We start from the raw sequence: 82235 nt of genomic DNA on the forward strand, positions 1-82235 counted from the left end.
CCTTGCGGACGCCGATGCCGGTGATCGCCGGGCCGTTGTCACAGCGGGTGCTGGCGGGCTTGCCCGGAGGGTTGGTGCCCTCTGCCATCAGGTAGAACCAGTGGTTCTGCGGGCCCGCGCCGGCGTGCACCTCGGGGAAGGACCCCGGGGTGTAGCAGTTCGGGTGGCCGAGAGCCGACGGGTTGTACATGTTGCGGATCGGGCCGCCGCCCAGCGCCGGCTCCTCGCCGACCAGGTAGTCCGGCGGGTCGTTCGGGTTGTTGACGTAGTGCTCGGTGACGGCGCCGAAGATGTCACCGGTGGACTCGTTCAGGCCGCCGGCCTCGTTGCCGGAGCCCGCGCCGCCGGGCGTGGTCTGGAAGATGGCGTGGCCGTACTCGTGGCCGACGACGTCCATCGAGACCAGGTTCTTGCGGGCGGCGCCGCTGGCGCCGTTGTGGCCGTAGTTGGTGTACGAGCCGTTCCAGAACGCGTTGGCCTGGGCGAGGCCGACACGGGCCGGGAATCCGCCGCCGGAGCCGTTGATGCCGTTGCGGCCGACCCACTCCCGGAGCATGTCCCATTCCTTCTGGACTCCGTAGAGGACGTCGACGCAGGCGGTCGTCAGGTCGGTGGCGCCGCCGTTGCCCCAGGGGCTGGAGCCGGTGAAGGCGGAGCCGTTCTGGCCGCCGCACTGGATGCCGCGGCGGTTGGGGTCGACCATCGAGGTGGCCTGGGTGTCGATCTGGACGGTCCCGACGTAGTGGGCCCGTCCCTCGGCGGCCTTGACCAGCTCGACCTCGTCGATGACCGCGCCGGTCAGCGCGTCCACGTAGACGGTCCTGTTGTTGGACGGGCCGGTGACCGTGGTCGCGTACGCCAGCCTCGGGGTCTTGCCCGCGGCGTGGACGACCAGCGACGGCGCGCTGACGCTGTCGACCTTCTTGATCCGCGCCTGCGAGGTGGCGGCGGCGGTGGCCGCGCTCACCTTCGGCGTGGTGCCGACGTTGATGACGGCCCGCTGGCCGGTGGTGACGTCGGTGACCGACTGGCCGGAGGCATCCGTCGTGACGACCACCTCGCCGCCGTAGACGGGCAGGCCCTTGTGGGTGCGCGAGTAGGTGAGGAACTGGATGCCGTTCGCGCCGGGGATGTTCGCCTGGAGCTGGTATGCGTCATCCTGCGCTGTGCGCAAGGAAGGAGCGAATGCGGCAAGCGCGCCCTGCGCCGAGGTGACGGCGCTCTTGGACTCGCTTGGGGTTGGGGGATCTTGTCCGGCCTGCGCCGCCTGGGGTACCAGGGTCAGCGCCAGCGCGAGTAACGCGGCGGCCGACACTTTGAGCTTGGGGTTCACTCTCGTGGCTCCTTGGGGGGTGTGAATCTGGCTGGAGTCAACCCCAAGCTGACATCAGGGGCTCACGCACCGTAACCCCACAATTTGTCATAACGTCACACTATGGGCGCCATGTCGCCGCAGCCACGCGTTGTACGTGGGGTTGCGCATCGCCTCTGACCAATAGGTCTTGGTGACCGCCTGGACGAGGTCCTTGGAGTGCGGAGCCAGCGCTCCGTGCTCGGTCCAGCCGATCAGGTGACGCATCTTCATCGGCGATCCGACCAGCGGCCTGATCACGATGCCGTCCCGCGCCGGGCTCGTGGCCTGGAACAATCCGACGCAGCGGCCCTCCGCGATCAGGTCCAGCGCCACGCTCAGGTCCACCTTGAACCCGACCATCGGCGAGAACCCGTGATCGGCGCACGCGGTCCAGAAATGCTCGCGCGGACCCGACTCCAGCAGGGCGTGCTGCGCCCACTGCTCCTTGGCGAGATCCGCCAGATCGATCTCGTCGTGCGCCGCCAGAGGGTGACTGGCCGTCAACCCCACGAAGACCGGCTCGACCGCGATCTCGGCGTAGACGGCGCCCTGGGGCGGCTGCAACTCGTGGCCGGGATAGTCGTCCAGCGTGGCCAGTTCGATGCGCTCCGACTCCAGCAGACCGGGAAGGACCTCTGTGGTCTCCTCGGTACGCAGGCTGATGTCGGCCTCGGGTAACAGGCGGCGCAGGGCCTTGGCCGCGTAGATGGCCAGCCGGGTGAGGGCGCAGCCGACGCGGATGGTGTCGCGTTCGTCCCGCGCGTGGCGGCGGGCGTCACGCGCCAGGTCGTCGAAGGCGGGTAAGACGGAGCGCGACCTCAACAACAGCCAGCGGCCCAAGGGCGTGGGCGTCGTTCCTTCGCGGCCCCGCTCGAACAGCGGGCCGCCGAACTGCCGCTCGATGCGGCGAAGCTGCGCCGCGAGCGCGGGCTGGGACATCCCGAGCGACGTCGCCGCCTTGGAGATGCTCCCGGTGTCCGCGATCGCACATACGACTCTGAGATGCCGGACCTCGAGCTCCACACTTCGAGAGTAAAAGTAAAGAAGCTTTCCAGTAAGACCCAATTCAGAATTGGCTGCTGACCTGGCGTTCACCGGGCCGACATGACCCGTCCTACCTCGTGTACTACCGCGGCGGCGGGATCCGGGGCCCTTGCGGAAGTTGTGACCCCCGGACTTGACTGGCCACCCCTTCCGGCGTTGGCGGGGTCCCGTCAGGGTGTGGCGGCGGCGGTCAGGGCGTGGAAGAGGGCGGGGTCGCGGCCCGCCTCGGGGTGCCATTGAACGGCCAGCGCGAAGGGGTGGGCGTCGAGTTCGACCGCCTCGACGGTGCCGTCCTCGGCACGGGCGCTCACGGTCAGACCGGCGCCCAGGCGGTCCACGGCCTGGTGATGGTAGTGGGGCACGGGGAGCGGCGCCTCGCCGAGCACCTTGGCCAGGCGGGTGCCGGGCTCGGCGGTGACGGGCAGGTGTCCGAACGTGCCGGGCGCGGGGGAGTGGCCCTCGTGTCCGGTCACGTCGGGCAGATGCTGGTGAAGCGAACCACCGAGGGCGACGTTGAGCACCTGCAGGCCCCGGCAGATCCCCAGGAAGGGCACCCGAGCCTCCAGGGCCGCCGCCATCACCCCAAACTCCGCCTCATCACGAAATTTCCTGACATAGGACACGCGATCATGCGGAGCCTGGTCATACCGGGCAGGATCGATGTCACCGCCTCCGGCCACGATGAGACCGTCGAGCCGGCCGACGAGCCCGGCGGGATCGCCGGCCGGAGGCAGGATGACCGGCTGCCCACCGGCCGCCGCCACCTGCTCCACGTACATGTACGGCAGCAGCGCCGCGTCCATCTCCCACACGGTGAACCGCGCGGGCTCCACATAACACGTGATCCCGATAACCGGTCGCATACTCACATCCTCACGCATCGGACCGCCAGGGGCCTCCGGCATCGGGCGGCCGAGCCGCATGGGCCGAACTGCCCGAGGCATATGGGGCGGACCGCCCGAGGCGCGTGTGTCGGGTGGTCCGAGGCGCGTGTATCGGGTGGGCCTGGGCCGTGGGCGTCGGGCGGGGCTGGGCCGTGGGTGTCGGACTTGCCGTGGGAGTGGGCCGGCGTGGGTCGTCGCGGTGGCCCGCCCCGCGCGGCCGCCGGCCGTGGCCCTGGAGTGCCGCCCGCCCCGTGCGGTGGGTGGCGGGGGCGGCGGCTCTGCCGTAACGGATCAAACGCGTCAGACCCGCCACAACAGAGCAGAAGTCCGACGCGACAGATCAGAGGGGGGTGACATAGGCGCTGGAGATGCCGCCGTCGACCAGGAACTCGGAGGCGGTGATGAAGCTGGCGTCGTCGCTGGCGAGGAAGGCGACCGCGGCGGCGATCTCGGCGGCCTCGGCGAAGCGGCCGACCGGCACGTGGACCAGGCGGCGCTGGGCGCGCTCGGGGTCCTTGGCGAACAGTTCGCGCAGCAACGGCGTGTTGACCGGGCCGGGACACAGCGCGTTGACCCGGATGCCCTCGCGGGCGAACTGCACCCCCAGCTCGCGCGACATCGCCAGCACCCCGCCCTTGGACGCGGTGTAGGAGATCTGCGAGGTAGCCGAGCCCATCACGGCCACGAACGAGGCGGTGTTGATGATGGAGCCCTTGCCCTGCCGTCGCATGTAGGGGAGGACGTGTTTGCAGCACAGGTACACGCTGGTCAGGTTGACCTCCTGCACGCGCCGCCAGGCGTCGATGCCGGTCTCCAGGATGGAGTCGTCGTCCGGCGGCGAGATGCCGGCGTTGTTGAAGGCGATGTCGACGCTGCCGTAGGTGTCGAAGGCGGTGGCGTACATGCGGGCGACGTCCTCGTCGGCGGTCACGTCGGCGCGCACGAAGATCCCGCCGACCTCCTCCGCGGCCTGCTTGCCGGCGTCCTCGTCGATGTCGACGCAGACCACCCGGGCGCCCTCCTCGGCGAACCTGCGCGCCGTGGCCAGCCCGATCCCGCTGCCCGCGCCGGTGATGACGGCGACGCGGTCCTGCAAACGCTGCATGTCTATGACTCCCAGGAGATGAAGACGTTCTTGGTCTCGGTGAAGGCGCTGAGGGCGTCGGGCCCGAGTTCGCGGCCCAGCCCCGACTGCTTGAAGCCGCCGAACGGGGTCCAGTAACGCACCGACGCGTGCGAGTTGACCGACAGGTTTCCGGCCTCGACCGCGCGGGCCACCCGCAGCGCCCGGCCGACGTCGCGGGTCCAGATGGACCCGCTCAGGCCGTAGGGGGTGTCATTGGCGATGCGTACGGCGTCCGCCTCGTCCTGGAAGGCCACCACCGACACCACGGGCCCGAAGATCTCCTCGGTGAACGCGCGGTCGGTCACCCGCGAGGTGAGGACGGTCGGCGGGAACCAGTAGCCGGGCCCGTCCGGGCAGGCGCCCTGCAGATGCGGCCGCTCGACGAACCCGCGCACGCGCTCCAGGTGCTCGGCGCTGATCAGCGGCCCCATCTCGGTGCTCTCGTCGAGGGGATCGCCGACCTTCACCTCCAGTACGGCGGCGCCCAGCCTCTCCAGGAACTCTTCATGGACGGCCTGCTCGACCAGGATGCGCGATCGGGCGCAGCAGTCCTGCCCGGAGTTATCAAACACGGCATACGGCGCACTTTTCGCCGCTTTTTCGAGATCAGAGTCCCGAAAGACGATATTTGCGGATTTGCCGCCTAGCTCCAGCGTCAAGCGCTTCACGTGGCCCGCGGCCTTCGCGGCGATCTCCTTGCCCACCTCGGTCGAGCCGGTGAACACGATCTTGGCCACGTCCGGATGCTCGACCAGCCGGGCCCCGGCGACCTCGCCCGCCCCCGGCAGCACCTGGAGCACGCCCTCCGGCAGCCCCGCCTCCAGCGCCAGCTCGGCCAGCCGCAGCGCGGTCATCGGCGTCCACTCGGCCGGCTTCACCACAACGGTGTTGCCCGCCGCCAGCGCCGGCGCGACACCCCAGGTCATGACCACCATGGGGAAGTTCCACGGCACGATCACGCCCACGACGCCCAGCGGCTCCTGGAAGGTGACGTCCACGCCGCCGGGCACCGGGATCTGCAGGCCGTGGTTGCGTTCCGGGGCGCCGGCGTAGAAGTGCAGCACGTCGCGGACGTTGCCGGCCTCCCAGCGGGCGTTGCCGATCGTGTGGCCGGCGTTGGCGACCTCCAAGTGGGCCAGTTCCTCGCCGTGGCGGTCCACCAGGTCGGCGAACCGGCGCAGCAGCCTCGCCCGGTCACCCGGCGACACCTGGCGCCAGCCCGCGTATGCCCGCTTGGCACGCTCCACGGCCCGGTCGGCCTCGGCCGCGTCGGCGAGTTCGACCTCGGCCACGACGGCTTCCGTGGCCGGATTGATGATCTTCATGCTGGTCCCTTACAGACGCTCGAAGCCGCGGAACATTTCCCAGTCTGTGACCGCCGCGTCGAAGGCGGCCAGTTCGACGCGCGCGTTGTTGGCGTAGTGGGCCACGACGTCCTCGCCGAAGGACTCCCTGGCCAGCTTCGAGCCCTCGAACAGGGCGAGCGCGTCGCGCAGCGTGTGCGGCACGGTCTCGGCGCCGGAGGCGTAGGCGTTGCCGGTGAAGGCGTCCTCCAGGTCGAGCTCGTGGTCGACGCCGTGCAGGCCGGCCGCGATCAGCGCGGAGACGGCCAGGTACGGGTTGACGTCGCCGCCCGGCACCCGGTTCTCCACCCGCAGCGAGTGGCCGTGGCCGACCAGGCGCAGCGCGCAGGTGCGGTTGTCCACGCCCCACTTGACCGCGGTCGGGGCGAAGCTGCCTGGCACGTAGCGTTTGTAGGAGTTGATGTTCGGCGCGTAGAAGAGCGTGAGCTCGCGCAGGAAGGCGAGCTGGCCGGCGATGAAGCGGGCGCCGAGCTCGGACATGCCGTGCGGCCCCTCGCCGGCCATCACCGGTTCGCCGGCGGTGCCGCGCAGGCTGATGTGGATGTGGCAGGAGTTGCCCTCACGCTGGTTCGGCTTGGCCATGAAGGTGATCGAGCGGCCCTCCTGGGCGGCGATCTCCTTGGCGCCGGTCTTGTAGATCGCGTGGTTGTCGCAGGTTCTGAGCGCCTCGTCGTAGCGGAAGGCGATCTCGTGCTGGCCCAGGTTGCACTCGCCCTTGGCCGACTCCACGTACAGGCCCGCGCCCTCCATGCCCTGCCGGATCCGGCGCAGGAGCGGCTCGATGCGGCCGGTGCCGAGGAGGGAGTAGTCGACGTTGTAGAGGTTCGCGGGGGACATGTCGCGATATCCGCGCTTCCACGCCTCCTCATAGGAGTCCTCGTACACGCAGAACTCCAGCTCGGTCCCGACGAACGCGCGCAGGCCCCGCTCGTCCAGCCGGGCGAGCTGCTTGCGCAGGATCTGCCGGGGGGAGGCGGTCACGTCGGTGTCGTCCTCCCAGGTCAGGTCGGCCATGAGCAGGACGGTGCCCTCCTGCCAGGGAATCCGCCTGAGGGTTGAGAGGTCCGGTTTCATGACGAAGTCGCCGTACCCGCGTTCCCACGACGACATCGCGTAGCCCTCGACGGTGTTCATGTCCACGTCCACCGCGAGCAGGTAGTTGCAGCCCTCGGAGCCGTGCCGCAGCACCTCCTCCAGAAAGAACCGGGCGGAGAGCCGCTTTCCCTGCAACCTTCCCTGCATGTCGGCGATGGCGAGCAATACGGTGTCTATGCGCCCAGCAGCAACTTCGTCCCGCAGGTCGGAAACGGACAACAATCCGGTGCTCACGTGAGGATGCTCCGATCTGGCCACGGCGGTTTCCCGTTGATTGGGCTAGTGTTAGACCATTGAGGTCCATGGCGGGATCGATTGTCAAGGCCCTGTGGCGGGGCGGGGGGAGCGAAGCGTGAACCCGTTGACGGTGCTGCGCCCCGTGCGCGCGGGCAACGCGTTCGAGGAGACGGTGGAGCGGCTGCTCCAGGCCATCAAGCTGGGCGTCGTCGCGCCCGGCGAGAAGCTCCCGCCCGAACGCGAGCTCGCCGTCCAGCTCGGCATCAGCCGCGTGACGCTGCGCGAGGCGATCCGCGCCCTGCAGGACTCCGGCTTCCTCGACGTACGGCGCGGCCGCTACGGCGGCGCCTTCGTCACCTACGTCCCGCCCCAGCCCGGCACCGGAGCCCTGCGCAAGGTCGTCACCGACATGGGCGACGACGATCTGTCCGACGCCCTCACCTTCCGCATGGCCGTGGAGTGCGGCGCCGCCCAGGTGCTGGCCACGGCCCCGCTCGACGAGGACCGCCGCCGGATCCTGCGCGCCCGCCTGGACGAGCTCAACGCCGCCGGCCCCGAGGACTACCGCCGCCTCGACACCGCCTTCCACCTGGCGATCGCCGAACTGACCTGCTCGCCGCTGCTGGCCGCCGCCTGCGCCGACGCCCGCCTGCGGGTCAGCGACCTGCTCAACGCGATCCCGATGCTCCAGGTCAACATCGACCACGCGGCCATGCAGCACGAGGCCATTGTGGCGGCGATCCTGGCCGGCGACCCGGAGGCGGCGCGGCGTGCCGTCTCCGAGCACCTGGAGGGCACCGCGGCGCTCCTGCGCGGCTTCCTGTCCTGAGCCTTCTGGCATCCTAGAAGGAGCGCGACTGGCGGCACAGAGGATGGAATCGACCATCGGGGAGCTCGTCGTGGAAGCCGACCGCCTGGGCGACCACGTCGCGAGGAGAGCCATGTCCCGCATGCTTCCCGGCGGCCCGGTGGCGCAGAGCGTCCTGGAGGACGTCGCGGCGCGCGCCGCCGTACTGACCGCCAAGGGTGTCACGCCGTCGCTGGCCACGATCCTGGTCGGGGACGACGACGCCAGCGCCGGATACATCAGGATCAAGCAGCGGCAGGCGGCGGAGCTGGGCTTCGACTCCCCGCACACCCACCTGCCCGCCGACGCCACCCAGGCCGATCTCCATGCGGCCATCGCCGCGTACAACGAGGACCCGGCGGTGCACGGGCTGCTGGTCCAGTACCCGGTGCCCCGGCACCTCGACTACGACGCGGCGCTGCAGTCCATGGACCCCGACAAGGACGTCGACGGCATGCACCCGCTCAACATGGGCCGCCTGGCGCTCGGCATGCCCGGCCCGCTGCCCTGCACGCCGGCCGGGATCGAGGCGCTGCTCGCCTTCTACGAGATCCCGGTGGCGGGCCGCGAGGTCGTCATCCTCGGCCGGGGCGCCACGCTCGGCCGTCCGCTGGCCATGCTGCTCAGCCAGAAGCGGCCCACGGCGAACGCGGCGGTGACCGTGGTCCACACCGGCGTGCCCGACTGGCCCCGGTACACCCAGCGGGCCGACATCCTCATCGCCGCCGCCGGGGTGCCCGGCATCATCCAGCCCGAGCACGTGCGGCCGGGAGCGGTCGTCGTCGGCGGCGGCGTCCGGTACGAGGGGCGGCGGCTGCTGCCCGACGTGGACGAGTCCGTCGAGGCGGTGGCGGGCGCGATCACGCCCCGGGTGGGCGGCGTGGGGCCGACCACGGTGGCGATGTTGTTCCGCAACGCGATCACGGCCGCGGAGAAGGCTTTGGGCCTCCCGGCCTGACCCCGCCGTCACGCACGGTGGATGAACTGCTCGTACCATCAGTTTCAGGGCTATGGGGAACTGGTTCGAGCACAGCATCGTGGGGACGGGGCGGCTTCCGCTGTTCTGTTTCTTCGTCGCGCTCATCGGCGCCTTCGTCTGCACCCGCATCAACGTGCGGCTGATCCGGGCCAAGATCGGATGGTTCCGCAACGTCAGCGTGGGCGAGATGCACATCCACCACGTGGTGTTCGGCGTCGTGCTCATGCTGGTCGGCGGCGTGACCGGGCTGGTCGTGGCCACGGCGTCGCAGGCGTGGTTCGCGGTCGCGGCCTCGATCTTCGGGGTGGGGTCGGCGCTGGTGCTGGACGAGTTCGCGCTGATCCTGCACCTGCACGACGTCTACTGGGAGGAAGAGGGACGAACCTCCGTCGACGCCGTCTTCATCGCGATCGCGGTCACCGGGCTCCTCCTGATCGGGCTGCGGCCGCTGGTCGTGGACTTCTGGGGCCTGGCCGACACGACGCTGGTGATCGTCTGCAACCTCCTGCTCGCCGTGGTGACGCTGCTGAAGGGCAAGATCTGGACGGGGCTCGTGGGCCTGTTCGTGCCGCTCCTGCTGGTCGTCAGCGCGGTACGGCTGGCGCGTCCCGGCTCCCCCTGGGCCCACTGGTTCTTCGCCGGCCGCAACCCGCGCAAGCTGGCCAAGGCCATCCACCGCGAGGACCGCTGGCGCCGGCCGGTGATCCGCGCGAAGATCGCTTTCCAGGAGTTCGTCTCGGGACGGCATGACCTTCCCTCCACCAGGAAGCGGCGAGGACAGGTGTGAAGGACCGGCTACTGGCCGCCGCGCGGCCCGTCTGTCAGAGGTACGCGCTGGCGCTCGTCGGCGGCGACGCGTCGCGGGCCCACGGACTTACCGAGCACTCGGTAGAAATCCTCCGTCTGGCGACGGCGGCCGACGTGCCCCTCTATGACGTGACCGACGCCGTCGTACGGGCCTTCGAGGAGGCCGGGCTGGAGGCGCGGGTCGCCGAGGCGGGTCCCAGGGCGGCGCTGCTGGAGGTGGGCTGCCTGCCGGAGGTGGAGCCCGTGGAGGTGGAACTGCTGAAGGAGGCACTCCAGGAGCCGCCGGTGGAGCTCGGCGGCGTGCTGGTCGCGGCGCTGCCGGACGTCGCCGGGCTGCGGATGCGCGACCTGCACGAACGGGGCTTGCCGGCGGACATCCTGGACGTCGCCGCCGTCTCCCACCTCTACGGGTTCCGGGAGCTGGAGGCGCTGGGGCGGGTGCACACCGAGGACTTCTCCACCGGGGAGTTGTTGATGCGGCTGGAGTTCGTGGACTCCATGGACTTCGCCGGGGTGGCGGAGGAGCGGGTGGACGAGATCCGGCGGTTCGCGGAGGCGTGGGTGGAGGACATCAAGCTGCGGCGTGCCGAGGAGGGGGACATCGACGTCGACGTCCCCGACCTCCCCTCCCTGGACTGACGCACGGCCTAAAGGACGCCGGTGGCTGAGCGGATGGCCAGGCCGGCGCCCAGCAGCACGACCATCGCGGCGGTGCCCACCGGGGCCAGCCCTGACAGGCGGGCGGCGACGCGGTGGCCGGTCGCGGCGCGGCGTTCCAGGCGGTCGGCCAGCTTGACCAGGAGTAGGCCGGTGGCGGTCAGGGTCGCCGCCATGCCCAGGCCGTAGGCGGCCACGAGCGCGACGCCGAACCAGGTACGGCCCAGCCCGATCGCCCCCAGCAGCACGATCAGCGCCGACGGACTCGGCACCAGCCCACCCGCCACCCCCAACCCCACCAACCCCCGCCCCCGATACCCCCGCCCATGCCCATGCCTGTGCCCGTGCCCGACGGGCAAGTTGTCGCCGTGCCCGCCCCCAGGACCGTGCCCATCCCCAGGGTCGTCGCCGTGGCCATGTCCGTGTCCATGGCCAACCGCCGGGATATCGCCGTGCTCGCCATCGTGAACGTCTCCTGGCTCGCCCATGCGCTCTTCCACTCGTCCGTGCCGTCCCGTGTGCTCGTGCGCATGGCCGTGCCCGTGCCCGTGCCCGTGCCCGTGCCCGTGCCCGTGCCCGTGCCCGTGTCCGTGTCCGTGTCCGTGTCCGTGTCCGTGCCCATGCCCGTGGGTGCGGGAGGTTAGGAGTTTGAGGCCGATTGCGGCGATCAGTACCCCGCTGGCCACCCCTAGCCAGGACAGCACGGACTCCCCGGCCAAGACCGTGAACGCGCTCAGCAGCAACCCGACCACCAGGACCGCGGCCGTGTGGGTGGCCGTCACCGTGGCGCCCACCACCAGCGCGTCGCGCGGGCGGCCCCTGCGACCGGCCAGGTACGCGGCCATGATGGTCTTGCCGTGCCCGGGGATCAGCGCGTGTCCGGCTCCGAGGAGCACCGCCAGCAGTACCGCGAGCAGCCCGAGAGGCAGCGTGAGGCCGTCGGCGCCGATCAGGTCGGTGAAGGTGCGGTCCACGAAGGCGAGGGCCTCCCCGACCGGCCCGCCGATCACGGGCGACGCCACCAAGCCCCCGGCTCCCACCTCGCCGGTACGGGTACCGGTCCCGGGCATGGAGGCAGAATCGGGACCGGGGCTCGATCCGGTCGTGGAGCCGGGGGTGAGGGTGAAGGTGGCGGTGTGCTGGTTCAGGGGGTTGGACAGGAGGTCGTCGGGATAGCGGCGTAGTTCGTCGCTCACGCTGGACGTTGCGACGGTCGAGGCGGACAGCCGGACGCCGGACCCCACCGCAGTGATCTCCCGCCACCCGATCCGTTCCTGCTGAAAAAGGTCCTCAAAGGTGACGTCGCCGTAAATGTCGCCAGCGGCAGGTATGGCGGCCACCAAGCCGCATGTCAACCGGCTCGTCCGCAGCCCACCCTGCCCAGGCGTGTACGACAGGGTCGAGGAGGTCACCCGCCACGGCACCGCCGTACCCCTGACGAGCAGGCGTTGTGCACGGGCGAGTGCGGCGCACTCCGCGGTGGCGGACAGCCCGTCGCCCGCCTGCAGGGTGGGCAGTTCGGCCAGGTCCACGACGGCGGTGTTCTCGACCCGATCGGGGAACACCCGCAGCGCGTTGTGGTGGTTGACGGTGAAGTTGCCCAGAGGATGGGCCAGGAGGGCGCCGGTCAGGGCCAGGGACGCGATCATGCTCACGAGAACCTCGCAAGTGCGGGCAGGGACGGGTCGAAGGCGGGGTTCAGGCGCTTGGCGGGCAGGGCGGTGGGGCGGCGGCCCAGGGCGCGTTCGATCTCGGCGCGGTGGTGGTGGAGGATCGCGTTGCGCCAGCCGCTCGCCGTCGCCTTCTCCGCGTACGGCAGCGCCTCCCGCGAGCGCCCCGCCCGGTGCAACGCCCAGGCCAGCGCGTCGGCGGCGACGGGGTTGCGGTTGTCGGCGTATTCGGCGCGGGCCAGGCGGACGGCGGCGGCCGGCGAGCCGTGGTCGGCCTCGAACTCCGCCCAGGTCAGGGCGTCGCGGACACCGGCGTCCTGGTAGAGACGCCGCTGGGCCCTCAGAAGTGTCCAGTCGGCGGGCAGGCCGGCCTTGATGCGCGTCTCGCCCTGTTCGAGCAGGTATTGGGGGAGGGGGAGCCGGTTGACGACGGTCTGGTAGAGGTCGAGGGCTTCCGGCAGTCTGCCCGAGAGAGCGGCCACCCGGGCGCGGCCGGCGGTCGCGGGCACGTAGGCGGGCATCGCCTGCTGGGCGAGCGTGTACCAGCGCTCGGCCTCCCGCAGCGCGCCGGAGCGCAGGGCTAGCTCGCCCAGGTAGTAGCGGGTATAGGCGAGATCGGCCGGCAGGTACGCGTCCTCGTGCGCGAGCCGCATCAGCTCGTTCGCCCCGGCCGTGTCCCCGCGCAGCTCGGCGGCATAGGAGGCGCGGGCGAACGACGCCACCCCGGGCCGCAGCCCCAGCATCCTGTCCACGGCGCGCCGGGCGCCGGGCAGGTCGCCGAGCTGGGTGAGGGCGTCGGCCAGGATGCCGTGGGCGGACGCGCTGTAGGCGTTGGCGGCGATGGCCTGCTCGGCCAGCCGTACCGCCTGCTTGAACTCGTGGCGGCCGGCGGCGAGGGCCGCGCGGCCGGTCAGGACGGCGTCGTCACGCGGCGCCAGCGCCGCGGCCTTGGCCAGCGCGCCCTCCGCCTTGGGGTAGTGGGCGGGGTCGCCGGTGATCCTGGCCTGTTCGACGTGCTCCATGCCGAGCTGGGCCCAGGCGCGGTAGTCGCCGGGCAGCCGGGCCAGGCGCGCCCGCAGCGTCTCGGTGAACACGGGAGGCGCTCCGGCCGGGGGCGCGGGCGGGGCGAGCACCGCGTAGGCGGTCAGCGCCAGGGCTCCGGCCAGGACGAGCGCGACGATCCAGCGCATGGCGGACGGCTCCGTTCGGGGGACCGGCCGCGAGGAGCCGGTGGCGTCGGTGAAGGACAAAAGGGGTCGGCCGCAAGGAGCCGGGGACGGGGGTGAAGGGCACAAAAGACGGCCCGGGGTGAACGGCGGGAGGTGACCGGCCGGCCGCGACGGGGTGCGGCCGGCCGGTCCTTGGCGGGCGATCGGGAGTCGCGCCCGCCGGGGGACACCGGCCGCCCCCGGAGAGGAGGAGCGGCCGGGCTGTGGTCTATCGCTGGTTCACCGAGACGTTGCTGGGCAACGGGATGTACGGGAACGTGGCGCCGAACGGCTTGTCGTTCGCGTCGACCTTGTCGGTCAGCGCCGGGATGAGCTTGCCCGACACCGCGGCGCCGGCCACGGCCTGGAGCTCGATGTCCACGACGTCGTCGCCGAGCCGCCGGCCGTTCGGGAAGCCCTGGAGGTCGCCGCCGAGCACGCCGAGCCGGTTGGGGTCCTTGGCGGGCGGGATCGACATGTTGAGCCGCATCATCTCGGCGGGACGCAGCTTGCCCGCGTCCTTGTTGAGCGACTGCGAGTTCAGGTCGGCCATGATCGGGCCGTTGCCCTTGGCGATGCCGGTCAGGAAGATCTGGACCAGGTCGTTGCGCGGGATGGCGGGGGCCTTGATGCCGTAGATGGACTCCAGGAGCCTGGCCAGTTCGGGGTCGGTGACCCGCTTGACGACGGCCGGGACGTCGGCGTCCTTCTCCGGCGGCAGCGCGTTGAAGGCGTCCTTCAGCCCGGCGGGCACGACCAGTTCGTTGACCAGCGGCTCACCCAGGCGCGAGACCTGCTTGTACCCGTTGGGTCCCCACTTGTCGGTGGAGGACCACACGCCGATGACCGGGTTGCGCTTGGCGTCGCCCTTGAGGGCGAGGTCCTTGGCCGGGATCTGCAGGCCGAGCGTGTGGACGTTGTAGCCCTTGAGCGTGTCCTGGCCGACCTCGGACAGGTTGCCGCCGTAGAGCAGGTCGAAGACGTGCAGGTCGAGGAAGAACGCCTCGTCGGACTGCCCGGCGAAGGTCTTGCCGCCGGGGATGTTGGTGATCGCCTGCGTGCGCAGCGTGCCGTAGTCGGGCATCGAGGCGGGCCCGACGTTGCTGGGCGCCACGACGCCGTTGGAGACGAGGGTACGGCTGCCGCCCTCGGTGATCCGCTTGAGCGTGTAGCGCTGGCGGAACAGGAGGTTCTGGTCGTTCAGCGAGGTGACGGGGCCGTTGTTGTACAGGAACGTGGTGTTGCCGCGCTTGTCCTCGTCGCGGAAGGTCCACTGGTAGGTGATATCCGGCTTGGCGTCGCCGTCGTTGTCGATCTTGATGTTGTAACGGGACTTGGTGTCGAAGAAGTAGAAGTTCGGGCCGCCCTGGGGTTCCTCGAACGGGATCCAGTTGGCGAGCAGCGTGACGCTGTCGGGCTTGTCGGGGCTGACGAACGCGTAGACGTCGGTGTTGTCGTTGCGGGGGTCGCCCGAGATCGCAGGGGCCTCGCGGTGGGAGGAAGCCGTGCCGGTGTCGGTCCGGAGCAGGGCGAACGAGGAGGCGGTCAAAGCCGCCGCGACGCCCAGTCCGACAAGGGCGCGCCGGTTGATCCGGAGCTCCATGTTCGGTCCTTTCAGTGTCGGTCCTGGTGTGAGGTTCCGGCCGGGGTTCCTCGACGCCCTATTCGCGCGACTCCTCCTCGGGGATGAGAAGTCAATCAAAGTTGACATACTTAGGTCGTCAATTTAGGTTGACGGGTGCGGATTGAGCCGCTCGTTCGTTGGAGCTATCGGATATTCCGGAAAGGGGAATGATGGACGAGGACGCAGGGGGCAAGGCGCCGCTCAAGGTGCTGTTCGGGTACCTCAGGCCGCATCGGGGGATCCTGGTGCTGGGCGGCGTGCTCAGCCTGATCGGCTCGATCGCGGGCCTGGCCATGCCGCTGCTGGCCAAGTACGTGGTCGACGCGTTCGGCGCCCGGCAGTCCATGGCCGCGCCGCTGATCGGGCTCACCATCGCGGTGCTGGTGGGCGCGGTCGTCTCGGCCGGGGGCAGCTACCTGATGGAGCGCACCGGCGAGGGCATCGTCCTCGGCGCGCGGCGCCGGCTCGTCGACCGCCTGCTCAGGCTGCGCGTGGCCGACGTGGATCGCCTCAAGCCCGGTGACCTGCTGTCACGGGTGACCGGCGACACGACGCTGCTGCGCTCGGTGCTGACCAACGGCATCGTCGACTCCATCGGCTCCGTCTTCATGCTCGTCGGCGCGATCGTCATGATGGCCGCCATGGACGGCATCCTGCTGCTGGTGACGCTGCTGGTCATCGTCGTCATCGGCGGGCTCGTGGCGCTGGTCATGCCGAAGATCCAGCGGGCCCAGCACCAGGCGCAGGAAGCCGTGGGCGAGATGGGCGCGGTGCTCGACCGGGCGCTGCAGGCGTACCGGACGGTGAAGGCGAGCGGCGCCGAGGAGCGCGAGGTCGAGGTCGTCGGCGAGGCCGCGGTACGCGCCCGCGACCGCGGCCTGCAGGTGGCGGGCTGGACCTCGCTGGCCGGAGTGGCCACCTGGATGGCGGTCCAGATCGCGTTCCTGTGCGTGCTGGCGGTCGGCGGCGCCCGGGTGGCGGCCGGGACGCTGGAGGTCTCCGCGCTGATCGCGTTCCTGCTCTACCTCTTCTACCTGGTGGCGCCGATCGGCCAGCTCGTCGAGGGAGCGGTGCAGTTGCAGAACGGCCTGGCCGCGCTCAAGCGCATCCGCGAGATCGAGGACCTGCCCGCCGAGCCGTCGTCCGCCCCGACCTCCCGCGAGGGCGAGCCGGTCGGCGTGACCTTCGAGGACGTCACCTTCCAGTACGGCGAGGACCGCGAGCAGGTGCACCACGGCGTCACGTTCGAGGTGCCGCCAGGCGGGCTGACCGCGCTCGTGGGCCCGTCGGGAGCGGGCAAGTCGACGGTCTTCGCCTTGCTGGAGCGCTTCTACGACCACCAAGGCGGGACCATCACCGTCGGCGGCAGGGAGATCCGCGACTGGCCGCTCGGCGACCTGCGCGCCACGCTCGGCTACGTGGAGCAGGACGCGCCCGTGCTGGCCGGGACCCTGCGGGAGAACCTGCTGTTCGCCGCCACGGACGCCACCGACGAGGACCTGTGGCGGGCGGTGCGCCGTACCCGGCTCGACGACCTGGTGGCCAGGCTCCCCGAGGGGCTGGAGACGCCGGTCGGGCACCGGGGTGTGCTGCTGTCGGGCGGCGAGCGGCAGCGGGTGGCCATTGCCCGCGCCCTGCTGCGCAAGCCCCGGCTGCTGCTGCTCGACGAGGCCACCTCGCAACTGGACGCGGTCAACGAGCTGCGCCTGCGCGAGGTCATCGCCGAGGTGGCCAAGGAGACGACGGTGCTGGTCATCGCCCACCGCCTGTCGACCGTCACCAACGCCGACCGCATCGTGGTCATGGAGGCGGGCAAGGCACGGGCCGTGGGCACGCACGAGGAGCTCGTGGGCGCCGACGCGCTCTACCGCGAGCTGGCCGCGACCCAGTTCCTGGTGAGCTAGCGCCGCTGACCTGTACTCTTCGAGTGACATAGGTGAATATGTTCATTCAGAGGAGACGTCATGACCCGGGTCGTCCGCGCGCCGAGGGGTACCACGCTCACCGCCAAGGGGTGGCCGCAGGAGGCGGCGCTCCGGATGCTCCAGAACAACCTGGACCCGGAGGTCGCCGAGCACCCCGAGCAGCTCGTCGTCTACGGCGGCTCGGGGAAGGCCGCGCGCGACTGGCCCTCGTTCGACGCGATGGTCCGCACGCTCACCACGCTCGAAGGCGACGAGACGCTGCTCGTGCAGTCGGGCCGCCCGGTCGGCGTGTTCCGCACGCACGAGTGGGCGCCCCGCGTCCTCATCGCCAACTCCAACCTGGTGCCCGACTGGGCCAACTGGGAGGAGTTCCGCAGGCTGGAGGCGGCGGGGCTCACCATGTACGGGCAGATGACCGCCGGTTCCTGGATCTACATCGGCACCCAGGGCATCCTCCAGGGCACCTACGAGACGTTCGCCGCCGTGGCCGCCAAGCGCTTCGGTGGCACGCTCGCCGGGACGATCACGCTCACCGCCGGGCTCGGCGGCATGGGCGGCGCGCAGCCGCTCGCGGTCACCATGAACGGCGGCGTCGCCATCTGCGTCGACTGCGATCCCCGCTCGGTGGAGCGCCGCATCGAGCACCGCTACCTCGACGTCAAGGCCGACTCGCTCGACGAGGCGCTGCGCCTGGCCTACCAGGCCCGCGACGAGCGCCGCCCGCTGTCCATCGGCGTGGTGGCCAACGCCGCCGAGGCACTGCCCGACCTGCTGGCCCGTGGCGCCGAGATCGACATCGTCACCGACCAGACCTCGGCCCACGACCCGCTCATGTACCTGCCGGTCGGCGTCGCCTTCGAGGACATGTCCGCCGCGCGCGAGAAGGACCCCGCGGGGTTCACGCAGAAGGCCCGCGAGTCCATGGCCAGGCACGTCGAGGCCATGGTCGGCTTCAAGGACGCCGGAGCCGAGGTCTTCGACTACGGCAACTCCATCCGCGGCGAGGCCCAGCTCGCCGGGTACTCCCGCGCCTTCGACTTCCCCGGCTTCGTGCCCGCCTACATCAGACCGCTGTTCTGCGAGGGCAAGGGCCCGTTCCGCTGGGCGGCGCTGTCCGGCTCGCCCGAGGACATCCACAAGACCGACCAGGCCATCCTCGACCTCTTCCCGGACAACGAGCCGCTGGCCCGCTGGATCCGCAAGGCCGGGGAGAAGGTCCACTTCCAGGGCCTGCCCGCGCGCATCTGCTGGCTCGGGTACGGCGAGCGGAACCTGGCCGGCGAGCGCTTCAACGACATGGTGGCCGGCGGAGAGCTCCAGGCGCCGATCGTCATCGGACGTGACCACCTCGACAGCGGCTCCGTGGCCTCCCCGTACCGAGAGACTGAGGCCATGGCGGACGGCTCGGACGCCATCGCCGACTGGCCGCTGCTCAACGCCATGCTCAACACCGCCTCCGGCGCCGCGTGGGTCTCGATCCACCACGGCGGCGGCGTCGGCATCGGCCGCTCCATCCACGCCGGACAGGTGACCGTGGCCGACGGCACCGCGCTGGGCAGGGAGAAGGTCAGCCGCGTGCTCACCAACGACCCGGGCACCGGCGTGATGCGGCACGTCGACGCGGGATACGAGGAGGCCGCGGCCGTCGCCGACGCCCGCGGCGTCCGCATCCCGATGAGAGAGTCCTAGATCCGTTACGGCTCCGCCGCACCACCGCCTCCCGCCGCCGTGGGCAGCGCCCGATCATCGGGCGCTTCTCACGCCGGACGGGGCACTCGCCGTCACAAAGCCCGCCTGACCGGCCAAGTGGTGCCCACATTTCGGGATACGCGGGATGGGATCGCCGGATCGGCGGCGTTGGAGGTGGCGTGACGCATTCCGGGCTTGAGGCGCTGCTCGACGGGCGGCGGCTGTCGCCTGTGCAGCGCCGGATCGCGCATTACCTGTCCGAGCACCTCGACGACGCGATCTTCCTGTCCAGCGTCGAACTGGCCGAGCGGGCCGGGGTCAGCCAGCCGTCGGTCACCAGGTTCGCGATGGTCCTGGGCTTCGCCGGTTACCCCGAGCTCAAGCAGGCGCTGCGGCCGCTCGTGCTGGGCGGGCCGCGGCCGCCCGAGGACACGCTGATCCGTACCGCCCTGGACGACGAGATCCGCAACCTGGCGGCGGTGCGCGAGCGGCTGAGCACCCTGCCGATCAAGGAGCTGGGCGAGGCGCTGGCCGCCACGGAACCGCTGCCGGTGCTGGGCCTGCGGGTGTCGTCGGGGCTGGCCACCACGTTCGCCTACTACGCCCGCCGGATCCATCCCGACGTGCGGCTGCTGGTGCACGGGGGCTCCGAGCTGATCGACGGGTTGCACGCGGTGCGCAGGGCAGGGGCGGGGTGGGTGCTGGCCGTCGTGCTGCCCAGGTATCCGGCGGAAGCCGTACAGGCGCTGGAATATGCCGAGAAGGCGGGGCTGCGGACGGCGGTCATCACGGACCGGCCGGACTTTCCCGCGGAGGTCGTGCTCGACGCGCCCGTCGGCGACCGGCTCGTGTTCGACTCCCACGCCGCGCCGCTCGCGCTGGCCATGGCCCTGGTGGAGGCCATGGCCGACGCGGCGCCGCTGCGCACGCAGGCGCGGCTGGAGGAGTACGAGAAGACGACCGAGGAGAGCGGCACCTTCGCCGAGCTACCCTGCGATCCGGCGTAGCGAGCGCACCGACCAGGTGACGGTCAGCACCGCGAGGCCGAGCATGATGACGAAGGCCAGCGGCACGTTGGCGTCGCCGAAGTCACCGGCGAACAGCGCGCGGCCCGCCTCGACCGGGTGGTAGAAGGGCGTGAACCAGGAGACCTTCTCCAGCCAGGCGGGTCCGAAGGCCATCGGCAGCAGCGCGCCCGACAGGAGCATCAGCGGCAGCGCGAAGAACTGCATGATCTGGCCCATGGCGTTCTCGTCGCGCAGGCTGAGCGCCAGGCCGTAGGCCACGCCCGAGGAGAACAGGCCGGTCAGAGCCAGCAGGAGCACCATGAGCAGGATGCCGCCGAGGCCGACCCGCATGCCCATGATCACGGCGACCACCATGACGATGAGCGACTGGATCACCAGCACGACCACGTCGCGCAGCATCCGGCCGAGGACGATCGCCGGGCGCCGGGTCGGGCTGACCGCGATGCGCTCCAGGACGCCCTTGCGCATCTCGTAGATCGTGCCGTAGGCGACGCCCATCGAGCCGAACAGCGCGGTGATCACCAGCATGCCGGGGGCGAAGCTGGTCAGCGCCTGCCCGAGGTCGCCGGCGAAGCCCATGCCGGCGAACAGCGGAGCGAACAGCAGCAGGTACATGACCGGCTGCATGATGCCGAACAGCGGCCAGATCGGGTTGCGCAGCGTGTTCCTGACCTCGTGGGCGAAGAAGAGCGAGGTGTCGCGGATCATGCGGCGGCTCCCGTGTCCCTGAGCGAGCGTCCGGTCTTGGCGAGGAAGACGTCGTCGAGCGTCGAGCGGTCCAGCGCGATCGAGCGCAGTTCGAGCCGCTCCTCCTCCAGCCGCCTGAGCAGGGCGGGCAGCATGTGCTCGCCGTCGTCGAGGTAGACGCGCAGCACGTCGTCGTCCACGCGGGTGCCGCGGGCCAGCGGGCCCAGCGTCTCGGCGGCGCGGTCGAGCTCGTCCAGCCGCAGGCTCACCACGTCGCCGGAGACCTCGCGCTTGAGGTCGGACGGGGTGCCCTCGGCCACGACCACGCCGTGGTCCACGATCGCCAGCCGGTCGCACAGGGCGTCGGCCTCGTCCAGGTAGTGCGTGCTGAGCAGCACGCTGGTGCCCAGCTCGCGCAGCTCGCGGATGCGGTCCCAGAGGTTGGCGCGGTTCTGCGGGTCCAGGCCCGTGGTGGGCTCGTCGAGGAACAGCAGCGGCGGCGCGTGCACCAGGCCGAGCGCGATGGCCACACGCCGCTTCTGCCCGCCCGACAGGGTACGGCCCGGCCGGTCGGCAAGATCCAGCAGGTCGAACCGGCGCAGCACGTCCTCGGCGGCCTTGGCCGGCTCGGCCACGCCGTAGATCTTGGCCGCGAAGACGATCTGGGCGCGCGGGCTGTTGCCCTCCTCTACGCCGCCTGCCTGGGAGACGTAGCCGAGGTTGCGCCGTACGCCCGCGGGGTCCTTGAGCAGGTCGTGCCCGGCCACGACGGCCTCGCCGGCGTCGGGCACGATCAGCGTGGCGAGCATCCGGATCGTGGTCGTCTTTCCTGCCCCGTTGGGGCCGAGCACGCCGAAGATCTCACCCTTCTCCACCGCGAGGTCCACGCCCCTGACGGCCTCGACCGTCTGGACGCCCTTTCTGCTCCTCGTGGTGAAGGTCTTCCTTAAGTTCGTCGCCTGAATGATCATCGTTCTCCTCAGGGAAGCTCGTCGTCTTCCACCTTTTGCACGGCGTCCTCGCACCATTCGAGCTGGGCCTTGAGCATGCCGATGTTGAGTTTGAGGTTCTCGTCGATGTGCCGGGGCGCGCCGTGGCGCTGCTTGCTGCCCAGCGCCCGTTCGGTCATCGCGATGGCCATCTGGAGCTGCTCTTTCCTGCCGCGCACCGCGGCGAGCAGGTCGGGCTTGCCGAGCCTGTCCATGAACGTCAGCGCGACCTGGAACGGGTCGACGATGGGCTTGATCTCGTACCAGAAGGGCATGAGCAGCCGGTAGAACTCGAAGCGGCCGTCGTCGCTGAGCGCGTAGACGGTCTTGCCTCCCTTGCCGCTCTCGACGACGTCGAGCAGCCCCTCGTCGGCCATCTTCGACAGCCCGTGGTAGATCGACCCGTAGGCCACGTTGGCCCAGATGTCCGCGCCCATCATCTCCAGTTGCCGTCTGACCTGATAACCGTTCAGCGGGCCGTCGAGCAGGGTGCCGAGGATGAGTACGCGAGTCGAGGACATGCACTAAAGTTTGAGTACAAATTTGAGTATGTGTCAAGGGTGACTAGGGTGACGGCATGAGTGAACGACCGATCGCGCTGGTGACGGGGGCCTCTCGCGGGGTGGGCGCGGCCGTCGCGCGGGCGCTGGCCCCGACCCACCGGCTGATCCTCGGCGGACGCGACGAGAAGGCCCTGGCCGAGGTGGCGGACGGCCTGTCCGGCGCCCAGGTCTGGCCGGTGGAGCTGACCACCCTGAGCGCCGCTGACCTGCCGGACATCGCGCGCCTGGACGTGCTCGTGCACAGCGCCGGCGTGGCGGAGCTGTTCCGCATCGCCGACACCCCGGCCCGCGTCTGGCGCGACACCTACGAGATCAACGTGGTGGCCGTCGCCGAGCTGACCCGCCTGCTGCTGCCCGCGCTGCGCGCCGCCGAAGGCCACGTGGTGTGCGTCAACTCCGGCGCCGGCCAGCGCGCCAACCCCGGCTGGGCCGCCTACGCCGCCAGCAAGTTCGCGCTGCGCGCCTTCGCCGACGCCCTGCGCCAGGAGGAGCCCGCGCTCCGCGTCACCAGCGTCTACCCCGGCCGCGTGGCGACCGACATGCAACGCTGGGTACGCGAGCAGGAGGGCGGCGCGTTCGAGCCGGCCAAGTACCTGACGCCGGAGACCGTGGCCAGGGCGATCGCCGCGGCCGTCACCGCAGGTTCCGACGCCCACCTGACCGATCTCACCCTCCGTCCCCGGAGCGGCCCGGTCACGTGAATGGATTCATTCACTAGAGTGACTCCCATGCTTGGAGAACTTGCGCACATCGGGCGGGATCCCTCGACCAACGGCTACGTCAGGGACGCCTGGTCGGCCGCCGACCTGGAGCTGCGGGAGTGGTTCGCGGGCGAGGCGGGCCGGCGCGGCCTCGACCTGCGCGAGGACCGCAACGGCAACCTCTGGGCATGGTGGGGCGACCCGTCGAGGACGCCGGGCGTGGTCACGGGCAGCCATCTCGACTCGGTACGGCAGGGCGGCGCCTACGACGGCCCCCTCGGCGTCGTGTCCGCCTTCCAGGCTCTCGACCTGGTCAGGCAGCGGGGGTTCGAGCCGGGCCGGCCGCTCGGCATCGCCTGCTTCACCGACGAGGAGGGCGCCAGGTTCGGGGTGCCGTGCATGGGCTCGCGCCTGCTGACCGGGGTGCTCGATCCCGAGCGGGCCAGGGGGCTGGCCGACGACGACGGGCGCACGCTGGCCGAGGTGCTGGCCTCGGCGGGGCGCAAGCCGTACGGGCTGGGCAGGGACGAGGAGACGCTCGGGCACGTCGGCGTCTTCGTCGAGCTGCACGTCGAGCAGGGCCGGGGGCTGGTCGACCTCGGCCGGGCGGTCGGCGCGGCCAGCGCCATCTGGCCGCACGGACGCTGGCGCTTCGATTTTCGCGGGCAGGCCAACCACGCGGGCACGACGCGCCTGGAGGACCGCGACGACCCGATGCTCGCCTACGCGGCCAAGGTGCTCGCGGCCCGCGAGGCGGCGGGCAGGCACGGGGTGGTCGCCACGTTCGGCAAGGTGCGCGTCTCGCCGAACAACGCCAACACCATCCCCGGGCTGGTCTCGGCGTGGCTGGACGCCAGGGGCGCGGGCGAGCGCGAGGTGCGGGCGCTGGTGGCGGAGCTGAGCGCGGGGGAGCGGGTCAGCGAGGAGTCCTGGACGCCCGTGGTCGACTTCGACCGGGCGCTGCGCGACCGGGTCGCCGCCGCGGCCGGTGACGTGCCGGTGCTGCCGACCGGGGCCGGGCACGACGCGGGCATCCTGGCCTCGGCGGGGGTGCCGTCGGCGATGCTGTTCGTGCGCAACCCGACCGGCGTCTCCCACTCGCCCGCCGAGCACGCCGAGGAGGCCGACTGCGCCGCCGGGGCCGAGGCGCTCGCCCGCGTACTGGAGGATCTGTGCCGCTGACCTACTGGTGCGAGCAGGCGTGGCTGCCCGACGGCCCGGCCGAGAGCGTGATCGTCGAGATCGACGGCGCGCGCATCGCCGCCGTCACCCAGGGCCCGCCGCCACCCGGCGCGCGACGGCTGCCGGGGATCACGGTGCCGGGGCTGGCCAACGCCCACTCCCACGCCTTCCACCGGGCGCTGCGCGGCGCCACCCAGACCGGCAAGGGCGACTTCTGGACCTGGCGCGAACAGATGTACGGGATCGCCGCCCGGCTCGACCCCGACTCCTACCTGACCCTGGCCCGCGCCGTCTACGCCGAGATGGCGCTGGCCGGGATCACCTGCGTCGGCGAGTTCCACTACCTGCACCACGCGCCCGGCGGCCTCCCCTACGCCGACCCCAACGCGATGGGGCACGCGCTGGTGCGGGCCGCCCGCGAGGCCGGGCTGCGCATCGCGCTGCTCGACACCTGCTACCTGGCCGGTGGCATCGGCACGCCGCTGGCCGGCGCCCAGGCCCGTTTCGGCGACGGCGACGCCGAGCGCTGGGCCGTGCGGGCCGAGGAGTTGTCCGCGCACTACGCCGGCCAGGCCGACGTCGTGACCGGGGCCGCGATCCACTCGGTGCGCGCGGTGCCGCCGGAGCAGATGCCGCTGGTCGCGGAGTTCTCCCACCGGCACGCCACGCCGCTGCACGCCCACGTCTCCGAGCAACGGGCCGAGAACGCCGCCTGCGTCGAGAGGTACGCGGCCACGCCGGTCCAGGTCCTGCACGAGCACGGCGCGCTGGGCCCGCGCTCGACCGCCGTGCACGCCACGCACCTCACCGACGCCGACGTGGAGCTGCTCGGCGGCTCGCGCACACACGTGTGCATGTGCCCGACGACCGAACGCGACCTGGCCGACGGCATCGGCCCCGCCAGGACGCTCTTCGACAAGGGCGCGCCGATCACGCTGGGCTCCGACAGCCACGCGGTGATCGACCTGTTCGAGGAGGCGCGGGCGGTCGAGCTCAACGAGCGGCTGGCCAGCGAGAAGCGCGGCCACTGGCGGGCCGCCGAGCTGCTGTCGGCCGCGACGGCGGCCGGCCACGCCTCGCTGGGCTTCCCGGACGCGGGGGTCCTGGCCGAGGGCGCGTGGGCCGACCTCGTCACGGTCCGCCTGGATTCGGTCCGTACGGCCGGCGCCACGGGAGCCGAAGCGGTGGTCTTCGCGGCGACGGCGGCGGACGTGTACTCGGTGGTCTCCTCGGGCCGCCACGTGGTGACCGACGGCCACCACATTTCCGGAAATGTCGGTCAGATGCTGGCCGAGGCGATAGGAGCCCTGCGGTGAGCGCGAAACTGATCGACGGCATCGGCCTCCTCTACACCGGCGACCCCGCCCGCGAGGAGATCCAGAACGCCGCCATGGTCGTCGAGGACGGCCGCGTCGTCTGGACCGGCACCGCCGCCGAGGCCCCGGTGGCCGACGTGCGCGAGGACGCCGCCGGGCGCTGCGTCATCCCCGGCTTCGTGGACAGCCACGCCCATCTGATCTTCGCCGGGGACCGTACCGCCGAGTTCGACGCGCGCATGTCCGGCCAGCCGTACACCGCCGGCGGCATCCGCACCACCGTCGCCGCCACCCGCGCGGCCAGCGACGCCGAACTGGCCACCCACGCCGCCGCCCTCCTCGACGAGATGCGCCGCCAGGGCACCACCACCGTCGAGATCAAGAGCGGCTACGGGCTCAGCGTCGAGGACGAGCGGCGCTCCCTGGAGATCGCCTCCGGGCTCGTGGACGAGACCACCTACCTGGGCGCGCACGTCGTGCCCGCCGGGATCGACGCCGACGAGTACGTGCGGCTCGTGGCGGGGGAGATGCTGGGGGCCTGCGCGCCGTACGCGAAATGGGTGGACGTCTTCTGCGAGCGCGGCGCGTTCGACGGCGACCAGACGCGGGAGATCCTCACCGCGGGCGTCAAGGCGGGGCTGCGGCCGAGGGTCCACGCCAACCAGCTCACCGAGGGGCCGGGGGTGCGGATCGCCATCGAGCTCGGGGCGGCCTCCGCCGACCACTGCACCCACCTGTCGGACGCCGACGTGGACGCGCTGGCCTCCTCCGAGACCGTGGCGACGTTGCTGCCGGGGGCGGAGTTCTCGACGCGCTCGCCGTACCCGGACGCGCGCCGGCTCATCGACGCGGGGGCCACCGTGGCCATCGCGACCGACTGCAACCCCGGCTCGTCGTTCACCTCCTCGATGCCGTTCTGCATCGCGCTGGCCGTACGCGAGATGAGGATGACGCCGCTCGAAGCCGTCAGGGCGGCCACCTACGGCGGCGCCCGCGCGCTGCGCCGCGACGACGTCGGCGTGCTGCGACCGGGCTCCCGCGCGGACTACGTGATCTTGGACGCGCCGTCGTATGTGCACCTCGCATACCGCCCGGGCGTACCCTTGGTCGCTGCTGTCTCCTCCTGAAGGAGGACATGAAGAACCATCCCAGCGGCGTACCTGTTTAGGGAATCTTTGCTTCGGACCGCACGTTGGCCGGGTATAGAACGCAGCTGCGGGAACGAGGTGCCTGGGGATGGCAAGGCCTACGGGGAGTCGCACGCAGGAGGTCGCCGAGCGCGACCTGCTCGGAACCTATCTGGCGGAGATAGGCCGGGTCCCGCTGCTCACCGCCGAGGAGGAGGTCGAGCTCGCCAAGCGGATCGAGGCGGGGCTGTTCGCCGAGCAACTGCTCGACAGCGGAGGCTCCGAGCCCCGCATCGGTGACGTCGCCGACGAGGAGCTCGAACGGCTGGCGATATCGGGGCAGCGCGCGAAGGACGAGTTCATCCAGGCCAACCTGAGGCTGGTTGTGGCGGTGGCCCGGAAGTACTCCGGGCGGGGGATGCCGCTGATCGACCTGGTCCAGGAGGGGAACCTGGGTCTGGTGCGCGCGGTGGAGAAGTTCGACTACCAGCGGGGGTACAAGTTCTCGACGTATGCCACGTGGTGGATCAGGCAGTCGGTGGGACGCGCCATCCACGAGCAGGCGCGGCCGGTCCGGCTGCCCACGCATGCGGGGGAGCAGATGACCCGGTTGATGAGGGTACGCCGGGACATGCTGGCCGAGTTCGACACCGAACCCACGGATGACGATCTCGCCCAGGTGCTGGAGCTGCCGATCGAGCGGGTGCGGGAGCTGCGGCGGTGGGCTTCGGATCCGGTTTCGCTGCAGCTTGGGGTCGGGGACGAGGACGAGACCGAGCTCGGCGACATGATCGCGGACGAGACCTGGGCGGATCCTGAGCAGCAGGCGATCGAGATCCTGGAGAGGGAGCGGCTGGATCAGTGGCTCACCGACCTCGAAGGGGACACCTCCGAGATGCTGCGGTGGAGGTACGGGCTGGTGGATGGGCGCGAGCACACGCTTACCGAGGTGGGGGAGCGGTACGGGATCGGGCGGGACCGGGCACGGCGGATCGAGAGGGACGCGCTGGCTCGGCTTCGGAAGATGGCGGCCGCCTAAAAGCAAGGTCATCGCTCAAAGGCAAGGTCATCGCTTTTGGCGCGCTTCGCGCGTGATGGCGCTCAGGCGTTTCTTCCAGTCGAGCCGGGGGCTCGACCCCGCGTCGGTCCTTCGGGCGCCTTCTTTGGGCCCCACCCCTTGCCCAGCTAGGTGGCCAGCCAGCTCCTGCCCACCCGTGCCGGTTGGGGTGTGGGCCAACTGGGTTTCCTTGGCCAGCCATCCGGGAGCTGCTAACCAGGTAGAGGGCAAAACACCTGCTCCTCGGACTGGCTGGGGAATAGGCCCACAGGGTTTCCTTGATCGGGGAACGGGGTTGTCGCTGACCGGCTGGCCCCTCACTCCGGCGCAATTGAGTGCCGTGGCAGTGACGTCCTGAAGCCGAGCGGCCCCGCCTCCGGGGGTACTCCTGCGGGAAGCGGAGACGGGGCCACGTGTCTCACAACCACTTTCCGGCCCTCCAGCCCGTGTGGTGTGAGACGGTCGGTCCCGGCCTGACGTGGGAGGCCGGGAGTTTCATCGCCCCGCGTCCAGGTGGCTGCCGCCGACGCGGAGGCAGAGCGGCTCATAGAGTTTCGTCGTAATGCACGACCGCCAGCACGGTGTAGATCTTCCCAAGCAGCCGATACGCCTGCCCCCGCCAGACGGCCCGATCCTGGTCCGTGATCAAGTCAGGCAGGCTGGTCACATCTCCTCCCAAGCAGGGGACCGTCGCCCCAACGCGGGCCTGTTCAAGACCGCAGGCGATGGCGGACGGTGATGGATAACGCCACCTACTGCTAGGGCGCCACAGAGGGGTATACGGGGGACCATGCACAAGACGTTAAGAGGCACCGAACCGGCGGCTCAACGAAATTGCCTCAGATTGCCGCAGCAGCTTCGAGGATCAACTCTCTAGCCTGCCCGCCGTACGCAGCTATGGCTTGCATTCGCTCAAACGTCCGGCCATAGAGGGCAATTTCGCGCGGCTGTGTGATCGTCAACTGGGCGCTGACCGTCTCCACCCGCACGGTCAGATCGTCGAACATGAGGAACCCCTCTGCGGGCCAGATCTCACGAGAGGCCCCCGCCGGAATGATGCCCAAGCTGACGCGCTGGAGGCTCATCGAAGAGATCAGCCGGTCGAACTGGCCCGCCATCACGTCCGGGTCGCCCACCCGTGTCCTGAGTGCCTGCTCCTCGATCACGAACATGAACCGGCGATCGCCCCTGTACAGGACTCGCTGCCTGTCCATACGCGCCTCGACGGCATCGTCCACATCATCAGGAAGAGACAGAAAGAGGCGAACCTGCCGCATTACGGCGGCCGCATAGCCGGGCGTCTGCAGCAGCCCAGGAATCAGAAACGGATGATAGACCCGGAAAAGGCTCGCTTGCTCGTACAGCGGCACCGAGGCTTCCTGGCGCCGCCTCAGGCCGACACGGAGCTGGCGTTGCCACTCCACGTACGCGGATTCGATGTTGCGGCGAGTCGCGATCAGATCCGCGAGCTGTTCCTGAGCGCCACAGATACGGCACCAGGCCCGCAGGTCGTCCTCGGAGGCGTTGCGCGTGCCCCGCTCGATGCGGGTGACCTTCGACGGCTGCCATCCGGCCGCCTCGGCGAGCTGCCGTCCCAGAAGATTCGCGTCCTCGCGGATCTCTCTGAGGCGCGCGCCGAATGCCTCCTTCGCCTGTTGGATCTGCGCTGTCACGGCCGCGCGATGACAGGCTTGTACTCAGCGTGCGGGATGGCCACCGACCACAGCAGGTTCCTGACCTGGACGCAGTCCGAGATGACGCCCGGATCGTCGACAAGCTCACGGCCCGCCGACCGGCCCTCCTCGTCGAAACGGTTGACGACCACGATCCGATCGTCGAGCAGCCACCAATCGTTTCCGTCAACAGGGAACGCCACCTGCTCGGGCAGCAGGTGGCGCGGCAACCAGCGGATGTCCTCGCCCGCCTCGACGTTGTGGACGGTGTCCTGCCACTCGAACTCGATGTATGGGCTGACCGGCTCACTGATCACACGTACCCTGCGCACCGACCTGCCCTCGGCGGCCTTCGCCCGGACCTTGTCCGTCCAGTCGGCGAACCAGGCCGCGACCTCCGCGTGCGACTGACGCTCTCCGGCAAGCCATCTGCCGAAGCGGGACTGCTCGCCCGCTACGCCGTAAGAGTCCCGAAGTTCGAGATGGAAGGCGTCCCGCTCGAAGGCGTCGAACAGGACGCGCCATTCCTCAACGGTCAACAGGCGCATGTTCCTGATCTACCACCAGGCGCAGTGCCGCCGATACCTCTACAGCGGATTCATGGGCGGGCAGGCCCAGGTGCCGTAGTGCGTCGGCGTCTTCGATCGGCCGGCCGTACACGCGGTAGGTCCCGCGGTCCGTGAGCCCGACGCGCGGCGGCGGGTCGGTGCCGTCCGGGTGCAGGCGACTGCGGGTCAGCTGGGCCAGGAGCGGCCGCGGCACTTCGACGGAACCCGGATCCCCGTCGACGGTCCAACCTCTGACGACGAAGGTGTCGCGGTCGGTCTCGTACAGGGTGGGACATTCATCCTTCTCGCAGTCGCTGCCGAGGAAGGTCAGCTTCACGTGCACCTCCAGGGAGTTGCCGGAAATTGCCCATCGCGCGGATGGTCTATCGAACCGAGATCCTCGTCAAGACCACAGATGCCTGCTTAACGCTCTTGGCGGCGGGTGTCGCGCAGGTATGGTCCGCCGCAGTCGTCGGGCGGAACCGCAGTCGCGAAGTCCGGGCCCAGGCTCAAACCACGTCCAACCAGCAGTGAGAATGCCGCAACCCGTCGAGTTGTAAGCCTCCAGTCGGTTCTCGCCACGTACGGGCTATGTCGGGAAGGGGCAGACGGTGGCGCTGGCGTTCACCGAGAACCCGGAGGGACCGGTCAAATCGCATCTCACCGCGACGGTGATCGAGGGCGCCGTCAAGCCGTGCGTCCCGGTGCACGACCCGACGCGGGTCGGTGACCGGCTGAGCCGCGGGGGTCAGCGGCCGGGTACGGCTCGTTCCAGTTCGACGAGTGCCAGCGGGGGTCCCTCGTCGAACTCGTGGTCGTGGGTCCTGCCGGTCTCGGCGAAGCCGTTCTTAGCGTAGAAGCGGCGTGCCTGCGCGGAGTCCCGGAGCGTCCACAGGTGCACGTCGTCATATCCGGCATCTCGTACTCGGTCCAGGATCGCGGTCAACAGGGCCATGGAGATACCGCTTCCCCAGACGTCCGGGTGGGCGAAGAACGTCTGAATCTCCGCGACGCCCGGGCGGGAGGTGGACGCCCCGAACCGGGCGAAAGCACCCGGCCGCTCGTTCAGCCGCGCCAGAAGGATCGTGTCCCCGCCCTCGGCCAGAATGCCGTGCCACCTGGTACGCCGTTCCTTGACCCCGGCCGCGGCGACCTTCGGCGCGCAGAGCGGACCGTGCGAGACACCCCAGGACAGGGCGTGAATCTCACCGAGGACGTCCCCGTCGCCGGGTTCGGCAGGCCGGACCGTGATCTCATCAGGCATGCCATCGACCCTACAACCAGGTGAAATCGTGGTGTTCACGATGGTCGGATGATCAGGTGGGGTCGGAGTGGGACGGCACGCTGGTCATGTATCTGGTGATGCGGGGGAGTCTGCGAGCTTTCTCCTCCGCATCGTCGAGTTCCCACGCCTCGTCTGTGGGGTTGGGCATCGCGAACAGCTCGAAGCCGCGAGACGTCAGGGCTTCGGCCAGTTCCTCATGTCCCTTGCCCGTCGCCTGCTCCCAAGCCCTCATGGCCACGTAATCCAGGGCTTCGAACGTGGGCCAGTCCTCCCGTGTCCACGTCTGCCGCTTCCGCGTCATGAGGACAAGTCGCCGTACCGCCGGAACGTCCACCAGCGCATCGGGCTCACGGGCAACCCGCTCGAAGGTCTCACGGCCCAGACCGACGAGCCACATCTGGAAGTACCAGAAGCCGTCGCCGGACCCGTCCAGGTCAAGGGCACGTACCGCGCCCCACATCAACCAGGTGTCGATCTTGCGGCGGGCTGTGACCATCCAGGCTTCGAAATCGATGATCTCCTCGGCGGGACGTCGCACCAACTGATCGTGCAGCCAGTTCAGACGTTGCTCTTTAGCGGTGGTCTCACCCGCCGACCGCTCGATCAGGAACCAGAACTCGTCCACGTCCACACGGTCGATCCTGGCATGTGCCGCCTATGCTCTGATTCGTCCGTCGGGGCGGGCGGCTTTCAGGACGTCGATCTCGCAGCCGGGCGCGGACGGGTCGAAGCCGTGCTCGGCCAGCCAGCGGATCGCCAGCAGGCTTCGCATGGACCACCAGGCGCGGATCAGGTCCAGGTCGACGGCGGTGCCGTAGCCGGAGATGACGTCGGCGAGGTGTTCGGGGTGGCCGAGCGTCAGGATGGCGAGGTCGTACAGGGGGTCGCCCTGGCTCGCCTCGGACCAGTCGATGATGCCGGTGATCTCGTCGCCGTCCACGAACACGTGGCTGAGCTGCAGGTCGCCGTGGATGAACGTGGGTGTCCACGGCCGGAGGACGGTCTCGGCGATCTTGCGGTTGCGCGTGATGAGGTCGGTGGGGAGGACCTCGTTGGTGATGAGCCACTCGCACTCGCCGTCGAGGCGCGCCGCGATCTCGTCGCGGGTACTGCCGGGCCATGGAGGCAGCGGGGCTTCATGCAGCTTTCGTACGGCGGCGCCTGCCGCTGTCCAGGCCGCCGGTGATGCGTTCGTTGGTCGGCCGAGGTGGCCTAGCGCGGTGCCGGGGAGGGCGGCGAGGGCGAGGACGGGCGGGTTGCGCCACAAGATCTTCGGCGTGGGGATCGGGGCCAGGGTCATCGCCTCGACTTCTACGTCGATGCGGGTCTGGTCGGTGTCGATCTTGAGGAACGTGTCGCCGACGCGCAGAGTCGCCCGCTCGCTGTGTGCTACGACGACCTCTACCTCTTCCACGGCGGCCATTATCGCGAGCTGGCCCGCGCGTGTCGCCGGGTTTTATCGCGTGCGGCCCTTGGCGGCCTATTCGACCGTTGGTGGTTCAAACAACGCGGTCGAACAGCATCGGAGGTCGAGAGAGCACGTTCGTGGGTGAGGCTGGTGGTCGCGAGTGTGTGCCAGCGGGTGACGCTGGTGGTCGCGCCGTCACCCACGAGCAGGTTGTGGGTGACGGCGCGGGGATGGTTGGGCCAATCGCGAACTCTCGGCCAACGGCGAGCGCGCGGCTGACGGCGTGCTCTCGGCCGACGGCGATTTTTTGGCTACGGCGAGCTCTCGGCTGATGGCGAGTTCGCGGCCACCCGGGCCGGTCGGCCATCCGTGAGGTTGGCCGTGCACGGCGTCGGCCGTCCACGGTGTTGGGCGCAGCATGGTGTTGGGCGCAGCGCGGTGTTGGGCGGCGCGGGCTGAGGTGGGTCCGGGTTAGCAGCAGGCTGAGGGGGACAGGCTGGTCAGGGTTTCGGCGTCGGACTTGACGACATATACCTCCCAAGGCTCGCTGCCGGGCCCGCGTACCCACACTTTGTCCTGGACTGCGTAGCAGCAGGAGGTGTTCTCCTCGACCGTCGTCTCCAGGCCCTGCCCGGCCAGGCGGGTCGTCGCGGCGGTGACCTCATCGGTGGTGGCGACCTCTACGCCGAGGTGGTCCAGGCGGGTGTCGGTGCCGGGGTCGCCTTCGATGAGTACCAGCTTGAGCGGGGGCTCCGTGACGGCGAAGTTGGCGTAGCCGTCGCGGAGCTTCGCCGGTTCGGTGCCGAAGAGCTTGCTGTAGAAGTCGATGGACGCCTGCAGGTCGGCGACGCGCAGGGCGAGCTGGACACGAGACATGATTTGTCTCCTCCACTGTTTCGATGAACCTCTAATCAGTGCCGAGTGTGCATCGCTGATTTGATATCTGTCAAATCAGAGAAGACGAGTGCGATCATCGGCGTGTGGATGAGGAGACCTTCTGGAATCTGATTGAGCGATCTGGTCAGCGGGGCGGGAGTGAGCGTGACCGGGTGGAATGGCTGACGGAGGAGTTGTCGCGGTTGCCCGCCGAGGCGATCGCCGACTACTGCGTCTGGTGGAAGGTCACGCAGAACCGTGCCGGCACCTGGGACCTGGCGGGCGCCTATGACCTCGTCCTTGGTGGCGGGTCGTCGAACAGCTTCGAGTACTTCGCGAACTGGCTCATCGGCCTGGGCCGTGAAGCCTGCGAACGCGTGACCGGCTGCCCTGAGGAACTGGTCGAGTTGCCGCAGGTTCGGCGGGCTCTGGCGCAGAGGCATGCCCGCCGCCTCGGCGATCCTGAAGCGGCTTCCTGGCCTGAAGACGACTGGCCGGCGTTCGAGGCGCTCGGCCATCCGGGGATGGGCGCGTACGAGCAGGTGACGGGTCGGGTGCCCGAGGTGGGCGTCGAGGCCAGGTTTCCGATCGGGCCGGTAGGGCTGGGTGGTGAGGAGTGGGATGCCGAGGACCCTGCGGAGGCGGTACGCAGGTTGCCGCGTACCGCCCGGCGTCTCGGTATCGGCTGACCTTTCGGTAGGTAGCTTCATCGTCTATCGTCGATTAACGATGAATGAAAATAAGAGTGGATCGCTGGATCGGGCTGCCGCGGTCGAGTACGCGACCTGGTTCAAGGCGTTGGCAGATGCGACCCGGGTCCAGATTGTCTCGTTGCTCGCGCGCCGCGGCGTACCGATGAGTGTGGGGGAGATCGTCGAGGCGGTCGTGGTCGGACAGTCCACCGTCTCGGCGCATCTGAAGGTGCTGTCGGAGGTACGGTTCGTGCTGGCCGAACGCGTCGGCACCTCGGCCTTCTACCGGATCAACGACGCCTGCGTGGACTGCTTCCCCAGCGCCGCCGACCTCGTGATGGGCCGAGCTCCAGCCACGCCTCCAACCTGCGCCTCGCCGACCACCCCGCAAGCTCCGGCCACGCCTCCAACCTGGGGTTCGCCGACCGCTTCACAGGCTCCTTCCGGCGATGCCTCGCCGACCTTGACGCAGGCTTCGGCGTCTCCCGCCTTCGCCGCACCCGTCCCCCCGCAGGCTCCGGCCACGCCTGTCGCCTGCGCATCGCCGACCACTCCGCAGCGGCCCGGCGATGTGCGTGCCGCGACCGTCGGGCGGTATTCCGATCTGGCGCGTACGGCTCTCGCGGGTGGTGTGCCGCTGGACGGGGAGCCCGATGCCGGCTGCTTCGGTGCCGACGCCTACGCCGATTCGCTCCATCACCTGCCCGAGGCGGCGCGGCGGGCCAGCCTGGGTTGCGGCAATCCGCTCGCCGTCGCGGAGCTGAAGGACGGGGAAACCGTGCTCGACCTGGGTTCGGGCGGCGGGCTGGACGTCCTGCTGTCCGCTCGCCGCGTCGGCCCAACAGGTCACGTCTACGGACTGGACGCCAGCCCCGACATGCTCACCCTCGCCAACGCCAACGCCGCCCAGGCCGGAGCGGTGAACGTGGAGTTCCTGCACGGCCACATCGAGGACATCCCCCTGCCCGAGGCGGCCGTCGACGTGGTCATCTCCAACTGCGTCGTCAACCTCTCCACCGACAAACCGGCCGTGCTCGGCGAAGCCTTCCGCGTACTCAAACCGGGCGGACGCCTGGGCATCAGCGACGTGATCGCCGACGAGGACCTCGACCCCGACGCCCGCACGGCGGCCGAGCAACGCGTCGGTTGTGCGAACGGGACCCTGACCGCGGCCGAGTACCGGCGACTGCTGGCGGAGACCGGCTTCACGGACATCAGCGTCACCCCGACCGCCGACGCCGGTGAAGGGCTGCGTTCGGCGATCGTCCGGGCCGCCAAGCCGGGCCGGGAGTAACGCCCTCCGTTCGGGTAGCGGGTAGCTGTCACCTGCCGTGGTAGCTGCCACCTGCCGCGACAGCACGTACCAAACGAGGAGAGATCCCGAGATGCGGGCGATCCAGAAGCCACGCCACCAAAGCCTGAACGTGGACGGAATCAATGTCTTCTACCGCGAAGCCGGTGCGCGGGACCGTCCGTGCGTCCTGTTGCTGCACGGATTCCCGAGCGCCTCGCACACGTTCCGGCACGTGATCAGCCCGCTGGCGGAGGTGAGCCGGGTCGTGGCCCCCGACCTGCCGGGCTTCGGGTTCTCCAGCGCGCCGCGCGTCGGCGATTTCGAGTACGGCTTCGCGCGCCTGGCCGACATCGTGGAGGCGTTCCTGGAGCGGATCGGAGTCGAGGAGTTCTTCGTCTACCTGCACGACTTCGGCGCGCCGGTCGGCTACCACCTCGCCACCCGGCGGCCCGAGCGCGTCCTCGGGCTCATCGTGCAGAACGGCAACGCCCACGAGGACGGCCTCGGCCCCGGCTGGGACACCGCGCGCGCTTTCTGGGCAGATCCGTCCGAGGCGAACCGCGCCAAACTGCCCGAATGGCTCAACTTCGAGGGCACCCGCGACCAGTACCTGGGCGGACTGCCCCAGCGGGTACGCCCCCTGCACCCGCCCGAGCCCTGGTACCTGGACTGGGAGCGCATGTCGCGGCCCGGCAACGTCGAGGCCCAGTTCCAGCTTTTTCGCGATTACGCCAGTCATGTCGCCCGGTTCGATGAACTGGCCGACTACCACCGGACCCACCAGCCGCCCGGCCTGCTGCTGTGGGGTCGGCACGACCCGTTCTTCGACCTGGCCGAGATCATGGCGTACGCGCGGACGCTCGACCGGCTCGAGATGCACGTGTACGACGGCGGCCACCTCGTCCTCGAGACCCACTCGGCCGAGTGCGCCGCGGTGATGGCGGCCTTCGTCGCCGACATCTCCGCCGAACGATCGCTAGGGTGAGGCATTCGATCATCTTCACCCCAGGAAGTGCCACGTGTACCGATTAAGCCTGCCTGCCCTCCTCGTCGTCGGTGTCTACCTCCTCGCGCTGGCGATCGTCGCGGTGCTCGCCCTCGTCACGGGCGACCTGGACGCGATGCTGCGGCTGACGCTGATACCCGTGACGGACGAAGAAGTCCCGGTGACCCGGACGAACCTGATCATCCTCGTTCTGGTCGGTGGAATGTGGGCGTGGACGTTGTGGCAGGGTCTGCGCGGACCGCTGACAGGCCCGCCGCCCGCGGCCGACCGCGACATCACGCGACTGCGGATCGCGCTGTACGTCGCGGCGGCGTCCTGGCTGATCTACCCTGTCTCGACCTTCTGGACCTGGTGGATCGGGGTACTCGACGCCGTGGTGATGCTGGCGGTGGTGTGGCTGTTCCACCCCGTTTTGACCCGTGGCGACACCAAATCCGACCACATGCGCACCATCGGCGTGGCCGGGTATGTCTGCGTGGCCATCTTCGAGGTGCTCGACGGCTTTGCGGTGGACCTTCCCGGACCGCTCCTGCTCGGCGGTCTGGCGGCGCTGGTCTGGACGGTTCTGCTCCTGCGGGCGCAGCGGAACGACAGCCTCTGGCAGACCTCGACCGTCGTGTACGGCATCGCCTCCCTGGTCCTGATGATCATCTCTGGGCTGTTGGACCGGCTCGTGGAATCCGTCGGCGACGTCCCCAGCGCGGTTTCCACGTGCGCCGGTGCCCTGACGCTGATCTGGCTGGCCCGTTCGGCCCACGACCTCGCCAACCCACGCCACGAACCGGCCCCCTCCCCGCCTGTCGCCGCCGAGTCCTGACGCGCACGTCGTTACGGCCTTGCGTACACCGATCCTCATGCGTACAGTGTTCCCATCAGGTGTACGACGTGCTCACCCTGCCGTGGGAGGAACTTCATGACCGAGCCGCTGACCGCGATCCCGTGGACCCGCCCCGCCGACCGGCCGTTCGACCCGCCCGCCGAGCTCGCGCCGCTGCGCGAGGAGCAGCCGCTGCGGCCGTTGATCTTCCCCGACGGGCATGAGGGGTGGCTGGCCCTGGGCTACGACGAGGTCCGCGCCATCATTGCCGACCCGCGCTTCTCCTCGCGCCACGAGCTGATCCACTACGCGCTGGCCGACCTCGGCCCCTTGCCGCCCGCCGAGCCCGGCGACCTGGGCGGGATGGACGCGCCCCAGCACACCCGGTACCGGAAGGTGCTGGCGGGCAAGTTCACGGTCCGGCGCATGCGGCTGCTGTCCGAGCGCGCCGAGGAGATCACGAACGAGCACCTCGACGCCATGGCCGCATCCGGCTCGGAAGCCGACCTGGTCGAGGTCCTTGCTCAGCCGGTGCCCGGGGTGATGATCTGCGAGCTGCTCGGCGTGCCGTACGCGGACCGCGGGGAGTTCCAGAAGCTCGCGGCCGCTGTGAACGGGCTGGGTGCCACCCCGGAGGAGCAGTTCGCCGCCTTTGAGCAGTTGGGCGACTACATCAGCGGGCTGGTGCGCTCTAAGCGCGCCAACCCCACCGACGACCTGCTCAGCGACCTGACCGAGACCGATCTGTCGGAAGACGAGCTGGCCCGTGTCGGCGCGTTCCTGCTGGGCGCTGGGCTCGACACGACCGCGAACATGATCGCACTGGGCACTTACACGCTGCTTCAGCACCCTGACCAGCTCGCGCTGCTGCGTGCCGATCCTGCGCTGTTCGGCAACGCGGTGGAGGAGCTGATGCGCTTTCTGAGCATCGCTCATACCGGGGTGCGGGCCGCGCTGGAGGACGTTGAGCTGAGCGGGCAGACCGTCAAGGCTGGGCAATCGGTGGCGCTGGCCCTGCAGGCCGCCAACCGCGACTCCAGAAAGTACCCCAACCCCGACGCCCTGGACGTGCGTCGTGACGCCTCCGGTCATCTGGGCTTTGGGCATGGGATTCATCAGTGTCTGGGGCAGCAGTTGGCCAGGGTCGAGATGCGGGCGGCCTTTCCGGCACTGTTCGGCCGCTTTCCGGGGTTGCGACTGGCGGTACCGGCGGACCAGGTTCCGATGCGGGGACTGGTGGACATCTACGGCGTGGACCGCCTACCGGTCAGCTGGTAGGCACCGCGAAGCCGTGACCTGCTGTTGGGCCTACCGGTCGAGTGGTAGGTGGCGCGACGCCACGGCCCGCACTGCGTCTACCGGTCAGGTGGTAGGTGGCGCGATGCCACGACGTGCTGTGCGCCTACCGGTCAGATGGTAGGTGCTGGACTTGCGCCGCCGTGCTTGCCCTACCGGTCAGGTGGTAGGGGTGGGGGACGGTTACGGCCGTTGGCGCGCCTACCGGTCAGGCGGTAGGCGCTGGACTCCGCGTTGCTAGGCACGGTCTACCAGCCGGTTGGGAGGTGTTGGGACGCCCATGGTGTGGGAGCGCCTACCGGTCAGGTGGTAGGTGGGTGCTGGGAGTTCTGCGGTGTGTGCGTGCCGCTTCATCGGCCCGATGTTGCCCATGTCGTCGGGTATTTGGGCTGGTTGGATGCCTGTCGCGACCTTGGAGAGTGGTCAGTCGTGGAAGTCGCCCTGGATGGGGACAGATGTATCGGTTCTGGCATGTGCGTGTTGTCCGCGCCTGCCGTGTTCGATCAGAGCGATGAGGGCACCGGTGTCGTGCTCGACCGGCATCCGGGTGCTGAACAGCTCGCTGCCGTCCGCGAGGCGGTCGCGGTCTGCCCGGCGGCAGCGATCGCCATCGTGGGGGATCGGCCTGCGCGGTGACTGCTGAGCGCCGGCAGTTCCTGAGCGCCGGTCGTTTAAGGACGCCGGTCGCTTCTGAGTGCGGGTGACGCCTGAATGCCGTGACTCCTGGACGCGGTGACTCCTGCGCGCAGGTACCCGTAAACGCACGGACCCGTCGGTGCGGGCAACCCGTAAGGCGGGTATCCGTGAGTGCGGGCATCCAGTGAGTGCGGGCAACCCGTGAGGTCGGTGGCCCCTGGGCCGGCGACTCGTTAGTGCGGTGACTCGGGAATGGGGGTTACCCGTGATTGTGGTCACTGCTGGGGGTGGTGGCGTGTCAATATGGCTGCAGCGGGCGACGGGCGGCGGCCGGGGGGCTATTTAGTGATACTATCTACTGATAGTGGATCGTGCTAGGTAGCTGGGAGGGTGTTCCGTGGGCAAGCAGGTCACGGAGATGCTCAAGGGCACGCTGGAGGGCATCGTCCTGGCGATCCTGTCCGAGCGGCCCGCCTACGGCTACGAGATCACGGCGTGGCTGCGGGACCAGGGCTTCTCGGACATCGCCGAGGGCACCATCTACGCGCTGCTGGTCAGGATCGAGAACCGTGGCTTCGTTGACGTGGAGAAGGTGCCTTCCGAGAAGGGGCCGCCGCGCAAGGTGTACTCGCTGAACGACAGCGGGCGCGAGCATCTTGCGGAGTTCTGGCGGACCTGGAGTTTCCTGGCTGAGCGGCTTGAACAGCTCCGCGACGGGGCCGCCCCGGCCTGACCGCGGAGCGCGTTGTGCCACCGCCCTGACCGCGGAGCGCGTGGGGTCACCGGCCTGACCGCGGAGCGCGTGGGGTCACCGGCCTGGCAGTGCGAGGATCCCAGCGGGCCCAGGGGCAGGAGCCGGCTCAGCGGGTCGGCTCGGGAGGTTGTCGCCGGTCCGCCGAGAGCGCGTCGCCGTCGCCGCCGACGTGGCCGACGCCGACGTGGCCGCGGCTGTTGTCGAGGGGGATCTTCTCCCCGCCGTACCACTTGGACAGGGCCGCGCGCAGCTTGCCCAGCAGGCCGCGCATCCCCTTGGGCGGAATGCCCGCGCTGTCCTTCTCCACCGGCAGCATCGGCACCGGCTCCTTGGAGCGCAGCGAGTCCTCCACCGTGTCGATCGGCGCTGTGTGTACCTCGACGAACTCACCGTGCGGCAGCCGCTTGATGACCCCCGACTCCACCCCGTGGCCGATCACCGCGGCGTCCGAACGCTGCAGCCCCAGGCAGATCCGGTACGTGATGGCGTACGCCAGCACCGGCCCCACCAGCACCAGCACCCGCCCCACATACGTGGTCACGTTCAGACTGATCTGGAAATTGGCCGACAACTCGTCATTGGCACCCAGCAACCACAACACCCCGTAGAACACGATCGCGGCCATGCCGATCGAAGTCCGGTGCGGGTTGTTGCGCGGACGGTCCGACACGTGCAGCGCCCGGTGGTCACCGGTCATCCAGCGTTCCAGGAACGGATACAGCGCCAGACCCGTGATGATGGCGCCCATCGGCCCCAAAGCCGGAATGATCACACTCAACGGCAGCGTCCCAGCATAGGAGGTGCCGAACAGGTTGATCTCCCAGGCCGGCATCAACCGCAGCGACCCCTCCAGGAAGCCCATGTAGAAGTCCGGCTGTGAGCCCGCCGAGATGTCCGCCGGGTTGTACGGGCCGAAGATCCAGATCGGATTGATCTGTGCGAACGTCCCCAACGCCACGATCAGCGCGAACGTGAAGAGGAACAACGCACCGGCCTTCAGCATGAAGGCAGGATAGAGCGGCGCACCCACCACATTGCGGTTGTTCGCGCCGTTACCCGGCATCTGCGTGTGTTTCTGCACCCACGTCAGCACCACATGCGCACCGACCAACGCCAGCAGAAGGCCCGGAATCAGCAGGATGTGCAGCGAGTAGAACCGGGAGATCACCTCCGTCCCCGGATACTCGCCACCGAACAAGAAGAACGTGATGTACGTCCCGACCAGCGGCAACGAGATCGCCACGCCCTCGGTGATCCGCAGGCCCGCGCCCGACAGCAGATCGTCCGGCAGCGAGTACCCGGTCAGGCCCTCCACCAGCGCCAGCGCGAGCAGGACGACACCGATCAGCCACGTCAGCTCACGCGGCTTGCGGTAGGCGCCCATGAAGAACACCCGCAGCATGTGCACCATCATGCTGGCCACGAACAGCAACGCCGCCCAGTGGTGCATCTGCCGCATGAGCAGGCCGCCACGCACGTCGAAGCTGATCTCCAGCGACGACGCGTACGCCTGCGACATCCCCACGCCCTTGAGCGGCGCGTAGGACCCGTCGTAGATCACGTGCTCCATGCCCGGCTTGAACCACAGTGTCAGGAACGTGCCGGTCAGCAGCAGGATGATGAACGAGTAGAGCGCGACCTCACCCAGCAGGTACGTCCAGTGATCCGGGAAGATCTTGCGGAGGTTGCGCCTGAGGAAGTTGCCCGCCCCGAGCCGGTCGTCGAGAAAGCCCGACGGCCCGCTGATGGCCTTGGGCACCGCGTCGAGCCTGGCCATGATCACCTCTGTGATCCGTCCGTTGTCTCCTTTTCACAGTCAGCGTTCGGCCGGAGACCGGCAGCGGTTGCACGGTGCGCCTGCTCAGGCGATGGTGATCAGCTTGATCAGTTGCCGTCTGAACTGCTCGTAGTCGTCCACGGCGCCGAGCAACTGCTCCGAGGTGCGTTCGGCCTCGTGGGCGAGTGCCAGGGTCGCGGCGCCCGTGTCGGTGATGGTCACCGACACGCGCCGCCGGTCCCGCTGGTCGGCCTGCTTGCCGACGTAACCGGCGCGCCGCAGGTGCTCGATCGTCCGGCTCATCGTCTGGTCGGTCACGCGGCACAGCCCCGCCAGTTCGCGCTGAGTCAGCGGCCCTTCGGCCAGGTGGTGCAGGGCGATCAGGCCGGCGTGGGTCAGCCCGTGCGCGGCGAGGAACTCATGGAAGCGCCCCTCCACCAGGCGGGCGGCCACCGACAGCAGCCGGCCGGTGGGCCAGGAGTCGATGTCGGCCACCCGCTCATTGTTCCACCCGGCGATCGTGAACCGGCTCAGGAGATCGCCGTCTTTTCGCGATCGCCAGGCCGAGCCAGATCATCCCGGCGATCACGGCCACCACGAGGTATTCGATCGCCGGGATCCGGCCCACGGCCAGGACGCCGGACAGGTCGTGGCGCAAGCCGTACACCAGGAGGGCGCCGAAGGCGTAGGCCAGGCCCAGCGACCAGCGCACCCCGCGCGTCAGCCCCAAGCCGTGCATCTGGGTGACGACGAAGACGCCGAGGAAGCCGAACAGGAACATCGGCCACGCCCCGTCCGGTCCGCCGCTCATCACGGCGACGAGCGTGCCGTGGACGGCGACGGCCAGTTCCAGGGTGAGGGTCCACCACCGGTTGGTGTGGGCGCGGGTGAGGAACAGGCTGCCCTGGAGCAGCAGCAGGAACATGTAGAAGAAGCCGATCAGGTGGCCGCTGGTGGCCTCCATGGGGTGGTACCAGAAGGTGTAGACGGCCGCCCAGCTGAACAGATAGCCGTGGTAGCGGCGGGCGAAGCGCACCACCTGGGCGCCGATCGGGGCCGGTCTGCCGAAGAACATGCCGCGCCGGCGGTTCTCCATGAGCAGGACGACCACCAGCAGCAGGATCACCGATCCCTGAGAGCTGAAGATGGACACGTCCTGGGCCAGGCCGTCGTAGAACAGTTGCGTCTGGGCCATGTGCAGGGCGATGAAGGCGGCGTTGACGCCGAGCGCCACGACGTTCACCGGGTGCAGGCCCCGCGTGTAGCGGCCCACCCTGGTCTGCGCGTAGTAGATGAGGGCCCACAGGGCGAGTTGGTGGGCCGCGTAGGGTAGCCAGGCCGACAGCCGGGTCCACAGGGTCGGTTCGGGTAGCTTCCAGTAATACCAGGACACGCCCTGGTCGGGCAGGAGCGTGACGCCGTGCAGGCGTTGGCCGAGCAGCCAGATCAGGGCGGTGATGATCGCGCCGGCCAGCACGCCGGCGGTGAGGATCCGGCCCGCGCTCCAATTGTTCAGCATGCTGATTATTATGCTTATGTTCAGCCTGCTGAACAAAATGTCCGGGAAAGGCAACCGGCGGCACGTCGGCTCCGAATAGGCGTATGTGGACCACATGGAACGACGCAGGATCGCGGTGATCGGCAGCGGCATCGCCGGTCTCACCGCGGCCTACGTGCTGCAACGCGACCACGACGTCACCCTGTTCGAATCCGACGCGCGGCTCGGAGGCCACGCCCACACCCACGACGTGCCGACCGGCGCCGTGGACAGCGGCTTCATCGTGCACAACCGCCGGACCTATCCGCTTTTGACGCGGCTGTTCGCCGAGCTTGGTGTGCGGACCCGCGCGTCGCCGATGAGCCTGTCCGTCGCGTGCGCCGGCTGCGGGCTGGAGTACGCCGGTGGCAAGGGGTTGACCGGGCTTCTGGCACAACGCCCACGGCCGGCGTACCTGAGAATGCTGGGCGAGATGCCGCGCTTTCGCAGAGCGGCGCGGCACCTCCTGGCCTCAGGCCAGGACCGGACGCTCGGCGAGTTCGCCGAGGGCTTCACCACCTACTTCGGCACGCACTTCCTTACGCCGCTGATCTCGGCGGTCTGGTCGTGCGCGCCGGCCATGGCCCTGGAGTATCCCGCCCGCCACCTGTTCACCTTCCTGCGCAACCACGGGATGCTGGCGGTGGGCGGCTCGCCGAGCTGGCGCACCGTCGTCGGCGGCTCGCGCGCCTACGTGGAGCGCATCGCCAAGCACCTGACCGCCGTTCACACCAACTGCGCGGTACGCGAGCTGCGCCGCTCGGGCGACGGCGTGGAACTGGTCGCCGACGGCAGGCACACCTTCGCGGCCGCGGTCGTGGCCACCCATCCCGACCAGGCGCTGCGCCTGCTCGCCGAGCCGACACCCACCGAGCGCGAGGTGCTCGGCGCCTTCACCTACTCGCGCAACGAAGCCGTTTTGCACACCGACACCACGCTCCTTCCGCGGGCTCCCGGGGCGCGGGCGTCGTGGAACCTGCGCATGGACTGCCGTGCCGCCGCCGCGCCGCGGGTGCGGGTGAGCTATGACATGGACCGTCTGCAGGGCCAGCCGTACCTGGTCAGCCTGGGTGAGCCGATCGCCGAGCAGCATCAACTCGCGCGCATGGTCTACCACCATCCGGTGTACACCCCCGCGTCGGTCGCGGCGCAGCGGCGGCTGCCCTCGCTCAACGACGCGTCGATCGTGTTCGCCGGCGCCTATCACGGCTGGGGCTTCCACGAGGACGGCTGCCGCTCCGGCTTGCTGGCCGCCCAGGCGCTGGGCGGTGACTGGTGATCCTCTACGAGTGCGTGATCACCCACGCGCGGGCCGAGCCGGTGCACAACGCCTTCCGTTACCGCACCGCGTTGTGCCTGGTGGACGCCGACGATCGGCCGCGCAGGTCGCCGGTCGCGCCGCCCGCGGGGCGCGGTGACCTCGACGCGTTCCTGGCCCGCCACGAGCTGGCCGCCGATCGGGTGCTGACCCTCGCCCACCACCGGCTGCTGGGCTGGGCCTTCGACCCCTTGCGGGTGCACTGGTGCTTCGCGGCCGGACGGCTCGCGGCCACGGTCGCCGAGGTGCGCAACACCTATGGCGGACGCCACCGCTACCTTCTGCGGCCCGGCGCACACGAGGTCGCCAAGGACTTTCGCGTCTCGCCGTTCAACGGGGTCGACGGCTTCTACCGCGTCGACCTGCCGATCCCCGGCGAACGGCTTCGCCTGACGGTCACCCTGCACCGGGAGGGCAGGCCGCCGTTCGCCGCCAGCGTGCGCGGCCGCCGGGTGAGGGCCATGAAGGCACGGCACGTCCTGGCGCCGATCCTCACCAGCGCCCGCATCCGCCGCCAGGGGATCGGCCTGTATCTGCGCGGTCTCACCATCCGGCCACCGGGAGCGGACCGATGACCGGCGCACCGGCGGCCTGGTTGCGCGCCCAGGTGGCCCGGCAACTGTTCCTGCACGTGGTCAAAAGGATGGGGCCCGCCCTGGAGGGACTACGGCTGCGCCGGCCCGCGTCCTTCTTCCATCGGGTGGGCGCCGACGGGCTGATCGGGTTCGGGGAGTCCTACGTGGCCGGCGACTGGGACGCCGACGACCTGGTCGGGGTGCTGACGGCGCTGGCCGGTGAGGTGGACCGGCTGGTGCCCGCCCCCCTGCAGAAGCTGCGGCGCACGGTCCTGCCGAGGACGCCGCGGGCCGTACGCGGCACCCCGGACGGGGCGCGCCACAACATCGCGCGGCACTACGACCTGTCCAACGAGCTGTTCGCCGCCTTCCTCGATGAGAGCATGACCTACTCCGCGGCCTGGTTCGCCGACCCGGCCGCCGCGACGTGGGCCGACCTGGCGCCCGCGCAACGCCGCAAGATCGATCGGCTGCTGACGCAGGCCCGAGTCGGGCCGGGAACCCGCCTGCTGGAGATCGGCAGCGGCTGGGGCGAACTGGCCGTCCGCGCCGCGCGGCGCGGCGCCGAGGTGGTCTCGATCACCCTGTCCGGCGAGCAGGTACGGCTGGCCAAGGAACGAGCGCGCGCCGCCCGCCTGGCCGCGCCACCGGAGTTCCGGCTGTGCGACTACCGCGAAGTCGACGGCAGCTTCGACGCGATCGTCAGCGCCGAGATGATCGAGGCTGTGGGCGCCCGGCACTGGCCGGAGTACTTCGCGGTGCTCCAGCGGCGCCTGGCCCCGGGCGGCCGGATCGCGCTGCAGGCCATCACGATGCCGCACGATCGCATGCTGGCCACCCTCGGCACCCACACCTGGGTGCAGAAGCACATCTTCCCCGGCGGCATGCTGCCCTCCGTACCCGCGATCGAGAGCCTGCTCGGGCCGCTGCGCATCGTGCAGCGGCTGTCGCTGCGCGAGCACTACGCGCACACCCTGCGCCTGTGGCGCGAACGCTTCACCCGGCAGCGCGACCACATCACCGACCTCGGCTTCGACGAGACCTTCCACCGCATGTGGCGGTTCTACCTCGCCTATTCCGAAGCCGGATTCCGTTCCGGCTACCTCGACGTCTGGCAGCTCACCATGGAAAGGAGACGTTCTTGACGACGATCGCGGCCCGCGCGGGACACTCGATCGACGCGCTCTTCGGCGGAAGGCCGCCGGTGACGATCCGGTTCTGGGACGGCAGCACGCACGGCGGCGAGGACGGCGCGGCCCCCACGCTCGAACTGCGCAGCCCCATCGCCGCCCGGCACCTGCTGTGGAGTCCGGGCGAGCTCGGCCTGGCCAGGGCCTACGTCAGCGGCCACCTCCGCTTCGACGGCGACCTCACCCAGACCCTGCGCCGGGTACGCGCCGCTCCCGCCGTCCGTCCCCGCCCGCGCGACCTGCTGGCGCTGATCCGGTTGCCGGGCGTGCTCGGCCCCAGGCCCAAGACACCGGCCGCGGAGGCACGGCTGCGCGGCCGCTCGCACACCCGCGGGCGCGACCGTGCCGCCATCGCCCACCACTACGACCTGTCCAACGCGTTCTACCAGCTCATCCTGGACGACTCGATGGCGTACTCCTGCGCCGTCTTCGAACCCGGCGACGATCTGGAGCGGGCGCAGCGCCGTAAGCTCGATCAGATCTGCGACCACCTGCGGCTGCGGCCCGGCATGCGCGTCCTCGACGTCGGCTGCGGCTGGGGTTCGCTGGCCCTGCACGCGGCCGGCCGGCGCGGCGTGGCGGTCGTCGGCGTCACGCTCTCGGCCGCCCAGCGGCGCTTCGCCCTCGACCGGGCCGCGGGACTGCCCGTGGACATCAGGGCGCAGGACTACCGCGACCTCGACGACGGCCCCTACGACGCGATCTGCTCCATCGAGATGGGCGAGCACGTCGGCCGGGCCGGCTACCCCGGCTACGCGGCCGCGTTGCACCGGCTGCTGCGCCCCGGCGGCCGGGCGCTCATCCAGCAGATGGCGCGCGAGAACCGGCCCGGCGGCGGCCCGTTCATCGAACGCTACATCGCCCCCGACATGCACATGAGGCCGCTGGCGCAGACCACGACGATGCTGGCGGCGGCGGGGTTCACGGTGGAGGGCACCTCCTCGCTCGGCCATCACTACGTGCGGACCGTCCAGGCCTGGCAGGAGCGCCTCCAGGCGCGTCTGCCGGAGGCGAGGGCGCTGATCGGCGACGAACGTACCCGGGTGTGGCAGTTGTACCTGGCCGGCGGCATGCTGGCCTTCGAGCAGGGCCGCATGGACGTCCACCAGATCGTGCTGAGGAGAGACCGATGAGCGTTTTCCTGTCCTGCCTGGCCCTGGTGGCGCTGCTCATGGTCATCACCTTCGGAGTGGGGATCAAGGCGGGCAAGCACGCCGTGATCGACGCCGCCTGGGGGCTCGGCTTCGCCGTCATCGCGCTGGCGGCCTTCGTCCAGGGCGGCGGCGACCCGCTGCGCCGCGTCCTGCTGCTCGTCCTGACCTGCCTGTGGGGGCTGCGGCTGGCCCTGCACCTCGGCCGGCGGGTCGCCGGCGGCGGCGAGGACCCCCGCTACGAGGCGCTCCTGGCCAAGGCCCCGGGCAGCCGCGACGCCTACGCCTTCCGGATGATCTACGTGACGCAGGGCCTGATCATGTTGTTCGTCTCGCTGCCCGTCCAGGTCGGCATGACCACGACCGGGCTCGTCGGCTGGCTCGGCTGGGCGGGCGTGGCGCTGTGGCTGGTGGGGTTCGTCTTCGAAACCGTCGGTGACCGGCAACTGGCCCGCTTCCGCGCCGACCCCGCGAACAGGGAACGCGTGCTGGACACCGGTCTGTGGCGCTACACCCGCCACCCCAACTACTTCGGCGACGCCGTCGTCTGGTGGGGCCTCTTCCTCATCGCCGCCGAACGCTGGCCCGGTGTCCTGACCTTCCTCTCCCCGGTCGTCATGACCTACTTCCTGCTCGCCAGGACCGGCAAGCCCCTGCTGGAGCGGAGGCTGTCGGCCACCCGGCCGGGGTACGCCGACTACGTCCGCCGCACCAGCGGTTTCCTTCCTATGCCGCCCAAGCGCGGATGAGGGCGGGGCGCGTGCGGCACGAACGTGCCGACCTGGTCATCGTCGTGACCGGCGGCACCCGCGGCATCGGGCGCGGGCTCGCCGAGGAGTTCACCAGGCGGGGCCATCACGTCGTCACCGGCGGTTCGCGGCAGAGCGACGTCCGCGACCGGCTCCGGCTCCGGGCGATGTGGGACGCCGCCGTCGAACGCCACGGCCGAGTCGACATGTGGATCAACAACGCCGGGATCACCCAATCCCGCCTCCCACTGTGGGAACTGCCCGAACACCAGGCGCGTGACGTCGTGGACGTCAATCTCACCGGTGTGATCAACGGCTGCGCGATCGCGCTGGCCGGAATGGCCGAGCAGGGCCACGGTCACGTGTGGAACATGGAGGGACTCGGCAGCGACGGCCGTGCCGTACCCGGACTGGCCGTTTACGGAGCGACCAAGCGGGCGCTGACCTACCTGACCAGGGCTCTGGCGAAGGAGGTGCCCGACGGCGTCTCGGTCGGGCTGCTCAGCCCCGGCATGGTCACCACCGACCTGCTGCTGCACGAGCTGACTCCCCACGCCAGGAAGATGTACGACATCCTGGCCGACCGGGTGGAGACCGTCACGCCCTGGCTGGCGCGGCAGGCGCTGACCAAGGCCACGAACGGCGCGCACGTACGCTGGCTCACCCCGCGCAAAGTCCTCTGGCGGTTCGCCCGCGCCCGCTTCACCAACCGGCAAGTGATCTCCTGACGGCGAAAAGTGTACGATGTAGACGAGGATATGAGTGTCGTCGCCAGGAGGTCGGGCATGGCCCGGAAGGCAGTGAGGGCGCGGGTGGCGCTGTCGGGGCCGGCGATCGTGCGAGCGGCGATAGCGATCGCCGACGAGGACGGGCTGAGCGCGGTGACCATGCGCGAGGTGGCCCAGCGGCTCGGGGTGACCGCCATGGCGCTCTACCGTCACGTCGCGAACCGTGAGGTGCTGGTCGAGCTGATGATCGACCACGTCGTGGGCGAGTTCGCCTATCCCGAGCCCAGGCCGTCGGGCTGGCGCGAGACCCTGCGGGTCATGGCCGTCCAGGACTGGCGCTCCTACTTCGCCCACCCCTGGATGCTCGCCGCCACCGCCACCTCCGCCCCGCCCACGGGACCGAGGCAACTGGCCTCGATGGAGTGGTCGCTGACGGGATTCGACAACCTCGACCTTTCGGGGCCGGAGAAGCTCTACCTGCTGGGCGTCGTGAGTTCCTATGGCCGGGGGCTGGCCCTGACCTGGATCGCCGGCTTCCTCGCCGGTGGCGGGGACCGCGAGCGGACCGCGCATCGGTGGCGCGAGGGGCCGGACGCGCTGTCGTACCCGCGGCTGAACGAGGTCGCCGCCGCGATCGGCGCCGAGCCGGTCCCCGGCGGACTCATCGAGGAGGAGTTCGAGTTCGGCCTCGCACGCGTCCTCGACGGCATCCAGGTCTACCTTGAGCGGCGCGTCTTGTATACCTTGTAAACTCCAAGTAGTTTACGTCGTATACAAGGATGCGTGCTCAGGCGCCGCGTCCGGAAGGACGATCGCCATGACCAGCGAGCGCGCCCCGTTCCCGCCGGCTGAGCTGACCGCGTGGCGTGAGCACACCACGGGGGACGTCCTCGTGGCCGGTGACCCCGGTTTCGACCAGATCGTCGCCGAGGACGTGGTGGTCGCGACGCCCTCGGCGATCGTCCGTCCCGCCACGGCGGGCGATGTCGCCCGAGCGGTCAGGTTCGCCACCGAACACGGGCTGCCGGTGTCGGTGCGCGGCGGAGGCCACGGCGCCTTCGCCACGCGCGACGGGGACCTGCTGATCTGGCTTTCGCGCCTGGACGACGTGCGGGTTCACGGTGACGGCCGCGTCGAGATCGGCGGCGGGGCGGTGTGGGGCCAGGTCGCCCACGCCCTGCGCCCGCACGGACTCGCGCTCAGCTCGGGAGACACCAGTTCGGTCGGGGTCGGCGGGCTCGCGCTCACCGGCGGCGTCGGCTGGCTCGTGCGCGGGCACGGACTCACCTTGGACAACCTGGTCGCCGCCGAGATCGTCACCGCGGGCGCCGAAGTGCTGTGCGTCGACGCCGAGCACCATGACGACCTGTTCTGGGCGATCCGCGGGGGCGGAGGCAACTTCGGCATCGTCACCCGGTTCACCTTCCAGGCCCACCCGCTCCCGCCGAGCGTCTACTACGGCACGATCACCACGGCCAAGCCGTCGGCGGCGGGCATGGCCGAACTCCTCGGCCGCTGGCGCGACGTCCTGCACGCCGCCGACGAACGGCTGAACTCCACGACCTTCGTCATGCCCGCCGAGGGACGCTCCCCGGCGAACTGCCAGTTCTTCGTGCTCTGGGGTGGCGACGACGAGGACGAGGCGCGTACGGCGGTCGCCCCGCTCCTGGAGCTGCCCGGGATCATCCACACCAGCTTCGGCCTCCGGCCCTACGCGTCGGTGCTCGAGGACGGCGGCGAGCCCGACGGGCTGGAGAGCCTCGTGGAGAACGCCCTGGCTGACGTCCCCGAGTCCGAGACGTACATCGACGACGTCGTGATCGAGGAGCACAACGCCTTCGTCGTCCTCGACGACGCGATGATCACCCAGCTCGCCGAGCTGACCGAGCAGGTGCCAGGGGCGATTCTGAGCATCCGTAGCATGATCGGCGCCGTCAACCGGGTCGACCCTACGGCGACCGCCTTCGGCTGGCGGGACACCGAAGCGCTGGTGATCTTCACCGGCATCCTGCCGCCGGGCTCGGACGTTGCCCGGATCGAGGGGCAGTGGTCGGCCATCGGCTCCGGCCGCGGCACCTACGGCAACTTCCGGTACCCGACAGGCGATCCGTTCGGCTGCGGTGTGTACGCACCTGTGAACCGCGACCGCCTCATCGAGACCAAACGCCGTTGGGACCCGGGCAACCTCTTCGCCGGAAACCACAACATCTCCGTGGCACCGGCGGCCGGTGATCATGCTGTGGGCCTGCGAGGACTTCACTGATGCCCGGTCCCGGCAGTGGTGTGCGTCCACCCCTTGCCTTGGGCGGTATGCGCACGGCCGGGGCGTCCCTTTGAGCACCTCGTCGGCGACCGGGGCCATCAGTGTCATCCTGGCCCCGATCCTGGTCCCAGTGCGGACCTCGCGGGGGCGTGTGGCCGCGCCGGAAGTCCCCACGAGCGCGATCCCGGCCTCGGGCGGTGCAGAGGCCGGGATCGTGTCGTGTCTCGTTGCAACCAGCCGGGCTGGTTCGAGAGGGGCGGGCCGCCTCTAGAGGGGCAGGCCGCCGCCCGCCGCGCCGCCCAGCAGGCTGCCCAGCAGGCCCAGGAGAACGTTGGACGCCGGTGCGTCCGCCGCGGACACGGGTGCGGGCTTGGCCGCCTGGGCGTGCGCCGACAGCGTCGGCATCACCGCGATGGCGGTGCCAAGAAGCCCGATGGCCGTCAGCCGCGCCGCGGCCTGCATGATCGTCATGTGATCTCCTAGTTGTCTTCGAAGATGGTGGCGCTGATCTGGCGACCCACAGTCCAGCTCAGAACGTGGTCACCGGGCTCTGCTGCAACGCCCGCGTTGATACGACCCAGGCCAAACACCGACCCTTAACTGACCCCAGCACCTAAATCGAACAGGCGTTCGATCTTCTTGTAAGGTGTCCGCCATGAACGGCACCACTCGCATCGCCCTCACCGCAGCCCTGCATCCGGTACGGCACGCAGCCGAGGCCCTGGGCGAACTACCCGGCGGGCCGACGCTGGCCGGGGCGTTGGAGGCGTTGGAGCGGTTGCAGACGGAGACGGCCAGGGCGGCCACGCTGGTGCGGCACCTGGCCGACGAACACCGGGAGTAGAGCCCACGTCGGACAGATACGACCCGAACACCGCCAGCGGGCCTTGATCGCGTGGGCGATGCGCATAGGCGTTCGCCTCGCCCATGGCCCCCGGCGGTCGAGGCTGGCATTCCGGCGGCGCTCATCACTGGCTGCCCCGAGCGCGTACGTCGGCGCAAGCATGGTGAGATGGCGAATTGGCACAGGCCGCGCGGAGACCGTGTGATGTGCTACGGGATCAGGTCGATCTCGACCTCCGGCCACAGTTGAACGAGCGGGTACGGGTTCCAGGTAAGGACCGGCAGACATCGGCGCGTGGCGGCGTGCACGACGCTCGCCGAGGTCACCTGCTCGGCCGCGTACGGGCCGGCCTGTCGCAGCACCTCGGCCACTCCGGGCGCGCTCCCCGAGGTGAGGGAGTCGACGATCATCACGTCCGTCATGCCGAGCAGAGTGTCCAGCACCGGGACATGCCGGGCGTCGAGCTGCGCGAGGGCGGCGGTCAGCGCGGGTGTTGTGGTGACGATCGGGAGGATGTAGTCGGTGTGGCCGGCACGCGACCAGATCGCGGCTTCCACGTAGGGCGATTGACGGCGGCTCCAGGCCAGAAGGGCGCTGGAATCCAGGACGCGACCGATCACGCCGCAGTGCTGCGGCGTGCGGCGAACTCCTCGTCGCGCTGGCGGACGAGTTCGAGCATCTCGGCCGACGGCTCGCCGCCCATCAGCTCGCGGAGCTTGGCCAGGTTCGCCTGACGGTGCTCCTCGGGGTAGGGCACGCGCTCCTCGTCGACGGCGCCCGGCTGCTCGTCCATGTTCTCAGGGTACCCGCGGCCGGTGGGCGGCTACCAGCAGATCGTCAACAGAGGCTAAAGCGCAGTTCGTACCGGTCGCCCAGGTAGATCGCCTCCCGCACCGCCACCATTGCGCAGGTGTTGTCCTCGGGGGCGGTGACGACCTCCATGACCGGGCTACCTGGCCCCAGCCCGAGGTCGCGTATCTCCTGCCGGGTCGGCATCCGCGCCATCACCTCCGCAGTGCGGGCCACCACGGTCAGCCCGGCCCGCTTCATCGACTCGCGGTCGTCGTCTTGGAGCTCGGTCGGGTGGTCCAGCTCCGGCAGCGCGTCGACGAGCCGGCTCGGGTAGAAGGCGGGGACGTTGGCCACGCTCGGAGCTACGTCGGACAAACCGAGATCAAGCTGCGCACCGAGGACGCGGTGAGTGGATGGGGTTTGGTGGCCCCGCCAGTTGCAGGCGGGGCCACCTTCACGGCCGGCCCGAACACTGGGGGTGTTCCTTGGGCCTGCTGGACCAGCCGTGAGCTATGAGCGCCGGCTACCCGCGGGCAGCTCGCACAACGTGATCACGACGCCTTCTCGGCCGCGCTGACCGCGGCGGACTTGGCAGCAGAGGGCATCTTGACCAAGAAGTCCTTAAGGAAGGCAATCAGCAGTTGGTCAGCCCGGGCCTTGGCTTCCCCGCAGCTACCGAACTCCTCTGACGGCGAAGTGAGACCCTTCCGGTCCGGCAGCCTGGGGTAAAGCGTGAAGTCCCGGCCGTGCTGAACGATCGAGAACGCCTTGATCTCGCCGACCATCCCGTACTCGGTGTCTGTGAAGTACGGCTTCCAGTCGATCTCCAGCTTCATCGATCCTCCTCCTGCTCCGCGAGCAGCAGGTCCCACGGCTCGGTGTTGGGGCGCTTCTCCAAGTACCCGTGCGCTTCGGTCAGCTTCAGGTATCCGTCGTACCCGGCCGCGTCAGAGCGGTCACAGTCCGCAATCCCACGCGCCGCCAGCAACTCCCGGTACTCCTTCGGTATCCAGCTCGAAGGAAGCTGCTCCTCTGGCTCGGCGTCCGGCCCCAACGCCTCCAGTTCCTCAGGCGCAAGATCCCCTACGTAGGCCGTGCGCCCATTCAAGGTCTTGGGGCCTGACTGGCAGACCAACGGCGTCGTCTGGCGTCTGCATGGACTCTGTGCGGGGGCCATGCATCGACGGTAGGAGCGGTGTGATTCACGTAGCCAGAGAGTTGCTCGAAGTTCCTTGAAGGTGGCGACGGGCGGCCTCGATCTGCTCTTGCGCGGGTTGCCCGTAGACGGCTTGATCCCGAAGTGCGGAGAAAGTCCTGATGAAATAAGAGATATCCTCGGGACGAGACGACCGGAGGAGCCCAGTCCAGAACTCTTGCCGGACAAGTTGTTCATCAAACAAATAGAAGGCTTCACCTGGATAGAGGGTGCGTCGATGCCCTAGGGGAATGATCCCAACGAACACATAGGGCATTGCGGCTATCTCAAGCAGCCGGTCAAACTGCTCGCTCATGACATCGGCCCCGCCGATGTTGTTGTACAGGACAGAAGCTTCCAGGACGAACGAGAACGCGTTGGTACCAGTGCCTAGCAGCCGTTGACGGACAAGCCGGTTTCTTGCAGCCTCCTCGATGTCGTCTATCGGTAGACCATGGAGGCGGGCATGAATCTCGAACTGCGCCACCGCATAGCGGTAGGTTTGGAGGAATCCAGGAATGAACAGAGCTTCATAAGCCCGTAGAAGCTTCGTCTGCTCGTAGAGAGCTTGACTCCTGAGCTGAATGTGCTTCTGGCCTGCTCGCAACTCACGCCGATACTCAAGCCACATCTGCTCCACTTCGCGAAGCGTCGCGATCAACTCAGGGACCTGACCCTCGGCTCCACACGCTCCAGCCCACACCCGAATGTCCGATTCGGTTGGAGCCTGGGTGCCGTGCTCGATCTTCGAAACCTTGGTCTTGTGCCAGCCACAGAGGCTGGCCAACGCTACGCCGCTCAATTCTGCGTCGAGCCGGAGATCACGGAGGCGAACGCCGAATGCCTTCTTCGCCGCGTTCGACGGCTGCATGTCGGACACGGAGGCTCAAGCAGGCTTGTATTCGCGGTGGGGGATGGCGAGGTCCCAGGCCGCGCTGAATGCGTTCCGACAGAGGCTCACTACTTCAGGGTCACGGAAAAGTTGGATCTCTGAGCGTTCGTCACTCCCGCCAAGCACATTGAAGATGACGAGATCTTCGAGAACGAAACAGTCGTTGCCGGGGAGAGCCAGGGATGAAGCAAGGCGACGGGGAAGCCAGCGGAGTTCTTCTCCAGCATCTACGGCGGACCCGCTGATATCGACCGCCATTCGCTGGTATTCCGAGAGGGGTTCAGAGACGACGCGCACCCTGCGGATTGGCCTCCCCGCCGCAACCTCGGATGCCACTTTGTCTCGCCATGCATCTACAAAGCGGCTTACCGTCGCCTCATCACCGCGTCTCCACGCGTCGAACAGCTCGGCGTCGATGGCGTAGGTGTCCCGAAGCTCAAGCTTCAGGAAGGGCTTGCCCGCCCAAATCAACGCCGAACGCTGCTCAACTGAGATCAACTCCATAGCGCTCCTTCACGTACCTGCGGACGAACGCATCGACCGTTCGATCTGAGATCTCTATGAAGGTCTCATCGTCTGCCAGCCCCTTGAGCTGGGCCGCGACGCTCGAACCGCGCTTCTTGCCCTGGGCGATCCAGGAGTCTCGGTCCGTCGTGTAGAACGTCTCGCAGTCGTCGGCCCCGTGGGAATCGGGATCCTTGCAGAAGAATGTAGCCGTCAGATTGTCGGAGTCGCTGCGAGGTTGCTCCATGTTGCCTGCTCTCGACGTTGGTTGGCCCCATCCGAACTCACCGTGGCCATAGCAGTCAAGAGTCGGCGGATGCCGAGCGCGCACACGTAGGTCAGCACAACATCAGCACTGGTGCTGACAGCAACCGCCACAAACCCTGAACGACAGGAAGCACCAGGCTCGTGGCATGTGCCGTGAGCTGTGGCTATGACTTCTACTTGACCAGGTCAGACCTGATCTGCTGGGGAGCGTGGCGGACGATACTTGGACCGACCGAACCAGTGACCTCTTCGGTGTGAGGGACAACGGTTTCTCACCTCACAGAACACTCTGGGGGTCCGGGGACCGAACGCGGTGGCCCCTCGCAATTGGCTCCCACGGATCCTCTCCGCAGCAGGAGGGGAGCCGATGTGAGCGGAAATCAACTGGTACGGCCATGGCCACAGCGATGGGTGTTTCCTGAGGAGACACCAGTGGTTGCGCCCGCTACCTGGTCAGTGGCAACCCGATAGCCGGCAAGGAAACCCAGCGGGCCCACACCCCAACCGGCATGGGTGGGCAGGAGCTGGCTGGCCACCTAGCTGGGCAAGGGGTGGGGCCCTAATAAGACGCCCGAAGGACCGACGCGGGGTCGAGCCCCCGGCTCGACTGGAAGAAACGCCTGAGCGCCCTCACGCGCGAAGCGCGCCAAAAGCGATGACCTTGCCTTTGAGCGCCAAAGGCGATGACCTTGCTTTTAGGGGCGTAGGAGGCGGTGAAGGAAGTCTTCTACCGCCTCCTCCGCACCCTCCAACCCCACCCCCCTGGCCACCAACAGCACACTCTCGTTGATCGCGGCCAGCAACATGTGCGCGTACACGTCCAGTGCCCCCTCCGGCACCCTCCTGGTCGCCCGCAACGCCCCCTTCAGCATGCCGAACGCGTGCCGTTCCTCCAGCGCCCGCCATCTCTCCCACCCCAGCACAGCAGGCGCGTCGATCAGCACGATCCGCCGGATCGCCGGGTCGCGGGCCATCCTCACCCATGCCAGACACCCCGTCACCAGCGCCTCCGCCGGATCCGGCACGTCTTTCACGGCCTCCATCAACCGCACCCCCACCGACGTCTCCACCTGCTCAAGCACCGCCTCGAACAGCGCGTCCTTGCCCGAATAGTGGTGGTACAGGGCCCCGCGGCTCAGTCCCGTCTCCTGCAGCACGGCCTCGATGGAGGTCCCCTCGTAGCCCTGGTCGGCGAACAGGCGGCGGGCCACCGTGAGGACCCGGTCGCGGGTGGCCGCGCCACGTTCTGCCTTGAGGTTCATGCACCAACTCTAGACATACCGACCGCCAGTCGGTTATTTTCCAGACCGACAGTCGGTTTGTTTGGAGGCGTAGATGCTCAACCACATCGACGAGGGCCAGGGCCCGGCCACGCTGTTCGTCCACGGCGTGGGCACGAGTTCCTACCTCTGGCGCAACGTCATCGCCGAACTCCGCGGCGAACGGCGCTGCATCGCCCCGGACCTCCCCGTCCACGGCGGCAGCCCGATCACCGACGACCTCACCCTCCCCGGCCTCGCGCAAACGCTGGCCGACTTCTGCGACGAACTGGGCCTCGACCAGGTCGACCTCGTGGCCAACGACACCGGCGGCGCCGTCGCGCAGATCTTCGCGGTCCGCCATCCGCACCGGCTGCGCTCGCTCACCCTCACCAACTGCGACGTCCACGACAACACCCCGCCGGAGCCCTTCCGCCCCATCGTCGAACTGGCCGCCAAAGGCAAGCTCGTCCCTCTGTTGGAAGCGCTGATCGCGCATCCCGAGCTGATCGGCCAGAGCGTGTACGGCGACGGCTACCAGCGCATCGACGACCCCCAGGCCCTCGTCGAGGCGTACCTGCGGCCGATGTTCGCCAAGCCCGGCGGCGGCGCGGCGTTCGAGCGGCTGCTGGCCGGGATCGAGGCCAAGCAGATGGTGGCCATCGAGCCCTTGCTGACGGTGCTCGCCGTGCCCACGCTCGTGGTGTGGGGTACGGGTGACGTCTTCTTCGGCGTGGAGTGGGCGCGCTGGCTGCGCGACACCATCCCCGGCGTGCGGGAGGTCGTCGAGATCGACGGCGGCAGGCTCTTCTTCCCCGACGAGCGGGCCGCCGAGCTCGTCCCTCATCTTCGGCGTTTCTGGGGGTGACACGCGTGCGGAGGCCGGTCGCGGCGACGGTGACGTCGTTGTTCTTCGTCCTCGGGCCCGGACTGGTGGCCGTGGCGGGTCCGTGGCTGGTCACCGGCTGGCACTTCGCGCCCATGTGGCCGCCGGTGCGGGTGCTCGGCGGCCTCATGGTCGTGGCCGGGGCGGTGGTGATCGTCCCGGCGTTCGTGCGCTTCGTGGTGGAGGGGCTGGGTACGCCGATGCCGGTGGCCGCGCCGAGCCGTCTCGTGGTGGGGGGCTTCTACCGGTACGTGCGCAATCCCATGTACGTGGCCGTCGAACTGGCCATCGCCGGGCAGGCCCTGCTGTTCGGACGGCTGGACCTGCTCTGGTACGCGGCGGTGGTGGGGTTCGTCACGTGGTTGTTCGTGCGCTTGTACGAGGAGCCCACGCTGCGCCGTACCTTCGGGCAGGAGTACGAGGACTACCGCCGGACGGTGCCCGGCTGGATCCCTAGGCTCCGGCGGGGGTGACCTGGAAGACGGCGGCCTTCCACTCGCCGTCCTGGCGGACCAGCGTCGTCGTGGCGTGGTAGCGCACGGTCCGCAGGTCGGTGTCGTTCATGAGCACGTCGATCTCGACCAGGCTCGTGTGCACCAGGCTGTCCTCGGTGAGCCGGACGACGCGGTGGTCGGACTGGTCGGTGCGCAGGTACGGGTTGCGGTTCTCGGCGAAGCCCTTGAGGATCGCCGCCCGGTCGGTGACGACGCCCCAGGGGGAGACGCTCAGCGGCTCCGCGGTGAGGAACCGGTCGAAGAAGGCGGCGTCGCCGTTCCTGTTGGCCTCCCACGAACGCTCGGTCAGCTCGATGATCTCGTCCATCTTCGTCTCCTCCGATTACACCGGTTAAACTGGTGTCAAGTGTTACACTGCTCGTGTGGAGAGCGCAAGCGCGATGGTGCTGACCGGCGGCGACGGTCAGCGGTTCAGGTTCGACGCGGGCACGCTGTGCCTGGAATTCCTGCTCAGCGGGGCGGTGAACCCCTGGGAACGGCTGCACGCGCCCGCCGACCTGGCCGAGTGGATCGCCGGGTCGAGGCTCGGCGTGGACGGGCCGGTGCGGGTGGGCGACGGCGAACTGGCCGACGCCAAACGGCTGCGCGGCGCCGTGCTGTCGCTCGCCATGGAGGCGGTGAAGGACGAGGCGCCCGGCTTCAAGGTCGCCGGTGTGGCGGAGGTCAGGATCGACGCCGACCCGCCGGAGCCGCGGGTGGTGCTGAACGAACTGGCCGCCGCGCCGCCGCCGGTGCCCGTCATGGGGACCGGTCAGGCCAGGGAGTGGGCGTACCCGGTGACGGGGTCGCAGTTCCTGTCGGCGGTCGCCAGGGATGCGATCGAGCTGTTTTCCGGTGATCGGGTGGAACGTGTCCGCATGTGCGGCGGCGAACGCTGCTACCTGCTGTTTCTCGACACCTCGCGGCCCGGCGCGCGCCGCTGGTGCTCGATGGATCGCTGCGGAAACCGGCAAAAGCTCCGCACACGCCGTAAGATCATAAAATGAGTGATCTTGTCGGTGTTGTGGGGGCATTGCGCCGTTATCCGGTCAAGTCGATGCTCGGGGAAGACCTCGACATCGGCGAGATCACTGAGCGAGGGCTCTCCGGAGACCGGGTGCGCGCCGTCGTCGACGTGTCCACGGGCAAGGTCGCCAGTGCCAAGAACCCCAGGCTGTGGCGCGATCTGCTCACGCTCGACGGCGTCGCGCCGCCGGGGGACGCCGAACTGTCCCGGCTTTTCGGCCGAGAGGTACGGCTGGCCGACACACCCCCACCCGAGGCCGAGCTGGAACGCTCGATCCCGGAGGAAGTGCTCGAACGAGGCGTCGAGCAGGAGGTTGGCCACACCATCACCCATCTGGCCGCCGCCGCGCCCGGGACGTTCTTCGACTTCGCCCCGATCCACCTCATCACCACGGCGACCCTGCGGCGCATCGGCGAGTTGAGCGCGCGCGGACACATGGAGGCCGTGCGCTACCGCCCCAACCTCGTGATCGACACCCCCGGCGACGGCTTCCCCGAGAACGCCTGGGCCGGAGCCAGGCTCCGCCTCGGATCCGCGGAGCTGGAGGTCATCGTGGCCAGCCCGCGCTGTGCCGTACCGACGCTCGCCCACGGCGAGTTGCCCCGCGACACCGACGCGCTGCGCACGGTGGCCCGCCACAACCGCGTCGAGATCTTCGACATGGGCGCGCAACCGTGCGCCGGAGCCTACGCCCGCGTCCTGCGACCGGGCGAGGTGCGGATAGGCGACGAGGTACGGCTCACGCCAGCGGAGTGAGGTACTTGTCCAGGTCGTCCAGAATGCCGTTGGCCGCCTTGACGCCGATGCCGAGCATCCAGACCTCGTCGTCCACCGCGTGGGCACGGCCGGAGGTGACCGCCTTGAGCTTCTTCCACAGCGGCCCGCCGGTGACCTCGGCCTGGGACGCGGCGGCGGCCTCGCCGTAGGCGCTGTAGAAGAGGGCGTCGCCGTCGGCCTGGGCGATGTTCTCCTGGCTCAGCTTGCCGAACCGTTTGTCCTCCTGGGCGGCGAGCAACTGGGCCTCCGGGCGGCCGACGCCCGCGTCGCCGACGACGATGCCGCTGAAGGACTCGGGCCCGTACATGCGGATCTCGGTGGGCATGAAGCGCACGATGCTCAGCTTGAGCTTGGTGAACTTGCCGCCGACGGTCTTGGCGCGGGCCTCGTAGTCGGACATGAGCTTGGCCGCCTCGGCGGGCCTGCCGAGCGCCTCGGCGTCGAGCGCGAAGTTCTCCTTCCAGGTCACGCCGACCTTCTCGGTGAAGACCGTCGGCGCGATCTTGCTGAGCTTGTCGTAGAAGGCGGCCTGGCGGAACTTCGTGCCCAGGATGAGGTCCGGCTTCAGCGCGATGATCGCCTCCAGGTTGGGCTGCTGGAGGGTGCCGACGGGCTTGGTGTCCTTGAGCGCGTCGCCGAGATAGGCGGGCCACTTCTGGTTCTCGGCCGCCTGGGCCGCGCCGATCGGGGCGAGGCCCAGGGAGACCATCGTGTCGAGCTTGTCGGTGTCGAGGACCACGACCCGCTTGGGCGTCTCGGGGACCTTGGTCTCGCCCATGGCGTGCTTGACCGTGCGGGTGGCTCCGGCCTCCTCCGCGGGGGCCGCGGAGTTTCCGCAGGCGGCGAGGGCGAGAACGGGAAGGAGTGCGGCGATCGCCACAGGCAGGCGCATGAGAGGTGGTTCCTTGATCAGTTAGGTTAGGCGACCCTAAGTCTAGTGCGGGCCCGTATCGGCCCAAACGGGGGCTGTGCGGAGACCGAAACAAGGGCGAAACACCGTGGCGGGGAGATTCACGCATGCGAAACACGCCTGGTCGAGCAGCGAAACCCCGCGGAGCGACAGTTCCGGTCAGTCGCCAATGTGTAAGGAGGTCGCGTCGATGATCGATAGCGGCACTACCGCCTGGATGCTGGTGTGCACCGCTCTGGTGCTGCTGATGACTCCGGGCCTCGCGTTCTTCTACGGGGGCATGACCAGGGCCAAGAGCGTCCTCAACATGATGATGATGTCGTTCGTCAGCATCATCGTGGTGACCGTCGCCTGGGTGCTCTACGGCTACTCGCTCGCCTTCGACACCGCCGGGGACGGCACCGGATTCCTCAACAAGATCGTCGGCGGCCTCGACTACCTCGGGCTCAGCGGCGTCTACAACGCGGTCTACGAGGGCCTCATCGTCGCGGGAGGCAACGTCACGGCCGAGGCCGCGGCGGCCGACAACTTCCCGCTCATGGTCTTCTCCGCCTTCCAGCTCACCTTCGCCATCATCACCGTGGCGCTGATCAGCGGCGCGATCGCCGACCGGGCCAAGTTCGGCGCCTGGGTGGTGTTCTCCCTGGTGTGGGCCACGGTCGTGTACTTCCCCGTCGCGCACTGGGTGTGGGGCGGCGGCTGGCTGGGCCAGTTGGGCATCGAGGACTTCGCGGGCGGCACCGTCGTCCACATCAACGCGGGTGCGGCGGCTCTGGCTCTGGCGCTGGTGCTGGGCAAGCGTTCCGGGTGGCGTAAGGAGCCGATGCGGCCGCACAACCTGACGCTGGTCCTGCTCGGCACCGGTCTGCTGTGGTTCGGCTGGTTCGGGTTCAACGCCGGTTCGGAGCTGGCCCCCGACCAGACCGCCGGGCTCGCCTTCATGAACACGCAGGTCGCCACCGCCGTCGCGGCCGGGGCCTGGCTCATCGTGGAGAAGCTGCGCGACGGCCACGCCACCACGCTGGGCGCCGCCTCCGGCGCGGTCGCCGGTCTGGTCGCCATCACCCCGGCCTGCGGGTTCGTGGACCCCTGGGCGGCCGTGGTCATCGGCCTGCTGGCGGGCGTCGGCTGCTGCTACGCCGTCGGACTCAAGTACAAGCTGGGCTTCGACGACTCGCTCGACGTGGTCGGCGTCCACCTGGTCGGCGGCGTGATCGGCGCGGTCGCCCTGGGCTTCGTGGCCGCCTACCCGTTCCTGCCCGGCCAGAACAAGGGCATCCTGATCGAGGGCGGGCAGATCAGCCAGCTCGGGCTGCAGGTCCTCGGACCGGTCGTGGTGGGCGCCTACTCGTTCGTGCTGTCATGGGTGATCGGAAAGATCATCGACAAGACCATGGGCTTCCGGATCTCCCAGGAGGCCGAGGTCGCCGGAGTCGACGTCACCACGCACGCCGAGACCGGCTACGACCTCGGCAGCGTCCACGCCTCCGGTGTGGTCTCCTCCAACGGCCCGGTCACTGTCACGAAGAAGGTGGACGCATGAGGCTCATCACCGCCGTCATCAAGCCGTTCAAGCTCGATGACGTGAAGGCCGCGCTCGAACAGTTCGGCATCAAGGGCATGACGGTCAGCGAGGCCAGCGGGTACGGCAGGCAGCGCGGCCACACCGAGGTCTACCGCGGCGCCGAGTACCAGGTCGACCTCGTTCCCAAGGTCCGCGTGGAGGTCCTGACCGAGGAGGACGACGCCGAGGACGTGATCGACGTCATCGTCAAGGCCGCCCAGACCGGGAAGATCGGCGACGGCAAGGTCTGGTCGGTCCCCGTCGACACGGTCATCCGGGTGCGCACGGGAGAGCGAGGCCCCGAGGCGCTGTGACTCCGCCGCGAAACCACACTCGCCGCCGGGAGACCAGGGAGGTGTCGTGAGAGGAGAGGCGCGCTCCTTCGCCGCGGCCCGCGCCTCGCGGGCCGCCGACACCGACCGCTGGCTCAAGGACCTCTTCCGTACGGCAGGCGAAGGCACTGGCACGAGGCCGGGCGACAACATCGGGATGAGCCCCGGCACCATCGGGATGAAACCCGGCACCGGCACCGGAATCAGGGCCGGTGAGAGCCCCGGCTTGAAGGGCGCGGACGGCACCGGTGCGAAGGTCGGCGACGGCGGCGGCATGGCTCTGATGGCGGTCGGGAGCCTGGGGCGGCGGGAGCTGGCCCCCGGCAGCGACCTCGACCTGGTCCTGTTGCACGAGGGCCGCGACGACATCGCCGCCGTCGCCGACCGTGTCTGGTACCCGGTCTGGGACTCGGGCGTGGGCCTCGACCACTCCGTGCGTACCGTGGACGAGGCCGTCCGGGTGGCCCGCGACGACCTTAAGGCCGTGCTCGGACTGATCCAGGCCAGGCACGTGGCCGGCGACCCCGAGCTGACCAGGAAGGCCAGGGAGGCGGTGCTCGCCGAGTGGCGGGCCGAGTCGCGCCGCCGCCTGGCCGAGCTGCGGGTGGCGGCCGACCGGCGGGCCGATAGCAGCGGCGAGGTCGCCTTCCTGCTCGAACCCGATCTGAAGGACGGCCGCGGCGGCCTGCGCGACCTTCAGGCGATGCAGGCGGTGGCGGCGGCCTGGGTCGCCTCCGCGCCGGGGCCGAAGGCGCGAGAGGCGTACGAGTTCGTCCTGGACGTGCGGCACGCGCTGCACGTCGTCACGGGCCGCGGCGCCGACCGCCTGGTGCTGCAGGAGCAGGACGCGGTGGCGGGGCTGCTCGGCCTGATGGACGCCGAGGCGCTGATGCGCCGGCTGGCGGAGGCGGGCCGTACCATCGCGCACGCCTTCGACGTGACCTGGCGGGCGGTCGACCGGCTGGTGTCCGGCCCGAGCCCGCGCGGGCGCCGCCCGCTGGCCGACGGCGTGGTGGAGCACGGCGGCGAGGTCGTTCTGGCGCGCGGGGCCGATCCGCGCAAGGACCCGGTGCTGGTGCTGCGCGCGGCGGCGGCCGCGGCCGGGTCGGGGCTGCCGCTGGCGCCCGCGACGGTCACCGTGCTGGCGGCGCAGTCGGCGCCGATGCCGGTGCCGTGGCCGGAGGAGGCGCGGGACGCGCTCGTCGCGGTGCTCGGCGCCGGGCGGGCCGCAGTGCCGGTGTGGGAGGAGCTCGACCAGGCCGGGATCCTGGTCAAGCTGCTACCCGACTGGGAACGTGTGCGCCACCGCCCGCAGCGCAACCCCATCCACCGCTTCACCGTCGACCGCCACCTGGTCGAGACGGCGGCCGGCGCCGCCGCGCACACCCGCGAGGTTTCCCGTCCCGACCTCCTGCTGATCTGCGCGCTCTTTCACGACATCGGCAAGGGCTGGCCGGGCGACCACTCGGCCACGGGCGAGGTCGTGGTCCGCGACATCGGCGCCAGGATCGGGCTGCCCGCCGCCGACGTGGAGGTCCTGGCCACCGTCGTCCGCCACCATCTGCTGCTGCCCGAGACCGCCACCCGGCGCGACCTGGACGATCCGGTCACGATCGAGAAGGTGGCCGGGACCGTGGGCTCGCGCGAGGTGCTCGATCTGCTGGCCGCGCTGGCCGGCGCCGACGGGCAGGCCACCGGGCCCGCCGCCTGGAACGCCTGGAAGGCAGGGCTGGTCGCGGACCTGGTGCGCAGGGTACGTTCCGCGCTGGCCGGCTCGCCGCCGCCCCAGCCGCCGAGCCTGTCGGCGGCGCAGGTGGCGCTGGCCAGGCACGGCGGCGGCGCCGTACGCGTGAACGGGGGAGCGGTCACCGTCGTCGCGCCCGACCGGCCGGGCCTGCTGTGGAGCGCCGCGGGGGTGCTCGCCGCGCACCGGCTGGTGGTGCGTTCCGCCTCTTCGGCGGCCGCGGGCGCCACGGCCGTGATCGAGTTCGCGGTCGTCCCCGAGTACGGCTCGCCGCCGGACCCCGCGACCCTCGAAGCCGATCTCCGCCTGGTCCTTGCTGGCCGCCTTGACATTGAGCAACGTCTGGCCCGCCGTACCCGCTCGATGAGACCCGCTCGCGTTCCCGTCGCTCCACCCCGTGTGACGTTGGTGGACGACGCCTCCGCGACCGCCACCGTGGTGGAAGTCAGAGCCCATGACAGGCCGGGGCTTCTGTGGCGTATTGGCAGGGCTTTCGGGGAATGTGGGCTTGACGTACGCGCCGCCCGAGTGGAGACTCTCGGCGCGGAGGCGGTGGACGTCTTCTATGTGGTAGACCGTGCCGGGCGCCCCCTCAGCGACGGTGCGCAGAGGACGCAAGTCCGCGATCTCGTGCTTGCAGCACTGCGGTAACCAACAACACACATTCTGCGGTCACATTTGTAACGATTGTGTCCGTTTTGCCTGGTACGTGAGTTGCTGCGGATACTTTGTGGACGGCTTTACGACCCGTTGAAGACGGGATGATTGAGGGGTAACGACAGCAGTGACTACGGGGAGTTCCGAGAGCGGCCTCGCCGCGAGGCGGGACCGCGCGAGGCGGTCGCTGCCGAAGTTCAGCCTGCGCAACTGGCGTGTGCGGTGGCGTCTGACCGCGCTCATCCTCGTGCCCACCGTGGCCGGCGTGGTTCTCGCGGGCGCCCGGGTGGTCACCTCCGTCGAAAGCGTCAACGTCTACGACCGCGCGGCCTCTGCCGCCGAGCAGAGCGGGCGTATCCGCGACCTCCTGCAGACCGTCGGTCTGGAGCGTGACACAGCGACGTGGATGTACACCGCGGGAGCCGCGGGCAGAGAGCTCAAGGGCGCCTACACCGCCCGCCAGAAAGAGGTCAACGACCAGGTCAAGGCCCTTCAGGACGACCTGACCGCCATGGCCGACTACGGCCCCCGCGTCGAGCACGCCGTCACGATGGTCCGCACCTCGCTCAACCTGGCCAAGATCCGCGCGGACAAGGTTCCGACCGCCTACCGCGGTCTCACCGACGCTCTGCTCAGCCTGCACGACGAACTGAGCCTGCTGACCCAGGACGCCTCGACGATCGGCTACCACCGCGGCCTCAGCGCGCTCGCGCGGGCCAAGGAGGAGATCTCCCAGCAGCGCTACCAGCTCCTCATCGGCTACTACCGCTACCGCGCGGTCGACGCCCAGGAGGCCCAGCGCTTCATCGCCTCGCACTCCCGCCAGCTTGAGGCCCAGGCCGACTTCGGCGCCGAGGCGGGCGTGGAGTTCGGCATGAAGCTGCGCAACGCGCTGCCCCCCACCGAGTACTACGGCACCGAGCTGACCAAGGCCCGCGCCATCGTCCTCGCGGGCAACAAGGAAGCCGGAGCGGTCTTCAGCAACCACCTCATCGAGGACCCCAACGTCTGGTTCGACGACAACAGCAAGGTCATCGACGCCATCGGCGGCGTGGAGAACGAGGTCGCCCAGCGGCTCTCGGCCCGCGTCCTGGAGCTGAAGAACGCCGAGATCCGCGCCGCGGTCGTCGCCGGTGTCGCGATCCTCCTGCTGCTCGTGGCCGTGCTGCTGTTCACCGTCGTCATCGCCCGCTCGATGGTCTCGCCGCTGCGCCGGCTGCGCACCGAGGCGCTCGACATCGCCGGCTTCCGCCTGCCCGACGTGGTGCGCAAGCTGCGCATCACCGGTGACACCAGCGCCGGCGAGGTGCGGCCCATCGACATCGAGGGCCAGGACGAGATCGGCGAGGTGGCCAAGGCCTTCGACGAGGTCCACCGCCAGGCCGTACGGCTGGCCGGCGAGGAGGCCGAGCTCCGCAGCAACATCAGCGCGATGTTCGTCAACCTCTCGCGCCGCACCCAGACGCTGGTCGAGCGGCAGATCTCGCTGATCGACGGCCTGGAGAAGGGCGAGCAGGACGGCGGCCGCCTGGCCGACCTGTTCAAGCTCGACCACCTGGCCACCCGCATGCGGCGCAACTCCGAGAACCTCCTGGTCCTCGCCGGGCACGAGCCCACCCGACGGCGCAGCCAGCCCGCCAAGCTCGTCGACGTCGTGCGCGCCGCGCTGTCGGAGGTCGAGGACTACGAGCGGGTCCAGGTCAAGGTGCACCGTTCCACGTCCGTGGTGGGCAGCGCCGCCAACGACCTCGTCCACCTCGTCGCGGAGCTGGTCGAGAACGCGATCCAGTTCTCGCCCAAGAACAGCCAGGTGATCGTCTCCAGCAGCATCATCGAGGGCGGCGGCGCGCTGCTGTCGGTGAGCGACGCCGGCATCAGCATGACCGAGGAAGAGATGGGCGAGGCCAACCGGCGCCTGGCCGAGCCCCCGGTCGTGGACGTGTCGGTCTCGCGGCGTATGGGCTTGTTCGTGGTCGGCCGCCTGGCGCTGCGCCACGGCATCCGGGTCCAGTTGCGCAAGGGAGAGGGCGCCGGGCTGATCGCCATGGTGCTGCTGCCGCCGACGCTGATCCCCGACGGCTCGCAGCCGCAGCCCAACGCCCAGCGGCCTGCCTTCGGTGGCGGCACGGTGACCTCGCCGACGCCCGCCTTCGGCGCGCCCGCGCAGAGCTTCAACTCCTTCGGCGGCTACGACTCGCAGGACCTCACCGCCTCGCGCGGACGGCTGACCGGCTTCACCGCCGACACCGACGGCGGCGCGTTCCGGCAGGACAGCGGGACCTTCCCGTCGTTCCCGAGCAACCCGCAGCCGCAGCAGCCGTCCCCGCAGCCGCCGCCGCAACTGCCTCAGCGCGGCCAGGGGCACCCGTCGTTCCCCAGCGTCGAGCAGCCGTCCTACCCGAGCGTGGAGCAGCCGTCCTACCCGAGCGTGGAGCAGCCGTCCTACCCCAGCGTCGAGCAGCCGTCCTACCCGAGCGTGGAGCAGCCCTCCTATCCCAGCGTGGAGCAGCCCGCCCAGGCCAGGGAGAACACGGGCGCCTTCCCGGTGTCCCAGCCCACCTCCGAGGTGCGGCCCGCCTACCCGCCCTCCACCGGAGCCTTCCAGCCGCAGGCCCCTGTGCCCGGCGGCGCGTACCCGACGCCGCCCGCAGGCAACAGGGCGCCGGCCCGGCAGCCCTACGGGACGCCGGAGCCCAGCTTGGGAGGCGAGCACTGGCGCAGGGACGTGCCCTCGGTGGACGTCTCCCCGATGGAGCCGGAGCAGGAGGAGTTCCTGCCGATCTTCGCCTCCGTCGAGTCGGCCTGGTTCCGCCGGCCGCGGGGGGAGACGGACCGGGAGGCGGACCAGGCGCCGGTGGAGCGGGCGCCCGAGTCGCCGGAGTTGCCCCGGAGGGATGAGGCTGCACCCCCGCAGGCCGTACCCTCTGGGGAGGAAACGTGGCGAACCCCCGCCGACGCCGGATGGCGCGCGGCGGCGGCCGCCAGCGACCCCAGTCTCGGCGGACTCACCTCCGCCGGGCTGCCCAAGCGCACGCCCAAGGCCAACCTGGTGCCGGGCACGGCGGGCCAGCAGGCCCAGCCGCTCTCCCCGATGCCGCCGGTGTCAGCGGATCGCATCCGCAGCCGGATGGCCAGCTTCCAGCAGGGTGTGCGCCGCGGTCGTGCGGAAGTACGTGAACAGGAGGAACAAGAGTGAGCGAGCGTCCTGCCGCTAGGGAGGTAGCGTGACTACCCTTAGCCACGAGGCGCACCGGTTCGACTGGCTGATCACCGACTTCGTGAGGAACACTCCCGGGGTCGCGCACGCCGTCGTCGTCTCCGCCGATGGGCTGTGCCTGGCCAGTTCCGAGGGCTTCCCGCCGGACCGTGCCGATCAGCTCGCCGCCGTGTCCGCCGGGCTGCTCAGCCTGACGGTGGGCGCCTCCCGGGTCTTCGAGGGCGGCGCCGTCACCCAGACGGTCGTGGAGATGCAGCGCGGGCTGCTGCTGGTCATGGCGATCAGCGACGGCTCCGTGCTCACCGTGCTGGCCGCCCCCGACTGCGACATGGGGCTGGTGGCCTACCAGATGACGCTGCTCGTCGACCGCGCCGGCCAGGCACTCACGCCGGCCCTGCGCGCGGAACTCCAGGCAGCCAGGACGCGGTGATGCGATGAAATCGATGGGACAGGCCCGTGTATGGCAGTGACGGGGACGACGAGCCCCTGTTCCGCCCCTACGCGGTAACCGGCGGTCGCTCCGAACCGCGCTACCACCTGGCCATGGAGACCCTGGTGTCCTCCATGTCGATCCCTGACGACGAGTTGTCCCTGCTCACGCCAGAGCAGGATGCCATCATGCAACTCTGCCGCACCTTCCGGTCGGTCGCCGAGATCTCGGCCCTGCTCCGGGTTCCGCTCGGAGTGGCGCGCGTGCTGGTGGCGGACATGTCCGACGAAGGACTCGTCCGGCTCCACCAGCCGCATCTCGCGCAGGGACAGCCAGACCTCAACATGCTCGAAAGGGTGCTCAGTGGCCTACGACGCCTATGATCAGAGCGCGGGCTCGAACGCCGGCCTCACATCGACCAAGATTGTGGTCGCGGGCGGTTTCGGCGTGGGCAAGACGACGTTCGTGGGGGCGGTCTCCGAGATCCTCCCGCTCACCACGGAGGCGGTCATGACCGACGCCTCCGCGGGCATCGACGACCTCGGCATGACGCCGAACAAGCAGACCACCACGGTCGCGATGGACTTCGGCCGGCTCTCGCTCGACCGGGACCTGATCCTCTACCTGTTCGGCACGCCCGGCCAGCACCGCTTCTGGTTCATGTGGGACGACCTCGTGCGCGGGGCCATCGGCGCCGTGGTCCTGCTCGACACGCGCCGCCTGGCCGACAGCTTCCCCGCGATCGACTACTTCGAAGAGGCCAAGCTGCCCTTCGTCGTGGGCGTCAACGGGTGGGACGGGCAGTTCCCGCACGGCGAGGAGGAGGTGCGGGAGGCGCTGGCGCTGCCCGCGCACGTCCCGATCGTCCGCACGGACGCCCGGCACCGCGACTCGGTCAAGGCGACGCTCATCGCACTGGTCGAGCACGTGGTCCGCCTGCGCGCCGCGCACGTCTGACCCATCGTCGGGTACGGCCCGGCGGTCCCCTCCCCGGCGGGGCGGGACCGCCGGGCCGTACCGCGTCTTCAGGCCGGACGCGGACCCTCGCGGGTTCAGCCGGCGCGTCGCCCGATGAGGGCCTCCACGCCGTCCAGCACGCGCTCCAGCCCGAACTCGAAGGCGTGCTCCGCGCTGTAGGCGCCGCCCAGGGCCTCGCCCGCCGCCTGCCCGACCCGCGCGGCCGTCGGGAAGCGGGAGGCGTCGCCGATGCGGGCCAGGAAGGGCGCGTGGGCGGCCCACCACTGCTCGTCGCTCATCCCGGTCTGCGACTCGGCCTGCGTGGCCTCCACCGCCCCTCTGGCAGTGCCGTGGACGAACCCGTTGACGAGCGTGAGCACCGCGTCCATCTCCACGTCGGTGAGGCCGATGCCGTCCAGCGCCCGCAGTTCGTAGTCGTACTTGGCGGTGACGTTGGGGCCGAGCACCGGCCGGGAGGTGGCGACCTGGAGCAGCCAGGGGTGGCGCAGGTAGAGCCGCCAGTTCTCCCTGGCGATGCGCGAGAGCCGTTCACGCCACCCGCCGGGAGGGTCCTCGGGCCGCTCGACCTCGCCGTAGACGGTGTCGAGCATGACGTCGAGAAGTTCCGGCTTGCCCGGCACGTAGGTGTAGAGCGACATCGTCCCCACGCCCAGCTTCTCGGCGACCCTGCGCATGGACAGCGCCTGCAATCCGTCGGCGTCGGCCACCTCGATCGCGGCGCGCACGATCCCGCCGACGCTGAGGTCGGGCTTGCCCTTACGGCTGACGCGTTCGCTGGTCCGCCAGAGCAGCGCCAGGCTGCGCGCAGGGTCTCCCTTGCCGGTGTACTCGATGGTCACCGTTCGTACGGTACACCGTACGGCCGGGCCGGACGATCACGCCAGGGAGGTGGAGAGCGCATGCTCGACCAGCGCGATGAGCGTGGACTTGACCGCCTCGCGGTGCCGGGCGTCGGTGCGCACGATCGGGACGCCGGGCGAGAGCGTGAGCGCCTCGCGGACCTCGTGCTCGACGTGCGGGAACTGCCCGTTCCATCCGTTGAGCCCGATCACGAAGGGGATGTCGGCGTTCTCGAAGTAGTCGACGGCGGGGAAGCTGTCGGCCAGGCGGCGGCTGTCCACCAGCACGACGGCGCCGATCGCGCCCTTGACCAGGTCGTCCCACATGAACCAGAAGCGGTGCTGGCCGGGGGTGCCGAACAGGTAGAGGATCAGCTCCCGGTCTAAGGAGAGCCGGCCGAAGTCCATGGCCACCGTGGTGGTCGCCTTGCCGGGGATCAGCCCCAGGTCGTCGATTCCCGCGGACGCGTCTGTCATCACCGCTTCCGTCGTCAAAGGCATGATTTCCGATACCGACCCGACGAACGTGGTCTTCCCGACACCGAAACCACCGGCGACCACGATCTTGGTCGAGGTGAGGCCCGAGTTAGAGCCTGCGTAGTCCACTGAGCACCCTTTCCAGCAGGCTCCTGTCCGGCAGGCCTGCGTCCAACTGCGGCTGGTAGATCCGCACCAGCCCTTCCGCCTCCATGTCCGCGATCAGTACGCGGGCCACGCCGAGGGGGATGCTCAACAACGCAGAGACCTCCGCCACCGACCTGACCTGGCGGCACAGCTCGCTGATGGCACGGTACTCCCGTGTGTAGGCCATGCCCAGCGTCGCCGAGGTCGCCGAGGAGACGAGAGCCTCCATCGCCAGGCCGCTGCGCGGAGCGGTACGCCCGCCGGTGACCGCATACATGCGTACCAGCGAGCTCCGCTCCGCCTCCGGCGGGCCGTCATGCCACGATGCCACGGTCGTCTCCGATCACCAGGGGCGCGTCGCGGAGAGCTCGGCGCGTACGGCGGGCGTCAGCACCTGCCCCGCGCGCTCCACGAGGATGGTCATTTGGTAGGCGACAAGGCCCATGTCGCAGTCGGGGGCGGCCAGGACGGCCAGGCTGGACCCGTCGCTGATCGACATCGCGAGCAGGAGCCCGCGATCCATCTCGACCAGCGTCTGGTTGACCGCGCCGCCTTCGAACACGCGGGCCGCGCCCGCGGTGAGGCTGACCAGGCCCGCCGCGATGGCGGCCAGTTGGTCGGCGCGGTCCTGCGGGAAGCCGCGCGAGAACGCCATCGGCAGGCCGTCGGCGGAGACGACCACCGCGTGCGCCACGCCGGGCACCTGTTCGACGAAGCCGGTGACCAGCCAGTTCACGTCCCTGGCCGCCTGGCTCAGATTCTTCATGGGTTCTCCTCAAGCTCTGAGCGCCCCTTACGGACGCCCTGCTGGTAGCTGGAGAGCCTGCTCCGCAGCCTGTCTGGCTCGACCGGCGGCATGGGTGGAGGCGGAACCGCCGGTGTGGCAGAGCCCGGAACCAGGTTCGCCCTTGGCGTGCGTTTCGGCAATCCCGAAGAGGTGGTGCCGCCGTGTTCGGGCTCGCCGGTCGAGCGCGCGGCCTGCCACGCGGTGTCGGTGGGCGACTGTACGTCGGTGCGCTGGTCGGGGGTGGGGGAGGACTTGGTGAACCAGCTCGACTCGTTCTCGACCTGGGCGAAGATCGGCAGATACTCGTCGACCTTGGGGATGGGGCTGGTCATCTCGATGGACGGGGTGACGGCGGCGAACCAGGAGCGCGGCTCCGGCTCTGGTTGCGGCACGTCGAGCGAGGGATGCGATGACCTGGGGTCGAACGCGGGGGCCCCGGTGTCGAAGGAAGGTGCGCCCGTGTCGTAGGGCGTCCCCGCGCCGTGGGAGGGCGGCGCGACGTCGCCGGGCGGCCCTCCGGCGTGCGGCCCTGTGGTGTGCGGTCCCCCTGCGTGCGGCCCGATCGCGTGTGGTCCCGTGGTGTGCGGTCCTGTGGCGTGTGCGGCGCCGGGCAGCGGCGACCTGACGGGCGGGCCGCTCATGGGCGGGTTGTTCATGGGCGCTGCCGCGGGCCTGCCGGGCACGCCTTCGGCGAACGGCGAGGCGGACGGAGTGAACGGCGAGGCGCCGGGGTCGAACGGCGAGGGTCCCGTGTCGAAAGGTGAGGATCCGGTGTCGAAGGGGGAGGGACTGCTGTCGTAACGGGAAGGCGCGCTGTCGTAACGGGAAGGCGCGTTGTCGTAAGGGGAGGATCCGGTCTCGTACGGCGGCGCCGACGGCACGTCGAAGGAGTCGAACGGCGGCGCGGCCACCCCGGCCGGCGCCACGTCGAAGGAGTCGAAGGACTGCCCGCCCGGCTCCACCACCTGCTCCGGCACCGCCGACAGCAGCGCCTCGGGAATCAGCACCATCGCGGTCAGCCCGCCGATGTCCTGGCGGCGGAGCTGGACCCTGATGTTGTGCCGCAGCGCCAGCCGTCCGACCACGAACAGCCCCATCCGCCGCGACACCGACACATCTACCACCGGCGGGTTGGCCAGCCGCCAGTTGGCCTGGGCCAGTTCCTCGGGGCTCATGCCGATGCCCTGGTCGGTGACCGAGACCATCAGCCCGCCGCCGTCGATCCGGCTGCTGCTGATGATCACCTTGGTGTCGCGGGAGGAGAAGGAGACCGCGTTCTCGACCAGCTCGGCCAGCAGGTGCACCACGTCGCTGACGGCCTGCCCGGCGATCGCCGCCGCCGACTGCACCTGGATGCTGACTCTGTCGTAGCTCTCGACCTCGCCGAGCGCGGCCCTGACGATGTCGAGGAGCTCGACGGCCTCGCTCCACTTGCGCGCCGCCTCCTGTCCGGCGAGGACCAGGAGGTTCTCGGAGTTGCGCCGCATGCGGGTGGCGAGGTGGTCGAGCTTGAAGAGGTCGCCGAGCCGGGTGTCGTCGCGTTCGCCGCGCTCCAGCCGTTCGATGAGGGTGAGCTGACGCTCGACCAGCGTCTGCGACCTGCGGGAGAGGTTGACGAACATGGCGTTGACGTTGGAGCGCAGCCGCGCCTCGTCCCCGGCCAGCCGTACGGCTTCGCGGTGCACCTCGTCGAAGGCCCTGGCGACCTCGCCGACCTCGTCCTTGGAGAAGATGCCGATGGGCGGGATCTCGACGTCCGCACTGCCGTCGCGCGACTCGCGCAGCCGCTGGACGAACTCCGGCAGCCGCCGTCCGGCGATCTCCAGGGCCTCGCCGCGCAGCCTGCGCAGGGGCCGTACCAGAGAGCGGGCGACCCCGGTGGTGATCAGCAGGACGGCGATGAGCAGCGCGAGCACGGCGCCGGCGATGAGGTAGGCGCGCTGGCGCTCGGCGGAGGTGAGCTGCTCGCTGCGGGTCACGATGCCCGCGGACTGGCGGCGCTCCACGGTGCGCATGGCGTCCACCATGACGCTGGCGGCCTCGTACCACTCGCGGGCGTCGTCGCGCTTGGCCAGGTCGAGGCCCTTGAGCGGCTGGTTGTTGGCGGCCCGGCTGAGCACGAGCTCACGCAGGAACAGCATGCGCTCGGTGCCCGCTGCGTTGACGTTCTCGTCGAAGACGCGGCGCTCGTCGGCGGTGGCCTCGGCGGTGAAGGCGCGGCGCTCGTTGGTCTCGCGGGCCTGCTCGCCGAAGACCGCCTTGAGCTGTTCCTGCTCGAAGCGGCCCGCCTGCAGCGCGATGGTGATCCACGCCTGCTGCCTGGAGACGGCCTCCTTGGCCCTGGCCAGGGCGACGAGCAGTTGTGACTGGCGGAAGAGCTCGTCGTCGTCGGTGCCCTTGCTGAGCTCGTCGTGGACGGAGATCAGGTCGCTGATGACGGTGGTGTAGAGCTCGATGGACGGTCCCGGCAGCAGGTCGCTCTTGGTCGTCTGCTCGCGCAGGCCGGTGAGGTCGTCGAGCCTGGCGAGGGTGGCGTCCAGCTCGTCGGCGGTGCGGCCGGTGACCTCGCCGGACAGTTCCTCGGCGCTGGCCCGGACGGTGGAGGCGGCGCTGCCGGTCTCGCCGACCTGCTCGGTGAACGTCCCCAGCCCGTTGCCCGGCCGTCCCCGTGCGATGAACCAGGCGGCGACGGCGCGCTCGCGGGCCACCTGGTGGGTGAGCTCGCTGATCTGGTCGGACAGGCGGGCGAGCTGGTTGGTGCGTTCGTAGTCGGCGGCGGCGCCGGTGGAGGCGAACATCTGCACGCCGCCGAGAAGGACGGCGGCGGCGGTCGGAATGAGGATCAAGGACACGAGCCGGGCCCGGACTCGCCAATTGCGTAGCCGCCAGCCCCCCTCGTCGGCGGCCCTTGCCTGCCTTTCGCCTAACTGTGTGCTCACCGAACGCAACCTCTCGCCGCCCATATCGGCGTATATGGAAGGCCGTACGGCCCCTTGGGAAATCCAGCAAGTGGGGGTAATTGGAACACATGCCGACTGTTGCGGCCAATCGAACATTACGCGCCAGAATTCGAGAGTTGGGTCGCATGGGGCGAGAAGCTGGGGCTCCATCTTTCGGCCGGAAATAACCATGGAAGGTGGCTACTGTCCGTCTATAGGCGATTGTCTCGTTCCAAAGCAGTAACGCAAGGGAAGCGCCCTGGTATCTGGACGGTCACGACGTTGTGATTCGCGCTATTCACCACATATGTTGGCCCCCGTCCTAGCTACCTACGGGAGGCAAAATGGGGCTTGCTCCCGAGAGTGCGGCCATCGAGGTCAACGGTCTCTGGAAGATCTTCGGGCCCGCCGCGGAAAAGGTGCTGAACAGTGAAGACAAGCACCTCGAAGCCGGCCCTCTCCGCGAGAAGACCGGCTGCACCGCCGCCGTGCGGGACGTGAGCTTCACGGTACGGCCCGGCGAGGTCTTCGTCGTTATGGGCCTGTCCGGAAGTGGCAAATCCACTCTGGTCCGGTGCCTGACCCGATTGATCGAACCGAGCGCGGGAGAGATCTCCATCGGCGGCGAGGACATCGGCCGCGCCGGCCCCCAGCGCCTGCGCGAGATCCGCCGCCACCGCGTCAGCATGGTCTTCCAGCACTTCGGGCTGCTGCCCCACCGCCGCGTCATCGACAACGTCGCCTACGGCCTGGAGATCCAGGGCGCCGCCAAGGCCGAAAGGCACGGGCGGGCCCGCGAGATCCTCTCCCTGGTCGGCCTCGACGGCTACGGCGACGCCTACCCCGACCAGCTCTCCGGCGGCATGCAGCAGCGCGTCGGCCTGGCCCGCGCCCTCGCCGTCGACCCCGAGGTCATGCTCTTCGACGAGCCCTTCAGCGCCCTGGACCCGCTCATCCGCCGCGACATGCAGGCCGAGGTGATCAGGCTCCACCGCGAGGTCGGCAAGACCATGGTCTTCATCACCCACGACCTGTCCGAGGCGCTCAAGCTGGGCGAGCGCATCGCCATCATGCGCTCGGGCTCGATCGTCCAGCTCGGCACCCCCGAGGACCTGGTCGGCGCCCCGGCCGACGACTACGTGGCCGACTTCGTGCGTGACGTGCCGCGCAGCCACGTGCTGACGCTGCGCTGGATCGCCCGGCCGCCGGAGCCCGGCGAGGCGCTGGACGGGCCCTCCCTGCCCGCCACCACCGTGATCAAGGACGCCATCGAGGTCTCCTCCGGATCCGGCCACCCGATCCGGGTCATGGACGGCGACGACCTCGTGGGCGTCGTGGACCGGGTGGACATGCTCTCCTTCCTGGCCGGGCACGAGGCGCCCGCCGTACGGGCCGGGACATGAGCGCCACCGCGGTCGGGAACCCGCCCCGCGTGAAGCTGCCGAGGTGGGCCCTGCCCGCGGCGGCGGCCGTCGCGTTCGCGGTGGGATACGTCGTCTTCCGCGGAGTGGGAACGCTCCCGCACGACGACGAGGCGGCCCCCTTCGTCGCGCTCACCGAGGCGCGCGAGTGGGTGGACGACAACAAGAACGCCAGCCCGCTCTTCCTCTACTTCGTCAACTACATCCGCCTGTTCATCGACGGCCTCTTCCAGACGTTCGAGACCGTGCTGCACGGGCTCGGCTGGCCGGGCCTGATCGGCGTCATGGGCGGCATCGGCTGGCTGGCGGGCGGCTGGCGGATCGCGCTGCTGGGCGTGGCCGGGTTCGCCTCGTTCGGCGTGCTGGGTCTGTGGGAGGCGAGCGTCGACACGCTGGCGCTGGTCGCGACGGCCGTGCTGCTGTCGCTGCTGATCGGGCTCCCGCTCGGGGTGTGGGCGGGCCGGGTGCCGCGGGTGCGCAGGGCGATCTCGCCGGTGCTCGACGTCATGCAGATCATGCCGCACTTCGCGTACCTGGCGCCGATGGTGCTGTTCTTCCAGATCGGCGCGCCCGCGGGCGTGGCCGCCACGATGATCTACGCGATCCCGCCCGCGATCCGCATCACCGCGCTGGCGATCGAGCAGGTCTCGCCCACCGCCGTCGAGGCCTCCGCCTCGCTCGGCGCCACGGGCAGGCAGACCATGTTCAAGGTACGGCTGCCGCTCGCCCGCTCCACCATGACCCTGGCCGTCAACCAGACGATCATGATGGCCCTGTCCATGGTGGTCATCGCCAACCTGATCGCCGCCCCCGGCCTCGGCTCCGACATCATCAGGGGCCTGTCCAGGGAGAACGTCGGCATCATGCTCCCGGCCGGCCTCGCCATCGTGGTCATGGCCGTGGTGCTCGACCGCACCACCATGGCGGCGGCCAGGCAGCGGGCGCACGCGGGCCTGTCCCGCCTCAAGCTCGCCGTCGCCGCCGCGATCGCCGCCGTGGGCGTCGGGCTCGCGTACGTGCTGCCGCCGGAGTTCCCCACCGCGCTGGAGCTGCGGATGGGCGGCCCGGTGAACGAGGCGGTGCGCTGGGCCGAGCGCACCTGGTACCCGGTCACCGACGCGCTCAAGGAGTTCACCACCCGCCTGCTGCTGAACCCGCTCGACGGGCTGCTCACCACCGCCCCCTGGTGGCTGGTCGCCGCCGCCGTGCTCGCCTTCGCCTTCTGGGCGTCCGGCACCCGCCCGGCGCTGACGGCGCTCGGCTGCCTGCTGGCGATCGCCCTGCTCGGGCTGTGGGAGCACAGCATGCAGACGCTGACCATGGTCTTCGTCGCCGTCACGGTCACGCTGGCGATCGGCCTGGTGCTGGGCATCGCCGCGGCCCGCTCCGCCCGCTTCTCGGCCGTCCAGCGCCCGCTGCTGGACGCCGCCCAGACGATGCCCTCGTTCGTCTACCTGCTGCCCGCGCTGGCGTTGTTCGGCGCGACCCGGTTCACCGCCATCTTCGCCTCGGTGATCTACGCGGTGCCGCCGGTCGTCCGGCTGGTCGAGGAGGGGCTGCGGGGGGTGCCGCCGACCGTGGTCGAGGCGGCGCTGTCGGCCGGGTCCACTCCCGGGCAGTTGCTGCGCAAGGTGCAGTTGCCGATGGCGCGCAAATCCATCCTGCTCGCCGTCAACCAGGGCATCGTGATGACGCTGGCCATGGTGGTGCTCGGCGCCATGGTCGGCGGCGGCGCGCTCGGCTACGACGTCGTCTCGGGGTTCTCCCAGCGCACCGACTTCGGCATGGGCTTCGCCGCCGGGGTGGCGATCGTGCTGCTGGGCATCATGCTCGACCGGATCACGCAGGGCGCCGACAGGCGCCCGTCCCCCCAACAGAGGAAGCCGATATGAAGATTCGCCTGCTTGCAGGCCTTCTTACGCTTGGTCTGGCCGTCGCGGGCTGCGGCGGTGCCAAGGTGGAAGACAAGCCCAGTTCGGCCGCCGCGCCGTCGGGCTCGCAAACCTCGGCGCCGGCCTCGGGCGGCGGCACCGTGAAGATCGCGATCAACCCGTGGGTGGGCTACGAGGCGAGCGCCAACGTGGTGGCCTACCTGCTGAAGAACGAGCTCGGATACACGGTCGAGCTGCCGGAGATCAAGGAGCAGCTCGCCTGGGAGGGCTTCGAGACCGGCGACGTCGACGTCATCATCGAGAACTGGGGCCACCCGGACCTCAAGAAGCAGTACATCGACGAGAAGAAGGTGGCCCAGGTCGCCGGCTCGACCGGCAACAAGGGCGTCATCGGCTGGTACATCCCCAAGTGGATGGTCGAGAAGTACCCCGGCATCACCGACTACAAGAACCTGAACAAGTACGCCGAGCTGTTCAAGACCTCCGAGTCGGGGGACAAGGGTCAACTGCTGTTCGGCGACCCGTCGTACGTGTCCAACGAGGACGCGCTGATCAAGAACCTCAAGCTCAACCTCAAGGTCGTGACCGGCGGCTCCGAGGCGGCGCTGATCAAGGGCGCCCAGCAGGCGCAGGAGCAGAAGAAGCCGCTGCTGTTCTACTTCTGGGACCCGCACTGGCTCTTCAGCAAGACGGACCTGGCCCGGGTGAACCTGCCGCCGTACACGGACGGCTGTGACGCCGACCCCAAGAAGGTGGCCTGCGACTACGCCGAGATGGACCTGGACAAGATCGTCAGCACGAAGTTCGCGACGACCGGCGGCAAGGCGTACGACCTGGTCAAGAACTTCTCCTGGACCAACGAGGACCAGAACGCCGTCGCCGACGACATGACCAACAACGGCATGTCGGGCGAGGAGGCGGCCAAGAAGTGGGTCGAGGCCAACACCGCCAAGTGGCAGGACTGGATTCCCAAGTGACCCCCGGCAGGCCGCGGCCCCTCGCGGGCCGCGGCCACGAGGACCTGTGATGCCTACCAAACCGCTCGCGGGGCTGCTGGTCGCGGTCCTGCTGCTGTCCGCCTGCACGGGGGAGGAGCCCAAGGCCGCCCCCGGCTCGAAGGGCACCGTGAAGATCGACATGCACGCCTGGGTCGGGTACGAGGCGACCGCGGGCGTGCTGGCTTATCTGCTGGAGCACGAACTCGGCTACAAGGTGGAGACCAGAAAGATCACGGAAGACAAGTCGTGGCCCGATATGGCCGCCGGCAAGGTGGATGTGATCGTCGAGAATTGGGGCCACCCGGCGGAGAAGAAGGAGTGGATCGAGGAGAAGAAGGCGGCGGTCCCCGCCGGTTTGACGGGGAACAAAGGCGTGATCGGATGGTATGTACCTGAGTGGATGGTCAGGAAATATCCAGACATCACGAACTATAGAAATTTGAACAAGTACGCCGCGCTCTTCAAGACCACCAAGTCTGGAAATGTCGGGCAGTTCTTGGCGGGTGATCCCACCTTCGTCACGAACGACGAAGCGATCATCCGCAACCTCGGCCTCAATTTCAAGGTCGTCTACTCCGGCAGTGAGGACGCGCTCATCAAGGCGGCGCAGCAGGCGACCGCCAAGAAGAAGCCGCTGCTCATGTATTTCTACGAACCGCAGTGGTTGTTCACCAAGATCAAGCTCGTCAAGATCAACCTCCCCGCGTACGCCATCGGGTGCGACGCCGACCCCGAGAAGGTGGCCTGCGACTACCCGCCCTACCTCCTCGACAAGATCGTCAGCGCCGACTTCGCCCGGAGCGGCGGCAAGGCGTACGAGCTGGTCCGCAACTTCAACTGGACCAACGACCACCAGAACAAGGTCGCCAGCGACATGGTCAACGAGAAGATGACCGCCGAGCAGGCGGCAAAGAAGTGGATCGACGAGAACAAGATCGTGTGGAAGGACTGGATCCCCAGGTGAGCTACGACTACGTCATCGTGGGAGGTGGGTCGGCCGGCTGCGCGCTGGCCAACCGGCTCAGCGCCGACCCCTCGGTCAGCGTGCTGGTGCTGGAGGCGGGCCGGCCCGACTACCCGTGGGACGTGTTCATCCACATGCCGGCGGCGCTCATGTTCCCCATCGGCAGCCGCTTCTACGACTGGAAGTACGAGTCCGAGCCCGAGCCGCACATGAACGACCGGCGCGTCTACCACGCCCGCGGCAAGGTGCTCGGCGGCTCCAGCAGCATCAACGGCATGATCTTCCAGCGTGGCAACCCGCTGGACTACGAGCGCTGGGCCGCCGATCCGGGCATGAAGTCCTGGGACTACGCCCACTGCCTGCCGTACTTCAAGAAGATGGAGAACTGCCTGGCCGACCCCGGCGGCGAGTGGCGCGGCGGCGACGGCCCGCTCAAGCTGGAGCGTGGCCGCGCCGAGGGGCCGCTGTTCGAGGCGTTCTTCCAGGCGGTCCAGGAGGCCGGCCACCCGCTCACCGACGACGTGAACGGCTACCGGCAGGAGGGTTTCGCCGCCTTCGACCGCAACCTCCACCGCGGCCGCCGCCTCAGCGCCGCCCGCGCCTACCTCCATCCGGTACGGCGCCGCCCCAACCTGACCGTCCGCACCCGCGCCTTCGTGGAGAAGGTCGTCTTCGAGGGCACCAGGGCGGTCGGCGTCGTGTGCGACGGCAAGCGCATCGCGGCCAAGGAGGTCATCCTCTGCGGCGGCGCGATCAACACCCCGCAACTGCTCCAGGTCTCCGGCGTCGGCCCCAGGGAGGTGCTGGAGCAGGCCGGGGTGCCCGTCGTGCACGACCTGCCCGGCGTCGGCGAGAACCTCCAGGACCACCTGGAGGTCTACGTCCAGCACGCCTGCCTGAAGCCGGTCTCGATGCAGCCGTCGCTGGCCATGTGGCGCCGGCCGTTCATCGGCGCGAACTGGCTGTTCCTGCGCCGCGGCCCCGGCGCCACCAACCACTTCGAGGCCGGCGGCTTCATCCGCTCCAACGACGAGGTCGCCTACCCGAACCTGATGTTCCACTTCCTGCCGATCGCGGTCCGCTACGACGGCTCCGCTCCCGCCGGCGGGCACGGCTACCAGGTGCACATCGGCCCCATGTACTCCGACGCCCGCGGCTCGGTCCGCATCGTCTCGCCGGACGCCCGGGTCAAGCCTCGGCTGCGCTTCAACTACCTGTCCACCGACCAGGACCGCAGGGAGTGGGTGGAGGCCATCCGGCACGCCCGCGCCATCCTGGCCCAGCCCGCCTGGGCGGGGCTCGACGGCGGCGAGATCTCGCCGGGGCCCGAGGTGGAGACCGACGAGCAGATCCTCGACTGGGTGCGCAAGGACGGCGAGACCGCCCTGCACCCCTCGTGCACCGCCCGGATGGGCGTGGACGAGATGGCCGTCCTGGATCCCGAGACGATGCGCGTGCACGGGCTGGAGGGACTGCGGGTGGTCGACGCCTCGGCCATGCCGTACGTGACCAACGGCAACATCTACGCGCCCGTCATGATGCTCGCCGAGAAGTCCGCCGACCTGATCCTGGGCAACACGCCGCTCGACCCGATCCCCACACCCTTCTACCGGCACCAGAGCTCGTAACATGGGCCTCCTTGATCGGAGGCGACATGGACGACAAGGACCTGCGGCACCTGCGGCGCTGCGTCGAACTGGCGGCGCAGGCGCTGGACAAGGGCGACGAGCCGTTCGGCTCCGTGCTGGTGTCCGGCGCGGGCGCGGTGCTGTTCGAGGACCACAACCACGTGGCGGGCGGCGACCACACCCGCCACCCGGAGTTCGAGATCGCCCGCTGGGCCGCGGCCAACCTGACACCGGGCGAACGAGCGGCGGCCACCGTCTACACCTCGGGCGAACACTGCCCGATGTGCGCGGCCGCGCACGGCTGGGTAGGACTGGGCCGCATCGTGTACGCCGCCTCGTCGGAGCAGTTGGGCGAGTGGCTGGGCGAACTGGGCGTCCCCGCGCCCCCGGTGGCCACCCTCCCCATCACCGCCGTCGTCCCCGGAGCCGTGGTCGAAGGCCCCGCCCCGGCCCTCACCGCCGAGATCCGCGCCCTGCACCGCCGCTTCCACACCCCCTGAGCGTTTTCCCGGGCTTGAAGGATCCGAACCAGCCGCGCGCCCGCGGCTAGATCGTTGATGTGAAAGTCGGTAATCGTCTGCGAGCATGGCGAAGGGCGTCCATGGTCGGTGTGTGAAGACAGACTTAGACGCCCTTCTGAT

General features: G+C 69.6%; 84 protein-coding genes and 1 riboswitch (1 of these 85 running past the window's edge). Of the genes, 45 read left to right on the forward strand and 39 right to left on the reverse strand.

The features are described 5' to 3' along the window. From ACIBEJ_RS44995 to ACIBEJ_RS45020, 6 genes are all read right to left on the reverse strand, one after another. Nucleotides 1-1333, reverse strand: the 5' portion of a protein-coding gene (locus ACIBEJ_RS44995; RefSeq protein ID WP_397189116.1) for a M4 family metallopeptidase. The gene continues 947 nt to the left of window position 1, outside the view; the window shows 1333 of its 2280 coding nt (coding positions 1-1333); the start codon lies at nucleotides 1331-1333; its stop codon lies off the left edge, out of view. 87 nt (nucleotides 1334-1420) lie between these two features. Further along, entirely contained in the window at nucleotides 1421-2377 is a 957-nt protein-coding gene (locus ACIBEJ_RS45000) for a LysR family transcriptional regulator (protein ID WP_397189117.1), read from the reverse strand. A 191-nt stretch (nucleotides 2378-2568) separates the two neighbouring features. Beyond that, nucleotides 2569-3261 (reverse strand): gamma-glutamyl-gamma-aminobutyrate hydrolase family protein, encoded by a 693-nt coding sequence (locus ACIBEJ_RS45005; protein WP_397189118.1) that lies wholly within the window; start codon nucleotides 3259-3261, stop codon nucleotides 2569-2571. Nucleotides 3262-3622: 361 nt separating this feature from the next. Next, on the reverse strand, nucleotides 3623-4387 hold the full coding sequence (locus tag ACIBEJ_RS45010) for a 3-oxoacyl-ACP reductase (RefSeq protein WP_397189119.1): 765 nt from the start codon (nucleotides 4385-4387) through the stop codon (nucleotides 3623-3625). Nucleotides 4388-4389: 2 nt separating this feature from the next. After that, entirely contained in the window at nucleotides 4390-5733 is a 1344-nt protein-coding gene (locus ACIBEJ_RS45015) for an aldehyde dehydrogenase family protein (protein WP_397189120.1), read from the reverse strand. Between the two features lie 9 nt (nucleotides 5734-5742). Continuing rightward, nucleotides 5743-7101: a glutamine synthetase family protein gene (locus ACIBEJ_RS45020; RefSeq protein WP_397189121.1), complete on the reverse strand. Its 1359-nt coding sequence runs from the start codon at nucleotides 7099-7101 to the stop codon at nucleotides 5743-5745. A 127-nt stretch (nucleotides 7102-7228) separates the two neighbouring features. On the opposite strand from ACIBEJ_RS45020, the gene ACIBEJ_RS45025 reads away from it, so the two are divergent. The 4 genes from ACIBEJ_RS45025 (at nucleotide 7229) to ACIBEJ_RS45040 (ending at nucleotide 10376) form a co-directional block, all read left to right on the forward strand. Further along, on the forward strand, nucleotides 7229-7933 hold the full coding sequence (locus ACIBEJ_RS45025) for a FadR/GntR family transcriptional regulator (RefSeq protein WP_397189198.1): 705 nt from the start codon (nucleotides 7229-7231) through the stop codon (nucleotides 7931-7933). A gap of 14 nt (nucleotides 7934-7947) precedes the next feature. Continuing rightward, nucleotides 7948-8031, forward strand: a riboswitch (ZMP/ZTP riboswitch). Between the two features lie 14 nt (nucleotides 8032-8045). Beyond that, nucleotides 8046-8909, forward strand: a complete 864-nt coding sequence (locus ACIBEJ_RS45030; protein WP_397189199.1) for a bifunctional 5,10-methylenetetrahydrofolate dehydrogenase/5,10-methenyltetrahydrofolate cyclohydrolase — start codon at nucleotides 8046-8048, stop codon at nucleotides 8907-8909. A 52-nt stretch (nucleotides 8910-8961) separates the two neighbouring features. Continuing rightward, nucleotides 8962-9717, forward strand: coding sequence for a hypothetical protein (locus ACIBEJ_RS45035; RefSeq protein ID WP_397189122.1), 756 nt, complete (start codon nucleotides 8962-8964; stop codon nucleotides 9715-9717). After that, nucleotides 9714-10376 carry a hypothetical protein gene (locus ACIBEJ_RS45040; protein WP_397189123.1) on the forward strand — a complete coding sequence of 221 codons (663 nt, stop codon included), beginning with the start codon at nucleotides 9714-9716 and terminating at the stop codon, nucleotides 10374-10376. The genes ACIBEJ_RS45035 and ACIBEJ_RS45040 overlap by 4 nt, the downstream gene beginning before the upstream one ends. Nucleotides 10377-10384: 8 nt before the next feature. On the opposite strand, the gene ACIBEJ_RS45045 is transcribed toward ACIBEJ_RS45040, so the two are convergent. From ACIBEJ_RS45045 to ACIBEJ_RS45055, 3 genes are all read right to left on the reverse strand, one after another. Further along, a complete protein-coding gene (locus ACIBEJ_RS45045; RefSeq protein ID WP_397189124.1) occupies nucleotides 10385-12043 on the reverse strand; it encodes a High-affinity nickel-transporter in 1659 nt (552 codons plus the stop codon). A gap of 2 nt (nucleotides 12044-12045) precedes the next feature. After that, nucleotides 12046-13254 carry a tetratricopeptide repeat protein gene (locus ACIBEJ_RS45050; protein WP_397189125.1) on the reverse strand — a complete coding sequence of 403 codons (1209 nt, stop codon included), beginning with the start codon at nucleotides 13252-13254 and terminating at the stop codon, nucleotides 12046-12048. A 247-nt stretch (nucleotides 13255-13501) separates the two neighbouring features. After that, on the reverse strand, nucleotides 13502-14875 hold the full coding sequence (locus tag ACIBEJ_RS45055) for a DUF4331 domain-containing protein (RefSeq protein WP_397189126.1): 1374 nt from the start codon (nucleotides 14873-14875) through the stop codon (nucleotides 13502-13504). 188 nt (nucleotides 14876-15063) lie between these two features. On the opposite strand from ACIBEJ_RS45055, the gene ACIBEJ_RS45060 reads away from it, so the two are divergent. The 3 genes from ACIBEJ_RS45060 to ACIBEJ_RS45070 all read left to right on the forward strand — a co-directional run bounded on the left by ACIBEJ_RS45060 (nucleotide 15064) and on the right by ACIBEJ_RS45070 (nucleotide 19517). Next, a complete protein-coding gene (locus tag ACIBEJ_RS45060) occupies nucleotides 15064-16800 on the forward strand; it encodes an ABC transporter ATP-binding protein (protein ID WP_397189127.1) in 1737 nt (578 codons plus the stop codon). Between the two features lie 60 nt (nucleotides 16801-16860). Then, nucleotides 16861-18510: a urocanate hydratase gene (gene hutU, locus ACIBEJ_RS45065; RefSeq protein WP_397189128.1), complete on the forward strand. Its 1650-nt coding sequence runs from the start codon at nucleotides 16861-16863 to the stop codon at nucleotides 18508-18510. Between the two features lie 179 nt (nucleotides 18511-18689). Continuing rightward, a complete protein-coding gene (locus ACIBEJ_RS45070; protein WP_397189129.1) occupies nucleotides 18690-19517 on the forward strand; it encodes a MurR/RpiR family transcriptional regulator in 828 nt (275 codons plus the stop codon). Here the strand turns inward: ACIBEJ_RS45070 and ACIBEJ_RS45075 are convergent. From ACIBEJ_RS45075 to ACIBEJ_RS45085, 3 genes are read right to left on the reverse strand one after another with little or no spacing between them, the layout of a single operon-like run. Then, a complete protein-coding gene (locus ACIBEJ_RS45075) occupies nucleotides 19497-20246 on the reverse strand; it encodes an ABC transporter permease (RefSeq protein WP_397189130.1) in 750 nt (249 codons plus the stop codon). The genes ACIBEJ_RS45070 and ACIBEJ_RS45075 overlap by 21 nt on opposite strands. Next, nucleotides 20243-21196 carry an ATP-binding cassette domain-containing protein gene (locus tag ACIBEJ_RS45080; protein ID WP_397189131.1) on the reverse strand — a complete coding sequence of 318 codons (954 nt, stop codon included), beginning with the start codon at nucleotides 21194-21196 and terminating at the stop codon, nucleotides 20243-20245. The genes ACIBEJ_RS45075 and ACIBEJ_RS45080 overlap by 4 nt, the downstream gene beginning before the upstream one ends. Before the next feature lie 8 nt (nucleotides 21197-21204). Continuing rightward, nucleotides 21205-21735, reverse strand: coding sequence for a PadR family transcriptional regulator (locus tag ACIBEJ_RS45085; protein ID WP_397189132.1), 531 nt, complete (start codon nucleotides 21733-21735; stop codon nucleotides 21205-21207). Between the two features lie 56 nt (nucleotides 21736-21791). Here ACIBEJ_RS45085 and ACIBEJ_RS45090 point away from each other — a divergent pair, with 56 nt between their 5' ends. From ACIBEJ_RS45090 to ACIBEJ_RS45110, 5 genes are all read left to right on the forward strand, one after another. Then, entirely contained in the window at nucleotides 21792-22478 is a 687-nt protein-coding gene (locus tag ACIBEJ_RS45090) for an SDR family oxidoreductase (protein ID WP_397189133.1), read from the forward strand. 27 nt (nucleotides 22479-22505) lie between these two features. Further along, nucleotides 22506-23660, forward strand: a complete 1155-nt coding sequence (locus ACIBEJ_RS45095; protein ID WP_397189134.1) for an allantoate amidohydrolase — start codon at nucleotides 22506-22508, stop codon at nucleotides 23658-23660. Continuing rightward, complete coding sequence (locus tag ACIBEJ_RS45100) at nucleotides 23651-24976, forward strand: formimidoylglutamate deiminase (protein WP_397189135.1); 1326 nt, start codon at nucleotides 23651-23653, stop codon at nucleotides 24974-24976. Before ACIBEJ_RS45095 ends, ACIBEJ_RS45100 begins: the two co-directional genes overlap by 10 nt. After that, nucleotides 24973-26103 carry an imidazolonepropionase gene (gene hutI, locus ACIBEJ_RS45105; RefSeq protein ID WP_397189136.1) on the forward strand — a complete coding sequence of 377 codons (1131 nt, stop codon included), beginning with the start codon at nucleotides 24973-24975 and terminating at the stop codon, nucleotides 26101-26103. Before ACIBEJ_RS45100 ends, hutI begins: the two co-directional genes overlap by 4 nt. Before the next feature lie 109 nt (nucleotides 26104-26212). Beyond that, entirely contained in the window at nucleotides 26213-27142 is a 930-nt protein-coding gene (locus ACIBEJ_RS45110) for an RNA polymerase sigma factor RpoD/SigA (protein WP_379609264.1), read from the forward strand. Nucleotides 27143-27999: 857 nt separating this feature from the next. Here the strand turns inward: ACIBEJ_RS45110 and ACIBEJ_RS45115 are convergent. The 7 genes from ACIBEJ_RS45115 to ACIBEJ_RS45145 all read right to left on the reverse strand — a co-directional run bounded on the left by ACIBEJ_RS45115 (nucleotide 28000) and on the right by ACIBEJ_RS45145 (nucleotide 32950). Then, nucleotides 28000-28833: a helix-turn-helix domain-containing protein gene (locus tag ACIBEJ_RS45115; protein WP_397189137.1), complete on the reverse strand. Its 834-nt coding sequence runs from the start codon at nucleotides 28831-28833 to the stop codon at nucleotides 28000-28002. Beyond that, on the reverse strand, nucleotides 28830-29372 hold the full coding sequence (locus ACIBEJ_RS45120) for a DUF6879 family protein (protein WP_397189138.1): 543 nt from the start codon (nucleotides 29370-29372) through the stop codon (nucleotides 28830-28832). Before ACIBEJ_RS45120 ends, ACIBEJ_RS45115 begins: the two co-directional genes overlap by 4 nt. Beyond that, complete coding sequence (locus ACIBEJ_RS45125) at nucleotides 29362-29718, reverse strand: hypothetical protein (protein WP_397189139.1); 357 nt, start codon at nucleotides 29716-29718, stop codon at nucleotides 29362-29364. Before ACIBEJ_RS45125 ends, ACIBEJ_RS45120 begins: the two co-directional genes overlap by 11 nt. A gap of 411 nt (nucleotides 29719-30129) precedes the next feature. Then, nucleotides 30130-30645, reverse strand: a complete 516-nt coding sequence (locus tag ACIBEJ_RS45130) for a GNAT family N-acetyltransferase (RefSeq protein WP_397189140.1) — start codon at nucleotides 30643-30645, stop codon at nucleotides 30130-30132. Between the two features lie 52 nt (nucleotides 30646-30697). Next, entirely contained in the window at nucleotides 30698-31297 is a 600-nt protein-coding gene (locus ACIBEJ_RS45135; RefSeq protein ID WP_397189141.1) for a DUF4240 domain-containing protein, read from the reverse strand. Nucleotides 31298-31321: 24 nt separating this feature from the next. Further along, nucleotides 31322-32080, reverse strand: coding sequence for a phosphotransferase family protein (locus ACIBEJ_RS45140; RefSeq protein WP_397189142.1), 759 nt, complete (start codon nucleotides 32078-32080; stop codon nucleotides 31322-31324). 465 nt (nucleotides 32081-32545) lie between these two features. Continuing rightward, the gene (locus ACIBEJ_RS45145) at nucleotides 32546-32950 is read right to left on the reverse strand and encodes an ArsI/CadI family heavy metal resistance metalloenzyme (RefSeq protein ID WP_397189143.1); all 405 of its coding nucleotides are present in this window, start codon (nucleotides 32948-32950) and stop codon (nucleotides 32546-32548) included. A gap of 104 nt (nucleotides 32951-33054) precedes the next feature. Here ACIBEJ_RS45145 and ACIBEJ_RS45150 point away from each other — a divergent pair, with 104 nt between their 5' ends. From ACIBEJ_RS45150 to ACIBEJ_RS45180, 7 genes are all read left to right on the forward strand, one after another. Further along, nucleotides 33055-33639: a DUF4240 domain-containing protein gene (locus ACIBEJ_RS45150; RefSeq protein ID WP_397189144.1), complete on the forward strand. Its 585-nt coding sequence runs from the start codon at nucleotides 33055-33057 to the stop codon at nucleotides 33637-33639. Nucleotides 33640-33679: 40 nt separating this feature from the next. Continuing rightward, on the forward strand, nucleotides 33680-34936 hold the full coding sequence (locus tag ACIBEJ_RS45155) for a metalloregulator ArsR/SmtB family transcription factor (protein WP_397189145.1): 1257 nt from the start codon (nucleotides 33680-33682) through the stop codon (nucleotides 34934-34936). Nucleotides 34937-35066: 130 nt separating this feature from the next. Beyond that, nucleotides 35067-35921 (forward strand): alpha/beta fold hydrolase, encoded by an 855-nt coding sequence (locus ACIBEJ_RS45160; RefSeq protein ID WP_397189146.1) that lies wholly within the window; start codon nucleotides 35067-35069, stop codon nucleotides 35919-35921. Between the two features lie 34 nt (nucleotides 35922-35955). Further along, a complete protein-coding gene (locus ACIBEJ_RS45165) occupies nucleotides 35956-36759 on the forward strand; it encodes a hypothetical protein (protein ID WP_397189147.1) in 804 nt (267 codons plus the stop codon). A 96-nt stretch (nucleotides 36760-36855) separates the two neighbouring features. Then, nucleotides 36856-38037, forward strand: coding sequence for a cytochrome P450 (locus ACIBEJ_RS45170; RefSeq protein WP_397189148.1), 1182 nt, complete (start codon nucleotides 36856-36858; stop codon nucleotides 38035-38037). Between the two features lie 447 nt (nucleotides 38038-38484). After that, the gene (locus ACIBEJ_RS45175) at nucleotides 38485-38691 is read left to right on the forward strand and encodes a ferredoxin (protein WP_397189149.1); all 207 of its coding nucleotides are present in this window, start codon (nucleotides 38485-38487) and stop codon (nucleotides 38689-38691) included. 397 nt (nucleotides 38692-39088) lie between these two features. Then, nucleotides 39089-39424: a PadR family transcriptional regulator gene (locus ACIBEJ_RS45180; RefSeq protein ID WP_397189150.1), complete on the forward strand. Its 336-nt coding sequence runs from the start codon at nucleotides 39089-39091 to the stop codon at nucleotides 39422-39424. 127 nt (nucleotides 39425-39551) lie between these two features. On the opposite strand, the gene ACIBEJ_RS45185 is transcribed toward ACIBEJ_RS45180, so the two are convergent. The 3 genes from ACIBEJ_RS45185 to ACIBEJ_RS45195 all read right to left on the reverse strand — a co-directional run bounded on the left by ACIBEJ_RS45185 (nucleotide 39552) and on the right by ACIBEJ_RS45195 (nucleotide 42741). Beyond that, nucleotides 39552-41222: a cytochrome bc complex cytochrome b subunit gene (locus ACIBEJ_RS45185; protein ID WP_397189151.1), complete on the reverse strand. Its 1671-nt coding sequence runs from the start codon at nucleotides 41220-41222 to the stop codon at nucleotides 39552-39554. A gap of 84 nt (nucleotides 41223-41306) precedes the next feature. Beyond that, nucleotides 41307-41717, reverse strand: a complete 411-nt coding sequence (locus ACIBEJ_RS45190) for a MarR family winged helix-turn-helix transcriptional regulator (RefSeq protein WP_397189152.1) — start codon at nucleotides 41715-41717, stop codon at nucleotides 41307-41309. Nucleotides 41718-41721: 4 nt separating this feature from the next. Then, on the reverse strand, nucleotides 41722-42741 hold the full coding sequence (locus ACIBEJ_RS45195; RefSeq protein ID WP_397189153.1) for a hypothetical protein: 1020 nt from the start codon (nucleotides 42739-42741) through the stop codon (nucleotides 41722-41724). A 94-nt stretch (nucleotides 42742-42835) separates the two neighbouring features. Between ACIBEJ_RS45195 and ACIBEJ_RS45200 the strand changes: the two genes are divergently transcribed. The 8 genes from ACIBEJ_RS45200 to ACIBEJ_RS45235 all read left to right on the forward strand — a co-directional run bounded on the left by ACIBEJ_RS45200 (nucleotide 42836) and on the right by ACIBEJ_RS45235 (nucleotide 50733). Then, nucleotides 42836-44038 carry an NAD(P)/FAD-dependent oxidoreductase gene (locus ACIBEJ_RS45200; protein WP_397189154.1) on the forward strand — a complete coding sequence of 401 codons (1203 nt, stop codon included), beginning with the start codon at nucleotides 42836-42838 and terminating at the stop codon, nucleotides 44036-44038. Continuing rightward, nucleotides 44035-44652 carry a DUF1365 family protein gene (locus ACIBEJ_RS45205; protein WP_397189155.1) on the forward strand — a complete coding sequence of 206 codons (618 nt, stop codon included), beginning with the start codon at nucleotides 44035-44037 and terminating at the stop codon, nucleotides 44650-44652. Before ACIBEJ_RS45200 ends, ACIBEJ_RS45205 begins: the two co-directional genes overlap by 4 nt. Further along, nucleotides 44649-45797, forward strand: coding sequence for a class I SAM-dependent methyltransferase (locus tag ACIBEJ_RS45210; protein ID WP_397189156.1), 1149 nt, complete (start codon nucleotides 44649-44651; stop codon nucleotides 45795-45797). Before ACIBEJ_RS45205 ends, ACIBEJ_RS45210 begins: the two co-directional genes overlap by 4 nt. After that, on the forward strand, nucleotides 45794-46975 hold the full coding sequence (locus tag ACIBEJ_RS45215; protein ID WP_397189157.1) for a class I SAM-dependent methyltransferase: 1182 nt from the start codon (nucleotides 45794-45796) through the stop codon (nucleotides 46973-46975). Before ACIBEJ_RS45210 ends, ACIBEJ_RS45215 begins: the two co-directional genes overlap by 4 nt. After that, nucleotides 46972-47742, forward strand: coding sequence for a DUF1295 domain-containing protein (locus ACIBEJ_RS45220; RefSeq protein ID WP_397189158.1), 771 nt, complete (start codon nucleotides 46972-46974; stop codon nucleotides 47740-47742). Before ACIBEJ_RS45215 ends, ACIBEJ_RS45220 begins: the two co-directional genes overlap by 4 nt. Nucleotides 47743-47753: 11 nt before the next feature. Beyond that, entirely contained in the window at nucleotides 47754-48470 is a 717-nt protein-coding gene (locus ACIBEJ_RS45225; protein ID WP_397189159.1) for an SDR family NAD(P)-dependent oxidoreductase, read from the forward strand. Between the two features lie 57 nt (nucleotides 48471-48527). After that, nucleotides 48528-49220 carry a TetR/AcrR family transcriptional regulator gene (locus ACIBEJ_RS45230; protein ID WP_397189160.1) on the forward strand — a complete coding sequence of 231 codons (693 nt, stop codon included), beginning with the start codon at nucleotides 48528-48530 and terminating at the stop codon, nucleotides 49218-49220. Nucleotides 49221-49287: 67 nt separating this feature from the next. Beyond that, nucleotides 49288-50733 carry an FAD-binding oxidoreductase gene (locus ACIBEJ_RS45235; RefSeq protein ID WP_397189161.1) on the forward strand — a complete coding sequence of 482 codons (1446 nt, stop codon included), beginning with the start codon at nucleotides 49288-49290 and terminating at the stop codon, nucleotides 50731-50733. 267 nt (nucleotides 50734-51000) lie between these two features. Here ACIBEJ_RS45235 and ACIBEJ_RS45240 read toward each other — a convergent pair whose 3' ends face one another. Continuing rightward, nucleotides 51001-51204: a hypothetical protein gene (locus tag ACIBEJ_RS45240; RefSeq protein WP_397189162.1), complete on the reverse strand. Its 204-nt coding sequence runs from the start codon at nucleotides 51202-51204 to the stop codon at nucleotides 51001-51003. A 184-nt stretch (nucleotides 51205-51388) separates the two neighbouring features. Between ACIBEJ_RS45240 and ACIBEJ_RS45245 the strand changes: the two genes are divergently transcribed. Further along, nucleotides 51389-51577 (forward strand): hypothetical protein, encoded by a 189-nt coding sequence (locus ACIBEJ_RS45245; protein WP_397189163.1) that lies wholly within the window; start codon nucleotides 51389-51391, stop codon nucleotides 51575-51577. 209 nt (nucleotides 51578-51786) lie between these two features. Here the strand turns inward: ACIBEJ_RS45245 and ACIBEJ_RS45250 are convergent, their stop codons facing one another. From ACIBEJ_RS45250 to ACIBEJ_RS45290, 9 genes are all read right to left on the reverse strand, one after another. Next, nucleotides 51787-52197: a hypothetical protein gene (locus ACIBEJ_RS45250; protein ID WP_397189164.1), complete on the reverse strand. Its 411-nt coding sequence runs from the start codon at nucleotides 52195-52197 to the stop codon at nucleotides 51787-51789. Further along, nucleotides 52194-52370, reverse strand: a complete 177-nt coding sequence (locus tag ACIBEJ_RS45255; protein ID WP_397189165.1) for a hypothetical protein — start codon at nucleotides 52368-52370, stop codon at nucleotides 52194-52196. Before ACIBEJ_RS45255 ends, ACIBEJ_RS45250 begins: the two co-directional genes overlap by 4 nt. Nucleotides 52371-52414: 44 nt before the next feature. Continuing rightward, nucleotides 52415-52744 carry a hypothetical protein gene (locus tag ACIBEJ_RS45260; RefSeq protein WP_397189166.1) on the reverse strand — a complete coding sequence of 110 codons (330 nt, stop codon included), beginning with the start codon at nucleotides 52742-52744 and terminating at the stop codon, nucleotides 52415-52417. A gap of 176 nt (nucleotides 52745-52920) precedes the next feature. Then, nucleotides 52921-53205, reverse strand: coding sequence for a hypothetical protein (locus ACIBEJ_RS45265; RefSeq protein WP_397189167.1), 285 nt, complete (start codon nucleotides 53203-53205; stop codon nucleotides 52921-52923). Beyond that, nucleotides 53202-53546 carry a hypothetical protein gene (locus ACIBEJ_RS45270; protein ID WP_397189168.1) on the reverse strand — a complete coding sequence of 115 codons (345 nt, stop codon included), beginning with the start codon at nucleotides 53544-53546 and terminating at the stop codon, nucleotides 53202-53204. The genes ACIBEJ_RS45265 and ACIBEJ_RS45270 overlap by 4 nt, the downstream gene beginning before the upstream one ends. Nucleotides 53547-53571: 25 nt before the next feature. Next, nucleotides 53572-54435 (reverse strand): helix-turn-helix domain-containing protein, encoded by an 864-nt coding sequence (locus ACIBEJ_RS45275; RefSeq protein ID WP_397189200.1) that lies wholly within the window; start codon nucleotides 54433-54435, stop codon nucleotides 53572-53574. A 15-nt stretch (nucleotides 54436-54450) separates the two neighbouring features. Next, nucleotides 54451-54960, reverse strand: coding sequence for a DUF6879 family protein (locus ACIBEJ_RS45280; protein WP_397189169.1), 510 nt, complete (start codon nucleotides 54958-54960; stop codon nucleotides 54451-54453). After that, complete coding sequence (locus tag ACIBEJ_RS45285; RefSeq protein WP_397189170.1) at nucleotides 54941-55207, reverse strand: hypothetical protein; 267 nt, start codon at nucleotides 55205-55207, stop codon at nucleotides 54941-54943. Before ACIBEJ_RS45285 ends, ACIBEJ_RS45280 begins: the two co-directional genes overlap by 20 nt. Nucleotides 55208-55922: 715 nt before the next feature. Further along, complete coding sequence (locus ACIBEJ_RS45290; protein ID WP_397189171.1) at nucleotides 55923-56489, reverse strand: TetR/AcrR family transcriptional regulator; 567 nt, start codon at nucleotides 56487-56489, stop codon at nucleotides 55923-55925. 73 nt (nucleotides 56490-56562) lie between these two features. Here ACIBEJ_RS45290 and ACIBEJ_RS45295 point away from each other — a divergent pair, with 73 nt between their 5' ends. Together ACIBEJ_RS45295 and ACIBEJ_RS45300 are read left to right on the forward strand one after the other, a co-directional pair. Beyond that, nucleotides 56563-57354, forward strand: coding sequence for an alpha/beta fold hydrolase (locus tag ACIBEJ_RS45295; RefSeq protein WP_397189172.1), 792 nt, complete (start codon nucleotides 56563-56565; stop codon nucleotides 57352-57354). Between the two features lie 5 nt (nucleotides 57355-57359). After that, nucleotides 57360-57845, forward strand: coding sequence for a methyltransferase family protein (locus ACIBEJ_RS45300; protein WP_397189173.1), 486 nt, complete (start codon nucleotides 57360-57362; stop codon nucleotides 57843-57845). Here the strand turns inward: ACIBEJ_RS45300 and ACIBEJ_RS45305 are convergent. Further along, nucleotides 57826-58194, reverse strand: coding sequence for a nuclear transport factor 2 family protein (locus tag ACIBEJ_RS45305; protein ID WP_397189174.1), 369 nt, complete (start codon nucleotides 58192-58194; stop codon nucleotides 57826-57828). The genes ACIBEJ_RS45300 and ACIBEJ_RS45305 overlap by 20 nt on opposite strands. A 55-nt stretch (nucleotides 58195-58249) precedes the next feature. Here ACIBEJ_RS45305 and ACIBEJ_RS45310 point away from each other — a divergent pair, with 55 nt between their 5' ends. Further along, nucleotides 58250-58873 (forward strand): CGNR zinc finger domain-containing protein, encoded by a 624-nt coding sequence (locus ACIBEJ_RS45310; RefSeq protein ID WP_397189175.1) that lies wholly within the window; start codon nucleotides 58250-58252, stop codon nucleotides 58871-58873. Beyond that, entirely contained in the window at nucleotides 58870-59649 is a 780-nt protein-coding gene (locus ACIBEJ_RS45315) for an MOSC domain-containing protein (protein WP_397189176.1), read from the forward strand. Before ACIBEJ_RS45310 ends, ACIBEJ_RS45315 begins: the two co-directional genes overlap by 4 nt. Here ACIBEJ_RS45315 and ACIBEJ_RS45320 read toward each other — a convergent pair. Continuing rightward, nucleotides 59633-60562, reverse strand: coding sequence for an ABC transporter substrate-binding protein (locus ACIBEJ_RS45320; protein ID WP_397189177.1), 930 nt, complete (start codon nucleotides 60560-60562; stop codon nucleotides 59633-59635). The two genes, ACIBEJ_RS45315 and ACIBEJ_RS45320, sit on opposite strands and share 17 nt — an antisense overlap. A gap of 208 nt (nucleotides 60563-60770) precedes the next feature. Between ACIBEJ_RS45320 and ACIBEJ_RS45325 the strand changes: the two genes are divergently transcribed. From ACIBEJ_RS45325 to ACIBEJ_RS45355, 7 genes are all read left to right on the forward strand, one after another. Beyond that, nucleotides 60771-62123, forward strand: a complete 1353-nt coding sequence (locus ACIBEJ_RS45325; RefSeq protein WP_397189178.1) for an ammonium transporter — start codon at nucleotides 60771-60773, stop codon at nucleotides 62121-62123. Further along, complete coding sequence (locus tag ACIBEJ_RS45330) at nucleotides 62120-62458, forward strand: P-II family nitrogen regulator (RefSeq protein WP_148033823.1); 339 nt, start codon at nucleotides 62120-62122, stop codon at nucleotides 62456-62458. The genes ACIBEJ_RS45325 and ACIBEJ_RS45330 overlap by 4 nt, the downstream gene beginning before the upstream one ends. Before the next feature lie 46 nt (nucleotides 62459-62504). Further along, on the forward strand, nucleotides 62505-64871 hold the full coding sequence (locus tag ACIBEJ_RS45335) for a [protein-PII] uridylyltransferase (RefSeq protein ID WP_397189179.1): 2367 nt from the start codon (nucleotides 62505-62507) through the stop codon (nucleotides 64869-64871). Nucleotides 64872-65094: 223 nt separating this feature from the next. Further along, a complete protein-coding gene (locus tag ACIBEJ_RS45340; protein ID WP_397189180.1) occupies nucleotides 65095-68073 on the forward strand; it encodes a nitrate- and nitrite sensing domain-containing protein in 2979 nt (992 codons plus the stop codon). A gap of 28 nt (nucleotides 68074-68101) precedes the next feature. Then, complete coding sequence (locus ACIBEJ_RS45345) at nucleotides 68102-68524, forward strand: roadblock/LC7 domain-containing protein (protein WP_084961465.1); 423 nt, start codon at nucleotides 68102-68104, stop codon at nucleotides 68522-68524. Nucleotides 68525-68550: 26 nt separating this feature from the next. Further along, nucleotides 68551-68907, forward strand: coding sequence for a DUF742 domain-containing protein (locus tag ACIBEJ_RS45350; protein WP_397189181.1), 357 nt, complete (start codon nucleotides 68551-68553; stop codon nucleotides 68905-68907). Nucleotides 68908-68950: 43 nt separating this feature from the next. After that, nucleotides 68951-69481 carry a GTP-binding protein gene (locus tag ACIBEJ_RS45355; protein ID WP_397189201.1) on the forward strand — a complete coding sequence of 177 codons (531 nt, stop codon included), beginning with the start codon at nucleotides 68951-68953 and terminating at the stop codon, nucleotides 69479-69481. A gap of 95 nt (nucleotides 69482-69576) precedes the next feature. Here the strand turns inward: ACIBEJ_RS45355 and ACIBEJ_RS45360 are convergent, their stop codons facing one another. From ACIBEJ_RS45360 to ACIBEJ_RS45380, 5 genes are all read right to left on the reverse strand, one after another. Beyond that, nucleotides 69577-70341 (reverse strand): TetR/AcrR family transcriptional regulator, encoded by a 765-nt coding sequence (locus tag ACIBEJ_RS45360; protein ID WP_397189182.1) that lies wholly within the window; start codon nucleotides 70339-70341, stop codon nucleotides 69577-69579. Between the two features lie 36 nt (nucleotides 70342-70377). After that, on the reverse strand, nucleotides 70378-70947 hold the full coding sequence (locus ACIBEJ_RS45365; RefSeq protein WP_397189183.1) for a GTP-binding protein: 570 nt from the start codon (nucleotides 70945-70947) through the stop codon (nucleotides 70378-70380). Then, entirely contained in the window at nucleotides 70928-71242 is a 315-nt protein-coding gene (locus ACIBEJ_RS45370; RefSeq protein WP_397189202.1) for a DUF742 domain-containing protein, read from the reverse strand. Before ACIBEJ_RS45370 ends, ACIBEJ_RS45365 begins: the two co-directional genes overlap by 20 nt. A 66-nt stretch (nucleotides 71243-71308) precedes the next feature. Beyond that, nucleotides 71309-71722, reverse strand: coding sequence for a roadblock/LC7 domain-containing protein (locus ACIBEJ_RS45375; protein ID WP_397189203.1), 414 nt, complete (start codon nucleotides 71720-71722; stop codon nucleotides 71309-71311). Nucleotides 71723-71727: 5 nt separating this feature from the next. Then, nucleotides 71728-74598: a nitrate- and nitrite sensing domain-containing protein gene (locus ACIBEJ_RS45380; RefSeq protein WP_397189184.1), complete on the reverse strand. Its 2871-nt coding sequence runs from the start codon at nucleotides 74596-74598 to the stop codon at nucleotides 71728-71730. 437 nt (nucleotides 74599-75035) lie between these two features. Here ACIBEJ_RS45380 and ACIBEJ_RS45385 point away from each other — a divergent pair, with 437 nt between their 5' ends. From ACIBEJ_RS45385 to ACIBEJ_RS45410, 6 genes are all read left to right on the forward strand, one after another. Then, entirely contained in the window at nucleotides 75036-76094 is a 1059-nt protein-coding gene (locus ACIBEJ_RS45385) for a glycine betaine/L-proline ABC transporter ATP-binding protein (RefSeq protein ID WP_397189185.1), read from the forward strand. Then, entirely contained in the window at nucleotides 76091-78004 is a 1914-nt protein-coding gene (locus tag ACIBEJ_RS45390; RefSeq protein ID WP_397189186.1) for an ABC transporter permease, read from the forward strand. The genes ACIBEJ_RS45385 and ACIBEJ_RS45390 overlap by 4 nt, the downstream gene beginning before the upstream one ends. A 65-nt stretch (nucleotides 78005-78069) precedes the next feature. Then, nucleotides 78070-78981, forward strand: coding sequence for an ABC transporter substrate-binding protein (locus tag ACIBEJ_RS45395; RefSeq protein WP_397189187.1), 912 nt, complete (start codon nucleotides 78070-78072; stop codon nucleotides 78979-78981). Between the two features lie 49 nt (nucleotides 78982-79030). Next, nucleotides 79031-79966: an ABC transporter substrate-binding protein gene (locus ACIBEJ_RS45400; RefSeq protein ID WP_397189188.1), complete on the forward strand. Its 936-nt coding sequence runs from the start codon at nucleotides 79031-79033 to the stop codon at nucleotides 79964-79966. Next, complete coding sequence (gene betA / locus ACIBEJ_RS45405) at nucleotides 79963-81594, forward strand: choline dehydrogenase (RefSeq protein ID WP_397189189.1); 1632 nt, start codon at nucleotides 79963-79965, stop codon at nucleotides 81592-81594. The genes ACIBEJ_RS45400 and betA overlap by 4 nt, the downstream gene beginning before the upstream one ends. Before the next feature lie 26 nt (nucleotides 81595-81620). Next, a complete protein-coding gene (locus tag ACIBEJ_RS45410; protein WP_397189204.1) occupies nucleotides 81621-82094 on the forward strand; it encodes a nucleoside deaminase in 474 nt (157 codons plus the stop codon). Nucleotides 82095-82235 lie beyond the last annotated feature (141 nt).

It is taken from the genome of Nonomuraea sp. NPDC050790 (assembly GCF_044456745.1).
In the GTDB taxonomy this organism is placed as follows: domain Bacteria; phylum Actinomycetota; class Actinomycetes; order Streptosporangiales; family Streptosporangiaceae; genus Nonomuraea.

Coding starts and splice junctions, on each gene's coding strand:
- ACIBEJ_RS45005 (WP_397189118.1), bottom strand. CDS start 3,261: ATGCGACCGGTTATCGGGATCACGTGTTATGTGGAGCCCGCGCGGTTC.
- ACIBEJ_RS45010 (WP_397189119.1), bottom strand. CDS start 4,387: ATGCAGCGTTTGCAGGACCGCGTCGCCGTCATCACCGGCGCGGGCAGC.
- ACIBEJ_RS45015 (WP_397189120.1), bottom strand. CDS start 5,733: ATGAAGATCATCAATCCGGCCACGGAAGCCGTCGTGGCCGAGGTCGAA.
- ACIBEJ_RS45030 (WP_397189199.1), top strand. CDS start 8,046: ATGTCCCGCATGCTTCCCGGCGGCCCGGTGGCGCAGAGCGTCCTGGAG.
- ACIBEJ_RS45035 (WP_397189122.1), top strand. CDS start 8,962: ATGGGGAACTGGTTCGAGCACAGCATCGTGGGGACGGGGCGGCTTCCG.
- ACIBEJ_RS45045 (WP_397189124.1), bottom strand. CDS start 12,043: ATGATCGCGTCCCTGGCCCTGACCGGCGCCCTCCTGGCCCATCCTCTG.
- ACIBEJ_RS45050 (WP_397189125.1), bottom strand. CDS start 13,254: ATGCGCTGGATCGTCGCGCTCGTCCTGGCCGGAGCCCTGGCGCTGACC.
- ACIBEJ_RS45055 (WP_397189126.1), bottom strand. CDS start 14,875: ATGGAGCTCCGGATCAACCGGCGCGCCCTTGTCGGACTGGGCGTCGCG.
- ACIBEJ_RS45060 (WP_397189127.1), top strand. CDS start 15,064: ATGATGGACGAGGACGCAGGGGGCAAGGCGCCGCTCAAGGTGCTGTTC.
- hutU (WP_397189128.1), top strand. CDS start 16,861: ATGACCCGGGTCGTCCGCGCGCCGAGGGGTACCACGCTCACCGCCAAG.
- ACIBEJ_RS45075 (WP_397189130.1), bottom strand. CDS start 20,246: ATGATCCGCGACACCTCGCTCTTCTTCGCCCACGAGGTCAGGAACACG.
- ACIBEJ_RS45080 (WP_397189131.1), bottom strand. CDS start 21,196: ATGATCATTCAGGCGACGAACTTAAGGAAGACCTTCACCACGAGGAGC.
- ACIBEJ_RS45085 (WP_397189132.1), bottom strand. CDS start 21,735: ATGTCCTCGACTCGCGTACTCATCCTCGGCACCCTGCTCGACGGCCCG.
- ACIBEJ_RS45090 (WP_397189133.1), top strand. CDS start 21,792: ATGAGTGAACGACCGATCGCGCTGGTGACGGGGGCCTCTCGCGGGGTG.
- ACIBEJ_RS45095 (WP_397189134.1), top strand. CDS start 22,506: ATGCTTGGAGAACTTGCGCACATCGGGCGGGATCCCTCGACCAACGGC.
- ACIBEJ_RS45110 (WP_379609264.1), top strand. CDS start 26,213: ATGGCAAGGCCTACGGGGAGTCGCACGCAGGAGGTCGCCGAGCGCGAC.
- ACIBEJ_RS45130 (WP_397189140.1), bottom strand. CDS start 30,645: ATGCCTGATGAGATCACGGTCCGGCCTGCCGAACCCGGCGACGGGGAC.
- ACIBEJ_RS45145 (WP_397189143.1), bottom strand. CDS start 32,950: ATGTCTCGTGTCCAGCTCGCCCTGCGCGTCGCCGACCTGCAGGCGTCC.
- ACIBEJ_RS45155 (WP_397189145.1), top strand. CDS start 33,680: ATGAATGAAAATAAGAGTGGATCGCTGGATCGGGCTGCCGCGGTCGAG.
- ACIBEJ_RS45170 (WP_397189148.1), top strand. CDS start 36,856: ATGACCGAGCCGCTGACCGCGATCCCGTGGACCCGCCCCGCCGACCGG.
- ACIBEJ_RS45185 (WP_397189151.1), bottom strand. CDS start 41,222: ATGGCCAGGCTCGACGCGGTGCCCAAGGCCATCAGCGGGCCGTCGGGC.
- ACIBEJ_RS45195 (WP_397189153.1), bottom strand. CDS start 42,741: ATGCTGAACAATTGGAGCGCGGGCCGGATCCTCACCGCCGGCGTGCTG.
- ACIBEJ_RS45200 (WP_397189154.1), top strand. CDS start 42,836: ATGGAACGACGCAGGATCGCGGTGATCGGCAGCGGCATCGCCGGTCTC.
- ACIBEJ_RS45210 (WP_397189156.1), top strand. CDS start 44,649: ATGACCGGCGCACCGGCGGCCTGGTTGCGCGCCCAGGTGGCCCGGCAA.
- ACIBEJ_RS45220 (WP_397189158.1), top strand. CDS start 46,972: ATGAGCGTTTTCCTGTCCTGCCTGGCCCTGGTGGCGCTGCTCATGGTC.
- ACIBEJ_RS45230 (WP_397189160.1), top strand. CDS start 48,528: ATGGCCCGGAAGGCAGTGAGGGCGCGGGTGGCGCTGTCGGGGCCGGCG.
- ACIBEJ_RS45235 (WP_397189161.1), top strand. CDS start 49,288: ATGACCAGCGAGCGCGCCCCGTTCCCGCCGGCTGAGCTGACCGCGTGG.
- ACIBEJ_RS45240 (WP_397189162.1), bottom strand. CDS start 51,204: ATGACGATCATGCAGGCCGCGGCGCGGCTGACGGCCATCGGGCTTCTT.
- ACIBEJ_RS45245 (WP_397189163.1), top strand. CDS start 51,389: ATGAACGGCACCACTCGCATCGCCCTCACCGCAGCCCTGCATCCGGTA.
- ACIBEJ_RS45255 (WP_397189165.1), bottom strand. CDS start 52,370: ATGGACGAGCAGCCGGGCGCCGTCGACGAGGAGCGCGTGCCCTACCCC.
- ACIBEJ_RS45265 (WP_397189167.1), bottom strand. CDS start 53,205: ATGAAGCTGGAGATCGACTGGAAGCCGTACTTCACAGACACCGAGTAC.
- ACIBEJ_RS45270 (WP_397189168.1), bottom strand. CDS start 53,546: ATGGCCCCCGCACAGAGTCCATGCAGACGCCAGACGACGCCGTTGGTC.
- ACIBEJ_RS45275 (WP_397189200.1), bottom strand. CDS start 54,435: ATGCAGCCGTCGAACGCGGCGAAGAAGGCATTCGGCGTTCGCCTCCGT.
- ACIBEJ_RS45280 (WP_397189169.1), bottom strand. CDS start 54,960: ATGGAGTTGATCTCAGTTGAGCAGCGTTCGGCGTTGATTTGGGCGGGC.
- ACIBEJ_RS45285 (WP_397189170.1), bottom strand. CDS start 55,207: ATGGAGCAACCTCGCAGCGACTCCGACAATCTGACGGCTACATTCTTC.
- ACIBEJ_RS45290 (WP_397189171.1), bottom strand. CDS start 56,489: ATGAACCTCAAGGCAGAACGTGGCGCGGCCACCCGCGACCGGGTCCTC.
- ACIBEJ_RS45295 (WP_397189172.1), top strand. CDS start 56,563: ATGCTCAACCACATCGACGAGGGCCAGGGCCCGGCCACGCTGTTCGTC.
- ACIBEJ_RS45305 (WP_397189174.1), bottom strand. CDS start 58,194: ATGGACGAGATCATCGAGCTGACCGAGCGTTCGTGGGAGGCCAACAGG.
- ACIBEJ_RS45315 (WP_397189176.1), top strand. CDS start 58,870: ATGAGTGATCTTGTCGGTGTTGTGGGGGCATTGCGCCGTTATCCGGTC.
- ACIBEJ_RS45320 (WP_397189177.1), bottom strand. CDS start 60,562: ATGCGCCTGCCTGTGGCGATCGCCGCACTCCTTCCCGTTCTCGCCCTC.
- ACIBEJ_RS45325 (WP_397189178.1), top strand. CDS start 60,771: ATGATCGATAGCGGCACTACCGCCTGGATGCTGGTGTGCACCGCTCTG.
- ACIBEJ_RS45330 (WP_148033823.1), top strand. CDS start 62,120: ATGAGGCTCATCACCGCCGTCATCAAGCCGTTCAAGCTCGATGACGTG.
- ACIBEJ_RS45370 (WP_397189202.1), bottom strand. CDS start 71,242: ATGTATGCGGTCACCGGCGGGCGTACCGCTCCGCGCAGCGGCCTGGCG.
- ACIBEJ_RS45385 (WP_397189185.1), top strand. CDS start 75,036: ATGGGGCTTGCTCCCGAGAGTGCGGCCATCGAGGTCAACGGTCTCTGG.
- ACIBEJ_RS45390 (WP_397189186.1), top strand. CDS start 76,091: ATGAGCGCCACCGCGGTCGGGAACCCGCCCCGCGTGAAGCTGCCGAGG.
- ACIBEJ_RS45400 (WP_397189188.1), top strand. CDS start 79,031: ATGCCTACCAAACCGCTCGCGGGGCTGCTGGTCGCGGTCCTGCTGCTG.
- ACIBEJ_RS45410 (WP_397189204.1), top strand. CDS start 81,621: ATGGACGACAAGGACCTGCGGCACCTGCGGCGCTGCGTCGAACTGGCG.